This is a genomic window from Pseudarthrobacter defluvii (assembly GCF_030323865.1).
Taxonomy (GTDB): Bacteria; Actinomycetota; Actinomycetes; order Actinomycetales; family Micrococcaceae; genus Arthrobacter; species Arthrobacter sedimenti.
The window spans coordinates 3919091-4034433 of the sequence record NZ_CP066362.1 but is presented as its reverse complement, the minus strand read 5'-3'; the positions used below and the strand labels follow the sequence as shown (position 1 = coordinate 4034433).

The window sequence follows — 115343 nt, the reverse complement described above, 5'->3', positions numbered from 1 at the left end:
AGGACGAACGGGGTGTTGGAGGCGGGGATGCCGGGCGCGGGCACGCCCCGCAGCTCGGCGACGATCCGGGCGCGCACATCCAGGACGTCCGTGGCGCGTTCGGCCATGTAGCCCCCCAGGTTGTGCAGCATTTCCGACACGGAGGAGCCGGATTCCCAAATGGCGCGTTCGGCAGAGACGCCGCGGGCCACCAGCTTGGCGGCGCCCTTGATCAGCATGGTGTCCTTGGCCATCAGGGCCGTCGCCTCCAGGACGGCCTTGCCGTCACCGGTGGCGTGGGCGGCACGGTCCTTCAGTTCGTCGTGCACGGCCTGCGACGCTGCCTTCAGCGCCGCGGTGGCTTCTTCGGCAGTGGTGCCCGGGGCCAGCTGTTCACCGGCGGGAGGCTCGCTGATCGGCTTGGGCATCTGCCGGATGGCACCGATGACGCGGCCTGGGCTGACGCCTACTCCTGGGAAGTTCTGCACTGAAGGTCCTCATTCTCTGCCGGTAGACAGGCCCGCCAAGTGCTCCGGCGCCGTGCCGGGTCCGGCCGGAGGACTGCTACGTCCAGGGGCAGGAAACGTGCCTGAAAAAATTGTATGTGATTCAGTTCATATAGCAACGCTATAGGTGCTAGGGTAGCGGTTATGAGTTTGGATGGCCAGCTTCCCCCCAAAATGCGGCTGCTTCGTGCTGCCGCGGAACTGCTGGCAAATTCCGCGGGAGCTCCGGTCTCCACCCGCCAGATCACCCAGCTGGCAGGGGTTTCGGCTCCCACGCTGTACCACCACTTCGGTGACAAGGAAGGTCTGTTTGACGCCGTCGTCGCCGCAGGGTTTGAAGAATATGTCGCGGGCGAAAGGGATTTCGCCCCCTCCGGACAGCCGCTTGAGGACATCCGGAGAATGTGGGACAACCATGTCCAGTTCGGACTCAACCAGCCCGAGCTGTACCTGGTGATGTTCGGCAACATCCGCCCGGAAAGCCGGCCTGCCATTGTGGCGGACGCCGAAGCGCTGATGGAGGAGATGCTGAACAAGGCAGCGGCGGCGGGCCAGCTGAACGTCCAGCCCAGGGAAGCGGCCAGGTCCATCCTGGCGGCCAACGTGGGCGTGACGCTCATGCTGATTGCGGAGCCCGCCACCGAACGCAACCTTGAATTGTCCACCATGACCCGGGACGCCATGATCTTTGCGGTGTCCGCCGAGCCCGCCAGCGGGCCGGCCCCGGGCGGCACCGGAAAGTCCTCGGTGGTGGTGGCAGCGATCGCCCTGAACGCCGCACTTCAGGCTTCGCACTCTGACCAGCTTTCCAGCTCGGAACTCAAGCTCTTCCTCGAATGGCTCCACCGGATCTCCACCAGCCCGGCAGGTTAGCCCCACAAACCGGTAATACCCAGCAGTACGTCGTCGTAATCATCGGACCATCCTGCGGAGCAGCAGGAATGACGGTTAGGAAATCACATGGCAACAGAGACAGTTGCAAAACCCCGCACCAGCGCGCGCGTGCACGTCCAAAAGTTCGGGACATTCCTGTCCGGCATGATCATGCCCAACATCGGTGCGTTCATCGCCTGGGGCATCATCACCGCCCTCTTCATCGAGAAGGGGTGGCTGCCCGTTCCGCAACTGGGTGGTTTCGGTGAGACCGACGGGAAGCCGAACATCGGCCTGGTAGGCCCCATGATCACCTACCTCCTGCCGCTGCTGATCGGCTACACCGGCGGCAAGATGGTCTACGACGTCCGCGGCGGCGTGGTGGGCGCCATCGGCACCATGGGCGTGATCGTGGGGGCCGGCATCCCGATGTTCATCGGCGCCATGATCATGGGCCCCCTGGGCGGCTGGACCATGAAGAAGATTGACTCGATCTGGGACGGCAAGATCCGGCCCGGCTTCGAGATGCTGGTGAACAACTTCTCCGCCGGCATCTGGGGCGCCCTGTTGGCGTTGCTGGGGTTCTACGGCATATCGCCCCTGGTCACCGCCTTCAGCACCGCCGCGGGCAACTTCGTCCAGTTCCTGGTGCACAACGGCCTCCTGCCGCTGACCAGCATCTTCATCGAACCGGCCAAGGTCCTGTTCCTCAACAACGCCATCAACCACGGCGTGCTCACCCCGCTGGGCGTGCAGCAGTCGCTGGAGCAGGGCAAGTCCATCCTGTTCCTGCTGGAAGCCAACCCCGGCCCCGGCCTGGGCCTCCTGCTCGCGTACACATTCTTCGGCCGCGGCGCCGCCAAGGCATCGGCTCCCGGCGCAGCCATCATCCAGTTCCTCGGCGGCATCCACGAGATCTACTTCCCGTACGTCCTGATGCGGCCGCTGCTGATCCTGGGTACCATCGCGGGCGGCATGACCGGCATCGCCACCCTTGCCGTCACGAACTCCGGCCTGGTGGCGCCTGCCGCCCCTGGCTCCATTTTCGCCGTGCTGGCGCAGACCTCCCGCGACAGCTACTTCGGCGTGATCCTCTCCGTAGTGCTCGCCGCGGCCGTCTCCTTCCTGGTGTCCTCGGTCATCCTGAAGACCACCAAGCACAGCGATGAGGCAGACCTGGGCGATGCCACCGCCCGCATGGAGGAAATGAAGGGCAAGAAGAGCTCCGTGTCCTCCCATCTGACCGGTGCCGGTGCCGGAACCGCTGCTGGCGCAGCGGCAGGCCGCGGCGGAGTGGGCGTCCTGGCGGGTCCCGTGCGGAACATCGTGTTCGCGTGCGACGCCGGCATGGGCTCCAGTGCCATGGGCGCCTCGGTGCTGCGGAACAAGATCAAGGCGGCCGGCTTCCCGGACGTCAAGGTCACCAACGCCTCCATTGCCAACCTCAGCGACACCTACGACGTTGTGGTCACCCACCAGGACCTGACCGAACGCGCCAAACCGGTCACCTCCAGCGCCATGCACTACTCGGTGGACAACTTCATGAACAGCCCCCGTTACGACGAGATCGTTGACCTGGTCCGCGAGAGCAATACTGAAGGTGCTGCGGCGACCGAGGGGCCGGACGCGGGAGCAGGTACGCCCGGCGGTGCCTCCGCCTCCGGGCCCGCAACGGCGGCCGCGGCCGGCGCCGGCACCACCCACGGTGCACACGCCGCCGACGCCCCGGTCGACGCAGCCCCTGCCGCCGGTGCCTCCGCCAACGGCTCCGCGGACATCCTGGCCCGCGAAAGCGTCATTCTGACCGGAACGGCCACCACCCGCGACGCCGCCATCGACGAGGCCGGCCGGTTGCTGCTGGCCCGCGGGGCCGTGGACGAGGGCTACATAGCTGCCATGCACGAACGCGAGGAATCGGTGTCCACCTACATGGGCAGCTTCCTGGCCATCCCGCACGGCACCAACGCCGCCAAGGACCACATCCGCAAGTCGGCAGTGTCCGTCATCCGCTACCCGGAGGGCATCGACTGGAACGGCAAGCAGGTGAAGTTCGTGGTGGGCGTGGCCGGCATCAACAACGAGCACCTGCACATCCTGTCCTCCATCGCCAAGGTCTTCACCAACAAGGAGCAGGTGGCCCGCCTGGAGGCCGCCACCTCACAGGATGAAATCCTGGACCTCTTCGGAAAGGTCAACGCATAGTGAAGGCAGTACATTTTGGTGCCGGCAACATCGGCCGCGGCTTCGTGGGCCTGCTCCTGCACGATGCCAGCTATGAAGTGGTGTTCGCTGACGTCGCCGAGGAACTGATCAACCGGCTCAAGGAGGCGGACAGCTACGCGGTGCACGAGGTGGGGGAGAACTCCGCCGTGCGCACCGTGGACAACTTCCGTGCCCTGAACTCCAACGCCCAGGAAACGGAACTGGTCCAGGAAATCTCGACGGCGGACATCGTCACCACCGCGGTGGGTCCGCACATCCTGAAGTTCGTGGCGCCGGTGATCGCCAAGGGCATCGTTGCGCGGGAGCCGGGCCTGGCACCGCTGCAGGTGATGGCCTGCGAGAACGCCATCAACGCCACGGACATCCTGGCCAAGGAGGTGGCCTCCCAGCCGGGCGTCACCGCCGCGGTGCTGGACGGGAAGGCGGTGTTCGCCAACACGGCCGTGGACCGGATCGTGCCCAACCAGGAGGCCGGGCAGGGCCTGGACGTCACCGTGGAGACCTTCTACGAGTGGGTCATCGACCGCACCGCCTTCGGTGATTCCGCACCCGTGATCCCCGGTGCCACGTTCGTGGACGACCTTTCGCCTTACATCGAGCGGAAGCTGTTCACCGTGAACACCGGGCACGCCTCTGCTGCCTACTTCGGATTCGAAGCAGGCCTGGAGAAAATCTCCGACGCCATGGCGGACCAGGACGTGGCCGAGGACGTGCGCGCGGTGCTGGAGGAAACCAAGCAGCTGCTGGTGGCCAAGCACGGGTTCAGCAACGACGAACAGGAGGCATATGTCCAGAAAATCCTGGTCAGGTTCTCCAACCCGTACCTGCCGGACACGGTCAACCGGGTGGGCCGGGCTCCGCTGCGGAAGCTAAGCAGGCACGAACGGTTCATCGGCCCTGCCGCGGAACTTGCCGAACGCGGCGTTGTGCCGGAGGCCCTGCTGGGCGCGATTGCGGCCGCGCTGCGGTTCAACGATCCCGCCGATGCGGAAGCCACCGAGCTGGCGTCCATCCTGGGATCCGCCAGCCCCGCCGATGCCACCGCCAGGATCACGGGGCTTGAGCCGGAGCACCCGCTGTTCAACGCCGTGGCCACCCTCGTGGAGGAGCGGCAGGCGGAGATGGCCCGCACCCCCGCCTGACCTGGTCCGCCTTTCGGACTGACCGACGTACTGCACAAACCACGACGCCGGCACTTTCAAAAGTGCCGGCGTCGTGGTTTTGCTGTGCCAAGCTGGGCGGGTGACTTCCAAACAAGCTGCTGCTTTGTTCACTGCCGACGTCGACGGCGGGACGTTCCGCCTCCGCCACGCCACCCGGGCAGACCTGCCTGCCCTGGTCCGGTTGCTGGCGGACGACGCCCTGGGTGCGGGCCGCGAAACCGCCGGGGACCTGGAACCGTATGAGCAGGCTTTCGACGCGATCGACGCCGATCCCGCCCACCTGCTGGCGGTGGGCGAGCTGGTGCGTTCGGGCCAGGAGACGGGATCGATCGTTGCCACCTTCCAGCTGAGTTTCCTCCCCGGCATCTCCCGGCAGGGAGCCTGGCGCTCGCAGCTTGAGGGCGTCCGGGTGGCGGCGTCCCTTCGGGGGCAGGGCATCGGCAAGCTGATGGTGGGATGGGCTGTCCAGGAGTCCCGAAGCCGTGGCTGCCAGCTGATGCAGCTGACCACCCACAAGAGCCGCACGGCGGCCCACCGGTTCTATGAGCAGCTGAGCTTCGAGGCCAGCCACGTCGGGATGAAGTTGACACTCTAGGCCTTGACCGTTAGGTACCCTAAATGTTAGGCTACCTAACGATGAATACGAACGATGCCCAGCTGCAGGAGCTTGCCAGCGGGTTCCGCGAAGCCCTCCGCCACAGTATCTACCTGGTTCGGCGCCTGGACGCTGACGGTGAACTCAGCGCCGCCCAGCTCAGCACCCTCAAGATGATGCTCGGCGAAGGCCAGCGTGTGGGCGAGATCGCCCGAAACCTCGGAGTCCGCGTGCCCAGCGCCACTGAACAGATCATCAAGCTTGAGCGCGCGGGCCTGGCCCGCCGCGAGCCGGACCCGGCGGACTCCCGTGCGGTCCGCGTGATCCTGACTGAGGAAGGCCGCGCCGCCGTCGACTCCGCCAACAAGCGCCGCAACCAGGTGATGGCCGAAATCCTCAGCACCCTCACCGATCAGGACCGTAAGGCCCTGGCCGAAGCCCTGCCGGTCATCGACAAGATCAACGCATCCCTCCAGAACTGAACCGATTAGTACGAAACTTTAGGAGCACCCTCCATGGACGGCCAGCTCGCAGAATCCCTGCAAGCACCAGAATCAACCCTGCAGGCTGAAAAAGCCTCATTCCTGAAGCAGCCAAAGGCAGTCTGGGCCACCGCCCTGGCCGCCGTGTTTGCCTTCATGGGCATCGGCCTGGTGGACCCCATCCTCCCCGCCATCGCCACCAACCTGAACGCCACCCCCAGCCAGGTGTCCCTGCTGTTCACCAGCTACTTCCTGGTCACGGCGCTGGCCATGCTGATCACGGGATTCGTCTCCTCCCGGATCGGCGGCAAAAAGACGCTGCTGATCGGCCTGGCCGTCATCGTCGTCTTCTCCTCGCTCTCCGGCCTGTCCGCCAGCGTCGGTGAACTCGTGGGCTTCCGCGCCGGCTGGGGGCTGGGCAACGCCCTGTTTGTGGCCACCGCCCTCGCCGTGATCGTGGGCGTCGCCAGCGGCGGCGCCGGAACCGCCATCATCCTCTACGAAGCCGCCCTGGGCCTGGGCATCTCCCTCGGCCCGCTCCTTGGCGCCCTCCTGGGCGGCTGGCAGTGGCGTGCCCCCTTCTTCGGCACCGCCGTCCTCATGGCCGCCGCCTTCATCGCCCTGATCGCCCTGCTGCCCAAGACGCCGCTGCCCGAACGCAAGGTCCGGCTGCGGGACCCGCTGCTGGCGCTGGGCCACAAGGGACTGCGCACGACGGCGGCAAGCGGCTTGTTCTACAACTACGGCTTCTTCACCATCCTGGCTTTCACCCCGTTCATCCTGGGCATGAACGCGTACGGAATTGGCGGCGTCTTCTTCGGCTGGGGTGTGGCCGTGGCCGTGTTCTCCGTGTTTGTGGCACCGCCCCTGCAGAACCGCTTCGGCGCCGTGAAGGTCCTGACCGGGACGCTGTTCCTGCTCATGCTGGACCTGGGCGGGCTGGGACTGGCCGCCGGGCACTCGGTTCCTGCCGTCGTCGTCCTGGTCATCGTTGCCGGTGCGCTGCTGGGCGTCAACAACACCATCTACACCGAACTGGCCATGGGCGTCTCCGATTCGCCCCGGCCCGTGGCATCCTCCGGCTACAACTTTGTCCGCTGGATGGGCGGCGCCCTGGCACCGTTCCTGGCGGCGCAGCTCGGTGAACACTTTGGCCCGCAGGTTCCGTTCTTCGCCGGCGCCGTGGCCATGGTGATCGCCATCCTGATCGCGTTCGGCGGACGCAAGTACCTGTCCTCGCACGAACCGCACGTGGTCTAAGCACTGCTGGTCAAACAACAAACCCTCCATCACATGGCGTGTGATGGAGGGTTTGTTGTTTCCCTGCGAAAGGTGATGGGGCGTTACTTGGCCTTGGCCGACCCCTTTGGCACGAAGAGTGTCTCCGCCTGCTCCAGCGACATCCCGTTGGTCTCCGGCACCTTGAACATGACGAAGAAGAAGGACGCGGCCGCGAACAGGGCATACATGGCGTACGTCAGCGGCAAGGACGCGGCTGCCATCACCGGGAAGCTGAGGGTGATCACGAAGTTGGCCACCCACTGGGCAGCCGCGGCCAGGCCAAGGGCGCGGGCACGGATCCTGGACGGGAAGATCTCGCCCAGGAGAACCCATACCAGCGGGCCCCAGGAGGCGCCGAAGCTGATCACGAAGACGTTGGCGGCCACCAGGGCAACGGGACCCCAGGCGCCGGGCAGGCTGATGTCCTCGCCGCTGCCGGTTGCCGAAGAGAATGCCAAGGCCATTGCACCCAGGGACACTGCCATGCCCACCGATCCGGTCAGGAGGATGGGGCGGCGGCCAACGCGGTCCACCAGGGCAATGGCCACCAGGGTAACCAGGATGTTGGTCACGGAAGTTGCCACCGAGATGGCCAGGGAGTCCTTCTCCTGGAAGCCCACAGCCTTCCACAGAGTGGTGGAGTAGTAGAAGATCACGTTGATGCCCACGAACTGCTGCAGCACGGACAGGATGATGCCCACCCAGACCACGGCCTGCAGGCCCAGGGTCTTGCCGCGCAGGGAGCCCTTCTGGCCGGCGAGCTTGTCCTCCTCGATGGCTTCCTGAATGTCGCGGATGTGCCGGTCCGTGTCCTCCGCCGGGGCGATGGAGGCGAACACCTTCCGGGCCTCGTCCTCCTTGCCCTTGAACACCAGGAACCGCGGGGATTCGGGCAGGGTGAAGGCGATCCAGCCGTAGACGACGGCGGGCACCGCGGCGGCAAGGAACATCCAGCGCCACGCTTCAATGCCCAGCCAGAAGTTCTGGTCCGCGCCGCCCGCGGTGGTGGCCAGGACCGCGTCCGACAGCAGGGCGGCGAAGATGCCGGTGGTGATGGCCAGTTGCTGCAGCGAGGCCAGGCGGCCGCGGACCTTCCGGGGTGAAATCTCGGAGATGTAGGCGGGGGCGATGACGGAGGCCAGGCCGATGCCCAGCCCGCCCACCAGGCGCCAGAACACCAGGTCCCACACGCCGAACGCGAAGCCGGTTCCCAGGGCGCTGACCAGGAAGAGGAGTGCGCCCAGCTTCATGGCCGGGATACGGCCGTGGCGGTCCGCTACCCTGCCCGCCAGGAAGGCGCCCGCCGCGCAGCCCAGCAGGGCGACGGCCACGGCGAATCCGGTCACGGCCTCGGACAGTGCGAATTCTTCCTTCAGTGCGTCCACGGCACCGTTGACCACGGACGAATCGAACCCGAAGAGGAATCCGCCCACCGCCCCCGCAAGCGCCAGCCAGATCACCCGCCGCGGTATCCCGGTATTGGTCTGCTCCTGTGCAGTGGGCATGGTTCTCCCTGGGTTCTGGAATGGGTGGAAGCGGTGCGGCCGTCGTCGGCTGCAGAACCGGTTACGTCGCCGGTGCGCTTCCGCCAGTGTTCCATGCCATGGCTCCCTGATCCACTCGAGCGGCTGCGCGGGCGCTCTGCTGCGCGCCAAGAAAGAAGGCGACGACGGCGGTCCGTGCCGCCGTCGTCGCCTCCTCCACGCTGCCCTGCTAGTGCGCCGGGATCTGCATGTTGTCCTTGTCCTGCGGAGATGCCTTCTGGTCGGTCAGCTTCTTCCGCGGCAGGGCGAAACTGATGAGGAACGCCAGGCCCGTCAGTGCTGCGGCCGTCAGCATTACCGTGTCGATGGACGTGGCGAATCCTTCGGTAATGGGCCGGGTCAACGTGCTGTTGGCGGTGTGCAGCCAGCTCGTGTCGTTCAGCGAATCGTTGGAGGCGCCGTTCTTGAAGAAGTCGTACAGCTTGGCGTTGGCGGGGTCCGAGGCCACCGCCGGGTCCTTGAGGACGGCCAGGTAGGCGGGGTCGCTGGCAGCGGCCTTCATTCCTTCGGCAATCTTGTCAGCTGCCAGGCTGAACAGCATGGAGATGAAGACGGCTGTGCCCACGGCGCCGCCCATGGAGCGGAAGAAGGCGGCGGAGGAGGTTCCCACGCCCATGTCCCGCGGCGGCACCGAAGTCTGCATGGCCAGGGTGAGCGGCTGCATGCAGAATCCCAGGCCGGCGCCGAAGAACACCGCGATGAGGCCGGGAACCCACAGTTCGGTGTCCACTTTCAATACCGAACCCATCACCAGGGCTGCGGCGGTCAGGATGCCGGTGCCCATGATGGGGAAGATCCGGAACGTGCCGGAGGCCGAGATGGTGCGGCCGGCGGTGATGGAGCCGAACAGGATGCCGATGGTGAACGTGATCATCATCAGGCCGGCTTCGGTGGGGGTCAGGCCCTTCACCAGCTGCAGGTACATCGGGAGCATGGCGATGGCACCGAACATGCCGATGCCGATGATGAAGTTCAGCAGCGAGGACAGCCCGAACGTGATGTTGTGGAAGAGCCGCAGCGGGATCAGGGCGTAGTCGCCGGCGCGCTTTTCTGCCAGCAGGAACCACACGATGCCCAGCACGCCAACGCCGTAGCAGAGGAAGGAGTTGGTGGAGGTCCAGCCCCAGGAACGGCCCTGTTCGGCCACCAGCAGGAGCGGAACGATGGCCACGGTGATGGCGGCGGCGCCCCAGTAGTCGATCTTCTGCTTGAGGTGCCTGGCCGGCAGGTGCAGGAACAGGAACACCACCACCAGGGCGGCGAGGCCGATGGGCACGTTGATGAAGAAGACCCAGCGCCAGCCGTCGAAGCCCAGGATGTTGGCGGAGCCGGCGAAGGCGCCGCCCACCACGGGACCCAGGACCGAGGAGATGCCGAAGACGGACATGAAGTAGCCCTGGTACTTGGCGCGGTCCTTCAGGGAGACGATGTCCCCGATGATGGTCAGCGCCAGGGCCAGCAGGCCGCCGGCACCCAGGCCCTGGATGCCGCGGGCAATGGCAAGCTCGGTCATCGAGTGCACGGACCCGGCGTAGATGGAGCCCGCCAGGAAGACGGCGATCGCGGTCAGGTACAGCGGGCGGCGGCCAAAGATGTCGCTTAGCTTGCCGTACAGAGGGGTGCTGACGGTGGAGGTGATCAGGTACGCCGTGGTGGCCCATGCCTGCAGGGAGAGCCCGTCCAGGTCATTGGCAATGGTGTAAATCGACGTGGAGACGATGGTCTGGTCAAGGGATGCCAGGAACATGCCCAGCATCAGGCCCACCATTACGGTGACGATCTGGCGTTGCGTCAGGGCTTCTCCGGCGCCGGGCGCGGCCGTGGATTTGGACATGGGTGCTCCAAGGGAAAGAAAAGGATATAAGCAGCGATAGTTGCTTTCAGTAACTATCTTACCTGCTCTTTCTATTCCCCGCCTTGGAGACTTTTCGCTTTACGGCTCCACAAGGATGCCATCCGGGTCGCACCAGACGGTGGCTCCGGGACGGAAGGTCACGCCGTCGATCACTACGTCCACATCCACCTCGCCGGCGCCGGCCTTCAGGCTCTTCCGCGGGTTGCTGCCGAGTGCCTTGACACCCAGGTCCAGCTGCCCAATCGCCACCCGGTCCCGGATGGCCCCGTTGATGACGACGCCGGCCCAGCCGTTCGCCACCGCGCTTTCGGCGATCATGTCCCCCATCAGCGCCGTGCCCAGCGAGCCGCCGCCGTCCACCACCAGCACAGCCCCGTTGCCCGGAGAATTGAGCGTCGACTTCACCAGGGCGTTGTCCTGGAAGCAGCGGATGGTACGGACCGGGCCGCTGAAGTGCGAGCGGCCGCCCAGGGACTGGAACTGCAGGGAGACGGACACCAGTTCGTCGCCGCGCTCGTCGTAAAGGTCCGCCGTGTTTACCGCTGTGCCTTCTGCCGGGGTGGGTGCGCTCATCTGGTTCTCCTTTTTCCTGGCAATTTTGTTCGTTGGGCAATGGGCCGCCAAATACCCGGGCGGCCAGCTACCGCCCACGATAGTCTGATCCCACCGCCAACCGGCCGCACCAGGGGGAGCCAAGCCAATGAGTCCGTTCCACACGCCCGTGCCGCCGGGCGGCACCTCCGAAGGTGTCAGTACGACGGCGGCGCTCTCCGAACCGGTGCACGAGGTCACCGCCCGCTGGGTCACCGGCCTGGTGCTGGTCAACGTAGGCATCAACGCCGCGTTCTTCGGCCCCATCAACGTGTTCATCGGCCAGCAGGCAATCACCATCGACGCGCCCGGCAAGGAGGCCATCCTCTCGCTGGTCACGGCCTGCGGTGCGGCGGTCTCCCTGGTGGCCAACCCGCTCTTCGGCGCGCTCTCGGACCGGACCACTTCCCGTTTTGGCCGGCGCTCGCCGTGGGTGCTGGCCGGAGCAGTGCTGGCCACCGCGGCGCTGCTGGCCATGTCCTTCTCGGGCGCCGTGGCGCTCATGGTGCTGTTCTGGTGCCTGGTGCAGCTCGGCGCAAACGCCGCCTACGCCGCCATCACCGCCGCAGTGCCGGACCGGGTGCCGGTGGTCCAGCGCGGGGGAGTGGGCGGGCTCGCGGCCATGGGCCAGACACTGGGAATCCTCACCGGGGCCGTCTTCGGTGCCGTGGTATCCGGCAACTTCATGGTGGGCTACTGGCTGTGTGCAGGGGCGCTGCTGCTGTCCGTGCTGCCATACCTGTTCCACCGGAACGACCCCGCACTGCCAAAGGATGCTGCCGGCCGCTTCCGGCCCGGCGGGTTTCTCCGTGGCTTCTGGATCAGCCCCCGGTGCTACCCGGACTTCGCGTGGGCCTGGCTGACCCGGTTCCTGGTGAATGTGGGCAACCAGCTGACCATCGTCTACCTGCTCTTCTTCCTGCGGGACGTGATCGGGCACGAGGATCCGGCCGCCGGCGTGCTGGTCCTGACGGGGATCTATGCCGTGATGGTGATGATCACCGCAGTGCTGGCGGGGCCGTGGAGCGACCGGATGGGAAGGCGAAAGCCCTTCGTTATCGGTTCCTCCGCCACTATTGCCATGGCCGGTGCCATCATGGCGTTCTTCCCCGTGTGGCCCGGCGCCTTGGCCGGCGCTGCCGTGCTGGGTATCGGCTTCGGGGCGTACCTGGCCGTGGACTTCGCCCTGCTCACCCAGGTCCTGCCCTTCGCCGTCAGCCGCGGCAAGGATATGGGGGTGATCAACGTGGCCAATTCCCTGCCGCAGGTGGTCGCCCCGGCGCTGGCACTGCTGGCCGTGACCTACGGGGGCGGCTACCGCACACTGTTCCTTACGGCAGCCGTCATTGGGCTGCTGGGCGCCGTCTTCGTGGTGAAAATCAAGGGCGTCAACTGACCCTGCTGGAGGCAATAGTAAGGCTGGCTGACTAATTAGGGCACGGATCTGTGCCGTATAGTTGAACCGGCTGCAGGGCGGTACGGAAGTGGGGGCGCTCCTGGCCGCAGTCGCAAAAACACAACCCCGGAATGCTGATGCCCGAGACTTTTTCAGACCATCCGCCCATGGCCGCCCGGCCTTCCGCTCCACGCCAGCGCCTCCGCTATGCGCGGATCCTCGATACGGCTGCAGGGTTCGCCCGCACGGGACTCGACGGCGTGGAACTTTCCCAGGTCGCAGAAAAAGCAGACGTGCCGCTGGGCACCCTCTACCGCTACTTTCCATCCCCTACGCACCTGATGCTGGCGCTGTACCGGCAGCAGCTGGACGAGCTGCAGGCAGGAACCCGTAACTCCTCCCCGCGCTTCCGCGGCCGCGCACTCTCCGGCCTGCTGATGGAGATCTTCCACATGCGCGTCATGCAGCCCGCGGTGGAGCAGTGCCTCAGCCGGGGCGTGTACCTTCCGGAAAAGGACACCACGGACCTCCTGCGCGAGATCGACGCGCTCAGCGAAAAGCTCGTTACCGCTGCCTGCGGTGACGCCGTAGGGGCGCGGGTCCTCCTGCTGACCGTGACTGGCCTGGTCCAGTCCGTGCGGAACCGCCGGCTTTCCCTCTTCGAAGCCGAGGAGGACCTCAAAAAGGCATGCGGCAGGCTGTCTCCGGAGGCGGATTCCAGGTTCACAGTGACCAAATCGGCGTAACTGGTCTAGACCAAAAGAGCATTAAATCCGTCATAATGCCGTGATCTGGATCATAGAATTCTTGCCTAAACGTTTTTTCTCCTCGCAGTGCTGTCAAGAGGCCCCTAAAGCTGCTTCTTCGGTTGCCTACCATGGAGGCACAGGAGCGGCAGGGCGGAAACATCCCCGGCGTTCCCACGGACCCGCTACCCATGGGTTTCCTGTCGCACTACTTTCCCTGCTTGGGCCCGGCCGGGCTCCAGCCCCATGTGCCGTGTGCCCACGGCGAGCACCAGGAGACAACGACGTGTCCATTGACGCAATCACTGCCATTGACGATTCCGCAACCGCCCCGCTGACCGAGGACGAGATCTTCGGAGCCCACCAGGGCGGCAAGCTGTCCATCAGCACCACCGCACCGCTGTCCAACAAGCGGGACCTGTCCATCGCCTACACCCCGGGCGTGGCAGAGGTCAGCCGCGCCATCCACGCCAAGCCCGAACTGGCCCGCACCCTCACCTGGGCCGAGCGCCTGGTGGTCGTGGTCAGCGACGGCACCGCCGTCCTGGGCCTGGGCAACATCGGCGCCAGCGCCTCGCTGCCCGTTATGGAGGGCAAGTCCGCCCTGTTCAAGACTTTTGGCGACCTGGATTCCATTCCGCTGGTCCTCAACACTACCGACGTGGACGAGATTGTGGAAACCCTGGTCCGCCTGCGCCCCAGCTTCGGCGCCGTGAATCTTGAGGACATCTCCGCCCCGCGCTGCTTCGAGCTCGAGGAAAAGCTGATCGAGGCCCTGGACTGCCCGGTCATGCACGACGACCAGCACGGAACCGCCGTCGTGGCCCTCGCCGCCCTGACCAACGCCGCGAAGGTAACCGGCCGGGGCCTGGAAGGACTGAAAGTGGTGGTGTCCGGTGCTGGCGCAGCGGGCATTGCGGTCGCTGAGATCCTGTTGGCTGCCGGCATCAGCGATGTGGTCCTCCTGGACTCGCGCGGTGTCATTAACAGCAGCCGCCCGGACCTGGCAGCAGACTCCACGAGCAAGAAGGCCGACATCGCCGGCCGCAGCAACCCCCGTGGCCTTTCCGGCGGCCCCGCCGAGGCGCTGGCGGGAGCCGATGTCTTCATCGGCGTCTCCTCTTCCAAGCTGGACGAGGCACACCTGGCCACGATGAACCAGGACGCCATCGTGTTCGCGCTGTCTAACCCGGACCCGGAAGTCCTGCCCGAGGTGGCCGTGAAGTACGCCGCAGTGGTTGCCACCGGCCGCAGCGATTTCCCCAACCAGATCAACAACGTCCTGGCCTTCCCGGGCATTTTCCGCGGCGCCCTCGACGCCGGCGCCCGCCGCATCACCCCTGCCATGAAGCTTGCAGCGGCGCGTGCCATCGCCGAGCTCGCGGCCGAGGACCTTTCGGCTGACTACATCGTGCCCAGCCCGCTGGACCCGCGCGTTGCCCCAGCCGTGACCGCCGCCGTCGCCGCGGCGGTGGAAGCCGAGTAAGACTTCTTCCTGCAGGAAACCACGACGGCGGTGCCTCCTTCGCGAAAGGAGGCACCGCCGTCGTGGTTTAAGAAGCTGGGCGTTACGCAGCGGCCCGGCTTGGGGGCCATGACAGACTGGGGACTATGAGCTCCGAGACCATGGTGACCATCCTGTGCGGCCTGGCGATCCTGGTGGGGGTGGCGGGCACGATCATCCCGGTCCTGCCCGGAAGTGTCCTGATCGGCGTGAGCCTGCTGGCCTGGGCCATCTGGGGCGGCGCCGGGACTGCCGGATGGGTGGTCTTCGCGGTGGCCATGATCTTCGTCGCCGCGGGGATGACTGCCGGCGCTGTCCTCACGGGGAGGAAGCTGAAGCAGCACGCCATTCCCAGCCGGAGCATAGTTGTGGCCCTGGTGGCGGGCGTGGTGGGGATGTTCATCATCCCGGTTGTGGGGCTCTTCGTGGGCTTCGCTGCCGGTCTGCTGGTCAGTGAGTTCCTCCGCACGCGGAACATGTCCACGGCGGCGCGATCCAGCTGGGCGGCGCTCAAGGCCACCGGCCTTGGCATGCTCGCCGAATTCGGGCTCGCCTGCCTCGCCGCCAGCACATGGGTCATCGGGGTTTGGATCGCTGCCGCCAACGGCTGAATCTAGAGACCCAAGCCGCCGAGCTTGTCGCCCAGTCCGCCCGGAAGTTTGTCCCCCAGCCCGCCGGGAAGCTTCGACAGCAGGTCGGCTGGATTGATGCCCAGTTTGGACAGCAGGCCCGCATGCTGCTCAGTGTCCACCTGGTCCGGCAGCTCCGACTCCGCCTGCGACGCCTTGTCCTGGTCTCCCTGGGACCGCAGGAGTTCGAGGATCTGGTTCTTGTCGATCTGCATGGCATTTCTCCTTACTGGATGATTACTAAGGGTACTTACTACCTTTCCTGAAAATACGGCGTGGGACAAGGCCCCGTCACTGGGCGACATCCCCGGTGTCCGGGCGTTGGGGCGCGCGCCAGCCGAAAGCTCCCCGCGGCTAGCATGGAAGGATGAGCTCCGGGGATACTGCGCCGATCTACTGGGACAGCCGCGACCTCACTCCTTTCGGGCAGGCCCACCTGCGCACTCCAGTCCATGACCTCGCCGGGGGAGTAGGGGGCCTGCTCACCGGAGTTTTGGGGGGACGCAATCCAGCCCTGCTGTCCATCGACGGTGAGGTGCCGCGGCTCAAGCGGCTGCTGCCCAAGCCGGCCAAGGCGATCCATGAGGCTGTCTTCACCAGCCGGGAACCGGAGCGCCTAATCACCCTGGCGCGTGCCTACCCGGGTTGGGCCGGGCTCTGCTACCTGACGGCGGGACTGCTGGTTTACAAGCACGGCGGTTACCTGCGCGCCTCCGAGCTTCTCCAGCGCGGACTCACCACCAGGAACGACGACGAAGCGAACCGTTACTCCTCCACCTACCTCACCCGCATCGTCACCAGGATCGAACTCGCCGAGCGGGTGGAGATTCCCGTCCTGTTCAGCGAGGAATCGGTGTTCCTGGCCTTGGCCCACTCGTTGCGCGAGACGGGCCGCACCGAAGCTGCGCTCGACGCTCTCGCCGGGCTGCCGCCGTCGCTCCCTATGGCCTTGGCACGCTGCTCGCTGGCCCTCACCTTGGGCCGGAGCCGTACAGTAATCGACTGGACCGAGGGGCTGCTGAACGCGGACGACCTCTCGGCCGCCCTGTTGCTGGTCCGGGCCCGTGCCCTGCGGCGGGAGGGCCGGTTCGATGCTGCGCACCAGGCGATCGCCGAAGTCCTTCGCCGGCGCAAGACCCACCTGGCGCTCCGCAACGACGCGCTCACGGACAGGGCGATGTTGGTGCTGGAATCAAGCCGCCGGTCCCTGAACCCGCGTGACTGGGGACGCCGGCGCACGGACCCGGAACCGCAGCGGGAGCTTGAAGCGCCGGTGCCCATCCGGAAGGACGAGGAGATGCGGCGGATCTGGGAGCGGGACTGGAAGGAACTCAGCGGCGACTAGGAATTCCGCTGTGAACCAGGCATGGCCGGCACCTAAGCCCGCCCGGCCAGGAATGGTACAACCTGTTCGCCGAGGAGCACGGCTCCCAGCGCCACCATGATGATGCCGCTGGCGAGGGTCACTGCCCGCGCAGCACCGGGCCTGCTCTGCAGCAGGGTGCGTGACAGCAGGGCTACTGCCGTGTAAACCAGGCCGGCCAGCGCTACGAACGTCATGCCCAGCAGCCCCGACTGCACCGGCACGGGCAGGGAGGCATCGGCACTGACAAACTGCGGAATGAGGGCTACGTAGAAGAGGAGTCCCTTGGGGTTGATCCCGCTGGTGCCCATGCCCTGCAGGAAGGTGCGCAGCTGGGTGCCCGAACCGCCGTCGGCATCCGCACTGAAGCTGGCGCCCCGCCAGGACCGGAGGGTGCCCACGCCGAGCCACAACAGGTACGCAGCTCCGGCCAAAGTGATCCAGCCCAGGAGGCCGGGCATGCCGGCCAGCACCGCCGCGAGCCCGGCCACCAGCAGGGCTGTGTGGAGGACGTAACCGCCGCAGAGTCCGGCAACCGCGGGGACGAAGCTGCGCTGACGGAGCCCTGCGGAGATGGTGTAGGCCCAGTCCACTCCCGGGGTGCAGGCAAGCGCCGCGGCCACCACCAAAAAGGCCAGGAACAGCTGGGTATTCATCGGTTCTCCTGTCGAAGGGCTTTCAGGAGCAACCATAGGGAGAATCAGGCCATAAGTGCTGTCCGGTTTTCGCTTGACCCGCGGCCCAGGCGATATGTTTATTGCGTGATCGACAGCATCGACAGGAATATTTTGCGCCACCTGCAGGAGGATGGCCGGATGACGGCCACGGCGCTCGCTGCCAAGGTGGGTTTGACGGTGGCGCCGTGCCACCGGCGGCTGCGGGAACTGGAGCAGTCCGGGGTCATCCTGGGATACAAGGCGGATGTCGACCCCGCTGCCGTGGGCCTGGGATTTGAGGCGATCGTGTTTGTCACGCTGCGCCAGGTGGACAGGTCCACGATGGAGGTCTTTGAGAACCGGGTAGCGGATAATCCCAACATTATTGAGGCGCAGCGGCTCTTCGGCTCCCCGGACTATCTGCTGAAGATCATCGCGGAAGACCTGCCGGCCTACCAGCGCTTTTACGACACGGAGCTGACATCCCTGCCCGGGGTGGAGCGGCTGACCTCAACGCTGGTCATGAAGAACTTGAAATCCAACGCCGGGCCGCCGGTGTAGGAGCCAAGCCCCGCGGGTGCAGTGCCGCGGCGGGGCTTCAGGCTGCCGGCAGGACGTGGACGATGATGACCTGCGTGTCCTTGCTGCCGTCGAAGCGAAGATCGTAGTTCACGGTGAGTCCTGTGCCGGTTCCGGGCGTGATGGAGAAATCACTTTTCGATGTTGGGTCCAGTTGGGTGCTCTCAATCCACTCCTCAGCGGACTCGGCCGATATTCCGTACCGCTGCACGCCGTCCCTGATCAGCCCGAAGAATTCCTCGGGCGAGTTGGCAGTAAGAAAGTAGGTGATCTCGCTGAAGTCCGTTCGTTGATCAGTGGTGTTGAATCGGATCCTGTCCGTCTCGGCGGATATTTCACCGTTGGGGGCCAGGATGCTGAGGTTGATCTTGCCCGAGCCGCGGGTATTGATCTCGGGCCCGTAACTGTCCGGTGTGACCCGGACGGAGTCCTTTTCCAGCCGCCCGGAGCTCATGTCCAGCCGGGCTGTCCTGCTGTTGCGGATATTTTCCACGCCGACGGCATCGAGGGTGGAGAATGCTGAGGTTTTCACTGTGCTCCCTGCAGAAGATGAAGTGGGGCTGGCTGGTTCGGCGGGTGCCGGCACTGCTGTCCGGCAGCCGCCCAGGACAAGGAGTAAAAGAAGGCCAATGACGGCGGCGGTGCCCTTCCCCGGGGCGGTGGCCCGGGGGAGTCGGTTCACTGGTGGACCTCCGCGCCGAAGCCGTCAAGGAATCTGTCCATGATTCCCGCCACGTTGTTGGTTGGCCGGTACTGGTCCACCCTGCCGTCGAAATCCGAGCCGATGATCTGCGCTGCGCGGTCCGGATCCGTTGCCAGCAGGTGCTGGTAGGCCGGCAGGGTGTCCTGCTTGATGAGGTTCCAGCGCTGGTCCGCATCCGCGATGTTGCCGTCCGGGAAGCCCGTCGTGAAGTCGGTCCGGAATTGTGCCGGGTTGTCCCAGTTAGTGAAAGGGATGTTCTCCGGTCCGGGGCTTTCCACGCTGAAAGTGTAGGGAAAGACTTCGGGGTAGCTCCTGGCGCCGGGGATGGAGGGTTCGCCGGCAAGTGTCACCATATAGGTCACGGCTTCGCCGCCGGGATGGCTGCGCATATTGTCATAGTCGTCCGCGATGATCTCGTTTTGCTCGCGGTACAGCAGCGTTGTGTTGCCCTCACGGACCAGATCGGGGTTGCCGGAGTCGATCTGCGCCCACGCGTTAGCAGTGCCCTGGTCGATGGCACCCGAGTCGCGGAGCCGGTTGATCTCCTCGATGCCGCCGCTCATGTACGCCTGGTGCTGGCGGCCCTGGTCGAGGAAGATCTCCTTGTTCATGTCCAGCATGCTGGTTTCGTAGAACCGGATTTCCTGGTCCGTCATGCCTGCCAGCTGCTCCAGCTGGTCCAAGACCGGCAGCGGTATGTCCGAAGCAGGGTTGTCAGTGATCTGTTGGGCCAGGTCTCGAAGCATCGCCATGTCCCGGAAGCCGCCGGCGAAGGACGGGCCAATCATGTTGGCCATGCCCGCCCACTGCAGATCCGGATTGGACAGGTACGCCTGGCCGTAGAAGTCGTAGACCTTGGCGATGGTCTCCCAGTTGTATTCCGTGCCTTTGGAGGTGTCCCAATCCGCCGGATCAATGCCCATCTGCAGCATCGCCTGGCCGTTCCAATAGGAATTGAGGAAGTCCTGGTAGCCCTTGGAGTTCTTGCCGATCAAGCCTGAGTCCGCGGCCGCATCCATGGCGCTCTTGGCGGCGGCCGGGTTGGCCTGGGCCCACTGGCGGAATTCGTCGGTAAGCAGGTAGGCGCGCCGTTCGGCCGGTGTCATGGAGGTCAGCAGATCCGTCAGGTCCTGGGGGGTTCCCCCGCCGGAGCCGCCCGTTCCGGGGCCGCCGGCGCCACCACCGCCGGACCCGCTGCTGCTGGCTTTCTCCTGTTCGTCGGCGTTGGCCAGCAGGGCCTTCGCCGCGGCCTCCAGGCCGGACGTTGCAGACCTTAGCAGTTTGGCGTGCGAGGAGGTCCACTCACTGCGGAACCGGTCGCCGTCCCTGCCTTTCCAAAGTCCTGAGCCGATGCTGCTGCCCAGTTGCTGCCCCAGGCCGTTGAGCCGGTTTGCGCCGCGGGTCAGCTCCTTGGCAAGCTGCCGGAGCTGCGCCACATCTGCCCCGTAGAAATTTCCCGCCATATGATCCCCCCGTTTGTTCCTGCCCGCCAGCCTAGCCGGGCCGCCACCGGCCGGCGATGGGGAGCACTATCCGTCCAAGAGTCCGGTGGTGCGGTACGGGATGACTTCGCGCAGGAACATGCTGGTGGAGGTCCGGACGATGCCGGGGCACAGGCGGATTTCTTCGGAGACGCGGTAAAGGTCGTCAGGGCTCCTGGCCACCACCCGTATCAGCAGGTCGGTGTCCCCGGCCGGTGCATGGCATTCCAGGACTTCGGGAATTTTGCGCAGCGCGGCGATGGCCTCGTTGAGGTGGCTCTGGTCCAACTCCGCGCTCACCGCTGCGGCAACACCCCGGCCCAGGGCCGAGGGCAGCACGCGGCTGCTGTTGGGCCGCAGCGCGCCGGATGCCGTCATCCGCTCCATCCGTGACTGCACCGTTCCGCGTGCCAGGCCCAGCTTCTGGGCCAACACCATGATGGGGACGCGCGGGTCCTCATCCAGGGCATTCAGGATGCGCTTGTCAGTGGCATCCAGTTCCTGCAATTTGATCACTCCCTGCCTGGTCCAGCCGCAGGAATTAGTCAGATTGACTAATCCAGCGCCTGCTTGTTGTTCTAACTGTAGAAGGCCTGCTGGAATAGTGGCAACAAGGGCAAAAGCTACCGCTGGTCCCCGCAGGCTACAGGTTCCCCGGCACACCACCCGGCACACTGGACACCGCTTCCCGCAAGGAGGCAGCCGCTGAATGAGGCTTGTTCACACCATGCTCACTCCGCAAACACGGCAAGAGCCCCTGAGCTACCGACGTCGGATTTCCGCAGTCATCGGTAGCTGAGGGGCTCTTGTGTTGTTCCGTCTAGGGTTGGTTCATGACCTCCGCCGGCCGCTTTGCCCCCAGCCCCTCCGGTGAACTGCACGTGGGCAACCTGCGCACCGCCATCCTTGCCTGGCTCTTTGCCCGTTCCACCGGGCGCAGGTTCCTCCTGCGCGTGGAGGACCTGGACCGCGCCCGGGCCGGCGCGGAGGCCGTGCAGTTGCGCGACCTGGCCGCCATCGGCGTGACGTGGGATGGGGACGTCGTCCGGCAGACAGATCGAGGAAACCTGTATGCCAAGGCGATCGCCCGGCTGGAGCAAGCGGGCCTCACCTACGAGTGCTTCTGCACACGCCGCGAGATCCAGGAGGCGCCATCGGCACCGCACGCGCCCCAGGGTGCCTACCCTGGAATATGCCGCAACCTGGACCGCGCTGAGCTGGAATTCAAGCGGTCCACGCGCCCTGCAGCCATCCGGTTGCGGGTGGACGTAACGGAATACACGGTGCAGGATGTTTTCCGCGGCGAATACACGGGGGCAGTGGATGACTTCGTGCTGCGCCGCAACGACGGTGTGACGGCATATAACCTCGCAGTGGTGGTGGATGATGCCGAGCAGGGCATAGACCAGGTGGTCCGCGGCGATGACCTGCTTCCCTCTACTCCCCGGCAGGCCTATCTTGCCTCGCTTTTGAATATTCCCATACCGGAATATGCCCACGTTCCGTTGGTGGTGAACCACGCCGGCGCCAGGCTGGCCAAGCGCGATGGCGCAGTGACGCTCGCGGACCTCGCGCAGGAAGGGGTGCCCGTCGAGGGGGTGCGGGACCGGCTGCTGGCTTCGCTGCGGTTGCCAGCGGGGAACCTTGACCACGCCCTGGGTGCATTTGACCCGGCAGGGTTGCCCAGGGAGCCCTGGGTCTGGCCCGGGAGCTGACTATTCCGGTGCGGGATTCCGCTCCAAAGCAGCCACGAACTCCTCCGCAAACCGCCGGACCCCGTCCCACTCTGTGTAAATGTAGTCGCGGCCGGTGTCCGTGTCCGCACTGCCCTGGCTGCTGACGATCTTCTTCATCATCATCCGCTTCAGGAACCCGTATTGGGTATAAAGGAGCGCCCCGCCAAATACGGCCACTGTCGAAGGATGCCAGCCGGTGGCGTCTTCGAACTCCGACACATACTTCTGTGCCTCCTCTGGGTCCGCGTGGGCGGAGAGGCTGACGGAAAACAGGGCAGCGTGCAGGTGTTCCAGGGCGGCACGGTTCCTGCGGACAAAATCCGCTACGAACCCCTCGTGCTTTCCGGCGTGGATAGAAGCGCCCACGATGACACCGTCGTAGCCTTCCGGCAGGTCATGGTCTGCGTGCTTGAGGTCAAGGGTGTCGGCCCCATGGCCACGCGCCTGCAGGACATCGGAGATGTACTCAGCGATCCGCGCGGTCTGTCCCTCTGTAGTCCCATAGGGAATCAGGATCTTTGCCATGCCTCCCACTCTGGCGTTCACGGGAAACACGGCAAAGGGGCAAAAGTCCCGGCTAGACCCTCCCCAGCGCCTCAATGTCCTCGAGGAAGTCCGCCTGCACTTCCGGGCTCACTGTAGTGCGGGTATCGCCGATGGCGTCGAGGTAGTCCTGGGTGGAGGGACCCTTCCTGACCGCCTCGCGGACGGAAACCTCGCCTCCGGAGGCCAGCCCGCCGTCGTCGTACACTGCCTTTTCCAGCGCACGCTGGGAGGCACTCCGGGCGGCGTACTCGATGTCCGCGGGGGAGAATCCCTCCGTGCGTTCCACCAAAAGCTCCACATCCACCCCGTCCACCACGGTGGCGGGAATGAACCGCTGCCACATCGCCTCCCGCGCCTGCCGGTCCGGCAGCCCGATGGGGATCACGTAGTCGAACCGGCCGTGGCGCAGGAAGGCTGAATCCAGGGCACGGATGAAGTTGGTGGCACAGACCAGGAGCCGGCCCGGCTGTTCCCGGAACGCGGGGATGATCTTCAGCAGTTCGTTCGTGACGCCCTGCAGCGGCGACGGGGGATCCCCTGCACGCTGGGAGGCGATCTCCTCCACCTCGTCGATGAACACCACTGCGTGCTCCAGTTCGGCGATCTCCAGGAAGGTCTCGCGCAGCGCTCCGGCCAGGCCCTGCGGATCGCCGGCCAGGCGGGAAGGGAACACTTCCACGAACGGCCACTCCAGCCGGGACGCGATGGCCTTGGCGAAGGTGGTCTTGCCGGTGCCGGGCGGACCGAAGAGGACGACGGCGCGCGGCGGCACCACGCCGAACTCATCGGCCAGGTCGGCCTCGGCGAGCGGCAGCACCAGGCGCCGCTCCAGCAGTTCCTTTTCCTTGCGCATGCCGGCCACGTTTTCCCACAGGTCGCGGGCCAGGACACGCCCGCCCAGCTGGCCCAGGGCGCCGAGCTCCTGCCGCTGCACCGGGATGGTGCGTTCGAAGTAGCGCAGGTTCTTCTTGAGCGCGAAGCCGCGGCCCAGGAACGCCTCCACGCGGGTTTCGGATTCCGGCATCAGCGCCGAGAGCTTGTTCAGGCCGTGCGGAGCCATCCGGTTTTCGACGGCGGCCAGCAGCGAGGTGCCGATGCCCCTGCCGCGGTATTCGGGCAGGGTGGCCAGGAAGACGATCCAGCCCTGGTCGTGCGCGGCACGTCCGACGGCGGCGCCCACCACCTGCTCGCCCTGCACCGCCACCACCGCATGGTCCTTTTCGCAAGACGCGAGGACCTCGGACAGGGCGTAGACAGGTTCCACGTTGTTGGCCTTGAGCGTCTCCCAGAGGTGCAGGATCCCGTCCAGGTCCGCCGAATGGAAATCCCTGATGCGCCAGTTGGTCATGCGTTGCTCCTGTTTGGTTCGTCGTTGAGCCTGCTCAGCGTGCACTTCTGTGAGCATATGCGAACCAGGGCCTGCGGACGGTTGCGGCGGCGTTGCATGACGCCGGTTCAGACGCCCAGGGCATCCATGGTGGCGCGCAACGTGTCCGCGGAATGCCGCAAAGCTGCCAGTTCGCCGTCGTCCATGGGCGTTTCCAGGACGCGGTGCACGCCGCCGCGGCCCACCACGCTGGGCAGGGACAGTGCCACCCCGGAGATCCCGTGGAGACCCGACAGCACGGTGGAGACCGGCAGGACGGCGTTGTCGTCGCGCAGCAGCGCTTCCACAATCCGGGCACCGGACAGCCCGATGGCATAGTTCGTGGCACCCTTGCCGGCAATCACCTTGTAGGCCGCCTGCACCACCTCCTTGGCGGTGGCGGCAAGGTATTCGGGCGTGAAGATCCGCTCGCCGCCGTCGGTCCAATCGCGGATGGGGACCGGCCCAATGGTTGCTCCGGACCACAACGGGAACTCCGTGTCGCCGTGCTCACCCACCATGCTGGCGTGGACGCTGGTGACGGAAACCCCCGCCCGGCGGGCCAGCAGCCAGCGCAAACGGGACGTATCCAGCACGGTGCCGGAGGAGAAGATCCGTTCCACCGGCAGCCCGGATATTCGCTGGGCGGCCACCGTCAGCACGTCGCAGGGGTTGGTCACCAGGACGTAGACGGCGTCCGGTGCGCGCTCAAGCAGCGGCGGCATCAGCTGCTCCAGGATCCGCACGTTGGTGCCGGCCAGGTCCAGGCGGCTTTGGCCGGGATTCTGCTTGGCACCTGCAGTGATGACCACGACGTCGGCGCCTTCCGTCACGGCGATATCCCCGCCTCCTGTGACGGTCGCCGAGGCTGCGGCGAACTGGCTGCCGTGCGCCAGGTCAAGGGCTTCGGCCTCCGCCTTGGGCGCGTTGACATCGAACAACGCGATGTTGCTGGCCGAGCCGCGGATCAGCGCGGCGTACGCCAGGGAGGTGCCGACGCTCCCGGCGCCCACTACTGCGAGTTTGGATCCTGCCATGGTGCCCTTCCCATCCGGAGTCGTTGAGAGTGTCCTACCCGAAGAGTAGCGTGGCCCACATCACTCGAACCCCACGTAGGAGCCACCATGCCACATCTCGGACGCCGGCTCGCAGCTGTTACTGCCGCGCTGGCAATGAGCGTCACCACCGGGGCCATCAGCCCCGCGTCCGCCGATCCCCGGCAGACCGACAAGAACCCCACGGCCACCGGCTATGGCGGCGCTGTCAGCACGGTGGACCCGGATGCGTCAGCGGCGGCCATCGAAGTCCTCAGCAAGGGTGGAAACGCGGTGGACGCCGCCGTTGCCGCGGCAGCCACCCTTGGCGTCACCGAGCCGTACAGTGCCGGGATCGGCGGTGGCGGCTATTTCGTCTATTACGACGCGAAGTCCGGGAAGGTCAGCACCATTGACGGGCGGGAAACGGCACCGGCCGGGATCAAGCAGGATGCGTTTATTGATCCAGCCACCGGCAAGCCTTACCCGTTCACCCCGGAGCTTGTCACGAGCGGAGTCTCGGTAGGTGTCCCCGGCACGCCGGCCACGTGGGAGCGGGCACTGGATCGCTGGGGCACGCTCAGCCTGAAGGACGCCCTGAAACCTGCCATCAAGGTTGCAGACCGCGGCTTCGTGGTGGATGAGACCTTCCGCAACCAGACGCAGGACAATCAAAAGCGGTTCGAGGCGTTCACCTCCACCAAGGACCTGTACCTGAAAGACGGCAAGCTGCCTGAGGTCGGCTCGATCTTCCAGAACCACGACCTCGCGGCCACCTATCGCATGCTGGCCAAGGACGGCATGAGCGCGTTCTACACCGGACCGCTCGCCGAGGAGATTGCCAAGACGGTGCAGAGCCCGCCGAAATCCCCGGACACCACCCTCCCGGTCCCGGTGGGTTCCATGACTGCGGAGGACCTGGCCAACTACGAAGCAGTGGACCAGGACCCCACGCACGTGAACTACCGCGGCTATGACGTCTATGGCATGGCACCCTCCAGCAGTGGCGGCACAACGGTTGGGGAGTCGCTCAACATCCTGGATGTGTTTGACCTGCCCGGCCTGAAGGCAGACCGGCCGGCCGTGCTGCACCACTACCTCGAGGCCAGCGCCCTGGCGTTCGCGGACCGGGGCAAGTATGTGGGCGACCCCGCCTTCGTGGACGTGCCCACCGAGGCGCTGACCGATCCCATCTTCGGCAAGGAACGGGCCTGCGAACTCGACCCCAACCATGCAGCAGCCAAGCCCGTCCAGCCCGGCGATGTGGCCAACTACGACGGCACCTGCCCGGCGGCACCGGCGGCGCTCGCCGACGAGAAGGACACGGAGAACATCTCCACCACCAACATGACCGTCTCGGACAAGTGGGGCAATGTGGTGGAATACACGCTGACCATTGAGCAGACCGGCGGCTCCGGCATGGTGGTCCCCGGCCGCGGATTCCTGCTCAACAACGAGCTCACGGACTTCTCCACGGTCTACAGCGCCACGGACCCCAACCGGATCGAGCCGGGCAAGCGGCCGCGTTCCTCCATGTCGCCCACCATCCTTTTGGAGGACGGCAAGCCGTTCCTGGCCCTGGGTTCCCCGGGCGGATCCACCATCATCACCACGGTCCTGCAGACCATCGTCAACCGCATCGACCTGGGCATGAGCACCCCTGACGCCATTGCGGCTCCCCGCGCGTCCCAGCGGAACACGGCCAGCGTCACTGCCGAACCGGCCTTCATCGACAAGTACGGCCCGGCCCTGACGTCCCGCTTTGGCCACAAGCTGACACCGTCGGGTGACTCGTTCACATCTGCCTCTGAAATCGGCGCAGCCACCGCCATCGAGTTCCTTGGGGACGGGCGCGTCCTGGCCGCCGCGGAGCCGGTCAGGCGCGGCGGCGGATCGGCCATGGTGGTCAAGCCGTCCAAGTGACGGGCTGAGCCACTCTTAAAACCCCGACGGCGGCACCCGCGTTCCGGACTTCCAGAACCCAGGTGCCGCCGTCGGACGTTTGAGGCGCGGTTACTTCTTGAAGGTGTCAGCCGGTGCGTTGGCGACCACCGGGGACATGCCGGTGAAGCCTTCACGGGTTTCGGCGATTTCGCGGATCCGGTGCCGGCAGGCGTACCAGCCGATGACCATGAGGACGGAGGCGATCGCGGTGACCAGCATGGTGAACGGTGAGTCGATAAAGACCATGATGAGGACGCCCACCAGGAAGAGCAGGGAGAGGTAGCCGGTGTAGGGGGCGCCGAACATCCGGAAGGAGGGGCGTTCCACCCAGCCCTTGTCGGCCCAGCGCTTGAGCTGGATCTGGCACAGCACGATGGTGGCCCAGGTCATGATGATGCCCACGGAGGCGATGTTCAGCACGATTTCGAAGGCTTCGGCGGGGACCAGGTAGTTCAGCGGAACACCGAGCAGGGAGACGACGGCGGTGATGGCGATGCCGCCGTAGGGGACGCCGGCCTTGTTCATGCGCGAGGCGAACTTGGGGGCCGAGCCGTTGACGGACATGGAGCGCAGGATCCGGCCGGTGGAGTAGAGGCCGGCGTTCAGCGAGGACAGGGCGGCGGTGAGGACCACCAGGTTCATGATCACGTCCACGCCCTGGACTCCGATGGAGCCGAAGAACGTCACGAAGGGGCTGACGCCCTTTTGGTAGGAGGTGAAGGGCAGCAGCAGGGCCAGCAGGATCACGGAGCCGACGTAGAACACGGCGATGCGGAAGACCACGGAGTTGATGGCCTTGGGCATGATCTTTTCGGGGTTTTCGGTTTCGCCGGCGGCGGTGCCCACCAGTTCAATGGAGGCGTAAGCGAACAGGACGCCCTGCATGAGGATGATCATGGGCAGCAGGCCGTTGGGGAAGATCCCGCCGTTGTCGGACAGGAGGTTGATGCCTACCTGCTGGCCGTCCACGGGGGTGCCGAAGATGACGAAGTAGGTGCCGATGATGAGGAAGGCGACCAGGGCGGCGACCTTGATCAGGGCGAACCAGAATTCCATTTCGCCGAAGACCTTCACGGAGACCAGGTTCAGGGCCAGGACCACGACGAGGGCGGTCAGCGCCCAGACCCACTGCGGGACGTCGGCCATCCAGGGGATGTAGTTGCCGAAGAAGTGCATGTAGAGGGCGGCGGCGGTGATGTCCACGATGGTGGTGGTGGCCCAGTTGATCCAGTAGAACCAGCCGGAGACGAACGCTGCCTTCTCGCCGAAGAACTCACGGGCGTAGGAAACGAACGAACCCGAGGACGGGCGGTGCAGGACCAGCTCGCCCAGGGCGCGCAGGATCAGGAACGCGAAGAAGCCGCACACCGCGTACGCGATGACCAGGGACGGGCCCGCGGCGTTCAGCCGGCCGCCGGCGCCCAGGAACAGGCCTGTACCAATCGCACCGCCGATCGCGATCATCTGGATCTGCCGCGGCTTGAGGTTCTTGTGGTAGCCCTTGTCCTCCGCGTGCAGGGAGGTTTCGGTGGCATGCGCGTGGCCACCATCAATCAGGTGGTCTGGAAGTGGGGTGTTTGCCATTGGGGATGTCCTTACAAACGGAGGAGGTGGTTGGGTGGGCCCACGCCTGCCGGGTTCCCTGGCCGAGCTTGCGAGGCGAGGGAGCAGGTGGGGATTACTTGCTGAGGTTGGCCAGGCGTTCGGGGCTGAGGAGTTCCTGGAGCTGGGCATCGGTAAGGAGCCCGTGTTCCAGGACGAGTTCCGCTACACCCTTGCCGGTGGCAAGTGCTTCCTGCGCGATGGCGGTGGCGGTGGCGTAGCCGAGGTGGGGATTCAATGCGGTGACCAGGCCGATGGACTGCTCCACGGTGCGGCGCAGGTGCTCGGTGTTGGCGGTGATTCCCCGGATGCAGCGGGCCGTAAGGGTGCGGCAGGCTGCTTCCAGGTGGGAGATGCTCTTGTGGAGGCTGTGGACGATGACCGGTTCGAAGGCGTTGAGCTGCAACTGCCCGGCTTCGGCGGCCATGGTGATGGTGACGTCGTTGCCGATCACCTCGTAGGCCACCTGGGAGACAACTTCCGGGATGACCGGGTTGATCTTGCCGGGCATGATCGAGGATCCGGACTGCACGGCGGGCAGGTTGATCTCGCCGAAGCCGGCGCGCGGGCCGGAGGAGAGCAGACGCAGGTCGTTGCAGATCTTGGACAGCTTGACCGCAACGCGCTTCAGCACGCCGGACAAGTGCACAAAGGCCCCTACGTCCTGGGTGGCTTCGATGAGGTCGACGGCGGTCACCAGCGGGAGTCCGGTGATCTCCGCCAGGTGCCGGCAGGCTGCTGCGGCGTAGCCGGCCGGGGCGTTCAGGCCGGTGCCGATGGCGGTGGCGCCGAGGTTGATCTCGTGGATCAGCAGCTCGGCCTCCGCCAGGCGCAGCCGGTCCTCGCCGATGGTGACGGCGTAGCTGCCGAACTCCTGCCCCAAGGTCATTGGCACGGCGTCCTGCAGCTGGGTGCGGCCCATCTTCACCACAGTGCGGAACTCCATGGCCTTGGCGGCGCAGGCATCCTCGAGTTCCTCGAGTGCTGCCAGCAGCTCGCGGGCGGCGAAGATTGTGCCCAGCTTGACGGCAGTGGGATACACATCGTTCGTGGACTGGCTGAGGTTCACGTGGTCGTTCGGGTGCAGCCGCGCGTAGTCGCCCTTGGGGTGGCCCAGGATTTCCAGGGCGCGGTTGGCGATGACCTCGTTGGCATTCATGTTCGACGACGTCCCGGCACCGCCCTGGACCACGTCCACCACGAACTGGTCGGCAAGCTTGCCGTCCATGACGTCCTGGCATGCCTGCCCGATTGCGTCGGCGCGTTCGTCGTCCAGCAGGCCGAGCTCACGGTTGGTGCGGGCGGCGGCCAGCTTGACCGCGGCAAGCCCGCGGACCAGGTGCATGTTGGAGGACAGCTTCTGGCCGGTGATGGGGAAGTTTTCCACGGCGCGGAGCGTGTGCACGCCCCAGTACGCGTGGGCCGGGACGTCCCGGTCGCCGAGCAGGTCGTGCTCCGACCTGGTCGGGGCGGAGGTGGTGGCTTCCGCCGCGGTATCGGTGATGGTCATGGTTGTCCTCACAGGGCTTCGTTGTCGGGCGTGGACTGGTTCATGTTCAGGAAGTCGGTGGCCAGGAGCTGGCCCACAGGGTGGCCGCCGCCCAGCACGGGGGATGTGGCGATGCCGGCGAGCGGCCCGGCATCCACTCCCAGCACCTCCAGCAGGCGGACGGTGGCGGGCATCCGGGCGCGGTCGCCGCCGTCGGAAATCTTCACGGCCACGGCGCTGCCGTCCGGCAGGCCGACGAGCTGTACGCCCTCAAAGCCGTCTTTGGCCACGGCCCCGGGGACCAGGCGCATCAGCGCGGTGACGTCGCGGCCTTCCCCGGCCACCATCTCCGGGTGCTGCTGCATGGCGAGCCCGACCGCGGCTTCCGGGCTGACGTCGTCGTTGCTTCCTTCCAAGGAGGCCGCGGCCGCCTGGGCGATCCGGCCGAAGGCACGGGCCATGCCCCCCAGCGTCAGGGCGAACAGCGGGGTGCCGCAGCCATCGGTGCTCAGGGCTGCCGGCTCCTCACCGGTCAGGTCAATAACTGTTTCCGCCACGAGCTGCTGCAGCGGGTGGGACGGGTCCAGGTAGCCCCGCACGGGCCAACCGTTGATCTTGCAGGTGGCCACCATGGCGGCGTGCTTCCCCGAGCAGTTCTGGGTGATCTGCGTGGCGCTGCCCCCGGTGCGGAGCCAGTCCTCCCGCTCCGCCGTGCCGTACGGCAGGTCAGTGCTGTTTTCCAGGTCCATGGGGGCGAGCCCGTGCAGTTCGAGGATGCGCAGGGCGCCGTCCCGGTGTGCGGACGCACCCGAATGGCTTGCAGCGGCCAGGGCCAGGAGGTCGGCCGGGAGTTCAAGTCCGGCGCGGACCATGGCCACAGCCTGCAGGGGCTTGAGCGCAGAGCGCGGGTAGAAGGGTGCAAACGGATCGCCCGCAGTCGCCGCCACTGAACCATCAGCGCCAAGGGCTACGGCGGAGCCATAATGGATGCTCTCCGCCAGGCCGTCACGGACGGCGGCAACCAGCGGGGTGTGCTGCGGCAGGGCCAGGTCGGCCGGGGCAGCAGTGTGGGCAGCAGAAAACACGGGGGAGGGCATGGGTTCCTTGGAAGGGTTGGTTGAATCTGGCTAGCTATTGAGGATGAAGTCCAGGGCCACGCCCACGGCTTCCAGGTGGTGGGCCATGGCGGCGCGGGCCTTCTCCGCGGAGCCGGACTCGATGGCGGCAAGGATCTGCTGGTGCTCGACGTCGGAGGCGTGCTGGCGGTCGGCCACCATGTTCAGTGTCTCGGACTGGTGTGCCAGGGCGTCCCGGATGTCGGCCACGACGCTTGCGAACACTTTGTTGCCGCTGGCGCGGGCGATGGTGGCGTGGAAGCTGGAATCCAGAGCCACCCAGGATTCGGGATCGGTTTCCACGGCCATTGCGGCGACAATCCCGCGGAGGATTTCCAGTTCCTCTGCGGTGCGCCGCTCAGCAGCAAGTCCAGCGGCCGGGACTTCAATGTGCGGGCGCGCTTCCGTCAGGTCGCGTGCCGAGTACTGCCCCAGGGTGAGGTCGTTGGCCACCTTGCTGGCGACGACGAACGTGCCCTTGCCGGTCCTGGTGACCGTCAGCCCCAGGGCGGTGCAGGAGCGGAGGGCTTCCCGGATCACCGAGCGGCTGACTCCATACTGCTGCGAAAGGGTGGCCTCCGAGCTCAGCTTGCTGCCCACCGGGATGATGCCGGATTCGATGTCCTCACGGATGGTGTTGAACACCGCCTCGGCGGCGCTCAGCCGGGCAAGGGGGCGGACTACAGGCTGTCCTGCTGTCCGGCTGTCTGACAGGTTCACGCTTTAAATATGGCACGGGTCACAAAGGGTGTCAAACCCTCCCTAGTCCTGGCGTTGGCCTGCCGCGCGCCGCCGTTGCTGCCGCCGTCGTGAGCGAAGGTGCCAGGCGATGAGTGCAGCCACGGCAACTGCTGCGATGACGACGGCGAGGTCCCGGCCCACTGCCTGGGCTACGGCCTCGTAGGAATTGCCGGCGAGGAAGCCCAGCAGGACGAAGCCGATACCCCAAACGATGCCGCCCGCAGCGTTGTAGGCAAGGAACCGGCCATACGGCATCCGGGATGTGCCGGCCAGGGCAGGCATGACGGCACGCAGGAAGGCGGTGAAGCGGCCCAGGAACACTGCGGAACCGCCCTTGCGCCGGAGGAATTCCTGCGCGTTTTGCAGCTTGCGCGTGTGCCGCGCCAGCACTTTTGTTTTCATGAGCCGGGTCCCCAGGTGCTTGCCCACTTCGTAGCCCACGCTGTCACCGATGATGGCGGCTAACGCCACCAGGGCCATCATGGTTTCCAGTTGCACCTCGCCGCGGCTGGCCACCACCCCGCCGAGGACGGCCGCCGTCTCACCCGGGATCACGAAACCGACGAATATGGCGTCTTCGGCGAAGACCAGGCAGAAGACGGCTATGTACGCCACGATCGGGCTGACGTTCAGGAGTCCGTCGATAAAGCCCGTCATGGAACCAACTTTAAGCCTGCGGAGGCTCAACTCGGTTCTTTAGCCGGTCAGAGTACCTACGAGTATGCGCTCGTGCTCCTGAAAAATCCCTGACAGTTGGCCACAGGACGGTCAGCACGGCCGCCAGGTCTTGCCGCCGGGAGCGTAGCAGCGCGGGCCGGTGTATTTAGTTGAGGGGGCAGGCGGAACGTACGGTTGCGGGGCCGGCGCAACGTAAGGCGCCGGGTTTGGTGCTGGTGCAGGCAGATTGCGTAGACGTTCAGCCTCAGCTGCGGCGTTCCGGGCTGCTTCATCGGCTGCAGCTTTCGCCGCTGCCGCAGCAGCCTCGTCTGCTGCCTTCTTTTCCGCCGCAGCGCTCTCCTCTGCTGCTTTCTTTTCTGCCGCAGCGCGCTCCTCTGCTGCTTTGCGTTCGGCCACCGCCCTGGCTTCAGCCGCTTTGCGCTCTTCCTCGGCTCTTTTTTCCGTTGCTTCCAAGGTCGCTTTTAGCGTTTTCGTGTCTTCTGCCTTCTTCTCCGCGGCAGTGATCTTCTTGTCCAGGTTGGACACATGTTTCGCGAGCACGGCAGTGGAAAGTCCGGCCCACAATAGGGCCCGCTCAGTTACTTTGTCCCCATTCAGGACCTTTCGGAGTGCCTTCGCCGCTGCCACTTTGCTCGCGAGGACGCCCGCTGCCGCACCTGCCGCGGCAGAAGTGGTTGCCGGTGATGCCTCGGTGGCCGTCTCGAGGCCCTTCGTTGTCTCAGCCAACTGCGCAGGAAGTGTGCACCCGATGCTCTCGGAGAAGAGCCCACTCTTGGCAGCCCTGGCCTCTTCGTAGGCTGCCTGCACGGGCGGCAGGAACTTCCTGTTGCCGCCGTACTCGACTGGAATTCCCAGTCCCTGCTGCGCGATTTTGGCGTTGACCAGAGACCCGTCGGCTGTGAAGACTCCCGCGAGAGTCCTGCCGTACTTGTCGTGGCGCTCGGCGTCGAACTCGAGTCTGACCTGGGTCCCCTTCGGCAGTAGGCCCTCAAGGTACTTTGAGGCCTCCGGACCGAGGCACTCGACCGGTTGGTTTGGGTCCTTGGTCTCAGGAGTGTCGATGTTCAACAGTCGGATGGTGTGGTCGCCGTTGTTGATGGAAACCACCAGAGTGTCCCCGTCGACCACGCGGACAACGGTGCCGGTACCAGCGTTGGCAGCTGCACCTGCAGCAAATGATCCTGCGACCAGGCCAGTGGCTGCCAGTGAAGCGATTATGAGTTTTTTCATGCCAAATTCCCCCAACTGCAGCAGGAGACGAGGCCGATCGAGCGCTCTACCTCGGAGAATCCTGAGTGTTTACTCCACTAATGCTGGAGATGGAAAAGCAAGGATTCATCAAGGGTGGATCAAGGAATGCGCAGTTTTCGGTGCACCCGGGGAAGCGCGCCCTAGAGGTGCTGGATGCCGGCCCGCTGCATCGCGTCCCGGTAGGTCTCCACGTTCTTGGCCAGGAGCTCTTCCTGCTTGGCCTCAGAAACAGCAAAGGCCCTGCCGCCAAGGGCAGTGGCCTTGTAGATTTTGATGCCGTTGTTCTTCAGCGAGGAGTGGTAGGTCTTCTCGAACAGGGTCAGGAACGTGGACGCATCCGTACCGTGCGCGATGATGGCCGAAACGCGGGAGTTGATCTTAAGGAACTGCCTGAACGGGCGGAGCCCGTCGGTCTTTTCCTGGACACTCAGGGCCGAGGGGCTGCCGCTTTCGCGGATCCAGGGGTAGGCGTTCCAAGGCATGACGTAGCGGGGGTCCAACTCAGCGAGCTCGTAGATCTGGGTAGCGCGGCGGGCCGCTTCGTCGTCGTTGTTGTGGGAGACAAACCCGGACTCGGTGCCCTTGCCGGGGCTGGCTTGGAGGCTGATGATCCTGCACTCATCTTCGTCGTGCACAGGGTCGATGTAGGGGACGGTGGAACCGGGCTTCTTTTCCATCAGCTCATCGCAAAGCTGGGTTACCTTCGCGATATTCGGTTCCTGTAGCAGGGCCTTTTTTTCGTCCCAGTCAATCGTCACGATTTCTCCCTTAGCAGCAAGGCGTCCAGAATCAGGCGTCCTATGTCACTCTACGCTTTCACCGAGAGTGGTGCGCACACCGAATTTTTTGCAGCTGGCCAACCTAGTGCGGGCCGCGCAGGTGCTGCCTGTGCAGTTCACTCAGCTGTTCGTCCGTCAGCTCATCGAAGACTCCTGCTTCCCGCTTATCGCTGCGTGAGAACCGGACGAACATGAGGATGATCAGTGGCAGGTCCACAACTTCGCAGATGAACCAGAGCAGGTTTCCCGCAAACTGCTGATCCTGGAACGCATCCCTGAACCACCACTGGGGGTTGGGCACTGACATCACGTGGTCGAGTACCTGGCCGTTGAGACTGAGCAGGATTCCGGGGATCGCGTCGATTAGCAATTCAATGAAGACGAACATGAATTCCAGGGTCAGGTACGCGCTGGACCGCTGGAAGTCCGATTCCTCGATGATGGGCAGCGCCATCAGCATGCCAAGCAGCGGTACACCGAGGGTGAGGAGTGCGCCGGCCACGGGATCTGTCCGGAGTGTGTAGAACATGGGAGTCAGGAACGTGGAAAAGAGCACCAGGCCCAGCAGCGGTGCACCGAAGGAGTTGCTGACGAACCGGACAGGTCGGCTCGCCAGGACAGTGTTCAGCGTGCCTATTCCCTTGGCCGGCAACGCTGCCCGGGCAAGGGTGAGCGGCTTTCCCAGCCCGATAAGCAGCGGAACGACAAAGAGCAGCATGGAAATCTTGATGGTGAATGCCCACCGCTGCTGCGCGCCGTAGACGCCCGTGAACCCACAGGTCAGGACAACGAATGAGCCCAGGCCCAGGACGTAGAATGCAACCGCCCGCCACACGGGCCAGTCCTGGCCTCGGCGGGCGGCTGACCCCGTTCCCCACCCGTACAGGACACCGGCCACAACGACGAAGGCAGTTGCAGCCCAGTCGAGTTGCCAGGAGGACATCAGGATCTCAAGGGGTGGCACGGGCCAAGGATAGGTGGCGTTCCTGTGAATGGCCTGACTGCTCCCCTAGGTGAACACGCAAACGCAGCGGTGGTCCCCGACCTGCTGTTCAATGGACTATGCAGTTCACCAGGAAGGGCCTGAAGGCCGAGGGTTTCGCTGGCTTTAGGCCCATTCAGGCCCTGGAAACCATGAGGATCCCACAAGGAACAGGCCTCGTCGCCGTGATTGCTCCGGACGGCTTCCAGCCACGCTTTCTCCCGAGAAGCACCGCGGGCGTCTTCAAGAAGAAGGACCCGTCCCTCCCCGCGGCCGCGTTAGCCGCCGAGTGGGTGGACGGCGCCGTTGTTCTCTACTTGGGAAAGGCCGGACCCGGAAGCAAGGGTAACCGCGGGCTTCGGCGCCAAATCCAGGAATTCGTTGACTTTGGGCAAGGCAAGCCGCCCGGCCACTGGGACGGGCGGCTTATCTGGCAGCTTGCTGACGCGGGATCACTGGCCATTGCATGGAAGGAACTTCCGGCCGACCAACTGAACGGCGCAGAAGCTGGTTACCATGCTGCCTTCGTGGAGAAGTTTGGTCGGTTGCCGTTCGCCAACCTCGTGCAGGCACGCACCAAAGCCGGCGCCTGACGCCGGCAGCACGCCTGTCACGCAGGTCCGCGAAGCCGATCCATCTCGCGGCGGTCCTTCTTGGTGGGGCGTCCGGCGCCCCTGTCCCGCTGCGGCAGTCCGAGCGCGGGAAGGACTGGCCGCGGCGGAGTGTGGTCGGTAAAGCAGTGCGACGCGGCCTCGGCCCCCACGCGCTTGGCGATGAGCCGCCGCACCTCGAGGATGCGCTCGTACCCGGGCATGCGGACGGTGACGGTATCGCCCGTGACCAGCGTTGCCGAAGCTTTCGAGGGGCTTCCGTTCAGGCGCACATGTCCGGCGCGGCAGGCGGCGGTGGCGGCAGACCGTGTCTTGTACGCGCGGACGGCCCACAGCCACGCATCGATGCGGACACTGGCGGGGGAGGAAGGGAGGATGGTCATGATTGGCACCGAGTATAGCCCCGGGCCCGCAACATCACTCCACCGTCACGGGCACCCTCTGCACCACGTTGTTGCCCAGCCCCTGGAAATTCCAGGCCTGCTCCAGGGGCTGGGTGGCACCCGTGATGTCCGTGGCGCGGCAGGAAAGGACGTGCTCGCCGGGGTTCGCCACCCAGGGCAGGGTCCACCGCCGCCACGCGTAGCCGCCCGCCGGCTTGTCCAGGTGGGCGGGCAACCAGGTGCCGTCGATCCCCACGTCGACGGCGGTCACGGCACCTTCGCCGGACCATGCCCTGCCTTCCAGCATGACCGGGCCGGGGCGCAGGAACCGACGCCGGGAGAAGAAGTCCGGGACGCCCGGCGGGACCATCAACGAACGTACCCTGATCCGCGAAACCGGCGTGCCGGCCTCGTCCGCGGAGTCCTGGTAGCGGTAGGCGACCTCCTGCTGGAAGCCAGCGAACGGTGTCTTGACCACCTCGATGGACTCCAGCCACTTGACGCTGGCCATCCCGTACCAGCCCGGGACCACCAGCCGTAGCGGGTAGCCATGCTGCGGCGGCAAGTCGGTGCCGTTCATTTGGTAGGCAAGGACGACGTCGGGACGCAGCGCCTCGCGGATCGGCAGGCTGCGCGCGTAGCGCTGGGGAACGCCGCCCTGTACCCCGGCGTCGGCCCCGGTGAAGACCACCTCCACCGCGTCCGGAAGCACGCCCGCCTTGCCAAGGAGGTAGGCCAGTGGAACCCCGGTCCAGTGTGCCGTGCCCACCGCCTCCAGGACCCACGGCTGGCTGAGGGGCCGCGGCTCAAGGAGCGAACGGCCGTTCCCGGCGCACTCGAGGGTGACGGGCACGGTGATGGCAGGGTCCCTGCGGAGCGCCGCCATGCCCAGTTCCAGCGCACGTTCCACAGCCCCGCCGATCCGCAGATGCCAGGACGAACCGTCGAGGTCCGGAATGTCGAAGTGCGTCAGCACGTAGTGGAGCCCGGGCGGGGTGACGTCGCGGCGAAGCGCTTCCAGCGGCATGGAGTGGTTCCGGGCGGCGAGCTGCAGCTCCTCCCGGGTGAGCGGACCGGAGGCAGGCTGCGTGGCCGGTGACGGGACCGGCGCAGGCTCCTGCCGGGTTGACTGCTGGTTGCTGTAATTCATGGCGGTGCGATTCTGCTTGGCGGACTAACGACGCCCCCGGCACCAACAGGTCTACGCCGGGCCCACCCGCCCGTCAACGGGTGAAAACCATCTCCTACAGCACCGGCCGGGTCAAAAACTCTGCCAGGCTGATGGGATCCTGACCGGTCAGCCCGTGGACGTCCGGCGAAAGCCCTGCCATCTCGCCGGCAGCCATCGCCGTGTAGGTGCTGACCCAGGCATCGAGCTGCCACTGCGGGGCACCGTAGGAGGCCCGGGACGCGTAGGCTTCCTCCACCGTCTCCGGCTGGTAGCGCACCTCCCGCCCGGTCCCGGTACTCAGCACCTCGGCGGCCTGCGCCATGGTCAGCTCTTCCGGCCCGGTGAGGTTGTAGGTCATGCCCTTATGGATGGCCGGATCGCGCAGCACTGCATGGGCGCAGCGGGCAATGTCCTCCCGCGCCACTCCCGAAAAGACGCCGTCACCGGCAGGGCCCCGGATCACGCCGTCGTCCCCGGTCATCAACGGCAGGAAGTCCAGGTAGAAGTTGTCGCGCAGGAGCGTGTACTCCATCCCGGACGCCTTGATCCGCTCCTCCGTGGCGTAGTGGTCCCGGGCCAGGGTGAAGGTGGCATCCGGTGCCGCGCCGTAGAAGGACGTGTACACCACGTGCTCCACTCCGGCCTCCGCAGCGGCATCCACGAACGCGTAATGCTGCTGCAGTCTGTCCTCGGCCTCCGCGGCGGACACCATGAACAGGACTTTCGCTCCCTCAAGGGCCTGCCGGGAGGCCGCGCCGTCCCCGTAGGAACACACCACTGCATGCGCGCCGTCCAGCTGCGGCGCCCGCGCGGCGTCGCGCACCAGCAGGCGCTGGGCGAAACCGGACGCGGCAAGCTGCCGCGCCACCATTCCGCCCAGGCCTCCGGTGGAGCCGGCTACCGCAAGCTCCGGCAGTTCCGACGGGGTGGCCACTTACGCTTCCCGCGTGGCCGGCGACTTGGTCTGTGCCGGATCCCGTTCCGCGAGTCCGCCGATGGTGTCGTCAATCCGCTTGAGGACCTCAGCCTCCAGCTTCACGCCGGCGGCACCCACGCTGTCGGCGATCTGCTCGGGCCGGGACGCGCCCACAATGGCGGACGCCACGTTGGGGTTCTGCAGCACCCAGGCGACAGCCAGCTGTGGCATGGACAGCCCTGCCTCCTGGGCAATCGGCTTCAGTTCCTGCACGCCGGCCAGGACGTCGTCGCGCATCCACCGCTGGATCATCTTGGCGCCACCCTTTTCGTCCGTGGCGCGGCTGCCCTCGGGAGCGGGCTGGCCGGGCTGGTACTTGCCGCTGAGGACGCCCTGGGCCATGGGGGACCAGACGATCTGGGACACGCCCAGCTCTTCCGACGCGGGGACCACCTCGGCTTCGATCACGCGCCACAGCATGGAGTACTGCGGCTGGTTCGAGATCAGCTGGAAACCCAGTTCCTTGGACAGCTTGTGGCCTTCGCGGAGCTGCTCCGCGGTCCACTCGCTCACACCGATGTACAGCGCCTTGCCCTGCCGGACGATGTCAGCGAACGCCTGCATGGTCTCTTCCAGCGGCGTTTCGAAGTCGTAGCGGTGGGCCTGGTACAGGTCCACATAGTCCGTCTGCAGCCGGCGCAGCGAACCGTTGATGGATTCCATGATGTGCTTGCGGGACAGGCCAAGATCATTCTTGCCCTTGGGGCCGGTGGGGCCGAAGACCTTGGTGAAGATTTCCAGGGACTCACGGCGCTCATCCTTCAGGGCCTGGCCCAGGACGGTCTCCGCGGCCGTGTTGGCGTAGACGTCTGCTGTGTCGAAGGTGCTGATGCCGGCGTCGAGGGCCGCGCGCACGCACTGGGTGGCGACGTCGTTCTCCACCTGGGAGCCATGGGTCAGCCAGTTGCCGAACGTGATTTCCGAGACTTTGAAGCCGCTGTTTCCGAGGTATCTGAATTCCATGTGTTCACGCTAACCCAGATGGTTGCTCAGGGTAAGGGCTTAGCCGTTCTCCTTGGCCTGCTCCTTGAGTACCTGCTGCGGGCCAGCCAGCGAAACGAGGGACCCGGTATCGAGCGGCGGCACGGGGTGCAGCGGCTGGGGCTTCTTGAAGGACCGCGGCATCTCATGCGGCGGCCGGTGGTTGTGCAGGGCGGACTCCACCAGCGGGGCCACTTCCGAGACCTTGTCGGCAGGCACGGCCGGATCCGGAAGATCCCGAACCGAGAGCTTGATTTCGGGCCGTTCCGCCCGCGCCCTGGCCTCGGCGCGTTTATCCGCCTGGGCAACAGCGGAGGCCCAGTCTTCAGCGAGGACCGTTGGCTCCGGACGTGCGGCAGCAAGCTTTGGATGGCGTACGACGGCGGTGCGGAGCGACTCCTTCAGCCGGTCCGGCTTCAGCGCGGCGGCCCGTTCCCGGAGCGGCTTGCGTGGCTCCGCCTGGCTGGTTGCCCTGTTGGCGAAACGGTCGGAGCCGGTCCGGCCGGGGACGCGGCCGAACAGAACCATCAGCACGATGGCGGCCAGGCGGCCCAGGCCCGCGAGGACCAACGTGATGACGCCCAGCAGGAAGAGGACGCCGAACATCATGAGGGCCACGCCCACGGTGCCCAGGAAGGTCAGGTTGAGGACGAGAGTGTCCGGGTGCTCCACGCCATCTCTCCTCTCTGCCTGCATCCTGGGCTTACATCCCGGCGTCAAGTGCCGGGCGGAAGCTCCTTCTCCACCATACGGATTTTTGGCCGGACTTGCCGCCGCGGACCACGGGATGCCCGGGGTTGTAGCGAACCTGTTACCGGATGTGACAGCATCACCGGGTGACCGCGCCAATTGACTCTGCAAACTGCATGTGCCTGTCCGGGGAGCCGTACTCCAAGTGCTGCGGCCGGTTCCATTCGGGCCAGGCCCAGGCGGCGACGGCGGAGCAGCTGATGCGTTCCCGGTACAGCGCATTTGCCCTGCTGGATGAGGAGTACCTGCTGCGCACACACCATCGCTCCACCGCACCCGCCAGCCTGGACCTGGATCCGGCCATGGAATGGCGCCGCCTGGACATCGTGGGCACCAGCAACGGCGGCCCGTTCGATACCGAGGGGACCGTGGAGTTCAAGGCCTACTACCGGCACGGCAACGAACGGGGCGTCCTGCACGAGAACAGCAGGTTCGTCCGCGAGGACGGCCGGTGGTTCTACGTGGACGGCGACATCCGCGCCTGACTACTCCTCGTCGTCGTAGAACTCGCTGTCCGGGGTGAAGCCTGCGCGGTCAACCTTCCGGTGGAAGCGCATGCCGGCCAGGCCGCCGAGCATGGCCCCGATGAGGGCCACCACTGCCACTACCACCGCGGCGATGATGCTGGTGGTGGTGAGCTGGCCTTCATTGATGGGGATGCGGGGGAAGCTGTTCAGGTTGGCCAGGACGTTGAACTGCTGTCCAGCCACCAGCCCCAGGATTGCCACCACGACGGCCGCGATCAACGCCCACACCCACACCATGAGCCCCTGCTTGGCGCCGTTGAAGCGTGCCATCCGGCCGGCCACGTAGCCGCCGCTGTAGTAGGAAAGGAACAGGATCACCAGCAGGACAATGATGCCCACCAGTCCAACGGTGCCGCTGTTCTGCGCGGCCTGGTTAACGGCCTGGTTGACGTCGGTGTTGTTGGCGAGCCCCACGGCGGTCCCGGCGGCGGCCACCAGCGCCGTCAGCAGCACGGCCATGCCGGTGGCTGTCAGCCAGCCAAAGAACGCCGAACCCACCTTGATGCCGCCAAACCGCTCCTTCTGGCGCGCGACGGCGGTTTCCCGGTCAGCCAGCGCCGGGTTCACTACCGGGGTGGCAGCAGTTGGCGCGGGCTGGTATTCCCGCTCCGCCCTGACGTCCGAGCGGTCCCGGTCCACGACGGCGTCCCGATCCCTGCCAATCACGCGGCCACGGTCCACGGCGCGGGTTGGTACTTCTTCCCGCGCAGCTACTCCATCCCGGGCCGGCGCCTGGTCAAACGAGCGCGTGGCGGCGTCGTCCGCGGCTCCGTCGCGGAAGGTTCCGCGACGGGTGGTTTCGTCCTCCCGGGCGCGGCGGGGAGGCAGGTTCTCTGGGTCCGTTGAGCTGCTCATAGCTCAACTCAACCACCCGCTCCACCCGATAGCAAGCGTGCTTACTACTTTGTGACCTGCGGTTTTACCGGTATTTTCGGTGCAGGTCCTCCTTTTGGGACGGGCCCGGCGAGGCATCGGCGATCCAGGGGCCGGTGCCTTCGGACTGGTCCAGGACCCCCGCCTCTAGCCAGGTGTAGTCACCGGCCAGGACCTTGCGTGTCAGTTCCCGGTCGGCGTCGTCCGTGTTCCGCCACAGCTGGTCGAAGTACTCGTCCACGCGCACCTTGGCCTGTTCGCAGTAGGCGTCGGCCAGCTCATAGGCGCTGGCGGCCTTGTCGGGGGACGTCTTGAGCAGCATCTCGGCGCGGGAACAGCAGGCGGTCATGGCGAAGAGTTCGGCGCCGATGTCCACCACGCGGCCCAGGAACGCCTGCTTCCGCTCCAGCTTGGCCTGCCACCGGCCCATGCCGTAAAAGGTCTGCCGCGCCAGCCGCCGCGATGAGCGTTCCACGAAGCGGAGGTGCTTGGCCAGCCTGCCGAATTCGCTGTAGGAGCGGGGGTCCATGCCGGCGCCGGCCACCAGCTTGGGCAGCCATTTGGCATAGAAGCTGGATGCCCCGACGGCGGCCTTCGCTTTGTCGGCAAGGCTCGCGTCCAGGGACGCAAGATCGCCCGCGGCGGCCAGGTGCGCATCCACCGCTTCCCGGGCGATCAGGAGCCGCATGATCTCGGAGGACCCCTCGAAGATCCTGTTGATGCGCAGGTCCCGCAACTGCTGCTCGGCCGGCACCGCCCGTTCACCGCGCGCAGCCAGCGACTCGGCGGTCTCAAATCCCCGCCCGCCCCGGATCTGGACCAGCTCGTCCGCGATCGTGCAGCTGATCTCCGTGGCCCAAAGTTTGGCGAGCGCCGCCTCGATCCGGACGTCCTTCTGCCCGGCGTCGGCAAGCTCGGCGGAGAGTTCGAAAACGGCATCAAGGGCAAAGGCTGAGGCCGCGATAAAGGCAATCTTTTTGCCCACGGCTTCGTGCTGGCCCACGGGACGGCCCCACTGCGTGCGGGCGTTGGACCATTCCCGGGCTATCTTCAGGCTCCACCGCCCGGAGGCCACGCAGAGGGCGGGCAAGGCCAGGCGGCCAGTATTAAGCGTGGTCAGCGCGATCTTCAGGCCCTGCCCCTCACGGCCCAGGCGGTTCGCGGCGGGCACCCGCACCTGATGGAAGCGCGTCACCCCGTTCTCGATGCCGCGCAGGCCCATGAACGCGTTGCGGTTTTCCACCGTGATGCCCGGGGAGTCCATTTCCACCACGAACGCACTGATGCCGCCCTTGTGCCTGGTGCCGTCCGGATCGGTGTGCGCCGGGACCACCGCCATGACCACCACCAGTTCGGCGATCACCCCGTTGGTGGTCCAAAGTTTCACGCCGTCCAAAAGGTACGCATCGCCGTCGTCCGTTGGCGTTGCGGTGCTGCCCAGGCGCGCGGGATCGCTGCCCACGTCCGGTTCGGTGAGGAGGAATGCAGTGACGGCACCGGCGGCACAGCGCGGCAGGTACTCGCGCTTCTGTTCCGGCGTCCCAAAGACCTTCACCGGCTCCGGCACACCGATGGACTGGTGGGCGGAGATGAGGGCGCCCAGGCTGGGGTGCACGCTGCCCAGCAAGGCAAGGGCCCGGCCGTAATACACCAGCGAGAGCCCAAGGCCGCCGTATTCCTCCGGGATCTTCATGCCAAAGACGCCCAGATCCGCCAGGCCCTTGATGTAGTCGTCCGGGATCCTTGCTTCCCGCTCGATCACCCGCCCCGACATGGTTTTGGCGAACTCCGTGAGGCGGGCCATGAACTCCTCGCCCCGTTCCACGGACGCAGGGTCCGCGACGGGCCAAGGGTGGACCAGATCCAGGTCAAAGCTGCCAAGGTAAAGGCCCTTGGCGAAGCTGGGGCGGTCCCAGCCGGATTCGCGGGCGGCTTCGGCGACGGCCCGGGCATCTTCAGCGGTGGCCCCGGCGCCGATTTTGCCGGCTGGAACTGGGGTTTCCTCAGCCGGGGCGTCCTTGGCCTGGCTGTCAGTGGCGGAGGTCATGGGTTATCTCCTTGGCCGGATGGCCGGTGTAGCCATGGATCCGCCGGGGTTGGAGAACCCTTCAGCTGTCCCTCAAGATTACCCGCGGGTAGGTTCCGGTGCTAGGGGACGTTTGGCCCTGGAAATCGGCCGGAAGGTCCACGGCGGAGGCGCGCCGGACCAGCTTGTCCCAGCCCGCGTTGATCCCGTGGACCACGGCCATCAGCGTATTGACGACCACCATCCAGGTGAGCTTGCCCGCGCCCAGCAGCGCCAGGGCAACCAGCCCCGCGGTGAGGACGAATCCGGCCAGGATGGCACCGAAAACCAGTGTCCCGATGAAGACCAAGGTGGCTGTTTCCACTGAGCTTAGATCGAACTGCATGAATCCCCCTGCTGCGGCATTGCTTTGCGAAAGACTGCTGTGTGGCGAAGACCAGTAGAAGCAGATTAGGGGGACGCGGGGCGGCCAACCAGAGCAGCATGGGTCTGATGTGACTGTTGATACGGGATCGAAACACTACCGGCAGGTAGGTCACGAAGCGGTCGCGGCGGGCTGCGTTAACCTTGTAGTTGGCAGTTTTCCGGTCCGTCCCGTTCAGACCGCCCTGCCCCGTCCCCGGAACAGTCCAATAGCCAACAGCCCAAGGAGAGTGTGTGCCCCGCTCCGCCAGGTCATCCGCTGACGCCATCAGCGCCCGGCTCCGGGACCTCGAACTCCTCACCAAGGGACCTGCCTGGGCCCTGACGCGTTCCGCGCCGTGGGTGATCGCGGTGCTGCAGGCTTCCTTTACCCGCACCCGGCCGCAGGTGCCGCTTGAGGAGTTCCATGCCGACGTCGACACCTTCCTTGAGGAGCTCCGGCGCCAGGATCCCGGGCTGGGCGGAGGGGCCAACGGTAAGGCCTTTGGCGATGAATGGACCCGGCGGCAGTTCCTGACCCGCCGCAACCAGTCCGCACAGATTGTCTATGAGGCCACCGAGCCTGCCGCCCGTGTGCTCGCCTTCCTGGACAGCCTCTCCAGTGAACGGTCCACCCTGAACGGTTCCCGCCTGGGTACCTTGCTGGGCGACGTGGAGAAGCTCGCCAACGAAACCAACCCGGACCAGAGCGCCCGGCTCGAGGCCCTGGAAGAGGAAATCGGAGAGCGCCAGCAGCTGATCCAGGACATCAACACCGGCGAGTTCGACGGCCTGCTGGACGACGACGAAGCCGTGGAGGCCGCCGGAAACATCCTGGACCTGGCCGCCAGCCTCCCCGCCGACTACAAGAAGATGCGTGACCGGATTGAGGAGCTGGTGGGCGGGCTCCGCAACCAGATCATCGAGGAGTCGCTGACCAAGGGTGCCACCATGGCACAGGTCCTGGAGGCGGATAAGCGTCTCCGCCAAAGCCCGGAGGGCCGTACTTTCCGTTCGTTCACCGCGTTCCTCGAGGACCCGCAGCAGCAGCTTCGCTTCCGGTCTGCGATCGGCGAGGTGCTGAGCCGCCAGTTCGCCGACGACCTCTCTCCCGATGACCGGGAAACACTGAAGAACCTGGTAGCCGAGCTCCGCCAGCAACACAGCCAGATCCAGCGCATCTACGGCAAGCTCAGCGAGAGCCTCAATACATACGTCCAGAGCGACGACTTCCGCCAGTCGGTAAGGCTGCGGCAGGTCCTGCGCGAAGCTGAGCAGGCCATCCGTTCCCTCCCCTATGAGCGGGAACGCCCCGGCCTGGTCCCCGGACCCGTCCTCTACAACGCCGGCTTCGAGTCCCTGTCCATGGTGAAGCTGTTCGATCCGGATGAGTTTGCGGCACCGCCCCGCCTGGCCGATCCGATCGCCTTCACCGACTCGGACCGGGTGCGCTCGCCGAGGACCGGCAAGGCCAAACCTGCCGTGGTCCGGGCGGCCATGGCAGGGGCCGGGACGCTCGCCGACGCCTGGCAGCAGCTGCCGCCCGAAGAGCAGCACATCAACTCCATCCGCGCCCTCCTGTCCGAGGCCCTTCACGCCGGGGCCGACTTTAACCGCAGCGACTACCAGGGCCTGGACTTCGAACAGATAGACGGCTCCACCCGCAGGGCCTACCTGCCGGTGGTCACGCTCGCAAAGGATTCAGATGACTGAGGTTTCACACGACAACGGGCTGGACGAAGCGGCGGACATCCAGCCCGAAGCTGAGGCTGCACCGGCGGCCGAGCGTCCTTTCGCCGTCTCACCGCGCGACACCTTCGTCGACGGCGCTGCCTTGTTCCCCGGCGACACGGGCGTTCTGTCCATGAAGGTGCGCCAGGCCCTGGTGAAGCTCCTCAAGGGCCCCTACATTGACGGCGGCCGGGACGAAAAGCTCTGGACCGTGTTGCTGGATAACCAGGTGATCCTGCGCAGCCGCCTGTCCGAGCTGTTCCTGACCTTGCAGTTGGACCATGAGCGGAAGATCGCCGTCCTGCGTCCCGTGGATCCGGAGGTGATCGGCGGCAACACCCGGTCCAGCATCCTGCGCCAGCAGCGCGCCCTCAGCCGGGTGGAAACCATCGTGCTGCTCCGGTTGCGCCTGCTGCTGGACCGGCATGTCACTGCCCAGACGGACCCCACCATCACCCGCGAGGAGATCACGGACCTGGTGGCGCACTACCAGCCCGCCGGACAGCAGGACGCCCTGCGCGACTCCGACGTGGTCACCCGCGCCATCACCAAGCTCCTGGCCCGCCAACTCCTGCTCCCCACCGGATTGGACGACGTCTACACCATCTCCAACGCCCTGCCCCTGGCCTTGCCGTTCGAAAACATCGGCGACATCCCGGCCCACATCGAGGCTTTGGTAGCGGCCTCGGCAGACCCCACCGGCACAGAGGCGATGCTCGACCTCGACGGTGATTCTTCCGCGGAGGACGACGACGCCGATGCCGCCCCCGCCCCTTCGCCGGTCGGCATACGTCCTGCGGACGATGCGCCCGGCTCCGACAGGCCCGATGCCACTCCCGGGGCGGCATCGGCGTCGTCTCCCTTGAGTGCACTGGTTCCAGCCACGAGCGGTGGTGCCGCGGTAGGCGAGCCGGCAGCAGAACCTGAAGGAGAAGCCAAGTGAGTATCGCGAGCATGCTTCCCTTGGGGGACGTGACCAATCCGGGGCAGATGCGGCTTGCGTTGGTGCAGGTGGTCAACTGGGGGACGTTCCACGGGGCGCACACGATGCACGTGGACCGGAACGGGACGCTGCTGACGGGTAATTCGGGCGTGGGTAAGTCCACGCTGTTCGATGCGATGCTGCGGGTTTTCGATGCGCGGCCGCGGTCGAATGAGGCGGCAGCGCAGCGGTCGGGCGGTGCCGTGGAGGACAAGCGGACCACGTTCACGTATATGCGCGGCAAGGTGGGCGACAAGGCCGTGGGCGAGGGGTCGGCGAGTGCCTTCCAGCGCCCCGGTGCCACATGGTCCGCCGTCGCGCTGACGTTCGATAACGCCGCCGGCACGCGGGTGACGGTGTCGGCGCTGTTCGACCTGCCCAAGAACGGCACGGAGTCCAGTGTTGGCCGCTTCTACCTGATCGACAACGTGCCCCTGGACCTGGAGCTACTCGAGGGGATTGCGGACAAGCGTTTCACCAAGGGTGCATTGGAAACGATCTTCCCGCACGCCCAGGTCTTCGACGTGCACAAGGCTTTCGCGGAGCGGTTCCGGCGCCTTTTGGGGATCAGTTCGGACCAGGCACTGCCCCTGCTGCGCGTCATCCAGGCGGGAAAGGGGCTCGGCGGCAGCGTCAACACCTTCTTCCGCGACCAGGTCCTGGACGCCCCGGCAACGCTGGCCGCCGCGGACGACGTGGTGGAGGAGTTCAGCAACCTGATGTCCATCCGCCAGCGGCTGGAGGACGTGCGGCAGCAGCGCGACCAGCTGGCGCCGGTGCCGGGGATGAACCGGGAGTATGCGCAGTCGCTGCTGGACGCCAACCGGCTCCGGGAACTGGTGGGCGAGGAGTTCGAGGCGTACAAGCAGCAGCTCGCCGTCACGGTCCACCAGAAGACGCTGGTCCGTTTCCGCGAGCTGGCGCAGGCAAAGGCCAAGGAACTCGGCGCCGAGCGTGCGGTCCGGGACGGCCTGGCCAAGGAGCTGCGGCAGCTGGAAACCGACTACAACAACCAGGGCGGCAACGCGATCTCTGCCATCGAGCAGTCGCTCGAGAACGCTCGGGTTGGCCTGAAGCTCCGCCAGCAGGTGGAGGAGGCGGCCCAGCAGGCACTGGCCGACGCCGGGCTGCAGCTGGAGTGGAGCGCCGCCGGCTGGGAGCAGGCCCACGAGCAGGCGGCGGCACGGTCCGCTGAGCTGAAGGATGATTCGCAGGCCCTGCAGGAGCTGAGGTTCGAGGCGTTCGATGCGCACGCCGGCCGGAAACGCGAACTGGCGGCGGCTGAGCAGGAACTCGTCTCGCTGAAGACCCGCAAGTCCCTGCTGCCGCCGTCGAGCATCGAAAACCGCGCCGCCATTGCCGCGGCAACCGGCATCCCCGAGGACCGTATGCCCTTCGCCGGTGAGCTCATGGACCTCGCCGAGGGGGAGGAACGGTGGCGTCCCGCCGCCGAACGCGCGCTCCGCAACCTGGCCACCACGCTGCTGGTTCCCGGCGAGCACTTCGGCGCCGTGACCCGGTACCTCAACGACCACAACGTCCGCGGCGCGCTGCGGGCAGTGGACGTCTCCAAGCCGCTCGCCGGCGGCGCGCTCGCCGTGGAGGGCGTGCGCGACGACGACCTGCTCACCAAGCTGGACATCCTCGCCTCGGGCACGGCTGCTGAAGCCGGCGAATGGGTCCGCGAACGGATCGCCCTCGACTTCGCCTACCCCTGCGTGGAAGACCCGGACGAACTGGCCTCCCTGGACAAGGGCCTGAGCCTGGGCGGCGTGGTCAAGCGCAACCGGCACACGGTGGAAAAGGACGACCGCTTCACCAGCCGCCAGGACTATGTTCTCGGCTTCGACAACGCCGCCAAGCTGGAACTCGTGGCGGCCCAGGTGGAGGACCTCCGGCAGGAAGTGGCCAAGGCCGCCGAGCTGGCACAAAGCCGTGAAGACTCGCACCAGGGCATGAGCAGGCAGCTCGACGCGCTGCGGCGGATCGCCGAGGACGACCGCCCCTGGGAACAGGTATCTGCCGCGGTGGCCGCCGATGAGCTGGCGCGAATCGAGCAGCGGCTCAAGGACGCCCTGGCTGCCCAGGCAGACCTGGAGCCACTGCGCGCCACCATCGAGGAGGTCCGGCAGAAGCACCAGTCGAGCACGGAATCCGCCGCGGTGCTGCAGAGCGAATACAAGGCGCTCGACCGCCAGCTGACGGCTGCGGATGCCCTGCTGGAAGCCGCGCGTGACCGCCTGCGCCAGGCGCCGCCGTCGGACGCCACCGTCAAAGCCCTGGAACCGTACTTCGCGGAATTCGGCGACGTCACCGAGATGCACGAGCTGGACAACCTGGCCAACCGGGTCCGAACCGCGCTGCTGGGCGAACTGCACGCCGCTGAATCCCGGGGGCAGGCTACGGCTGAGCGGCTCACCCGCATCTTTGAAGGCTTCGTCCGCGAGTGGGGCAGCGCCATCTCGGCGGACCACGGCACCAGCATTGGCGCGGCCAGCGAATTCGAGGCCCGCTATCACGCGATCGTCAACGACGGCCTGCCCGCGCAGGAAGCGGAGTTCCGCCAGTTCTTCAACCAGCGCACGCACGAATCCTTCAGCACGCTGCTGCACCTGCTGGATGAGGAACGCCGCTCCATCACCAGCCGCATCCTGCCCCTGAACGGCATCCTGTCGCAGGTGAACTTCCACGAGGGCAGCTACCTGGAACTGGACATCAAGCAGACGCTCCCGCCCACAGCCAAGCAGTTCAAGGACGCCATCCAGAACGCACTGAAGGCGCGGCACACCCGGCCGGCCAAAGCTGAAGCCGGCCGCGCAGACGGTCCCGGTCCGGACAGGGACGACGACGGCGAGCTCACCGCCCGCTACAAATCCCTGGAAACGCTGGTCAAGCGGCTCGGTTCCCAGGCACCCGAGGACCGGCGCTGGCGGGCCGAGGTGCTGGACGTGCGCGGGCACCTGTTCATCCAGTGCAAAGAGCACCGGGAAGTTACCGGTCCCCGTGGCGGAAAGAAGACCGACGTGTTCATGCACGCCGACACCGGCTCCATGTCCGGCGGCGAGCGGCAGCGGTTCACCGCGTTCATCATGGCCGCGGCCCTGAGTTACCAGCTGGGCATTGCCGAGCAGGGCTTCACCACCTACGGGACGGTGATGATGGACGAGGCGTTCGTGCTCGCCTCCGAGGAGTTTGCAGGTGCCGGGATCAAGGCGCTGCACGAGTTCGGCTTCCAGTTGCTGCTCGCGGCTCCCGAAAACGTAATCGACCTGTCCCGGCACCTGGGATCCGTGACCGAGATCCTCCGGGACCGGCGCACCAACCGCTCCGGCGTCCTTACCGCGCCCGTTATCCGGCCCCGTCCGGGGGAGGAAGGCGCCTGGCGGTCCGAGGCAAACCCGGTGGACATTGTCCTGCGCTGAGACGGCCGGGCAATATAACAAATAGATGGATTTATTGCGGGGGCCATGGTGGCCGCTGTTCGCGTTGTGCCACTCTGGGATGACCAAACACACCTCGCCTGAATAAATCCCATAGGTACTGCGGGATGCTGGGTCCGCACAGTTCCAAAAGAGAACAATGGCGTCCTCTTGAAAGGCACCTCCATGCGCCGACTCCAGCGTGCCGCATTCCTCCTCGCCGCAGTCGCCGCCACCGTGCTTTGCGTGGCAGGTTGCTCGATCAGCGGCCGCGTAACCGCCGGTTCTGCGGGGCCGTCTACGGCAGTGGCGGCCGCACCCACGACGGCGGCCGTTCCGCCGTCAATCAAGGCTCCCGCGGGGCCGGAAACCTTCACCTTTCCCGATGGCCGGCTGTCCTTCAGCCATCCGGCGGACTGGACGGTGGAGCTTTTCGAGCCGTCCAAGACTCCGTACGTGGGAACGGCCATGGTCCACGATGCCGAAGGAAACAGCCGCATCAACATCTACTACGGCCAAATTGCCGACGTCGTGGCCGGCTCTGCCAACCGGACCGTCATCGAAACAGATCCTGTCCCGGGCCTCCGGGACCATTCTGTTCCCACGCCGCATTCGTCGTTCTTTGTAGACCGCAGCGGAGGCGCCGCAAGATACCGCATGGAACTCACGGCCGGATTGCCTGTCTCTCCGGATGGACAGGTGCGGGAAGGCCCGGTGCTTCTTGGCGGCCGGGTATTGAGCGCGAACGTCCTGTTCGACCCGCAGCCGTTCACCAATGATGAGGCGGCCAAGGCCTGGTACTGGGGCCCCGAAGGCCAGGCGCTCAAGGCGGTGCTGGTGAGCTTCTCCTACCGTTGACCAGCACGCGGGAAAGCCCCGTCCACCTCAGCGAACGGGGCTTCCTTGCGCCTGCTACTTCGACTGCACCCTGCCCAGGAACTGCGCCGTGCGTTCCTGCAGGCCCTGGATCTGGCGCACCACGACGGCCGCCGGGTCCGGGTTGATCTCGTTGACCGGCGGTTCCTTGCGTACGTTGCCGCAGCAGAGGAAGTCGGCGCAGATCAGGGTTCCCACGGTGTTGCCGTTGCGCCCTGACTGGCCGGCGCGCTTGGCGACCCAAAGGAGCACGTCGTCCTTGGAGTGCACGTCGCGGCAGAGCTCACACAGCACGGCGCGGTTCTTCCTCGCGCCGCCTTCGGGTGCCCGGAGCATCACTCCGGTGATGCCCTTTGGGCCGGGGACCACCAGGTAGCCGCGCAACGGCATTTTTTCGTCCCGCCAGCCCAGGAACTCCAGGTTGTCCCAGTCAAGGAAGTCGAAGTTCTTGGGCAGCGTGAGCTTGGCAGCCTCTGAGCGGCTGGCGTTGACGAAGGATGAACGGATCTGTTGAGGCGTGACTAATTGCATGGCTGAACTTTCCTAAAGGGTGGGCGGCCCGGAGCCCGGGCCAGGGTAACAAGGGGGTCAGTCAGTCCCCGCGGTGCAGGCCAAAGCGGCCACCCCGCTTTCCACGGCAGCGGCGGTCCAAGTGACCTTCTGCGTGCGCATCGTTCCCGTTGTCCTGTTCCTGTTCAGCATTCCGGTGTCTATGCCGCCGGTCCGGCACAGGACATCCTGCCAGTTCAGCTGCTTCCTGTCCAAGGACTGCTGCCGTTATGTGGTGTTCGTCACCTTCGGATATTAGGTGATAAAAGTGTTGCGTAATCCGGATTTACATAGGTTAGCCTTACTTAAGTTTTTGATCAGCCTGATTCAAGGAGCCCCGTGACCAACCCCCTATTCCCCGGCCCTCTTTCAACACGCCGGGCCCTCTTTTCCTCTGCCGGCAAGGGAGTGACAGTACTGGTGGCAGCGGCCCTCACGCTTTCCGCCTGCAGCACCGGACCCGCCACGCCGGTGTCGGACGCCACGGGCTCCGGCAGCAACGCCCAGTTCCCGGTCGCAATCAAGCACGCGTACGGCGAAACCACCATCGAGAAGCAGCCCACCCGGGTTGCCACCGTCTCCTGGGTGAATGACGACGTCGCCATCGCCCTGGGGGTGGTGCCGGTGGGCGTCCCGAAGAATGAATGGGGCGGCAACGACAAGGGCTCCACCCTCTGGAAGGACGCCGCACTCGAAAAACTGGGCGCGGGCTTCGGTTCGGCCAAGGCCCCCGCCCAGTACTCGGAAGCGGACGGCATTAACTTCACCGAGATCGCCAAGCTCAGCCCGGACGTCATCCTCGCCGCTTACTCGGGCCTGACGGAAGAGGACTACAAGAAGCTCAGCCAAATCGCCCCCGTGGTGGCGCACCCCGGGGTGGCTTATGGAACGTCCTGGCAGGATGCAACCACCATCATCGGCAAAGCCCTGGGCAAGGACGCCGAAGCCGCCAAGTTGGTCTCCGACACCGAGGCCACCGTCAAGGACAAGGTTGCCCAGTACCCGCAGATCCAGGGCAAGAGCTTCATTTACGGCAACCTGGAGCCCGCCAAGGGCGACGGCGTGAACGTCTACACCGCCAACGACAACCGCCCCCGCTTCCTCAGCGAAATCGGCATGACCCTGGCCCCGGTGGTGGCAGACAACTCCAGGGGCTCCAAAGAGTTCTACATTCCGTGGTCCGCCGAAAAGGCCAACGAACTGCAGTCGGACATCTTCGTCACCTGGGTTCCCGATACCTCCACCACAGGCGCGATCAAGGCGGATCCGCTCCTCGGCCAGATCCCGGCCATCAAAAATGGCGCCCTGGTGGCCGATTCCGACAACACGCTGACCCTGTCCATCTCGGCCTCGTCGCCCCTGAGCCTGCCGTGGTCCCTGGACACGTTCCTCCCGCAGCTGGCCACAGCAGCGAATGCAGTGAAGTAGGCGCACCTCAATGAGTACGACGACGGCGCGTCCGGCAGCGGACAACGGCACCCGGGTGCCGGCCATGGCAGCCCCGGGCACCCTCCGCGGTGATGCTCCGGGAAGGAGACGGGCCGCCTCGCTGCTGGCCGCCGTCGTTGTGCTGGTGCTCCTGGCCGGCACCTCGCTGGCCGTCGGTGCCCGCGCGGTTCCCATCGGCACCGTGTGGCAGGCACTCGCCGCGTTCGATCCCGCAAACGGGGACCACGCCGTGGTGCACGCCCGCATCCCGCGGACCGTCCTGGGCCTGCTGGCCGGCGGCGCGCTGGGCCTGGCCGGCGCGGCGATGCAGGGTGTGGCACGCAATCCGCTGGCCGATCCCGGCATCATCGGGGTGAACGCCGGAGCGGCCCTGGCGGTGGTCGCCGGAATCTACCTGTTCGGCGTGACCACCTTCACCGGCTACATCTGGTTCGCGTTCACCGGGGCAGCCGCAGCTGCTGTCGTCGTATACCTCATTGCTTCGCTGGGCCGGGAGGGAGCCACTCCGGTGAAGCTCGCGCTGGCGGGAGCAGCATTGAGTGCCGGGCTGTCCTCGCTCATGAACGTGATCCTGGTTTCCAGCCAGGACACCCTTGACCGGTTCCGCTTCTGGCAGGTGGGCGGCATCGCCGGCCGTGACTGGTCGGTGCTCCTGCCGGGCCTGCCGTTCCTGGCGGCCGGTGCACTGGTGGTGCTGCTGGCAGGGCGGACCCTTAACAGCCTTGCCTTGGGGGACGACATTGCCCGCGGGCTGGGCCAACGCGTGGCCCTGTCCCGCGCCTTAGTTGCCCTGGGGGTTGTCCTGCTGTGCGGCACGGCCACCGCGCTGGCCGGACCCATCGGCTTCGTCGGCCTGGTCATCCCGCACGCCGTCCGCTTCCTCACCGGCCCGGACTACCGCTGGATCCTGCCGTTGTCCCTGGTGGCCGCCCCCGCCCTGCTGCTGGGCGCGGACATCATCGGCAGGGTGGTGCTGCTTCCCGGTGAGATCCCGGCGGGCATCATGACCGCCCTGATCGGCGCCCCCGTGTTCGTGTGGCTGGTCCGCCGCGGGAAGGGGGCAGGCCTGTGACCGGCATTGCCCTATCAGATATGGCTGCCAAAACCGGCCCTAAGGGACCAAAAGTGATGGAGCAACGCGGGGGACGGGGGCGACCGCATCGGACCGCGGTGCTGGCTGCCGCCGTCGTGATCCTGTTCTTCGCATCCGTCCTGCTGGGCAGCTACACGGTGACCATTCCGGACTTCTTCACCATCGTCTTCAACCACCTCACCGGCGGCGTGAAGATTCCGGGCGCCAGCTTCATCGTGATGGAGAACAAGCTTCCGCGGGCCGTCATCGGCACCCTGATCGGAATCGCCTTTGGCCTGGCCGGCGCTCTGTTCCAGACCATGCTGCGGAATCCGCTGGCCAGCCCCGACGTGATCGGCATCAGCTCGGGGGCCAGCGCCGCCGCCGTTGTTGCCATCGTCGTCTTCGGCGCCTCCGGTGCCGCAGTGTCCGGGGCGGCGCTGGCGGGTGCCCTGGCCGTGGCTGCGCTCATCTACGCAATCTCCAGCGGTGGAAAGCTCCGAGGAACCAGACGCGGGAACGCCGCGGGAAACAGGCTGGTCCTGGCCGGCGTGGGCATCGCGGCCGCACTTCAGGCCGTGGTCAGCTTCCTGATGTCACGGGCCGATATCCGCACCGCCGCGGACACGCTTGTCTGGCTCAACGGCTCCCTGAACTCCGCCACCTGGGACCGGGCCGGCGTGCTGCTCCTGGCGCTCGCGGCGCTCGTACCCGCCGCCGGGGTGGTCGCCGCGCCGCTGCGCATCCTGGAACTCGGGGATGACGCTGCCGCCGGCCTCGGAGTCCGGGTGAACAGGGCGCGGCTGGCGCTGGTGGTCACCGCGGTATCGCTGGCAGCAGTGGCGACGGCGGCCGCCGGCCCGGTCTCGTTCGTCGCCTTCCTGGCCGGTCCAATCGCCCGCCGCCTTACCGGCACAGCCAGCCTTCCGGCGTCGGCTTTTGTTGGTGCCCTGATCGTCCTCGCTGCGGACTACGTCGCCGCGAACCTGGCACCCCTTCTGCTCGACGGCACGGTCCTGCCCGTCGGCGTCATCACCGGCGCGCTCGGTGCCCCGTTCCTGCTGTGGCTGCTGGTCACGGCCAACCGAAAGGAAGCCTGACGTGGCAGTTCTGGATGCCCGCAACCTGACGCTCAAATACCACCAGCGCTCCGTGGTGGACGGGCTCAGCGTCCGTATCCCGGAAGGCAAGGTGACCATGATCGTGGGTGCCAACGCCTGCGGAAAGTCCACCCTGCTCCGCGGCCTGACCCGGCTCCTCAAACCCGCCGCCGGCGCCGTGGCCCTCGACGGCAGGGACATCCGCACCCGCCCGGCGCGAGAACTGGCCCGCAGCTTGGGCCTGCTGCCCCAGCATCCCACTGCGCCGGACGGCATCACTGTCCGTGACCTGGTAGGCCGGGGCCGCTACCCGCACCAGGGCTTCTTCCGAAGCTGGACCGGAAAGGACGACGCCGCGGTGCAGCGTGCGCTGGAAGCCACCGGAACGCTGGAGCTCGCCGGGCGGGACGTGGACGAGCTATCCGGCGGCCAGCGGCAGCGGGTGTGGATTGCCATGGCACTTGCGCAGGAGACAGAGGTCCTGCTGCTCGACGAACCCACTACTTTCCTGGACCTGGCGCACCAGGTGGAGGTCCTGGACCTGGTGACGGACCTGAACCGCACTCGCGGCACAACCGTGGCCATCGTCCTGCACGACCTCAACCTCGCTGCCCGCTATGCGGACAACGTCATCGCCATGAAGGACGGCGCGGTGGCGGCGATGGGTGCCCCGGAAGATGTGGTCACCGAGGAGCTGGTCCGCGAGGTCTTCGGCCTTGAAAGCCGGGTGATGCCGGACCCCGTCTCCGGCACGCCTCTCATCATCCCCATCGGACGCCATCACGCCACCGCCAACGAACTGGAGCCCGTGTCATGAAGACCACTGAAAACGCCGCCCGGCAGGTGAGCGCCCAGCCCATGAGCCTGGCCTTCGAGGTCACGGTGTCAGCAGTCCGCCAGCTCAGTCCCTCGTTCCGCAGGATCACATTCGGCGGTTACTCCTTGCGCGATTTCGGCGTGCACGGCGACACGCTCGATCTCCGGATCAAGCTCCTGATCCCGTCGTCGGCAGCGGATGGCTCACCGCTTCCGCTTCCCGCCGTCCAAACCACCCAGGCCGGCTGGTACCGGGACTGGCTGGCCATGGACCCGGAGGTGCGCGGCTCGATGCGCACGTATACGGTGCGCGACGCGCGGCTGGATGCGGTGTACCCGGAACTCGATGTCGACTTCGTCAGGCACTTTGACACGCACGGAAACGGCGGGCCGGCGGCGAACTGGGCGCTGAACGCCAAGCCCGGCGACGCCATCACGATCATCGGTCCGAACAACCGGGCCGCACACTGTGTCACCGCCGGGACCTACTCGGGCATCGAGTGGCGCCCAGGCCTGGCGCAGCGCATCCTGCTCGCCGGCGACGAAACCGCGGTTCCGGCCATCTCCGCGATCCTCGAGGCCCTTCCGCCCTACATGAGCGGGCACGCCTTTCTGGAGGTTCCCCAGGCCGGAGACTTCCTGGACCTCAGCTCCCCGGCCGACATTGAAATTACCTGGCTGGCCCGCGGCGCCGCCCCCGGCCGTTCCCGGGCGCACGGCCAACTGCTGCAGGAAGCCGTCCGCAAAGCAATCCCCGTACCGGGCTGGGTGGGCATCACAACGGACGACGGCGGAGCCGGGCCGGAGCCAGAAGACGTCAATGTGGATGAAGACATCCTGTGGGAGACACCCGCGCGCTTGGACACGGCGGACATCAGCGCCACCAGAAACCCCCACCTGCCATCCGGTGCCCTGCCCTTCTACGCGTGGCTCGCCGGCGAAGCAGCCGTCATCAAGGACCTGCGGCGGTACCTGGTCCGGGACGTGGGTATCGACCGGAAACAGGTGGCGTTCATGGGGTACTGGCGGCAGGGCAAAGCCGAAGGGTGAATGCCTCCCGCCCCGGACGCCCGCTAACCTTTCGCACTTTTCCCTGCGACGCCCCATCAGGTTTTGCAGGTTTTTTCGCAACGCCCGCTCACTTACTGTTCATCCCGACGTCGTACTTGCGTTGGTTTGTTTTGCTACTTTCTTGCCTGTGCCCTCTGTTCCCCTGCTTCCTGACTCCGGGCGGCGGGTGTTTGTTGCCCTTGGCGACTCCTTTACCGAGGGGGTGGGGGACCGGGATGAACGGCTGCCCAACGGGGTGCGCGGGTGGGCTGACCGGGTGGCGGAGAAACTGGCCAAGGCGCAGCCCGGATGGAAGTACGCCAACCTCGCCATTCGGAGCAAGCGGCTGCGGCACATCATCGACGAGCAGCTGGAACCCGCGCTGCGGATGCGGCCAACATTGGTCACGCTGTACGCCGGCGGCAACGACATCCTGGACCTGAAAACGGACATGGCAGCGCTCATGGCGGACTACGAACAACTTGTTGCGAAACTCGCGGGCACGGGGGCCGTCCTTGTCCTCTTCACCGGATTCGACGTCAAGGTCTCCGCGCTGCTGGAACCGCTGAAGAAGCGCAACACCTACTACAACCAGCGGGTGCGGGAGATCGCGGAGAAACACGGTGCCGTGCTGGTGGACTACTGGTGCCTGGACGCCTTCCACGACCGGCGGATGTGGGACTCCGACCGGCTCCACATGTCCAAGGCCGGCCACAAATACCTGGCCGGGCAGGTGCTGGACCAGTTGGGCGTGCCGCACAAGATCAAGCCGAAGGACTGGGAACCGCAGCCCAGGCTGGGACTGCGCGAATGGGAAAGGCGCCAGCGGCGCTGGGTCCACGACTGGGTCCTGCCGCTCTTTGGCCGAAAGCTCCGCGGCGTGACGCTGGGGGACGCGCTCACTCCCCGGTGGCCCGAGCCCGTGAAGGTGCCGCGGAAAGGCGGGCTGAAGAAGCTGGCCGCGGAAAAGTACGACGGCGGGAGCGCGCCCTAGGCAGTGGGCGCGGGTGGGGTGTCCAACAGGTTTTCGTACCCCGGGGCCACCCGGCCCGCATGAAACTCCACTACCTCGAAGTCGGCAACACCATTGGTGTAGAACGGGTCCTGCGCCAGGCTGGCCTCGAGAGTTTCCCGTTCAGCCTGCGACAGCAGCAAGCCCCCGGTGCGCGGAATTTTGCGGCCGGCAGCAATGAACACGCCGTCGTCGAACGCCTTCTGCAGCCAGGCGATGTGGGCGTCGTTGTGGAAGTCGACGATCTCCTGGGGCACGCGGTAGGTGAGGGAGACAACATACATGCGGCAAGCCTACCGGGGCCCGGGCAGCTGGTTGAAAGATCAATCGTAGAATGGGGTCCATGACCGAACCCCGCTGGCTTACCGCTGACGAACGCCGGGCCTGGCTGGCACTGGTGAGCATCAATACCCTGCTGCCGGCGGCCCTGGACACCAGGCTGCACGCTGCAGGGAAGCTGTCCCTCTTCGACTACACGGTATTGGCCATGCTTTCCGAAGCGGAGGACCGGTTCCTGCCCATGAGCGAGCTCGCAGCCCGCAGCAGTGCGTCCCTGTCGCGCCTTTCGCACGTGGTCACCAAGCTGCAGAAGCGCGGCTGGGTGGAACGCCGCCCCCACCCCTCCGATGCCAGGGTGACCACCGCGCACCTCACCGAGGAAGGCATGGCCACCATCGTGCAGCTGGCCCCGGCCCATGTGGAGGATGTCCGCGACCTGTTCCTCGACGCCCTGAGCGAGCAGGACGTGCTGGACCTGGCCCGGATCGGCGAAAACGTGGTGGGACGGCTGGACACCGACCACTGGATCCTGCGCGAAAAGCAGGCCTGACCGGGGACGGGAACAGCCGATTGGTTGCTTCCGGCAACGGGTGGCAAACTAACCGCATGGATTTCACTTCCCGCTACGTGGCCCTGGGCGACTCCTTCACGGAGGGCGTTGGCGACGACGACCCCACCCGCCCCAACGGTGTCCGCGGCTGGGCGGACCGCGTGGCTGAGCAGCTGTGCGCCGCCGATCCAAACTTCGGCTACGCCAACGTGGCTATCCGCGGCAGGAAACTCCGCCAGATCCTGGCTGAGCAGGTGGACGCCGCCGTCGAACTCAATCCAACCCTGGTGACCATCTACGCCGGCGCCAACGACATCCTGCGTCCCAAGGTGGACATCGACGACCTCCTGGCGGAATACAACGACGCCGTCGGCAAGCTCACCGCAACCGGCGCCACCGTGGTGATGTTCACCGGTTTCGATGCCCGGGGTTCAAAGGTTTTTGGCACCATGCGCGGCCGAACCGCCATCTACAACGAGCTGGTCCGCGGAATCGCCGGGGACCACGGTGCCCTGCTGGTGGATTACTGGCGCTTCAGTGAGTACTACGACTGGGGCATGTGGGCCCACGACCGGATGCACATGTCCGCCGCCGGCCACGGCAACATGGCCAAGCGCGTTCTTGAGGTCCTCAAATACGACCACTCCATCGATGTTCCGCCCATCACGCCCGTTCCGGAACTGAGCCGTGCCGAAGCCATCCGCGCCAACGCCCAGTGGTTCCGCGAGTACGCCGCGCCATGGGTGGTCCGCCGCGTTACGGGCAAGTCATCCGGAGACAACCTCCAGCCCAAGTACCCGCAGTTCACCCGGCTGTAGCGGGAAGTCCCGCCGGCCGTCCCGTGCGTTTCAGGAGGACTGGAAGCCCGGCGTTGCCAGCATGGAACCGTCGGCGCGGATGGCCAGCACGGCAACATCCCAGTGGTCCGCGGCGCGGTTCAGCATGCGCGTCCCGCCGGCGACGATCGCGGTCGCCAGGACATCAGCGGTAACTATGTCCGCTGCTGCCACGCTGACCTGGATGAATTCGCCGTCGTTCCCCACCCGCCAGATGTGCTCGCCGCGTTCGGCGGAGCCGGAGGTTGCGATGGCTGCATGGCGGTTGGTGCCGCCCAGTGCGTAGCCCGTAATCAAGGTGCGGCGGTCGGCAGGATCCACGACGCCGGCCTTCCACGGTTCCGCGCTTCCGGGGCGCGGCGAGCCGCTGACCAGGACGTCGCCGCCGGCGTTGAGGCACCAGTCGCGCCGGCCCAGGGCCAGCAGCGACGTTCCCGCCTCGCGGATGGCGTGCCCCTTGATGATCCCGGAAAGGTCCAGCACGCCGTCGGGCCTCTCGGGGGTGAAGGCGCCTTCTGTCCGGAGCCGCCATTCGTGGGCCTCGGCATACCGCTCACGCATTTGCGCCGAGGCCTGCGAAAGCTTCACGTCACCCCTGGCAAGATTGCTGGCCTCCGAATCGGGGCGGTAGAGGCTGAACGTTTCGTCCAGGTCCCGAAAAAGGCGTTCGACGACGGCGGTGGCGGCACCGAGCTCATCGAACCCCGGCTGCCCCTCCGTGGGGGAGTCCACGGGCATGGTGAGCCCGATGACCGTTCCCATGCACTGAAAAGTGCGCGCCTTCAGTGTGCTGGTCGCCGCGTTGGCGTCAGAGGTTTGCTGCATCGATGGCTGCCTGGAGTGAGATCAGGTACGCGTCGCTGGTGATGGTGGCGCCGCTGACGGTTTGGATATTTGCCGACTGTGCCGCGAGGACCTTGCTGCGAAGCAGGGGAGCCGCGCGGTTGCTGATCTGGATGGACTTGCCGTCGGTATTGGTGAGCTGGAGGGCCGTGACATCGGTGATCTTCCCGCTGGCCACCGTGATCTGGACCTGAACGGGGCCGAACCGGGTCTGCACGGTGTTGCCCTTGTAGGTGCCGGAGGCTGAGGAGTTCGAAGAACCGGAGGAGCTGGTCGAGCCTGAGGACCCGGAGGAGCTGGAGGACCCCGCCGAGCCGGTGGAGCCCGAAGAGCCGGTGGACCCCGTAGGCCCCGTCCCGGACGAACCCGTGCCGGACGATCCGGTGCCTGTCGAACCAGTGGTGCCTGCCGCCGTCGTACTTGATGCGACGGTGCTGATGCCGCCTGCCTGCGTTCCCGTCTGCCAACCGGCCAGGAGGATCCCGGCTGAGGCCAGGGCTGCTGCGACTGTTCCGCGTATTTTCACCAGTCAAACCTTTCGTGATGGATCTGTTCCTCGGGGACGCCCGCCTTGCCGGCATCCGCTATGACGTTGGCCGCCCACACCGCCGGGCCGCAGACGTAGACGTCCGCATCCGCGATGTCCGGCACATAGGAGGTGAGGCTGTAACCGTTCCGCACGGCGTCCTCGGGAAGCCATGTTGATTGGGTGCGGGACCGTGGGCCGATGAGGTGGAAGAGCCGGCCACCCCGGGCCTGGCAGAGGTCGAGGATCTCGCTGCCGAGATACAGCTCCTGCTCCGTGTGGCCGCGGAGCAGGACCGTGGCCTCGCCTGGCGCAAAAGGCGTGGTCTCCAGCAGCGCCCGCAGCGGCGTGATGCCGATGCCTGCGCCGATCATCACCATCTTGTTCTTGGTCCGGGCTGCCGTGCTGAGCAGGCCGTACGGGCCTTCCAGCGCCACCTTGGTTCCTTTCCGCAACCGCAGAAGCTGGGCGGAGCCGTTGCCAAGGCCGCGGACCGTGACCCGCAGCGTCCCCTGGCCGTCGGACCCACTGAAGACGGGTTCCGCGGACAGGCTGAACGGGTGCGGATGCCACCACATGCCCGGGGCGAGGAAGCGCCAGATGAAGAAGCGCCCGCCTGTTCCCGCGAGCTGGTTCAGTTTCCGGCCCCGCATGACGATGTTCACCACGCCCGGCGCCACCCTTTCCACCCGTGCCACGGTGAGCTGATGCCGTGCCGTTGCGAGCACCGGCTCCAGGATGCGGAAGTACACCAGGGCCGAACCGGTGTAGATGCAGATGGATAGCCAGTACCAGCGCTGCCAGGTGCCGGCCGCAAAGAGGCCGCCCACGCTGAACTGGTGGGGGATTGATGTGGCCACGGCCGCGTAGGTCAACAGGTGGACCACGTACCAGAACTCGTACGGGAAGCGGCGGCGCACGGCCACCAGGGATGTCACGACGACGGCGATGAACAGCGCCATGGAGACGAAGGCCAGCCACATGTCGGGGACCTGGACCCAAAGGTTGATGGACTCGCTGACCGGATCCAATCCTTCGGCCATGCCGTACCCGATGGCCAGCAAGACCCCATGCGCCAGCAGCAGGTACAGGGAGGGTTTCCCGAGTTTGCCGTGGAACTCCAGCGCACGGTCGTGGCCGATGGTGCGGTCAATGAAGGGGATCCTTGCGGCCAGGAGCAGCATGAGCAGGACCAGGTCCATGCCCGCCAAGCCGGCCACGATCCCCGCCGCCGTGAAAAGCGAGGCGGGTGACGTGATGTTGGTGGCCCCGCCGTCGGCAAGCCACAGGGCAATGGCGGCAGCGACGGACGACCAGGCGATGACGGTCAGGAGGTCCGTACGCAGCATGCGCTGCCGGTACTGTCGGGCAAACCAGCCGCGGGGCGGTCTCTTCGTAGTTGAAAGCTCCGGGCGGCCGGAGCTGCTTGCGGCCGGTGATGCCGGCAGGAGGTGCGTGTTCATGCATTAAACATGCTTGGCGAAGCTATGCCGCTGCTGTGAAAAGGGGCAACCCCAAGCTGTGACCTTGGCTGGCGGTGGCCGCCCTTATACACCCGATTGGTCTTTAATTGCGTCAACTCGTAGACTTGGTAGGCGCTAAGTGCGCGGAGCGTGCGCAATTGCTCCGGTTGCCCGGTAATTTTCTCCAGGGTGGCCGGTAGTTAGGGGCTCAAGTTGCGTAACTAACCGTTGCCCGTACATTCTGTGGGTCGCCCTTAGCAGCATGGTCCAGCAGCCGATATGCGGATCATTACTTTCAATTCTTGAGGAGAAGTCATGGCAGCACACTGCCAAGTGACCGGGGCCGAGCCGGGCTTTGGGCACAGCATTTCGCACTCGCACCGCCGCAACAAGCGTCGGTTCGATCCGAACATCCAGAAGAAGCGCTACTGGGTTCCGTCCCTGCGCCGTAACGTCACGCTGCAGGTCTCTGCACGTGGCATCAAGACCATCGACGTGCGCGGCATCGACGCAGTCGTCGCCGACATTCTGGCTCGTGGGGTGAAGCTCTAGTGGCTAAGGACAAGGACGTACGTCCGATCATCAAGCTCAAGTCGACCGCGGGCACGGGTTACACCTACGTAACCCGCAAGAACCGTCGTAACGACCCGGACCGCATGGTCCTGAAGAAGTACGACCCCAAGATCCGCCAGCACGTCGAATTCCGAGAGGAGCGCTAAACATGGCTAAGAAGTCCAAGATTGCTCGCAACGAGCAGCGCAAGGTCATCGTTGAGCGTTACGCTGCAAAGCGCCTCGAGCTGAAGAAGACCCTGGTTGACGAAAACGCAACCGACGAAGCACGCGAAGCAGCCCGCCTGGGCCTGCAGAAGCTGCCCCGCAACGCGTCCCCGATCCGTCTGCGTAACCGCGACATCATCGACGGCCGTCCCCGTGGCACCTTCCAGAAGTTCGGCATCTCCCGTGTCCGTTTCCGCGACATGGCACACAAGGGCGAACTCCCGGGCATCACCAAGTCTTCCTGGTAATCCAGCACCGCTGATTCCAGCTGCTTGAGAAGGGTCGGCAACCTTTGGGTTGCCGGCCCTTCGGCGTTTAACTCCTTAGCGCCCGGGTGCCTGGCGGCCGTGTGCGGCAGCCCACACAGGGGAATTACGACGGCGGCAGCCGGGATGGGTGCCTGAATGGCCCGTCCTGCCGCGCAATCGCGGGGATTTCATCGCCCCCGCCCGACGGTTTGCGGTGGGGCTCCAGTGCGTGTATTGTTTTCTAAGTCGCCGCGGGGGAGACAGTGAAGAACTGATCACCGGGCGGCCAAAAACTCCCAAAATCAAAGCCAAAATCTGGTTGCTCTTTAGGGCGCTGGAAACGGGTTGGGAACGATCTTCCACCGAAAAGAATTCTGAAAGATGAATTTGCTTCGGGGTGGGGGATCGGGTAAGTTTGAAAAGTTGCTCCGGAGCGATCCTGAATGTTTGGTTTGGGTGGTGCCGGGTGTGTCTGTTGTTTGAGAACTCAATAGTGTGCCAAGTTTGTTGATACCGATTATGTATGTAATTGGTTGAATTTGCCGAATCGTGCCGCCCCTGTGGTATTGGTTTGGTGTTTTTAGCTGGTTTCAAATTTTGTGCAGCCAATGATTGTCGTTATTTCCGGTGGTTTTGGTTGTGTCTGTTTGTTTTCAACGGAGAGTTTGATCCTGGCTCAGGATGAACGCTGGCGGCGTGCTTAACACATGCAAGTCGAACGATGATGCCAGCTTGCTGGTGGATTAGTGGCGAACGGGTGAGTAACACGTGAGTAACCTGCCCTTGACTCTGGGATAAGCCTGGGAAACTGGGTCTAATACCGGATATGACTGACTATCGCATGGTGGTTGGTGGAAAGCTTTTGTGGTTTTGGATGGACTCGCGGCCTATCAGCTTGTTGGTGGGGTAATGGCCTACCAAGGCGACGACGGGTAGCCGGCCTGAGAGGGTGACCGGCCACACTGGGACTGAGACACGGCCCAGACTCCTACGGGAGGCAGCAGTGGGGAATATTGCACAATGGGCGCAAGCCTGATGCAGCGACGCCGCGTGAGGGATGACGGCCTTCGGGTTGTAAACCTCTTTCAGTAGGGAAGAAGCCGTAAGGTGACGGTACCTGCAGAAGAAGCGCCGGCTAACTACGTGCCAGCAGCCGCGGTAATACGTAGGGCGCAAGCGTTATCCGGAATTATTGGGCGTAAAGAGCTCGTAGGCGGTTTGTCGCGTCTGCCGTGAAAGTCCGGGGCTCAACTCCGGATCTGCGGTGGGTACGGGCAGACTAGAGTGATGTAGGGGAGACTGGAATTCCTGGTGTAGCGGTGAAATGCGCAGATATCAGGAGGAACACCGATGGCGAAGGCAGGTCTCTGGGCATTAACTGACGCTGAGGAGCGAAAGCATGGGGAGCGAACAGGATTAGATACCCTGGTAGTCCATGCCGTAAACGTTGGGCACTAGGTGTGGGGGACATTCCACGTTTTCCGCGCCGTAGCTAACGCATTAAGTGCCCCGCCTGGGGAGTACGGCCGCAAGGCTAAAACTCAAAGGAATTGACGGGGGCCCGCACAAGCGGCGGAGCATGCGGATTAATTCGATGCAACGCGAAGAACCTTACCAAGGCTTGACATGAACCAGACCGGGCTGGAAACAGTTCTTCCCCTTTGGGGTTGGTTTACAGGTGGTGCATGGTTGTCGTCAGCTCGTGTCGTGAGATGTTGGGTTAAGTCCCGCAACGAGCGCAACCCTCGTTCCATGTTGCCAGCGGGTAGTGCCGGGGACTCATGGGAGACTGCCGGGGTCAACTCGGAGGAAGGTGGGGACGACGTCAAATCATCATGCCCCTTATGTCTTGGGCTTCACGCATGCTACAATGGCCGGTACAAAGGGTTGCGATACTGTGAGGTGGAGCTAATCCCAAAAAGCCGGTCTCAGTTCGGATTGGGGTCTGCAACTCGACCCCATGAAGTCGGAGTCGCTAGTAATCGCAGATCAGCAACGCTGCGGTGAATACGTTCCCGGGCCTTGTACACACCGCCCGTCAAGTCACGAAAGTTGGTAACACCCGAAGCCGGTGGCCTAACCCCTTGTGGGAGGGAGCTGTCGAAGGTGGGACTGGCGATTGGGACTAAGTCGTAACAAGGTAGCCGTACCGGAAGGTGCGGCTGGATCACCTCCTTTCTAAGGAGCACCTACAACAACTGCCCTGGATGTATGTCTGGTGGTGGGGGTTGTCAGGAAGCAAGCCCGTTGCGCAGGCGATTGTCCTGCGGCGGGTGCTCATGGGTGGAATATCAACAAATAGGTGCCTGGTGGCACGGACCATTTGCTAGTACGGACTTCTTCGGGGTTCAGGAACGTGGTGTGGTTTGGTGTCCTGGGTAGTGTTTGGCACACTGTTGGGTCCTGAGGCAACAGGACCGGGGGTTTAGGCCTTCGGGAGTGTTTGTTTCTGGTTTCCCTGCCATGACGTTCCGCGCACGTGTTTGTGTGTGGGGTGTGTGGTGTGGGGTTGTTGTTTGAGAACTACATAGTGGACGCGAGCATCTTGTATAAGAAGCAATTTCCAAGATATTAGAACCTGGATCTGGTTCGTGTGCTTTTGGGTGCGCGGGACAGTTTCTGTGGTTCTCTCGAGTGAGCTTGTTTTTGATCTTTGTGGTCAAGTTTTTAAGAGCACACGGTGGATGCCTTGGCATTAGGAGCCGAAGAAGGACGTAGGAATCTGCGATAAGCCTGGGGGAGTCGATAACCGGACTGTGATCCCAGGGTGTCCGAATGGGGAAACCCCGCCAAGCGCGCGAGTGACTTGGTGACCCGTACCTGAACACATAGGGTGCGTGGGGGGAACGCGGGGAAGTGAAACATCTCAGTACCCGCAGGAAGAGAAAACAATAGTGATTCCGTTAGTAGTGGCGAGCGAACGCGGATCAGGCTAAACCGTTCCATGTGTGATAGCCGGCGGGCGTTGCATGGTCGGGGTTGTGGGACTTTCCATACCAGTTCTGCCGGGCTGGTGGGGTGTGATGTGCGCGCATAGGTGAACGGTTTTGAAAGGCCGGCCAGAGAGGGTGTTAGTCCCGTAACCGTAATGTGTTTGTACCGCCTGTGAGAGTATCCCAAGTAGTACGGGGCCCGAGAAATCCCGTGCGAATCTGTCAGGACCACCTGATAAGCCTAAATACTCCCTAATGACCGATAGCGGACCAGTACCGTGAGGGAAAGGTGAAAAGTACCCCGGGAGGGGAGTGAAACAGTACCTGAAACCGTGTGCTTACAATCCGTCGGAGCAGCCTTGTAGTTGTGACGGCGTGCCTTTTGAAGAATGAGCCTGCGAGTTAGTGTTACGTCGCGAGGTTAACCCGTGTGGGGCAGCCGTAGCGAAAGCGAGTCTGAATAGGGCGTGTGAGTGGCGTGATCTAGACCCGAAGCGAAGTGATCTACCCATGGCCAGGTTGAAGCGACGGTAAGACGTCGTGGAGGACCGAACCCACTTCAGTTGAAAATGGAGGGGATGAGCTGTGGGTAGGGGTGAAAGGCCAATCAAACTTCGTGATAGCTGGTTCTCCCCGAAATGCATTTAGGTGCAGCGTTGCGTGTTTCTTGCTGGAGGTAGAGCTACTGGATGGCTAATGGGCCCTACAAGGTTACTGACGTCAGCCAAACTCCGAATGCCGGTAAGTGAGAGCGCAGCAGTGAGACTGTGGGGGATAAGCTTCATAGTCGAGAGGGAAACAGCCCAGACCACCAACTAAGGCCCCTAAGCGTGTGCTAAGTGGGAAAGGATGTGGAGTTGCCCAGACAACCAGGAGGTTGGCTTAGAAGCAGCCACCCTTAAAAGAGTGCGTAATAGCTCACTGGTCAAGTGATTCCGCGCCGACAATGTAGCGGGGCTCAAGTACACCGCCGAAGTTGTGGCATTCACATATTGTCCTAGCCTTCGTGGTTCAGGAGTGTGGATGGGTAGGGGAGCGTCGTGTGGGCGGTGAAGCTGCGGTGTAAACCAGTGGTGGAGCCTACACGAGTGAGAATGCAGGCATGAGTAGCGAAAGACGGGTGAGAAACCCGTCCGCCGAATGATCAAGGGTTCCAGGGTCAAGCTAATCTGCCCTGGGTAAGTCGGGACCTAAGGCGAGGCCGACAGGCGTAGTCGATGGACAACGGGTTGATATTCCCGTACCGGCGAAAAACCGCCCATGCTGAGCGGGGGATACTAACTGCCCGAAACCTGCCCGATCACCCTTGTGGTGTGAGGGTTTTGGTGGAGCGCAGGACCTGATCCCGGGAGGCAAGCGTATTAACAGGTGTGACGCAGGAAGGTAGCCGAGCCGGGCGATGGTTGTCCCGGTCTAAGGATGTAGGGCGAATGGTAGGCAAATCCGCCGTTCATGTGCCTGAGATCTGATGGGACCCCCGTATGGGGGGATTTGGTGATCCTATGCTGCCGAGAAAAGCATCGACGCGAGGTTTTAGCCGCCCGTACCCCAAACCGACACAGGTGATCAGGTAGAGAATACCAAGGCGATCGAGAGAATTATGGTTAAGGAACTCGGCAAAATGCCCCCGTAACTTCGGGAGAAGGGGGGCCCCAACCTTGAACACCACTTGCTGGTGGGAGGGGATCGGGGCCGCAGAGACCAGGGGGAAGCGACTGTTTACTAAAAACACAGGTCCGTGCGAAGTCGCAAGACGATGTATACGGACTGACTCCTGCCCGGTGCTGGAAGGTTAAGAGGACCGGTTAGCCGCAAGGCGAAGCTGAGAATTTAAGCCCCAGTAAACGGCGGTGGTAACTATAACCATCCTAAGGTAGCGAAATTCCTTGTCGGGTAAGTTCCGACCTGCACGAATGGAGTAACGACTTCCCCGCTGTCTCAACCATAAACTCGGCGAAATTGCAGTACGAGTAAAGATGCTCGTTACGCGCAGCAGGACGGAAAGACCCCGAGACCTTTACTATAGTTTGGTATTGGTGTTCGGAGTGGCTTGTGTAGGATAGGTGGGAGACGTTGAAGCCCGGACGCCAGTTCGGGTGGAGTCATCGTTGAAATACCACTCTGGTCACTTTGGACATCTAACTTCGGCCCGTAATCCGGGTCAGGGACAGTGCCTGATGGGTAGTTTAACTGGGGCGGTTGCCTCCTAAAAAGTAACGGAGGCGCCCAAAGGTTCCCTCAGCCTGGTTGGCAATCAGGTGTCGAGTGTAAGTGCACAAGGGAGCTTGACTGTGAGAGAGACATCTCGAGCAGGGACGAAAGTCGGGACTAGTGATCCGGCGGTACATTGTGGAATGGCCGTCGCTCAACGGATAAAAGGTACCTCGGGGATAACAGGCTGATCTTGCCCAAGAGTCCATATCGACGGCATGGTTTGGCACCTCGATGTCGGCTCGTCGCATCCTGGGGCTGGAGTAGGTCCCAAGGGTTGGGCTGTTCGCCCATTAAAGCGGTACGCGAGCTGGGTTTAGAACGTCGTGAGACAGTTCGGTCCCTATCCGCTGCGCGCGCAGGAAATTTGAGAAGGGCTGTCCTTAGTACGAGAGGACCGGGACGGACGAACCTCTGGTGTGTCAGTTGTACTGCCAAGTGCACCGCTGATTAGCTACGTTCGGATGGGATAACCGCTGAAAGCATCTAAGCGGGAAGCTCGCTTCAAGATGAGATTTCCATACACATTTATGTGTGAGAGGCCCCCAGCCAGACCACTGGGTTGATAGGCCGGATGTGGAAGCGAGGACTAACGACTCGTGAAGCTGACCGGTACTAATAGGCCAACAACTTACACCACACAGAAAAACATTCTGCTTGCGTCCACTATGTGGTTCCCAACCAACAACCCCCAAACACCGGGCTTATTGGCGGAACCAACAATTGAATAACACCACTACCTGCCCTCACGGGCAGGGATGTTGTAACCACTAATCTTCCCACCCCCGGAGCGTTTTCGCGGGGGAGCGGGTGAAAGGGTTACGGCGGTCATAGCGTGGGGGAAACGCCCGGTCCCATTCCGAACCCGGAAGCTAAGACCCACAGCGCCGATGGTACTGCACCCGGGAGGGTGTGGGAGAGTAGGTCACCGCCGGAACAACTATTACAGTAGGGCCCTGACAACGAACGTCAGGGCCCTACTGCTTTAACCACCAAAACGGATACCGGAGACGGCCTAGACTTACGGGTTATGACCCCCCGAACCTCCGGCCCCGCGGGCAGGCGCGCCACCATCCTGGACGTCGCGGCTGCAGCCGGCGTATCCCGCCAGACCGTGACCCGTGCCATGAACGGCATGACAGGCATCAGCCAGGAGACCAGGGAACGGGTCCAGAAGCTCGCCGCGGAGCTCGGCTACACCCCCAGCCGCTTTGCAAAGGGACTGGTGCAGGGCGCCCGGATCTCCGTCGGCCTCGCGATCCCCGATCTGACCAACCCCTATTTCCCTGCCTTTGCCTCCAGCGTGGTCGAGGCGGCCACCTCCCGCGGCTGGAATGTGGTGGTTGACGACTACGGCCACGGCAGCGGAAGTGCCGTGGACGCTGCAGCGCGGCTGGCACCCCAAGTGGACGCGCTGATTGGATATCTTGCGCCCCATTCCGATGAAGCCCAGGACATCATGGGCCGTCGTCCCGTCGTCGCCCTTGATTCGCCGGGCGCGGGTACCGCTGGCGGCATTGCTTTTGATTTCCACCACGCAGCCCGGCTCGCCCTCACGCACCTGGCGTCCCGGGGTTGCCGGAACATCGCCTTCCTGGACTCGGACCAGGGCGGCCCTCCCAGCGGCCGCAGCGCGGCTGCAGCAGCTGTGGCGGCTGAGGCCGGCATTCGGCTCACCCGCCTGCAAGCCCAGCCCTCGGCGGATGCGGCCAGGCTGGCCGCTGCCGGTCTGGCGCTGGCCGCCGGCGACCGGCCGGACGGTATCCTCGCCTTCAATGACCTCATGGCCGCCGGAGTGCTGAAGGCCCTGCAGGAAGCAGGCGTAGCTGTTCCCGGCGACTGTGCGGTCATGGGCATGGATGGAATACCGCTGGGGGAACTCATAACGCCCGAGCTGACCACCCTGTCCCTGGACCTGCGCGCGGTGGGGCGGGCCGCCGTCGGACTCCTGGATGGGCTGCTGTCCGGCTCAATCCCGGAGCGCAGCCCTGAGGCCTACCTGACCCTTCAGCACCAGCTGGTCCTCCGTCAATCGGCCTGACCCCTACTCAAACGACGCTCAAAACGATAAGCTCTTATTGCCTACTCGTGAACGTTCACGCAGTGCCTAAATCACCGTCCCAGCAAGGAAACCTGATGTCTGTGCACACCCCTGCCGCAACAGCCGGCGCCCACTCCGGTCGGGCGGCAGCAAATGCTTCCCGCAGCCTCGAACTAGGTGGCGTGGACGTCGCCGAACTCGCCTCACTCGAACCGGGCCGGGGCAGCCTTCCTGGGCGTGCCTATCTGTTGTCGGACGCAGCGCGGTTCTCCCTGAACGGTGACTGGCTGTTCCGCCTGAGCCCGGGAATCCGGACAGCCCCCCAGGACGGGTGGCAGCAGGGCGGGGACCTGGCCGGCTTCACCACCCTTCCCGTGCCGTCCAGCTGGAACATGCACGGCCACGGATCGCCGGCCTACACCAACGTCCAGTTCCCGTTCCCGGTGGAACCGCCCCACGTGCCGGACGCCAACCCGATCGGCGATCACGTGGTGACCTTTGACGCCGGCCCTGAGTTCTTCCCGCAGGCGCTGCTGCGTTTTGACGGCATCGATAACGCCGGAACCGTATGGCTGAACGGCGTGGAGCTGGGCACCACCCGGGGGAGCCGGCTGGCCCATGAGTTCGACGTCTCGGGGGTCCTTGTCGAAGGCACCAACACATTGGCGGTCCGTGTGGCGCAGTTCTCCGCCGCAAGTTATGTGGAGGATCAGGACATGTGGTGGCTCCCGGGGATCTTCCGGGACGTGACACTTCAAGCCCGGCCGGCGGACGGCATCGATGATGTGTTTGTCCACGCCGACTATGACCCGGGCACGGGCGAAGGAACCCTCCGCATTGAGGTGACCCGGGCCGGACAGCCGGTTGACGCCGTCGTACGTGTTCCTGGACTTGGCCTTGAACTGCTCGCGGGCACGGAGCAGCGTGTTCCCGGCGTGGAGCCCTGGTCCGCGGAAATCCCCCGCCTTTACGATGCAACGGTCAGCACGCCCGGCGAGACGGTCTCGCTCCAGCTGGGCTTCCGGAGCATCACCATCGAAGACGCCCAGTTCAAGGTGAACGGACGCCGCATCCTGCTGCGTGGCGTGAACCGCCATGAGCACCATCCCCGGCTTGGCCGCGCGGTGCCAAGGGAGGTGATGGAAGCGGAACTGCGGCTGATGAAGCAGCACAACATCAATGCCATTCGGACCTCGCACTACCCGCCGCACCCCGAATTCCTGGCGCTGGCGGACCAGTTGGGTTTCTACGTGGTCCTTGAATGCGACCTCGAAACCCACGGCTTCCACAGTGCCGGCTGGGCGCAAAACCCCAGCGATGACCCGCAGTGGGAGGCTGCGCTGCTGGACCGGATGCAGCGGACGGTCGAGCGCGACAAGAACCATCCGTCGGTGATCATGTGGTCGCTGGGCAACGAAGCGGGCACGGGACGGAATCTTGCGGCGATGTCACGTTGGACCAAGGACCGGGACCCATCGCGGCCCATCCACTACGAAGGCGACTGGTCCTCGCCTGACGTGGATGTCTACTCCCGGATGTATGCGAGCCAGGCCGAGACGGCACTCATAGGGCAGGGCGTCGAGCCCGCCCTCGAGGACGCCGGACTCGACGCCCGCCGCCGCGCCATGCCGTTCGTGCTGTGCGAATACGTGCACGCCATGGGCAACGGGCCGGGCGGCATGAGTGAGTACCAGGAGCTCTTCGAAAAGTACCCCCGGCTGATGGGCGGTTTCGTCTGGGAGTGGCTGGAGCACGGAATCACGGTTCCCACCCCGGGCGGCGGCGAGCATTTCGCATATGGCGGGGACTTCGGCGAGGAGGTCCACGACGGAAACTTCGTCACGGACGGGTTGGTGGACGCCAACCGCAATCCCCGGCCCGGGCTTTTGGACTTCAAGAAGGTGATTGAACCGCTGCACATCGACGTCCCGCCGTCCTGGGCCGGCTTCACTGTCCGGAACGGGCAGGACTTCGCGGACACCTCAGCTTTCCGCTTCCAGTACATGGTGGAGGCCGACGGCGTGACACAGCGTGAGGGAACGTTGCCCGTTACGCCGCTGACGCCTCAGTCCCAGGCGGCTGTGGAGTTGCCAGCCGAGGTTGGAGAGTTTGCGGCGGGGCTGTCGGAGGATGCGAACGCAGTACTTACCGTCAGTGCCGTGCTGGCCGCAGACACCGCCTGGGCCGGTGAAGGCCACGAGATCGCCTGGGGGCAGGCGCCCCGCTTCGCTCCCCTGGGCAAGGGAGTGCCGGCGAGCGACTCGGTGGAGGTGGGAGACGGGGAACTGCGGCTCGGTGCTGCTGTATTCGACCGGGCCACGGGCATGCCTACCTCGATCGGCGGACTGCCGGTTGAGAAGCTTGCCCTGGTCCTGTGGTGGCCGCCGACCGACAACGACCTTGGGCGGGAATGGGGCGGCGCGGACCCGCGCCCACTTGCCACCCAGTGGAAGGACGCGGGACTTGACCGATTGCACGCCCGCCTGCTGGGGATCACCGCGGAGTCAACGGAGGACGGCGGTGAGCGCCTTCGCGTGAGCACGCGGGTCGCTGCGGCGGACAAGCAGTTCGGGGTACTGGTGGACTACCTGTGGACCAGCAGTGCCGGATCGCTGGCGCTTCGGACACAGGTCAAACCTGTAGGGGACTGGGTCAACGCGGGCTTCGACGTGGAGTGGGCCCGCATCGGCCTCGAGCTAGTCCTGGGTGCAGAGACCGGCTCTGTGGGGTGGTTCGGCCAAGGTCTCCACCAGAGCTACCCGGACACCGGCCAGGGCGCACGCACCGGATGGTTCGAATCGACCCCCGCGGGCCTGGATGTTGAGTATGTCCGCCCCCAAGAATCCGGCGCTCGATCAGGTGTGCGATCCGCCGTCCTGGAGGCCGGGGGAAGGCAACTGCATATCTCCGGCGAGCCATTCTCGCTGACCGTTCGGCCCTATGGTCTGGACGTTCTTGCCGCTGCAAACCATAGGCCTGACCTTGCGCCGGACGGCCGCACTTACGTTTACCTGGATCATGCCCGTAGGGGCGTGGGGACCGCAGCCTGCGGGCCGGGGGTGCTGGAGCCCTACCGGCTGAAGCCCCGGGAGGCTGACTTCGAAGTGGTCCTGCGCGTGGAGTAGGGACCGTCCGGATGTGAGCCACTCCATAGAAGCAGTAATCCACTTCAACTGGGGTACCAGGCTTAGTGTTTGCCGCCGGAAAGCCCGTGATTCCGGGGTTTTCGGCGGCACCTTGGGCGCTTTCTGCCCGATTTGCGGTGGGGGTTGTGTGCGGGTATTGTTTTCTGAGTCGCCGCCGCTGAAGCGGAAAAATAGCGGCCAACCCCCTTTGATGACAGCCTGGAAAATGGTTCGCTTTTGTGGCGTGCCGGTGATGGGTGGGGCCCGGTTCTTTTGAAGTTTTGTCCGCTGGATTGCGGGTTGCAAAGCTGTGGGGGATCGGGTAAGTTTGAAAAGTTGCTCCGGAGCGATCCTGAATGTTTGGTTTGGGTGGTGCCGGGTGTGTCTGTTGTTTGAGAACTCAATAGTGTGCCAAGTTTGTTGATACCGATTATGTATGTAATTGGTTGAATTTGCCGAATCGTGCCGCCCCTGTGGTATTGGTTTGGTGTTTTTAGCTGGTTTCAAATTTTGTGCAGCCAATGATTGCCGTTATTTCCGGTGGTTTTGGTTGTGTCTGTTTGTTTTCAACGGAGAGTTTGATCCTGGCTCAGGATGAACGCTGGCGGCGTGCTTAACACATGCAAGTCGAACGATGATGCCAGCTTGCTGGTGGATTAGTGGCGAACGGGTGAGTAACACGTGAGTAACCTGCCCTTGACTCTGGGATAAGCCTGGGAAACTGGGTCTAATACCGGATATGACTGACTATCGCATGGTGGTTGGTGGAAAGCTTTTGTGGTTTTGGATGGACTCGCGGCCTATCAGCTTGTTGGTGGGGTAATGGCCTACCAAGGCGACGACGGGTAGCCGGCCTGAGAGGGTGACCGGCCACACTGGGACTGAGACACGGCCCAGACTCCTACGGGAGGCAGCAGTGGGGAATATTGCACAATGGGCGCAAGCCTGATGCAGCGACGCCGCGTGAGGGATGACGGCCTTCGGGTTGTAAACCTCTTTCAGTAGGGAAGAAGCCGTAAGGTGACGGTACCTGCAGAAGAAGCGCCGGCTAACTACGTGCCAGCAGCCGCGGTAATACGTAGGGCGCAAGCGTTATCCGGAATTATTGGGCGTAAAGAGCTCGTAGGCGGTTTGTCGCGTCTGCCGTGAAAGTCCGGGGCTCAACTCCGGATCTGCGGTGGGTACGGGCAGACTAGAGTGATGTAGGGGAGACTGGAATTCCTGGTGTAGCGGTGAAATGCGCAGATATCAGGAGGAACACCGATGGCGAAGGCAGGTCTCTGGGCATTAACTGACGCTGAGGAGCGAAAGCATGGGGAGCGAACAGGATTAGATACCCTGGTAGTCCATGCCGTAAACGTTGGGCACTAGGTGTGGGGGACATTCCACGTTTTCCGCGCCGTAGCTAACGCATTAAGTGCCCCGCCTGGGGAGTACGGCCGCAAGGCTAAAACTCAAAGGAATTGACGGGGGCCCGCACAAGCGGCGGAGCATGCGGATTAATTCGATGCAACGCGAAGAACCTTACCAAGGCTTGACATGAACCAGACCGGGCTGGAAACAGTTCTTCCCCTTTGGGGTTGGTTTACAGGTGGTGCATGGTTGTCGTCAGCTCGTGTCGTGAGATGTTGGGTTAAGTCCCGCAACGAGCGCAACCCTCGTTCCATGTTGCCAGCGGGTAGTGCCGGGGACTCATGGGAGACTGCCGGGGTCAACTCGGAGGAAGGTGGGGACGACGTCAAATCATCATGCCCCTTATGTCTTGGGCTTCACGCATGCTACAATGGCCGGTACAAAGGGTTGCGATACTGTGAGGTGGAGCTAATCCCAAAAAGCCGGTCTCAGTTCGGATTGGGGTCTGCAACTCGACCCCATGAAGTCGGAGTCGCTAGTAATCGCAGATCAGCAACGCTGCGGTGAATACGTTCCCGGGCCTTGTACACACCGCCCGTCAAGTCACGAAAGTTGGTAACACCCGAAGCCGGTGGCCTAACCCCTTGTGGGAGGGAGCTGTCGAAGGTGGGACTGGCGATTGGGACTAAGTCGTAACAAGGTAGCCGTACCGGAAGGTGCGGCTGGATCACCTCCTTTCTAAGGAGCACCTACAACAACTGCCCTGGATGTATGTCTGGTGGTGGGGGTTGTCAGGAAGCAAGCCCGTTGCGCAGGCGATTGTCCTGCGGCGGGTGCTCATGGGTGGAATATCAACAAATAGGTGCCTGGTGGCACGGACCATTTGCTAGTACGGACTTCTTCGGGGTTCAGGAACGTGGTGTGGTTTGGTGTCCTGGGTAGTGTTTGGCACACTGTTGGGTCCTGAGGCAACAGGACCGGGGGTTTAGGCCTTCGGGAGTGTTTGTTTCTGGTTTCCCTGCCATGACGTTCCGCGCACGTGTTTGTGTGTGGGGTGTGTGGTGTGGGGTTGTTGTTTGAGAACTACATAGTGGACGCGAGCATCTTGTATAAGAAGCAATTTCCAAGATATTAGAACCTGGATCTGGTTCGTGTGCTTTTGGGTGCGCGGGACAGTTTCTGTGGTTCTCTCGAGTGAGCTTGTTTTTGATCTTTGTGGTCAAGTTTTTAAGAGCACACGGTGGATGCCTTGGCATTAGGAGCCGAAGAAGGACGTAGGAATCTGCGATAAGCCTGGGGGAGTCGATAACCGGACTGTGATCCCAGGGTGTCCGAATGGGGAAACCCCGCCAAGCGCGCGAGTGACTTGGTGACCCGTACCTGAACACATAGGGTGCGTGGGGGGAACGCGGGGAAGTGAAACATCTCAGTACCCGCAGGAAGAGAAAACAATAGTGATTCCGTTAGTAGTGGCGAGCGAACGCGGATCAGGCTAAACCGTTCCATGTGTGATAGCCGGCGGGCGTTGCATGGTCGGGGTTGTGGGACTTTCCATACCAGTTCTGCCGGGCTGGTGGGGTGTGATGTGCGCGCATAGGTGAACGGTTTTGAAAGGCCGGCCAGAGAGGGTGTTAGTCCCGTAACCGTAATGTGTTTGTACCGCCTGTGAGAGTATCCCAAGTAGTACGGGGCCCGAGAAATCCCGTGCGAATCTGTCAGGACCACCTGATAAGCCTAAATACTCCCTAATGACCGATAGCGGACCAGTACCGTGAGGGAAAGGTGAAAAGTACCCCGGGAGGGGAGTGAAACAGTACCTGAAACCGTGTGCTTACAATCCGTCGGAGCAGCCTTGTAGTTGTGACGGCGTGCCTTTTGAAGAATGAGCCTGCGAGTTAGTGTTACGTCGCGAGGTTAACCCGTGTGGGGCAGCCGTAGCGAAAGCGAGTCTGAATAGGGCGTGTGAGTGGCGTGATCTAGACCCGAAGCGAAGTGATCTACCCATGGCCAGGTTGAAGCGACGGTAAGACGTCGTGGAGGACCGAACCCACTTCAGTTGAAAATGGAGGGGATGAGCTGTGGGTAGGGGTGAAAGGCCAATCAAACTTCGTGATAGCTGGTTCTCCCCGAAATGCATTTAGGTGCAGCGTTGCGTGTTTCTTGCTGGAGGTAGAGCTACTGGATGGCTAATGGGCCCTACAAGGTTACTGACGTCAGCCAAACTCCGAATGCCGGTAAGTGAGAGCGCAGCAGTGAGACTGTGGGGGATAAGCTTCATAGTCGAGAGGGAAACAGCCCAGACCACCAACTAAGGCCCCTAAGCGTGTGCTAAGTGGGAAAGGATGTGGAGTTGCCCAGACAACCAGGAGGTTGGCTTAGAAGCAGCCACCCTTAAAAGAGTGCGTAATAGCTCACTGGTCAAGTGATTCCGCGCCGACAATGTAGCGGGGCTCAAGTACACCGCCGAAGTTGTGGCATTCACATATTGTCCTAGCCTTCGTGGTTCAGGAGTGTGGATGGGTAGGGGAGCGTCGTGTGGGCGGTGAAGCTGCGGTGTAAACCAGTGGTGGAGCCTACACGAGTGAGAATGCAGGCATGAGTAGCGAAAGACGGGTGAGAAACCCGTCCGCCGAATGATCAAGGGTTCCAGGGTCAAGCTAATCTGCCCTGGGTAAGTCGGGACCTAAGGCGAGGCCGACAGGCGTAGTCGATGGACAACGGGTTGATATTCCCGTACCGGCGAAAAACCGCCCATGCTGAGCGGGGGATACTAACTGCCCGAAACCTGCCCGATCACCCTTGTGGTGTGAGGGTTTTGGTGGAGCGCAGGACCTGATCCCGGGAGGCAAGCGTATTAACAGGTGTGACGCAGGAAGGTAGCCGAGCCGGGCGATGGTTGTCCCGGTCTAAGGATGTAGGGCGAATGGTAGGCAAATCCGCCGTTCATGTGCCTGAGATCTGATGGGACCCCCGTATGGGGGGATTTGGTGATCCTATGCTGCCGAGAAAAGCATCGACGCGAGGTTTTAGCCGCCCGTACCCCAAACCGACACAGGTGATCAGGTAGAGAATACCAAGGCGATCGAGAGAATTATGGTTAAGGAACTCGGCAAAATGCCCCCGTAACTTCGGGAGAAGGGGGGCCCCAACCTTGAACACCACTTGCTGGTGGGAGGGGATCGGGGCCGCAGAGACCAGGGGGAAGCGACTGTTTACTAAAAACACAGGTCCGTGCGAAGTCGCAAGACGATGTATACGGACTGACTCCTGCCCGGTGCTGGAAGGTTAAGAGGACCGGTTAGCCGCAAGGCGAAGCTGAGAATTTAAGCCCCAGTAAACGGCGGTGGTAACTATAACCATCCTAAGGTAGCGAAATTCCTTGTCGGGTAAGTTCCGACCTGCACGAATGGAGTAACGACTTCCCCGCTGTCTCAACCATAAACTCGGCGAAATTGCAGTACGAGTAAAGATGCTCGTTACGCGCAGCAGGACGGAAAGACCCCGAGACCTTTACTATAGTTTGGTATTGGTGTTCGGAGTGGCTTGTGTAGGATAGGTGGGAGACGTTGAAGCCCGGACGCCAGTTCGGGTGGAGTCATCGTTGAAATACCACTCTGGTCACTTTGGACATCTAACTTCGGCCCGTAATCCGGGTCAGGGACAGTGCCTGATGGGTAGTTTAACTGGGGCGGTTGCCTCCTAAAAAGTAACGGAGGCGCCCAAAGGTTCCCTCAGCCTGGTTGGCAATCAGGTGTCGAGTGTAAGTGCACAAGGGAGCTTGACTGTGAGAGAGACATCTCGAGCAGGGACGAAAGTCGGGACTAGTGATCCGGCGGTACATTGTGGAATGGCCGTCGCTCAACGGATAAAAGGTACCTCGGGGATAACAGGCTGATCTTGCCCAAGAGTCCATATCGACGGCATGGTTTGGCACCTCGATGTCGGCTCGTCGCATCCTGGGGCTGGAGTAGGTCCCAAGGGTTGGGCTGTTCGCCCATTAAAGCGGTACGCGAGCTGGGTTTAGAACGTCGTGAGACAGTTCGGTCCCTATCCGCTGCGCGCGCAGGAAATTTGAGAAGGGCTGTCCTTAGTACGAGAGGACCGGGACGGACGAACCTCTGGTGTGTCAGTTGTACTGCCAAGTGCACCGCTGATTAGCTACGTTCGGATGGGATAACCGCTGAAAGCATCTAAGCGGGAAGCTCGCTTCAAGATGAGATTTCCATACACATTTATGTGTGAGAGGCCCCCAGCCAGACCACTGGGTTGATAGGCCGGATGTGGAAGCGAGGACTAACGACTCGTGAAGCTGACCGGTACTAATAGGCCAACAACTTACACCACACAGAAAAACATTCTGCTTGCGTCCACTATGTGGTTCCCAACCAACAACCCCCAAACACCGGGCTTATTGGCGGAACCAACAATTGAATAACACCACTACCTGCCCTCACGGGCAGGGATGTTGTAACCACTAATCTTCCCACCCCCGGAGCGTTTTCGCGGGGGAGCGGGTGAAAGGGTTACGGCGGTCATAGCGTGGGGGAAACGCCCGGTCCCATTCCGAACCCGGAAGCTAAGACCCACAGCGCCGATGGTACTGCACCCGGGAGGGTGTGGGAGAGTAGGTCACCGCCGGAACAACTATTAGGTCGAGGCCCCGAACCACACGGTTCGGGGCCTCCCACATTTAAACAAACAAACCACCTGGCCCGCCCCGAAAACCCCCGCTCACCTCTGACAACAAAACCACCAACCCCCGCTCAGTTTTGACAGGTAAACGAGCAACCCCAGCTCACCTCTGACACCCAGGACAGGAACCCTCGCTCCGCACCGAGGACAGGCACATGGGCCGCCCCGATCCCGTGTGAGCGCGCGTTCGGGGAGGAGCTGCCAGACGTGAGCGGGCGTTCGGGGAGGAGCTGCCAGAGGTGAGCGGGCGTCGGGGGAGAGCCTGCCAGAGGTGAGCGGGCGTCGGGGGAGAGCCTGCCAGAGGTGAGCGGGCGTCGGGGGAGAGCCTGCCAGAGGTGAGCGGGCGTCGGGGGAGAGCCTGCCAGAGGTGAGCTGGCGTTCGGGGAGAGGCTGCCAGACGTGAGCGGGCGTCCGGAGAGAAACGGGGCCGGAAGCTCAAAGCGGTCCTGGAGGGGTGCGAATATGCCCCGGAATCGGTGATTAACCTCAAAAAGTCCCGGAAACACGCGGAATTTGCGGACCGTAACGGCCCAAGCTGGTAAGTTTTCGGACAGTGGCCTGTGCGCATGCCGCGTGCAGGCTCCAGAATCAGAACCGTCCAGGAGGACATAAATGGCTAAGAACCGTAGTGAACTTGTTGCAGAGGTAGCAGGCAAGGCCGGCACCAGCCAGGCTGCCGTTAACTCCGTCCTCGATGCACTGTTCGAGGTTTTCGAGACCTCTGTCGCCGCCGGCGAGAAGATCACCATCCCGGGCTGGCTCGCAGTTGAGCGCACCGACCGTGCAGCCCGCACCGGCCGCAACCCGCAGACCGGCGAGACCATCCAGATTGCAGCAGGCCACAGCGTGAAGCTGACCGCCGGCTCCAAGCTGAAGGCTGCAGTCTCCAAGAAGTAGAGCTTCCCCTGCCGGCGTATTGTCGGCCGGAACAGGAGCGGCAACCGAGAGGTTGCCGCTCCTTGCCTTTTAACCCGGATTCGCGGCCTGGGCGGGCGTGGCGGACAATGGAATGGTGTCTTCTGCCGCAAAACCACGTTCCACCCCTCCCCAGACCGATCCCGGCAAGGGAGCTGCGGTCCGGGATGCCGGAACCCGGGGGATTACCCTGCCCTGGCAGCTTGCGGGCCTGGCGGCGCTCTTCCTTGGCCTCGCGGCAGCACTGATCTTCTCCGGCGCCGCAGCGGCCCGTAGCGTAGCCGATCCCGGTGCCCTGGTGCGGTGGGGCCTCCCCATCAGCAAAGCCATCCACAACGTCTCGTTGGCAACCGTCGTCGGGGGCCTGGTCTTCGCCGTCGGCATCCTTCCTAAGAACCTCAAAGCCCGGGCCCACGCGCCGCGCGGCCAGGATCCAAAAGCGCGCAGCGAGGAGCCCGAGCATCCCGCCTTCACGAGGGCCTTGGCGGTAGCAGCTGTGGCGGGTGCTGTCTGGACCTTGTCCGCCATCGCAGTCCTGGTGCTCACGTACGGCGACGTAGCAGGGCAGGGGTTGTCCGGCGACCCGGCGTTCACCCAAGCGCTGGTCTACTTCATGACGGATATCGAAACCGGGCGCGCATGGCTCGCCGTCATCATCATTGCCGCAGTGGTCACCACCGCGCTGTTTGGCGTTCGGTCCCTGGGCGGCCTGGCCCTCACCCTCATCCTGGCCCTGATCGGCCTGGTACCCACGGCCCTGATCGGCCACTCATCAAGCTCCTCGGATCACGAAGGCGCCATCAATTCGCTCGGCCTGCACCTGGTGGGTGTGACCACCTGGGTGGGCGGCATCATCATCCTGGCCCTGCTGTCGGGCATCCTGACCGGTACCAAGCCCGGGGCCGCAACGGACATCACCGAACCTACGCTCCGGCGCTTCTCCAGCCTGGCCGGGTTCGCCTTCGTCCTGGTCTTCGCATCAGGCATCATCAACGCCAGCATCCGCGTCACCAGCTGGTCCGATCTCTTCGGTTCCGCCTACGGGCAGCTCATCCTGGCCAAGACGGCGGCTGCGGTGGTTCTGGGCGGGATCGGCTTTATGCACCGGCAGTGGGTCATTCCGCAGCTGGGACGCAAGGGCTCCACCATGTCCTCCAGGCGCGTCCTGTGGCAGCTCATCGTTGCCGAACTGTTGATTATGGGCGCCACCTCCGGCATCGCCGTGGCGCTGGGCCGCTCAGCCCCGCCGCAACCCACCGAGCTGGCACCCAACGCATCCCCCGCCTTCATCCTCAGCGGCTACGAGCTGCCCCCGGAACTCACGCCGGAACGCTGGTTCACGGAGTGGCGCCTGGACTGGATCTGGGTGGGCGTGGCCCTCTTCGGCCTGGTGACCTACTTCAGGGGCGTCGCCAAGATCCGCCGGCGCGGGGACTCCTGGCCGTGGTTCCGGTCCGTCAACTGGGTTGTTGGCCTGGTGGTGCTGACGTACATTACGTCAGGGCCGCCGTCGGTCTATGGCCGCATCCTGTTCTCCGCGCACATGGTGGACCACATGGCCCTCACCATGGTGGCGCCGATCTTCCTGGTGCTCGGCGCGCCGGTCACCTTAGCCCTGCGTGCCCTGGCCGCCCGCGGCGACGGCTCACGCGGGATGCGCGAGTGGCTCCTGGTCTTCGTGCACTCGAAGTTCTCCCAACTGGTCACCCACCCGCTGTTCGCCGCTGCCAACTTCGCCGGCTCCATCATCCTGTTCTACTACTCGGACCTCTTCGGTTACGCGATGCGCGATCACGTGGGCCACGAGCTGATGAACCTGCACTTCCTGCTCACGGGTTACATTTTCGTGCTGACCATGATCGGCACGGACCCGCTTCCGCGCCGCGCCCCATACCCGATGCGGCTGCTCCTGCTCCTGGCCACCATGGGCTTCCACGCCTTCTTCGGCGTCTCCATCATGGGCGGGACCGGGCTCCTGGCCGCCGACTACTTCGGCAACCTGGGCAGGGCATGGGGGCCCTCGGCCCTGGCCGACCAGCAGGCCGGCGGCGCCGTGGCCTGGGGGATCGGCGAGGTGCCCACGCTGCTGGTGGCGATCGGCGTCGCCATCATGTGGTCCGGGTCGAGCCAGCGGGAGGCGACACGCGTGGACCGCGCGGCGGACAGGAATAATGACGCCGATCTAACCGCTTACAACGTTATGTTTGCCAAATTGGCCGAACGCGATGCCAAGCTGGCTGAACGCAACAAGCTGGAAGGACGCTGATGAGCGAAACCGTACGCACGCATGCCCGGGTCCGGGCCTCCGAACTGGTGGGCCGCAACTGGTTGAACACCGGTGGCAAGACCCTTGACCTGGAGGCCCTGCGCGGCAAGATCGTGCTGCTCGATTTCTGGACCTTCTGCTGCATCAACTGCCTGCACGTCCTGGATGAGCTGCGCCCGCTGGAGCAGCAGTACTCCGATGTGCTGGTCACCGTGGGCGTCCACTCGCCCAAGTTCGAGCACGAGGCTGACCCGGTGGCGCTGGCCGCGGCCGTGGAGCGCTACGAGATCCACCACCCCGTGCTGGACGACCCCGAGCTGGACACCTGGAAGGCCTACACGGCCCGCGCTTGGCCCACCCTGGTGGTCATCGACCCCGAGGGCTACATCGTGGCGCACCTCTCCGGTGAGGGCCACGCTGACGGGCTGGCCGTCCTGATCCCCGAACTGATCGCCGAGCACGAAGCCAAGGGCACGCTGCACCGCGGCTCCGGCCCCTACGTGGCACCCGAAGCGACCTCCGGCACCCTCCGCTTCCCCGGCAAGGCGCTGTTCCTGCCTCCGGGCCGCGGTTCCGCGGCTTCGGGTGAAACGTCCGACGGCGGCAAGCCAGCAGGTGCCGCGGCTGCCGTTGCTGCGGAGAAGGGTTCCTGGCTGGTCACCGATACCGGGCACCACCGCCTGGTGGAACTCGGCACCGACTTCGAAACCGTTCTGGCCACCTTCGGCTCGGGCACCAAGGGCTTCGCCGACGGCCCCGCCGCGGGTGAAACCGCCAGTGCCCAGTTCAATGAACCCCAAGGCCTAGTGCTGCTGCCGGAAGATGTGGCAGCCAAGGCGGGCTACGACGTCGTGATTGCCGACTCGGTCAACCACCGCCTCCGTGGACTCTCGCTCACGGACGGCAAGGCCTCCACCCTGGCCGGCAACGGCATCCAGCGCCTGCTGGAGACCGGCCCGGCGCGTGTGGACGAGGAAGGCGCTGGCTTCAGCGGCTCGCTGGGCAATGACCCGCTGGACGTGGCGCTGAGCTCGCCGTGGGACGTGGTGTGGTCGCGCAAGCTGAACGCGGTGGTGGTGGCCATGGCCGGCACGCACCAGATCTTCAGCTTCGACCCCGTCACGGGTGCCGTGTCGATCATCGCCGGCAACGGGCTCGAAGGCCTGCTCGACGGACCGGCGCACGAGTCCTGGTTCGCACAGTCATCGGGCCTGGCCGAAGACGCCGACGGCAACATCTGGGTGGCGGACTCCGAGACGTCCGCCCTCCGCAAGCTTGTCATCGCCGACGACGCCTCCATCAGCGTGGAATCCGCTGTGGGCAAGGGCCTGTTCGATTTCGGCTTCCGCGACGGCCCCGCAGCCGAAGCCCGCCTCCAGCACCCGCTCGGCGTGACCGTCCTGCCGGACGGCTCCGTGGCTATCGCGGACACCTACAACGGAGCCGTGCGCCGCTACGACCCTGCGTCCGGCACCGTTTCCACCCTGGCCCGCGGACTCGCCGAGCCGTCCGACGTGATCGTGGACCACACCCAGTCCGCAGGCACGGAGCCACTCCTGGTGGTGGTCGAGGCCAACAAGCACCAGCTGGTCTACGTGCCCATTCCCAAGGAAGCGCAGCAGGTGGACGAGGGCGCCTCCCAGACCCAGCGGCCCAAGAGCCCCGTGGCCCCCGGCACGCTGGACCTGACCGTTCGCTTCACCGCACCCACCGGGCAGAAGCTCGATGACCGCTGGGGCGACCCCACGCAGCTGAAGATCTCCTCCACCCCGCCCGAGCTGCTGGTGTCCGGCGGCGGAACCTCGGTTGGCCTCCTCCGCACTCTGGAGCTGTCCCCGGACGTTCCCGAGGGCGTGCTGCACATTACCGCCCGCGCCGCCGCTTGCGACGGCCCCGAAACCGAGGACGGCGAGATCCCGGACCACGCCGCCTGCCACCTCTACCAGCAGGACTGGGGCATCCCCGTGGTCCTGCAGGCTGACGGCGACACCGAACTGGTCCTGGACCTCCGCGGCATGGACTGACCGGGTTCTCACCCGCTGAACTGGCCCAGTCTTCAAGCTTTGAAAGCCTGAAGACCGGGCCAGTTCTGTTTCTCCGGCGCCAAAACTGGGCCAGTGTGCGCGGCCCCTTGTCCACATAGGACTCCCGATACCTGCCGGCAGCCACAGGGGACAGACATTGTGGCGTCATGGACCCATCGGAAATCCTCAAATCAGCCGGAGGAGTGCTGCTGCGGCGTGACCTGGCCGCCGCAGGGGCAACGGAAGCGGACATTAGCCGTGCAATCCGTGGCGGGCATGTGGTGCGGCTGGAGCGCGGGCTGCTGGCCGTTCCGGGTGCGGACGCGGAACTGGTGGGCGCAGGACAGGCCCGCGGCCTCCTGACATGCGCATCGGCCGCCCCACATTACGGACTGTGGCAGCTTCAACCGGCTGCCCGGCCGCACTACTGGCAAAGCAACGGAAGACGTACCGTCCGCTGCGTCAGCCACCGGCTTCCCCTGACACAGCGGCCCCGTCACCGGACACTTGCAGCACTTCCCGACGTCCTGCTTCACGCACTGTTGTGCCTGCCTGAACTCGAGTCGCTGGTCATGGTGGAGTGCGCCTACAACAGAGGGGACATTGAGCCGTCCCTGCTGTTGCACCACTTGAAGGGCAACCGGTCAGGCAAAGCACGCAGTGTTGTGTCAAAGGTTGAGCGCGGCGCAGACTCCCTGTTGGAAACGCTGGCCCGGGTGCTGTTCAGGGGTGCCGGCATATCCACCGAGACCCAGGTGTGGATTGAGGGGGTCGGCCGCGTGGACTTCCTGCTGGAGGGGTTCCTCATCGTGGAGATTGACGGGCTCGCCTTCCACCTCGACGCCCGCCAATTCAAAAAGGACCGCCGCAGGGACAACATGGCTGTCCGTCACGGCTTGCCCGTACTCAGGTTTTTCTATGACGACGTGGTTTACGCCCCGGAATCCATCCTGGCGCAGGTCCGGGAGGTCCTGGCACGGGGGTCACTGCGGTGGCCGCAGCCGAACCAGCCCAGTTTTCGGGGCGATTGGGTCTAAAACGGCGAGGAACACGGCAGGCATGGCTTCAAAACTGGGCCAGTCTGGGCACAGGGAAGTGTCGGCGGAGCCTAGAAGCTCAGCTGCGGGGTGACCTTGACCGTGTCACCCGTGACGTCCAGTCTGGTGGTGAAGCTGAAGTCCACCTCTTCGTCCAGCGGGTACCAGGCCCCGGTGAACGAGTTCTGCTGCAGCGCTTCCACCTTGGCCTTGCCATCCAGGGGCGCCACCACCCAGCGGCCATCGAACGGTTCCACCGAGACACCCGGGTATTCGGTCACGGACCACCGGATGCTGCCGTCCTGGACCCGGTTGTTGCTGGCGTAGTAGAAGGGGCAGTCCGGCTGGAGTTTCTGCTCCTTGACCGCCTCCGAGGCGCAGCCGTCCAGGAACTCCCGCACCTTGGCGGCGACGTCGCTCTTCAGCTTGTCCGTGGCCTGGGTCAGCAGGTTGAGCGGAGCCACGGGGGCATCCTTCGAGGTGACCGTGGCGCGCGTGGCGGGAGCCGAGAAGTACTGGCCGTCCAGGGAAGCCTCGTACTGGCCGGGGTAGAACACAGCGAAGGAGTTGCGGCCATTGGGCATGTTCACCGGAACCCCGTTGACCTGGGCCTCGTTGCCGTTGACCACGGTGATGTCGACCGTGGGCAGCCGGGACGGCACGAACGCCCACGTGTTGAAGAACAGCCACTCGGTGCCGGTCTTCTGCAGCAAGAATTCCGTGTGCAGCCGGCTGCCGTCGATCGTGTAGTCCATGGGAACCATCACCTGGTTGCCCGGGCGTTCCTCCGGGTCCCCGATGCTGATGTTGGAGAGCCGGGAAGCGGATGACTGCAGCCCCGGGCCGTCCAGCATCGCGGCGTTGCTGGGCGGAACCGCGGCCTTCAGGAGCCCCAGTGCCCGCCCGCCGTCCCCGCTCTTCAGTGCGTCCAGGTACTCCCGGACCGGTTGCTGCGGACTGGCCACAGTGTTGTTCACAATGTTGATGGCCACGACGGCTCCGGCGACGGCAAGCATGAGGCCCAACAGCCATCCGGCCGCGATCCTCACCAACGCTTGACTCATCTGCACGTTCTACACAGTAACCTCAGTGCGGACGCACTCTAAAGTTGGTGTCTCCCCTAATCGGGCGGACAACACCTACCTAAGGCCCGACGGCGGGCCGCCGGGACAGCGGCAAAAGGAGCCTTGGGCGCTGACCAGGGACAGCAGTTGCCCGGTGGGAAACTTGGCTCAGCGACGACGGCGGCGGGACGAGGTGCCGAACACTCCGCGGAGCAGTTCGCGGCCCAGCTGGGTACCCATGGACCGCGCCATGCTCTTCAGCCCGCCGCCCAGGGCGCCACCGAGGACCCCGCCCAGGTCACCCATCATGCCGCCGGGCTCCGGCTGTGGCTGACTGGGCTGGGACGCTGGCTTTCGGGTCCGCGGAGCCTTGGCCCGCGGCTTGGACTCACGTGGCTCGCTGTAATCGGGCGTGCCGTACTGGACGTCGAAATCCTGTGACACGGGCTCCGTGGCCTGCGGCGGCCTGCTGCTGGGCCGGCCCAGGATCTCCTCCTCGATGCGCCGGGCTTCGGCGTCCACGTCATAGGAGCCCGGCGCAGCTGGAGTACCGGCAGCAGGAGCACCGGCAGAAGGCGTCCCAACAGGCTCCGCTGCCGGACCGGTGGGCGCCGCAGCCTTGCCGTTCAGCTTCTCGTACGCGGACGGGTTGTCCACCGCAGTCCCGTACTTGCCCAGCAACGCGGACCCGGCAACCGTGCTGCGCACCAAAGCGTCCTCGCTGGGGCCCATGAGGGATTCCGGTGCCCGCAGCCGGGTGAGGGCCACGGGCGTGGGCGCACCTTTTTCATTCATGACGGTGATGACGGCCTCCCCGATACCTGCAGAGGTCAGGGTCTCTTCCAGGTCGTAGTCGCTCACCGGGAACGTGGACACCGTGGCCTTCAGAGCCTTGGCGTCCTCAGGGGTGAATGCGCGCAGGGCGTGCTGCACCCGGTTGGCCAGCTGGCCCAGGACGTCGGCGGGAACGTCCTTCGGGGTCTGGGTGACGAAGAAAATGCCTACGCCCTTGGACCGGATGAGCCGGACGGTGGTGGTGATGGCGTCCAGGAACGCCTTGGTGGCGCCGTTGAACAGCAGGTGTGCCTCGTCCAGGAAGAAGACGAGCTTGGGCTTGTCCAGGTCGCCGGCCTCGGGGAGGTCCTCGAACAGGTCGGCGAGCAGCCACATCAGGAAGGTGGAGAACAGCATGGGCTTGGTCTGCAGGGTGGGCAGCTCCAGGCAGGTGACCACACCGCGGCCGTCCGGTGCGGTGCGCAGCAGCTCCGCGGTATCGAACTCCGGCTCGCCGAAGAACTTCTCCAGCCCCTGCGCCTCCAGGTTCACGATCTCCCGCAGGATCACGCCCGCTGTCGCCTTGGACAGCCCACCGAGTTCCGCCAGTTTGTCCTTGCCCTCGTCCGAGGTGAGGAACTGGATAACGGCGCGCAGGTCCTTGAGGTCGATCAGCTCCAGGCCGTTTTTGTCCGCGAAGTAGAACACCAGCTGCAGGCTGGATTCCTGAGTGTCGTTCAGCTCCATGATCCGCGAGAGCAGGATGGGCCCGAACGACGTAACGGTGGCGCGGACCGGGACACCGTTGCCGTCGCCTCCGAGCGCCAGGAACTCCACGGGGAACGTCTTGCCCTCCCACGGCTGCCCGATGCTGTCCGTGCGGGCCTTGAGTTTGTCGCTGCCGACGGCGGCCGTCGCCAGGCCGGAAAGGTCGCCTTTGATGTCGGCCAGGAACACGGGGACGCCGGCCGTGGACAGCTGTTCGGCCATCATGTGCAGCGTGACGGTCTTGCCGGTTCCGGTGGCGCCGGCCACCAGCCCGTGCCGGTTCATCATGGCCAGCGGCAGCCGCACCGGCGCGTCCTTGTGGAGTTCGCCGTCGATGATGGCGGCTCCCAGCTCGATGGTGGCGCCCTCCAAGGTGTAGCCCTTCTGGATGGTGGCAAGCTTCTCTGCTGTGGTTTTGGTGGCCATGGCGTTAGCTTAGCGGCGGGTGCCTTCTCTGCAGGGAGCCGGCGCCTGTCAATTCGGCAGGTCTTTGGTGAACGCCAGCGGCCCGATGGTCTCAGGGTCGGCGTCCACGTCGAACTGCGCCTGGTAGCCCGTGTTCAGGTAAAGGTCCTTGGCCTCGGGCTGCCGCGGCCCGGTGGTGAGGTACAGCCGGGTGTAGCCCCGTGCGGCAGCAAGGGCTTCCAGCTCAGCCAGCACCAGGCGACCCAAACCACGACGGCGGTGCGCTGAGTGGGTCCAGATCCGTTTCAGTTCCGCGGTGGTTTCGTCGTACCGGCGGAACGCCCCGCCGGCGATTGACTCACCGTTCTCCTGGATCACCAGGACCGCGCCGTGCGGCTCCTCGAATTCCTCCGCCGGGTAGCGGTTCAGCTCGTCAGCGGCGGCGCTGCGCCCGAACAGGTCCCCGTAGCGCGTGTCATATTCGACGGCGAGCTCGTCCAGGAGCGGCCGGACCCGGGGATCGTGCATGGGCAGGCTGAGGATGTCGAGCCGGGCGGGATCGAGTGGCCTGGGTTTGAGATCGGATTCTGCGGTCATTGATTCAGTTCTTTCCGGCGGCGGCTGGTTCTGGAGTTGTTGGTTCTGAAATTACCGTGGCGGACGGCCGGGCGGCGATATCCCGGGAAACCCCGAGGATGGTCCGGGCCAGGGCGTCGTTTTCGCGGAACGGTGCGGCATTGGTGTTGGGACGGGCAAAGGCGCCGGCGCCCCATCCGGACGTTCCGGGGCCGATGCCGAAGAGGGTGGCCTGCGCCTGGCCGTCGGCTCCCACCAGCCGGTGCTCAGCGGAGACCAGCAGCTTCCCGGTGGAGTGGATGCCGTCGGAGGTCAACAGCCGCTGCTCGCTGCCCAGCCCGCTCTCATGCAGCGAGGCAAGCACGGGGTTCAGGGACCTGGCCACCGACGTGGACGGCAGCCGCGCCTCGATCAACGCCTTGGCAGAAACTGTGACATCCGACTGCGGCGAGGTGGCGCGGAAGGTTCCACTAGCCTCATCAGGGGTGACTTCCAGGCCCGGGCCCAGGAACTGCAGCAGGCCGGCCCGGTGCAGCGCCAGCATCTGCCGGAGCCGGTGCGGAGGCGGCCCGGAGTCCACGAAACTGAAGAAGCCGTGCCACCACCCGTGGATTACCTGCTGCGAGCGTGCGTTCAGCCGCTCGGGCGGGACTACGCGCCCCACCTCCATGTACACCTGCAGCAGGGTCAGGAACAGGGCAAGGGTTTCCGGATGATCGCGGCTGTCGCGCAGCGCGAGGTCCTGCTCGATGTACCCCGCCACCGCCTCTTGGACGGCACGGTGCCCGTCGAAGCGAAGACCGGCGAAGGGCCGGTCCAGCCGCTCCAGGTCCAGGTGCAGGCCCGCGTCCGGGACGGCGGCGGCCACGAGGTCGGTGCGCTCGCCGCTGTACGAGTCGAGGCCGGTGTACCGCGCGGCGAAGGAATCCCACCCCATGGCACCCCGTTCAGGACTGCCGGTCAGGAGTTCACGGTAGTAGTAATAGCCGGCCTCCTTTGCGATCAGCGGCCACAGGTGTTGCCGGAAGTCCAGTTCGCCGTGCTGCGCCAGCAGGGCCTCCACCGCGTCGGCCGTAAAGAACCGCAGCGGCCCCGGCGCCAGGCCCCGCAGTGCTGCCGAAATCTTGGAGTGGTACGGCACCCCTCGGCGCGACCCTGCCCACAGCCGCGGTTCCCGTCCGGACGGAAGGTAGCGCAGCCCGCCGTCGTCCGTTTCCTGGAACCTGCCGCCGCGGCCCTCCATGAGGAGGACCAGCAGGTCCACGAACGCCAGTCCCATCCCGGCGACGATCACGTCCTGGCCGGGGGCAATGGGGGAGTAGTCGACGTCGGTGGTGTAGCTGGGTGCCGCGTGGTAGCCGCCGTGCCGGGCGGCGAAGTCCGCGAAGCCGGCGGAGACGGCGTCCGGCCGGGAGTCGGTGTGGCCCAGGGCGGTGACCACGATGTCCGCGTGTAGGGTCCGGCCGCTGGCCAGCGCAACGTCGTGCCCGCAGCCCTCCTGCGCCGTGATGCCGACGGCGGTGGTCCGGTGGACGGTCACGCTGCGGCCCGGCGACCTGGACGCGCGGCGGAAGAACCACTCCAGGTACTGGCTCTGCAGCTGGCGGGTGGGGAAGGTGGTGCCGGTCAGGGTCCGCAGCTGCTGCCACAGCGGCTGCGGGAAGTCCGGAACGTCAATGATGGAGGCGTCCAGCACCCCGGCGGCCCACTCGGCCAGGCCGGGGCCGGGGGCGGCAGGCCCGGCGCACTCCACTGACTGGTCCGTGAACATGGTGATGTCCGCCGCCATCGAGTTGAGGAGGAGCCCGGGGTCCTGGTCGTGCCGCCAGATCCGGCCCGAACCCGGGACATGTGGCTCCACCACGTGGATCTGCAGCGGCCCGGTGAAAACGTCCGGCCGGTTGGCTGCAATCCGCTCCAGCACACCCGCCGTGCGCGGCCCGCCGCCGATGAAGACGATGGCCGGGATGGTGGCTGGCATGGGCGCTCCTGACGGTGGGGGTGGGATGGAGAGCCTCATGCTAGGCAGCGGTGACGACGGCGGTCGAGGGCCTGGTCACGCCCGTTAACTCCGCGTCACAGCGGGTCAAAAGACGCAAAGAACCGACTCATGACGCCGTGCGAACTCCGGTGAAGTATTGCAACCTGCCGCCTTGCTGGCCCGTTCAGGCCGGTCCTAGATTTGCAGCCAGCAGCGGGCCAAACGGTCCCGCATCAGAGGCAACAGCCAGGGGCAACCGCCTGCACAAGGAACCCACGGCAAGAAGCGAGGTGGCGCATGAGTTCAGCAGCAACGACGGTGGCGCAGTCACAACAACCGCAACCGGCGGCGGAAGCGCCGCCAACCGGCCTTGGTACGCCGCCCCGTCAGGCCACGGACTACTCGTCTTATCGCGTGGTGGCAGCAAAGCACCCGTGGCGCTGGGTGGGGACGGCCGTCGTCGCGCTCGGTGTCCTTGCCGTGGCCTGGTCCCTGGCCACCAATCCCCGCTGGGAGTGGGGCGTGGTGGCGCAGTGGTTCACCGCCCAGTCCGTGGTCAACGGCCTGGTGGAAACCCTGAAGCTCACTGCCATCTCCGGCGTCCTCGGCTTCGTGCTGGGCTTCATCCTGGCGCTGATGCGGCTTTCCGCGTCGCCGCTGCTGGTCTCGGTGTCCTGGACGTTCTCCTGGGTCTTCCGGTCCACGCCGCTGCTGGTGCAGATGCTCCTCTGGTACAACCTGGGCTACCTGTACGAAAAGATCAGCCTGGGGATCCCCTTCACGGACGTCCGGTTCTTCGAGGTGCAGACCACCACGCTGATCAGCCAGTTCGCGGCGGCCGTCCTGGGCCTGACCCTGAACCAGGCCGCGTACTCGGCGGAGATCATCCGCGGCGGCATCCTGTCCGTGGACCAGGGCCAGCTGGAGGCCGCCGCCGCGCTGGGCATCCCCGCCTGGCGCCGCTCCACCCGGATCGTGCTCCCGCAGGCCATGCGGGCCATCCTGCCCACGGCGTTCAACGAGATCATCGGCCTGGTCAAGGGCACCTCGATCGTCTACGTCCTGGCCTACTCCGAGCTGTTCTACACAGTGCAGGTCATCTACAACCGCACCCAGCAGGTCCTGCCGCTGCTGCTGGTGGCCACGCTCTGGTACATCGTGATCACGTCCGTGCTCAGTGTGTTCCAGTACTACATCGAACGGCACTACTCCAAGGGCGCGGTGCGGAACCTGCCGCTGACGCCCCTGCAGAAGGCCCGTAAATTCTTCGCCACCCACGCGGCAGTGCCCCACCGAAGGAACTTCTGATGACTGAGACCCTTACCGCCCCCACCGCCACCCGCGGCCTGGTGGAGATCACCGGCGTCCGGAAATCCTTCGGACACACCGAAGTCCTCAAAGGCGTCAGCCTCACCGTGGAACCGGGCGGCGTGGCCGTGATCGTGGGCCCCTCCGGCTCCGGCAAGTCCACCCTGCTGCGCACCATCAACCACCTGGAAAAGGTGGACGGCGGCCACATCACCATCGACGGCAAGCTGGTGGGCTACGAAGTCCGCGGCGACCGGCTGCACGAGCTGCGCGAGAAGGACATCCTCAAGCAACGCACCGAAATCGGGATGGTGTTCCAGAACTTCAACCTGTTCCCGCACCTCACCGCGCTGGAGAACGTGGCGGAAGCCCCGGTCGTAGCGCAGGGACGTTCCAAGGAGGAGGCGCGGCGCCGTGGCCTGGAACTGCTGGACCGCGTTGGCCTCAAGGACCGAGCCGACGCCTACCCCCGGCAGCTCTCCGGCGGCCAGCAGCAGCGCGTGGCCATCGCCCGCGCCCTGGCCCTGGACCCCAAGATCCTGCTGTTCGACGAACCCACCTCCGCCCTTGACCCCGAACTGGTGAACGAAGTGCTGGACGTGATCCGTGAACTGGCTACGTCCGGCACCACCCTGATCGTCGTGACCCACGAGATGGGGTTCGCCCGCGACGTGGCGGACACCGTGGTGTTCATGGACCAGGGCCAGATCGTGGAGCAGGGCACCCCGCAGGAGATCTTCACCAACCCCCAGGAACCGCGCACCAGGAGCTTCTTCTCCAAGGTGCTCGAACCGGCCTTCAACATCTAAAGGACTTCACCCCATGGCTTTCCCAACCAGCGGCCCACCCCGCAGCCGCGCACTCGCGGCGCGTCCCGCCGTCGTCCTTCTGGGCACTGTCCTTTTGGGCACTGCTGCGCTCGCCGGCTGTGCCGACCCCGGCGCCTCGGCTGCCGCAAACCCCAGCGGAGCGGCTCAGACGACGGCGGCCCGCAACGGCGTGGTCTACAACACCTCACCGGACCAGCAGCGGATCCGGGCGGAGAAGGATGCGGCGCTCGCCGCCAAGGTCCCCCAACTGATCAGCAAGGACGGCAAGCTCACCGTGGCCACCACGGCCGGCTCCATCCCGCTGTCCTTCCACGCCACGGACGACAAAACGCCGATCGGCTCCGAGCTGGACATCGCCCAACTGGTGGCCGACAAACTGGGCCTGGAACTCGACGTCCAGGTCACGTCCTGGGAGAACTGGCCGCTGAAGACCCAGTCGGGCGATTTCGAGGCCGTGTTCTCCAACGTGGGTGTGAACAAGGACCGGGTGAAACTGTTCGACTTCGCCAGCTACCGGGCCGCGTACATGGGCTTCGAGGCCAAGAAGTCCTCCACCTACGACATCAAGGGCGCGGACGACATCTCCGGCCTGAAGATCTCTGTGGGGTCCGGCACCAACCAGGAGAAGATCCTGCTGGCCTGGAACAAGGAGCTCGAATCGAAGGGCAAGGCGCCGGCCACCCTGCAGTACTACTCGTCCGACGCCGACACCATCCTGGCGCTGTCCTCCGGCCGCACGGACCTGAACATCGCGCCGTATCCGTCCACCGTGTACCGGGAGAACACCCGTGACGACCTGAAGGTGGTGGGCAAGGTCAATGCCGGGTGGCCGTCCGAAACCCTGGTGGCCGCCACCACGCTGCGCGGGAACGGGCTGGCGCCGGTGATCTCCGCGGCCCTCAACGAGGTCATCAAGGACGGCTCCTACGGGAAGGTGCTGGAGCGCTGGGGCCTCTCCGAGGAAGCGCTGCCCGAATCCAAGACCATCACAGCGGAAAACTTCTCCGCCACGCAGCCCACCGCAACTCCTTCAGGGAAGGCATCATGAGCACAGCATCCACGGGCACCGCCCTTGAATCCTTCGAAACCGACTGGCAGGAGTGGCACGCGGCCCACGAACGGCAGCGGGCGCAGCCGCACGGCTTCCTGGCCGTGACCCACCTGCACTGGCTGGGCGACGAGGCCACCCGGCTGGAAGGTGCCCCCGGCACCTGGAGTGTGGAGTCCGACGTCGTCCGCGTGGTTTTGGAGCCCGGCGACAGCCTGCAGCGGGACGGCAGGGAGCTGAACACCCCTTCCGGCGCATCGCTGGAGTTCGGCCCGATCGAGGAACGCGGCGACATCAACCTGGTCTCCGGAGACACAGTCATAGAGGTGGCAAGGCGCGGCGGCGAGTACATCGTGCGGCCGCGTCATCCTTCGAATGTGCTGCTTCAGCAGTACCAGGGCACGCCCGCCTACTCGCCGGACGCCGCCTACGCGGTCCGTGGAACCTACGTGCCGTTCGAGGCCCCGCGGCCCACCACCGTGGGTGCCGCCGTCGAGGGCATCCAGCACGTGTACCAGGCACCTGGCGAGATCCGCTTCACGCTGGCCGGCCAGGAGCTGGCGCTGACCGCATTCAACGGGCACGCCCCCGGCTCGCTGTCCGTGCTGTTCACGGACCAAACCTCGGGCAAGACCACATACGCGGCCAACCGCTCGCTCTCGGTGGTGCCCGCCGCCGACGGCTCCGTGCTGCTGGACTTCAACCGCGCCGTGAACCTGCCCTGCGCGTACACCGATCTGGCCACCTGCCCGCTGCCGCCGTCCGAAAACCAGCTGCCTGTGGCCGTCGAGGCCGGCGAAAAGATTCCCTACGAACGTCAGGACCAGCAGTGAGCAATATTCAGGGTTTCCTTGCCATCGAGCTCGACGGCGCCGGCTGGGACGGTGCAGACCTCACCCGTGCCGTCCTGGTCGCCGAGTCCGCGGGCTTCCACGCGGCCACCTTCACGGACGCACCGGCTCCCGGCCGCACCAATGCGCTGCAGCGCGCCGCGTTCGCCGGACCGGCCACGCGGTCCATTGCCTTGGTTCCGGAGGTGGACACCGTCTACACCGAGCCGTTCCATGTCTCCACCCAGCTGGCGAGCCTGGACTATGTGTCCGGCGGCCGGGCCGGGTGGATCGTGACCGCAACCGAATCGCCTGAGGCTGCAGCCGCCGTCGGACGCCCTTCCGTGACCGGAGCCGCGCTGGGGCAGGAGGCGGCTGCCTCCATCGAGGTGTCCAGGCGGCTGTGGGACTCGTGGGAGGACGACGCCGTGATCCGGGACGTCGCCACCGGCCGGTACATCGACGTGGACAAGCTGCATTACGCGGATTTCGAGACGCCTGCCGATTTTGCTGGCGCCGGGTATTCGATGAAGGGGCCGTCCATCATTCCGCGGCCGCTTCAGGGGCAGCTGCCGGTGCTGGTGCCGGCGTCGCTGCTGGATGAAGTGTCAGCGGACGCGGTGGATGGCGTGCTGGTCTCCGCGCCGGCTGCCGAATTGCTGGCCGCCGAGGTCCGGGACGTGCGGGCCCGGGTGGGTGCCTCGGTGGCGGTGATCGCGGAGCTGGACGTCGTCCTGGACGCGCGCGGGCAGGCCGCAGGTTCGCGGGTTGCACCCTTCGACGGCGGCCGGGCGGCTTTCGCAGGTACTGTAGCCGGTCTCACCGACTTCCTGGAGTCCCTGTTGGCCGAGGCGGACGGCGTGCGCCTCCATCCGGCGTCGCTCTTTGTGGACCTGGAGGAACTGGGCCGTCTGGTCCTGCCGGAGCTGCGCCGCCGCGGTGTGCTCCGCGCGCCGGTACAGGACGGGACCTTTCGCGACCTGCTGGGACTGGAGCGCCCGGCCAGCCGTTACGCATCTGCTACTGCTGCGCCTCACGGTGCAGGAAAGTAAGGGGAAAACCATGACGCAGCACAACCGTGCTAAATCCGACGTTTTTGTGCCGAGCGGCCAGATCCAGTTCGGCGCCTTCTTCCAGGGAGTCAACTCCGGCACCATCTGGAAGGCGGCGGAATCCGGCTCGCAGACGGACTTTGAATCCTTCCGCCGCATCGCCCAGACCGCCGAGCGCGGGCTCTTCGCAGCGTTCTTCCTGGGGGAGGGGCTGCGCCTCCGGGAGCACCTGGGCCGCCCGCACGCCCTGGACGTAGTGGGCCGGCCGGACGCGCAGACCATGCTCGCCGCCCTGGCGTCGGTGACCAGGAATATCGGGCTGGTGGCCACCCAGAACACCACGTACAACGATCCCGCTGACCTGGCGCACCGGCTCGCGTCCCTGGACCTGGTCTCCGGCGGCCGCGCCGCGTGGAACATCGTGACCACCGACAACGCCTGGACCGGCGCGAACTTCCGGCGCGGCGGCTACCTGGACCACGCCGACCGGTACAAGCACGCCGAAGCGTTCGTGGAGACGGCCAAACGGATCTGGGACTCGTGGGAGACATCTGACTGCCCCGCCCGGCGGGTGGTCCATGAGGGCCGGCACTACACGGTGGACGTCACGCCGAGGCTGCCGCGCAGCGCCCAGCACCGGCCGGTGCTGTTCCAGGCCGGCGATTCGCCGGAGGGCCGGAACTTTGCCGCCCGCCAGGCTGACGTGATCTTCTCGGCGCACCCCAAGTTCGACAACGCCGTGGAGTTCCGCAAGGACCTTGTGGAGCGGTCCATCGCCGCCGGCCGTGGGGCCAACGCCGTGCAGATCATGCCGGCCAGCGAGTTCATCCTCGCGGCCACTGCTGCGGAAGCGGCGGAGAAGAAGGAGTGGGTGCGGAACCTGCAGATCGGCCCGCAGCAAGCCATCGCCTACCTGGAGCAGTTCTGGGGCCGCGAGCTGTCCGGCTACGATCCGGACGGGCCGCTGCCGGAGATCGATCCCGTGGTGGAGGAGACCTCGGAGACCCGCGGCAGCGGCTTCCACGGGGCCAAGGCGCGGCAGCTGGCGGACCAGTGGCGGGCCGAAGCCAAGGACAAAGGGCTGTCCATCCGGCAGTTCGTCATCTCCAAGACGGCCCGCATCGATTCCACCTTCACCGGTTCCTACACGGCTGTGGCGGACCAGCTGGCCGAGTACGCGCGCGTCGGTGCGGTGGACGGGTTCAACATCTCGCCGTGGCTGATTCCCACCGGCCTGGACGACATCGTGAATCACCTCGTGCCGGAGCTGCAGGAACGCGGCGTGTACCCCACCGAGTACCGGGGCAGCACGCTGCGCGAGCACCTGGGGCTGGAGGCGCCGGAGCGCACCGCGGACCAAGCTGCCGAGGTGGTCCACGCCTGATGCGCTGGGCTGGTTTTGCTGCCTGGGCCGGCTTTGTTGGAAGGGCCGGGTTTGCTGGAAGGAACGACGACGGCGGCGAGGTGGGTGCCGTCGTCGCCCCTTCCGGGGGTGGTGCTTCCTTCGGGGCCGGCTCCGGGGACGCCGTCAGGCTCCAGCTGACGGTGGGGGAGCAGTGGGCGTAGGATCGGTGCCGGGCCGGCGCTGGGACCCCTAGTCGGTTTCCGGGCCTTGGCAGTAGAAACAGTCCCCGGCATCGCAGTCTTCCGCTGCGTCCTGCTCGGTTTGGTACTCGTTCATGTGGGGTCCTTTCGGTGGGGGGGGTTTTGAAGGTCAGGGGTGTGGCCGGCTAGAGGATGCCTGTAGGCACAAGGAGTGCCCATGCCATGGCAGGGGCAACCAGGACAACCGCCCCGGCATAAAACATGAGCTGGCGGTAGACCCGCTGCCGGTCGTCGTCCCGGGCGTTGGCCACCACCAGGGCGCCGTCGGTGGAGAACGGCGAAACGTCCACAACCGTCGCGGCGACGGCCAGGGAAGCGACGGTTCCGGAGGCGCTGAGGCTGCTGGTGGCCAGGAGCGGACCGGCCATGGGGATGAATGCCGTGAGCAGCGCGGTGGATGACGCAAAGGCCGAACCGATGCCGATGACGTAGCAGAGGACAAGTGCGATGAGCAGGGGTGCGCCCAGGGCCAGTGCCTGTTGGGCCAACGTGTCGATGACGCCGACGCGCTGCAGCAGCGAGACGTAGGTGATCATCCCCGCCACGAGCAGGACCGTGGACCAGGAAATGCCGCTGATGAAGGTGCGGTGCTCTTTGATGTTGACCAGCGCCAGCAGGAGGCCGGCGGAGAGGGCCACGAACCCAATCGGCATGTGAAAGCCCAGGGTGCACACCAGCAGCCCCAGGATCAGGACCAGGGTGAGGACCTGCTGGCCGTGGGGGCGGGTGACTGTGGCGGGGCCTTGAAGCATGCCGGCGCCGCCGTGGGAATCATGCTGCCGGCGCATGAGGACGAAGGCGATGATGGTCAGCACGGACAGGATGAGGTTGAGCGCGAAGCTGGCGGCGAACAGCGCCATCGGGGAAACCGGGAAGCCGTTCTTCGACGCAATGTTTTGGACCAGGACTCCCGCCACGGACAGCGGAGAAAAGCCGCCGGCGTGCGCGCCGTTGATGATGAAGGCCCCCACGAGCACGGGGTGGAGGCGCGACTCGTAGGCGAAGCCCATGGCCGCCGGGGCAAGGAGCGCGACGGCGGCGGGAGAGAAAGTGCCAAGGGACGTCAACGCGGCGGCCATGAGGAAGAAAACCCAGGGCAGCAGCATTGCCCGTCCCCTGACCAGGCGCACGAATGCCTGGACAATGATGTCGATGGTGCCGTTCCGCTGGGCCATGCTGAAGAAGTAGGTGACGCCGATGATCGTCAGGACGATGGTGGCCGGAAACTCGGAAAGGATTTCGCTGTCGGTCAGCCCAAGCATGAAGTAGCCGACGCCGAACGAGGCCACCAGGCCCATCACGCCAATGTTCAGCGGCCACTTGGTGGCAACGATGAACATCACCACCAGGATGACGAGCGGGATGATCTGGGTGGCTGTCATGGACTGCTCCGATCTGCCGTGCGGGCCGGAGCTCCGGTCACAGTGGTCTCTTTGCCGGCCGCCGATGGAGCGTGACGCCGTCGCTGTGCAGGAAGAGTGCGCGGTCGTTTCCGTGCTCTTTGCGGATCCACACCATGCTGCCGTCAAGGGCAAGCATATCGATCTGGCCAGCGGCGATGGGGAGGCCGTCCCGGCATACTTCCACTTCGTCTGAGCGCCTGAGCGAGCACCAGTTCGGGATTGGCTGGCCGCGTGGATGGCGGCGGGGGAATCCGTTGCGTACGTCATCTGCTTCCACTGCCCTTGAGACCTTCCGTTGCGCCCTTGCGTGCCATGCCGGCAGTCAAGTGTCACCCGCGCTGTGGATGAATTACAAGCAATCAAAATTTCAACTGTATGCACTTTTACTTCATCCAGTGGGGGAAATGGCAGTTGATTGATCCCGTCCCATCCCCAGTGTCGGTGGTCTGGCGAGTGCTCGTGCCGGCCTTCTGCCTTGGCCTGAACTGTGAACGTAGAATTGTGCAAGGTATTGGAAGTTTTACTTCAAGGGTTCAGCGATGCTTAACGTAAAAAGACTGGAATTGCTTCTTGATGTCGTCGAACTGGGATCGGTCACCGCTGCGGGAGCCAAACACGGATACTCCCCATCGGGCGTTTCCCAGCAGCTGAGGCGGCTTGAGGCGGAAGTAGGGCAACCACTGCTGCAGCGGCACACCAGGGGAATGGTGCCTACTGAGGCCGGCCACGTCCTGGCGTCGCATACCCGCCGGATCCTTCGGCAGTTGGCTGCGGCGGAGTCGGACCTGGCGGGAATCGCGGGGTTGGGCCGCGGCTCAGTCACCATGGGAACCTTCCCCACTTTGGGCGGTTCCTTCCTGCCGCTGGTCATCAGCCGCTTCAAGAAGCAATACCCCGCCATCGAGCTGCGCGTGCGCAGCAGCCGCTTTGAGGAACTCGTTGAGATGCTCGAAAACGGCCAGGTGGGGCTGTCGCTGTTGTGGGACTACGAGTGGGACAGGATCCAGCCGGAAACCTTCGCCCTCACCACTGTCTTTGAGGATGCAACCGTCCTGATCGTCGGTAAGGAGCACCGGCTTGCCCGCCGCAAGCAGGTGGCTATGGCCGACCTCTCGGCGGAGGAATGGATAGTGCGTGGGGACGAGCATCCCGTCGTTGAAGTACTGCATAGAAGCTCCGAGGCTGCGGGATTCACCCCGCGCATTGCCTTCGAGGCGAACGACTATCAGGAAGCCCAGGCGATGGCCAGCGTTGGGCTGGGGATCGCACTGGCCCCGCGGACGGCCGTCGTAAACAAACATCCCGGCGTGAGCATCCTCTCCCTTGGCGCCAGTGCGCCGTCCCGCCGGATCCTCCTGGCGCACCGCCACGAGAGGGTCCGCGCTGCCGCGGAGATTGCCTTCCAGGGCACGCTCCTGGACGTCGCCAAGGATCCGGGCGCGGCCTTCTAGTTCCGGACCGCGCCAGGCAAAAAACTGCCCGGGACCCCTGATGGGGTCCCGGGCATTCAGTGGGAGGTGGTGGCCTGCCCGCCGGCTAGTGTGCCAGGGCGGGCTCGGCCAGCTGCACCTTTTCCGCCTCGGTGGGCACGAAGCCCGCCTGGAGCTCGGAGCGGAGCTTGGCCATGTCCAGCTCGCCCTGCCACTTGGCGATTGCCACGCAGGAGACGATGTTGCAGACCGTGCTGGTGAGGGCGCGGGCCTCGCTCATGAAGCGGTCGATGCCAACGATGAGGGCCACGCCGGCCACGGGCAGGGTGGGCATAACCGTCAGGGTGGCCACCAGGGCCACGAAGCCGCTTCCGGTGACGCCGGCCGCACCCTTGGAGGTCAGCAGCATCATGCCGAGCATCAGCAGGATCTGGCCCCAGCTGAGGTGGATGTCGCAGGCCTGGGCGATGAACATGGAGGCCAGGGTGAGGTAGATGGCCGTGCCGGTCAGGTTGAAGGAGTATCCGGTGGGGACCACCAGGCCTACAACGCTGCGGTCGCAGCCGATCCGTTCGAGCTTGGACAGCAGGCGCGGCAGGACCGGTTCGCTGGAGGACGTGGCCAGGACGATCAGGAATTCGTCCTTGAAGTAGCGCAGGATCTGCCACAGGCTGAAGCCGGTCACCTTGGCCAGGATGCCTAGGCCCACCGCCACGAAGACGATGCAGGCGGCGTAGAAGGCAAGGATCAGCATGCCGAGGTTGCCGATGGAGTGGGCACCGTACTTGCCCACGGTGAAGGCCATGGCGCCGAAGGCACCCAGGGGAGCTACCTTCATGATGTAGCCGAACATGATGAAGAGCAGCTTGTTGAAGCTGTTGACCACGTTCAGGGCCAGCTGGCCCGGTGCGCCGAGCTTGCTGAAGGCGAAGCCGCAGAGCATGGCGATGACCAGCACGGGCAGGACCTCACCGTCGGCGAAGGCGCCAACGAACGTGGTGGGAATGATGCTCAGGATGAAGTCCACAGGGTTGCTGCTGGGCAGCTGAGTGGTGTACTTCTGCGCCACCGAGGAGTCCAGGTGCGTGGGATCGATGTGCATGCCCGCCCCGGGCTGGAACAGTGTCACCGCGGCCAGGCCCAAGGCCAGGGCGAGTGCGGTCAGTGCGTAGAAGAGGCCCAGCGACCGGATCAGGGTGGGGCCCACCTTCTTGGTGTCCCGCAGGGAGGTGATGCCTCCCACGATGGTGCAGAACACGATGGGGGCGATCATGAACTTCACGAGTTTCACGAAGCCGTCGCCGATCGGCTTGAGGGAGGAACCGAGGTCCGGCCACAGTGCGCCTACAACGACGCCGAGGGCGACTCCGATGAGTACCTGGACATACAGGTGTCCGAGGATGGATTTGATCTTCATTGAACAACTTCCTGGTTGGTGCGGCCCCTTAATAATGGGGCAAAGAGATGGGGGTTTTAGGCGGACAGCTCGGCGGCCGGGGCCACATCGATGTCTGCGGTGGCGATGTGGCGGGCTGCCCGGTGGAGGGCCACTTCGCTGACAGCGCCGGTGTCATCGGTGATGATTTCGGCGGTGATCACGCCGGCGGGCGTCCCGACCCGCAGCAAGCGGGGGGTTCCGGTGCCGGTGGAGGGCGATTGGCCCGCCGCGGCGGCTACCACCGATGACGGCTGCGAGGCCGCCAGGGCGACTGCCACCGCTGAGGTGAGGCCGATGGCCGGGTGCGGCGCGAGCATGGACAGCATCCGCACCCGCACGTCGTGGCTGCCGGCGCTGATGGTTGTTCCGTCCGCGGCGGTGTAGTCGCCGGCAGGAGCCACGACCCCGACTTTCGGGACCGCGTTCTGCGGCGGATCCTCGGGCTTCCGCAGCCCCATGATGAGGCCGGCTGATGCCCGTGCCGCGATGAGGTCCGGCAGTTGGGCGGCGAGGTTGTCCGTCATTGAGGAAAGATCGACGCCGGCCTGGTCGGCTGCGAGGAGCACGGCAGGGGCGCCGGCGTCCACCATCGTTGCGTCCAGTGTCCGGCCGTTCACTTGGAGCTGCTCCACCGGGTTGCCGGTAGGCAGGAGTGCACCGGTGTTCTGGCCCCAGGGGCCGTGGAACGAGAGGCTGACGGGAACACCGGCCGCGCTGCTGCCGGGAACCCGGGCCAGGCCGGACTTGGGAATGCGGCCCCGGGGGGTGGGAACCGCCCCGCTGAGGACCGCGCCGGAAGTGACGTGGCGCATGCGGACCTTGGTCATGCCGTCCCGGGCGGGAACGATGCCCGTCTGGACTGCGAACAGGGCTATGGCGGTGGCGCAGTTGCCGCAGTTGGAACCCAGCTCAACGGTGGGGTCACCAATCCCCACCTGGGCGAAGAGGTAGTCGAGGTCTGCTTCGCCGCCGGGGGTTGCCCAGATGACTGCAGCCTTTGACGTGGTGGATGTTCCGCCGCCCACGCCGTCCAGCTGCCGCGCATCCGCTGCGCCGAAAGCGGCTGACAGCAGTGCGGGGATGTCCTCGCGGGTGGGGGCGTGGAGGGCCACGTCCCTGGCATCGAAGAGCCAGCACTTGCTGGTGCCGCCCCGGTACCAATGTCCTTTGAGTCCCACTGTATTTCTCCCTCGTAACTTTCAGGTGCTCTACTTCACAGCACCTTGTACTTCTACGATCCGGGATGAGAGCCTTCAGCACAATCGCAAATAAATGGACAACTATCTACTTTTGCTAAACTCAGTGCATGGCAATCCTCGATCTCCACCGGCTCCACGTGCTCCGCGAGGTGGGCCGGTCCGGCTCCCTGACCTCCGCTGCGGCCGCCCTTTCCTTCACCACCTCGGCCGTCTCGCAGCAAATCGCGAAACTCGAGCAGGAGATGGGCGTGGTGCTGATCGAGCGCCACCCCCGGGGCGTGGTGCTCACCGAAGCGGGCCACGCCCTGCTGCACTATGCCGATGACATCGACAGGACCGTGGAAGCTGCCCGCGCCGAAATGGGGGAGTTTGCGGGCCTCCGGCGGGGCCAGCTCCGGCTGGGGACCTTTCCCACCGGCGGGGCTTCCCTGATGCCGGACGTGGTGCTGGCCTTTCGTGCCCGCCATCCGGACGTGGCCGTGACCGTGGTCAGCGCCCGCCGCGACGGCCTGCTGGAGCGGTTGCGGCGGAGGGAAATCGAACTGACGCTGCTGTGGGACTATCCCTGGCAGCAGATCGAGGACCCCGACCTGGCACTGGTCCGGCTGACCAACGATCCCACGGTGCTGCTGGTGCCGCGGGAGCACCCCATCGCAAAACTGGGCTCGGTCCGCATCGGCGCCTTGAGTGACCAGGAATGGGTGGTGCGCGACGAGCACCCCGTGGCCGACGTCCTCAGCCGGGTATGCCGGGACGCCGGGTTCGAGCCGCGGATCGCCTTCGCCGCCAACGATTACCAGGAGACCCAGGGCATGGTGGCCGCCGGCATCGGTATTGCCCTGGCTCCCAGGCTGGCGCTCACGGCCCTGCGCCCCGATGTGGTGGCCGTCCCGCTCGCCGGGGCACCGAAGCGGCGCATCCTCCTCGCCCACTTGGAAAACCGGAGGCTGAGCCCCGCCGCGCAGCAGGCAACCAAGGTATTCCGGTCCATCGCCAAGGGCGCGGCTTCCTGACGAAGGCCGGTGCCGCCGTCGTGCATGGTCTTTAAGACGCCTACCGGGCAAGGGGACCGGCCACCAGCGCGCGGGCCAGGTCCGTGAATTCGGCGTGCGTGACCGGAGCCGGGGACGCCGCCGGGGCACCTACGGCGCGGGTGTTCCGGGCGATGGCAAAGCGGTCGCTGACGAAGCGGCGGTGGACGATGACGCTGCCGATGGCCGGCAGGACCAGGAGGAACTGGCCGTAGTTGCCCGCCGCCAGGAACGCGCCCTCCCATTGGGGGCCGGTTTCCCGGGGCAGCCACCACAGGTAGCCGTAGTCGCAGGTGCCGAAACCGGTGGCCGGCGCCATGTCCGCGCGCCTCACGTGCGGTGCCAGGCTTTCCCTGACCCACTCCCGGTGCACAAGCTGCCGGCCCTCCCATTGCCCGCCGGCCGCCATTAGCAGCCCGATCTTGGCCAGGTCCCGGGCGGAGAGGAAGAAGTGGTAGGCCGGAAAAGCGGACTTTCCGGGGTCGCCGAGCATCCGCTGGCGGCGGGGGTCGTAGTCGCTCAGCCCCAACGGACCGGCCAGGTACTTCTCGAACGCCTCGAAGACGGTCAGGCCGCCGGCCTTCTCGAAGATGGCGCCCGCGGCGTTGAAATCCCAGTTGTTGTAGACGAAGTACTGCCCCGGCGTCTTCGTGCCGCGTGGCGGAAAGGCGTCCTCATCACTGCCGGGGCTGGACGGTGGGTGGTAGACCCCCGACCGCGACGTCAGGAGGTGGCGGAGCCTCGCTGTCTTCTCGAGGGGGAGCAGGCTGCCGGTGTCATCGATCCCCAGCGCGCCCAACGTGTCATCCAGGCTGACAGTGCCGGCTTCCACCTGGATGCCGAAGAGGATGGAGAGCAGGCTTTTGCGCACCGAGGCGACGTAGCTGGCCCGGGCGGTGTCGCCGAGTTCAAGGACGGTTGCCCCATCCCGGAGGACCAGCAGGGCTGTGGTGTTCCGGGGGACAGGCAAGGCGGGGTGCGGGGAGGTCACGGGGCTCCTGGGGTATAAAAAACGTGCCTGGGGACCCGGCGGCTGCCGGGTCCCCAGGCACGGGAGGGATTTACTTGGTGTAGCCGAACACCTGGTTCCACTTGGCCAGGTCGTCCTTGCCGTAAGTGGTGGCGTCGCTGTTCTGCATGCGGTAGACCTTGCCGGAATCGACGGCGGGGAGGGTCACACCCATGATGGTGGGCGGTGCCACGTCGGTGCGGACCGGGTATTCACCGATCTGCGCGAAGACCTGCTGGCCCTGCTTGGAAAGGTTGTAGTTCATGAACACCTTGGCGGCTTCCACGTTCGTGGCTGTGCCCGTCATGCCCAGGTAGTAGTCGTAGGAGACCAGGCCTTCCTCCGGCACGATGAACTTCACGGGAGCCTTGTCCTGCACGGCCGAGATGTTGGTGCCGCTGATGGTGACCGTGCCGACGGCGACTTCACCGCGGGCCAGGGCGGTGGCTTCAGCACCCAGGGAGTCGTAGATCTTGGGCTTCTGCGCCGCATACTTGGCGAAGTAGTCGCCGCCCATCTTGGTTTCCATGAAGCGGTTCAGCGCAGCGGTGCTGCCGCCAGAGCCGCCCTGGACGATGCCCAGCTTGCCCTGCCACTTGCCGCCGACGGCGTCTGCCCAGGACTTGGGGGCATCAGCTTCCTTCACCAGCTGGGTGTTGTAGCCCAGGGTGTACACGGAGTTGAACATGCGCGTGAACTGGCCGCCGTCCACGGAGACGTCCTTGAGTGCGGAGGCGCCGGGGACGTCGTAGGCCTTCCAGACCTTGGCGTCCTCCATGGACTTGGCGATCCGGTAGTCGGAGGTGCGGATCACGTCGGCGCTGAGCTTGCCGGCACCCTGTTCGGACAGTACGCGTTCGGAGAGTTTGTTCGGGGTGAGCCGGACGACGTTGACCTTGATGCCGGTGTCCTTGGTGAAGGCGTCCACCAGGGCGCTTTCGGAGGAATCGGTGTAGCCGGAGTAGAGGGACAGGGTTTGGGTCTTGGCCTTCTCGTAGGTGGCCTTGTCCGCGATGGATTCGCCGTTGATCACCAGGCCGTTGTCGGTGTTCACGGCCGCGGTGGCCGTGACGACGCCGGCGCTCTGGGCGGCGCTTCCACAGCCGGTCAGGCTGAGGGCCAGGAGCACTCCGGCGGCGGTGAGGGCGGGGAGTTTGGACGCTAACTTCATTGTGGGTGTCCCTTTCAAAGGTGGGGTGGAAGGTCAGTTCTTGGTCTTGCGTTCGCCGCCGACTTTTTGGGCGATGACGGCGAGGATTCCGATGACGAGGCAGTACAGGACGCTGACGGCGGCAGCTGCCTGGCTCTGGCCGTTGTCGAAGTTGTCGAACACGAGGATGGACAGGATGCGGGTGTTGGAGGTGAACAGGAAGATGGAGGCGCTGAGCTCACGCATGGAGAGCATGAGGAACAGCAGGAAGGAGGACATGATGCCCACCCGCATCAGGGGCAGGGTGACGTCCAGGACGGACCTGGTCCGGCCGGCGCCGAGCATCACGGCGCTGTCCTCGAGGTCCTGGTCCATCTGGAGCATGGAGGCGGAGACGCCGCGGTAGCCCTGCGGCATGAACACTGCCACGCAGGCGACGGCGAGGATCGCCAGGGTGCCATAGATGGGCAACGGAAGCAGCAGCCAGGTCCAGAGCAGTCCGATGCCCATGACGATGGCGGGGACGGCCAGCGGGGTCATGGCCACCAGTTCGATCAGGCGCCCCACCTTGGACTTGGTGCGGTACCGGATGTAGGAGGCGATGAAGCTGAGGGTTGTGCCGGCGAAGGCCGCGATCAGGGCCACCAGCACGCTGTTCTTCAGGGCGAGCTGGAAGTCGTTGGAGCCCAGGACCTCGCCCAGCTTGGCGAAGCTGAGGGCATTCGCCTCCAGTAGCTGGGACATCGAGGACACGAACGGGGTGGCCTGCATCGACGCGGCCAGCAGGGCGAGCATGGGCAGGACCACGGACACTGCGAAGTAGGCCAGGGCAATGATGGTGAAAGGCCAGCGCATCTTGCGCAGAGGCACCTGGCGGGGACGGTTGCCCTTGCCGGTCATCGTGGTGAATTTGCGCTTGTTGATGATGCGCTGCTGGATGAGCGTCACGGCCATCAGCGCAACCGTCAGGATGACGGCGACGCTGGCGGCCTGGTTGCTCTTGGCCGGTGTGGCGCTCATCAGGCGGTAGATATAGGTAGGCAGCGTGTCCACGCCGGCCGGGTTGCCGATGACCTGGGCCACGGGGAAGTTTTCCATCGTCAGTGCGAAGACCAGGACGGCGGAGCCCAGGATGGCCGGCAGGGCCAGGGGCAGGGTGACGGTCCGCAGCATGGTGCGCAGCGGTGCGCCGTGGACGGTCGCAGCCTCTTCGAGGTCGGCGTTCATCATCGACAGGGAGCTGTGCAGCAGCAGGAAGGCGTACGGGGCGTAGAAGATTCCCAGCACGAAAACCAGGCCCGGAAGGCTGTAGATGTTGATCGCGGCATCAATGCCGAGGTCCCGGAGGAAGATGTTGATGTAGCCGGCGCTGGGCGAGCACAGCAGGGACCAGGCCAGGGCGCCGACCAGGGCCGGGATGAACATCGGGGCCATGCCGATGAAGAAGATGAACTTCCGCCACGGCGCATCGGAGCGGGCGCAGACAAAGGCCAGGAACGCACCGATCAGCAGGGCGATGACGGCCGAGCCTGCTCCCACCATGAGCGAGTTGACCAGAGCCCCGAGTGCCTCCGGGGTGGCCAGCAGTGCCAGGTTGGACAGCGTCAGGCCGCCCAGGGAGATGCTGCCGGGCCGCGGGACGCTGTCGGAGAAGGCTGCCAGCAGGACCAGGGCGAGCGGAAGCACAATGAGGATGCCGAGGATGACCAGGACGATCAGGCCCGGCGTGTTCTTCCGCAGGCCCGCAAGGGTCCGGGCAGAGCGGTAATCCTTGGGTGCGGGCTTCGGTGCCGGGCGGGTCTCGGCCCGGCTGGTCGCTACGGTCTTGAGGCTCATGCGAGGACCTCTGCCGGCAGGATCTGGACTTCACGGGGGTTGACGGTCACCCAGACGCGGTCCCCGACCTTGTGCTGTTCGCCGCGCTTGAGCCCGCCCAGGGCGTCCAGCTCGGGCCCTGATTCCAGCTGGATGGCGTACCGGATGTCGTTGCCCTGGAATCCGGCCACCCGCACGGTTCCCGGCCACGAGTTGGGGTGTTCCGTTGGCGCGGCCGTGATCTGCAGGTCCTCGGCGCGGATGCACACCTTGGGGGAGGTGCCCGCATCGGCGGTTGCCTGCGCCGATTGGACGGTGAGCTCACTGTCGGTGATGCGTGCGGTAGTGGACGCCGCGGCCGTGCCTTCCGGGGTGCAGTCCATGATGTTGGAGACGCCCAGGAAGTGGGCGATCGAGGCACTGGCGGGCGCCTCGTACATATGCTGCGGGGCTCCCATCTGCACAATCCGGCCGCCCTGGAGCAGGGCGATCCGGTCTGCCAGTGCGAAGGCTTCGTGCTGGTCGTGGGTGACGTACACGCAGGTGAGACCCAGCTGGAGCTGGATTTCACGCAGTTCCACCCGGAGCCGGTCACGCAGGCGGGCGTCGAGGTTGGAGAGCGGTTCGTCGAGCATGAGCACGCTGGGCCGCATCACCAGGCTGCGCGCCAGGGCGACACGCTGCATCTGGCCACCGCTGAGCAGGCTGGCGCCGCGGTCTGCGTAGGGCTCCAGACCGACCAACGTGAGGGCCTCCATGACGCGCTCATCGATTTCGCTCTTGGGAAGCTTCTTCTGCTTGAGGGAGTAGGCGACGTTCTGGGCCACGGTCATGTGCGGCCACACGGCGTAGGACTGGAAGACCATGCCGACGTTGCGCTTGTTCGGTGGCAGGTTGATGCCCTTTTCGGAGTCGAAGACCACCACGTCGTCGATGATGATGCGCCCCGAGGTGGGCTCCTCCAGACCGGCGATGCAGCGCATCGTGCTGGTCTTGCCGCATCCCGATTGGCCCAGGAGGACGAGCGCTTCGCCGTCCTCGATGTCGAGGTTGAGGTTCTCAATGGCAGTGAAGCTTCCGTACTTCAGCTGCAGGTTTTGAATGCTGATCTTCATGGCTGATTCCTTGGCTGGGTTTTTCCGGTAGGGGTTACTTCAGTCATTTGGCACCAGGATGGTGCTTTCGCTGATGACGCGGGCCGAGCGTTGAAAGGAGACCTCAGCCGGATCGGCTGCATCCAACGCCAGTGTGGTCTTGCCGTTCAGCAGATGGATGGACAGTCCGGCCTCGGCTGCCGGAACCATGCTGCGCCGCACTACGCTGCCTTCCGTCCCGGAAGCGGCAGCGACGGCGACGGCGCTGGTGAGCCCGATGGCGGGGTGCAGCGCGCTCATCGAGATCATCCGGGCTGACACTCCGGTTGTTCCGTCGGGCGGAGGCCCCACGACGCCCACCTTGGGGATGGAGCTGAGGTTCTGCGGAAGGTTCATCTTGCGGGCAGCCGCGGCACGCAACTGCGGTGCAATCCGGACCAGCGCCTCCAACGCTTCCTCACTGCCCGTCGCGTCCAGTCCCAGGTCCCGTGCATCGAAGAGCGCAGCCGGGGCACCCGCGTCGATCAGTGTCGCCTGGTACCGCCGTCCGTCAACGTCGATTTCATCAAGGGCCTTGCCGGTAGGGAACTGTGCTCCGTAGCTGGACCACGACGTCTTCTGGAAAACGACGTCGATGGGGACGCCGGGGTAGTGCTGGCCATCGAGCCGGCGGCCGCCGTACGCCGGAACCTGCGCGCCCGGTGTCGGGATTTCACAGATGAGGCGCAGTCCGGTGACCGTGTTCAGGATGGGGACCCGGGTGACGTCGCCGGTGGGGGTGACCAGCCCGGCGTGGAGTGCATAGAGCCCCAGTGCGGTTGCGCAGTTTCCGCAGTTGCTGGCCCATTCAACCGCTGGTTTATCGATGGCAACCTGCGCGAACCGGTAATGCACGGTTCCGTCCGGGCCGGTGCCACCCACGGTGATTGCCTTGCTGGTGGTTGAGGATGCGCCGCCCACCCCGTCGATTTGGCGAAGGTCCGGTGAGCCGAAGGTGCGGATCAGGAGCCGTTCGGTCTCCTGGGGGTCCGCGGGAAGGTCCTCGTCACGGAAGATCCAGCATTTGCTGGTACCTCCGCGGACCAGGGTTGCCGGGACTGCGGTGACGGGAAGGCTGCCTGCCTGCGGTTCTTCCCTGAATAGAAGCGTCATTGATTCTCCTGAAAACACCGAACCGCCGTGTGCAGCTGGTGGATAAATGTTCAGAGCCGCACGATCTGGAATCCGGAAACCCCTAGTCTGTATGGCGTTTGTCACAAACGGTATACCGTCGGAGTGACTTAAGCAACAGATTGGGAATTGTTGAATACAGATCTGCTTCAACAGCGTGCAGCCCCGCTCCATCGCGTGCTGCTCATCGTGCACGGTGTTCACAGCCGCGCGAAACGGTATGCAGTGCGTTAGAATTGCGGCTAAAGGTATGGCGCTGTTTGCGTCTTGCCGCTTGTTCCATGAAGACCGGAGGCCGCCCGTGGCGTCGCAAGCTGAGACAAGCCCCTACCTGATGATCAGGAACGCCATCATCTCGCAGGAGCTGCCTCCCCGTGCCCAGCTGGTGGAAAGCGCCCTGGCCAAGAAGTACAACGTCTCCAGGACTCCCATTCGCGAAGCGTTGCGCCGCCTCGAAACGGAGGGCTTGGTGGAGCGTTACGGGTCACGGATGCAGGTGCGGGAGTACCGGCCGGAGGAGATGCTGGACCTCTACGAAGTCCGGACCTTCCTCGAGGAAGCGGCCGCCAAAACCGCCGCCCTCCGGCATACGGACATGGACCTGATGCTCATTGACCGTGCGCACCAGGCCATGGTCACCCTCGACTTTGATGCCGCCACTCCGGCTGAGCTGGCCGCCGCCAACCGCACCTTCCATGAGCGCATCTGGGCTGCCAGCCACAGCGCAGCGCTCCTTGACCTGCTGGACCGGATCCTGGTGCACTTCATCCGCTACCCCGGCACCACGCTTTCCACCAGGGAGCGGTGGGACCGGGTGCTGAAGGAGCATGAGGAACTGCTGGTGGCCATCCGCGCGCGGAACGCGGAGGAGGCCGGCCGCATTGCCAGCGCCCATATGGACGAGGCGAAGAACATCCGGATCCAGATGTACATCGACGCGCAGGAAATCAGCCCTCCGCGCCTGGGCTAGCCGCAAGGCCCCACACCTCCGTCCGCTCCTGCGCACCCGAAAAAGGCAGCAACCACCTCATTGCATCCAACGGCATACCTATGTATACAATCGTGTACAGCGATGGAGCTGAGGAGATGATGATGAACAAGAGCGATGTTTTGGTAGTTGGCGGCGGCAACGCCGGATTCGCGGCAGCACTTGCGGCCGCCGAGCGCGGTCGCAAGGTTGTCCTGCTGGAAAAGGCCCGGGAAGCCGCATCCGGCGGCAACAGCTTCTACACCGCCGGCGCCACCCGCATCTCCCATGACGGGCTCGGGGAGGTCATTGAATTCGTGGAGCCTGATGACCGGCACGCCGTCACCGAAGTCCCCGCTTACACCGCTGCCGAATACCTCGCCGATCTGTCCAAGGTCTCCGAAGGCCGCAACGACCCCGAACTGTCCGCCGTCCTGGTCAGCGAAAGCAACCCGACGCTGCGCTGGCTCCAGGGCATGGGACTCAAATACCGCCTAATGTATGAACGCCAGGCATACCGCACCCAGGACGGAGGATACCTGTTCTGGGGCGGCCTGCACGTGGGCAACGTGGGCGGCGGCAAGGGGCTCATGGCCGACCACCGGGCAGCCGCGGAGCGCATGGGCGTGGAGGTCATCTACGACTGCGCAGCCACCGGCCTCATCCAGGAGGACGGCCGTGTAAGCGGGGTCCGGTACCGCACCTCAACCGAAGAGGGCGAGTTCCGGGCTGAGTCTGTAGTCCTCGCGTCGGGAGGCTTCGAGGCATCGCCTGAACTGCGTCGCGAGCACCTGGGTGAGGGCTGGCAGAACGCGAAAGTACGCGGCACGCCCGGCAACACGGGCGAGATGATCCTCGCTGCCCTTGAAGCCGGGGCGGCCAAAGGCGGGGACTGGTCCACCTGCCACAGCGTCGCCTGGGACGCCTGGCACCCGGAGAACGAGGGCAACCTGGAACTCACCAACCAGCTCACCCGCGGCGGGTACCCGCTGGGCATCGTGGTAAACACCGAGGGCAAGCGGTTCGTGGACGAAGGCGCCGACTACCGCAACTACACCTACGCGAAGTACGGCCGCGACATCCTTGCCCAGCCGGGCTCGGCCGCCTTCCAGATCTTTGACGCCTCCTCCCGCCCAATGTTGCGGGCCGAGGAGTACGACATGCCTGGAGTCTCGGTGGTTACCGCGCCCACCCTGGCTGAGCTGGCCCAGAAAGCCGGCATCAGCCCGGACGGCCTGGAGGAGACGGTGCAGGGCTTCAACAACTCGATCGCTGAGGACGCGCCGTTTGACCCCAACGTCAAGGACGGACGCCGTGCCGACACCCAGCCCCCGAAGAGCAACTGGGCCCGCAGCATCGCCACCGGACCGTTTTACGCCTTCCCCGTTACCTGCGGCATCACCTTCACCTTCGGCGGCCTGAAGACTGACACCTGGGGCCGCGTGCTCACCGAAGACGCGGAGCCGCTCGAAGGGCTCTATGCCTGCGGGGAAGCGCTGGGCGGGCTGTTCAGCGGAAACTACCCCGGCGGCTCCGGGCTTGCGGCAGGCGCGGTCTTCGGCCGCCGCGCCGGCTCAATCGCCTAGACGCCAACACAGCAGTCCCACAAGCAAAGGAAAAGAGGAAAACGTGGCCAGTCCCGTCCATCAGCGGCTTCGCGAAGACGTTCTCGCCAGTGTCTTTGCGCCTGACGAGCCGCTCACGGAAGCCAAGCTCACCGAGCGGTACGGGGCATCCCGGACGCCCGTGCGGGAAGCCCTGCAGCGGCTGGAGCAGGACGGGCTGGTGGAAAGGCGCGGCAAAGCGGTGGTTGTCCGCACGCATTCGGCCGAGGAGATCATCGACATCTATGAGTCGAGAATCATCCTCGAGCAGGCCGCCGCGGCCAAGGCCGCCGTCAAGGCCACCGCCCTGGACCACCAGCTGCTCAAGGGACTGCTGCTGCAGATGCAGCAGCTGGATCCCACCGACGGCCGGGCGCTCGCAGAAACCAACCGCGCCTTCCACGCGCAGCTGTGGCACGCCACGCACAGCCCGTCGCTGATCGGACTGCTGGAACGCCTGGACCAGCAGGTGCGCCGGTACACCCTGACCACGCTTACCTACCCCGGCAGGTGGCCGGCAGTGCTGGCGGACTACGCCGCCATGCTGGCCGCCATCGAGGACGGGGACTCCGGGCGCGCCGGGGAGATCGCCGCCCACCACATGTCGGACGCTTTGGCCATCAGGCTGAAGATGTACGCCGAAGATCCCAGGACGCTTTAGGCCGCATTGGCGGCCCCGAGGCGTTCCTTTTCAAGCCCGCCGGCAGATGTTCCTGCATACTCCATCGCAACAGGTAACCCGAAAGTCGGGCGCAGGACATTCGCCGGCGCAAGAGGTGGGGCAGGCTCCAATGAGCCTGCTCCACCTTGCCTTTCCCCTCAGCCAGCCATGGTCCAACGTACGACGACGGCGGGCAGGTGAGTACCGCCGTCGGCCCTTCCGGGGGTGCTTCCGCTGGGAGGAACTCCCCGGGACACAAGGCTCTGGCGGTGCAAGGCCGGCCGAACTATGCTCGCTCGCAACACCCAGCACGTCGTGAAGGGATTAATGATGAAACTAAGCCACATTCCCCTCCGCCTGGCCACCGGAGCTTTTATTTTCAACGCCGGCTACAGCAAGCGGAACCTGGACAAGGACAGCGCCGCTCGACTGCAGGGCATGGGGGCCAAGGTGTACCCGCAGGTGGCCCGGTTGGAGCCGGAAAAATTTGGCAAGCTTCTTAGCTATGCCGAGATGACCCTGGGGGCAATACTCCTGGCGCCGTTCGTGCCGAGCAGGCTGGCGGGGCTGGGCCTTGGTATCTTCTCCGGGTCCCTCCTGACCATGTACCGGAGGATTCCGGAAATGACCCTGGAGGACGGGATCCGGCCCAGCCAGCAAGGCACCGTACTGGCAAAGGACATCTGGATGTTCGGCATTGCCCTGGCGCTGATCCTGGACCGGAAGGGTTCTCCTATGCGGGGTGCACAGCGTTCCACTCCAGGAGCCGCGCGTCGGCCAGCCCTTCGGTGACGAAAGGGTCGCCGGCGACGAACCGTTCCGCTTCCTGGCGGGACGTGAAG

General features: G+C 65.1%; 97 protein-coding genes and 6 rRNA genes (2 of these 103 running past the window's edge). 57 read left to right on the top strand and 46 right to left on the bottom strand.

Annotated elements, in window-relative coordinates; translation table 11 throughout:
* On the bottom strand, positions 1-467 hold the beginning of the coding sequence (gene ptsP, locus JCQ34_RS18725; protein ID WP_286400344.1) for a phosphoenolpyruvate--protein phosphotransferase. Its footprint begins 1219 nt before the window's first position; only the first 467 of its 1686 coding nucleotides appear in the window; its start codon is at positions 465-467; its stop codon lies off the left edge, out of view.
* Between the two features lie 162 nt (positions 468-629).
* Here ptsP and JCQ34_RS18720 point away from each other — a divergent pair, with 162 nt between their 5' ends.
* The 6 genes from JCQ34_RS18720 (at position 630) to JCQ34_RS18695 (ending at position 7081) form a co-directional block, all read left to right on the top strand.
* Entirely contained in the window at positions 630-1358 is a 729-nt protein-coding gene (locus JCQ34_RS18720) for a TetR/AcrR family transcriptional regulator (RefSeq protein WP_159629673.1), read from the top strand.
* Positions 1359-1445: 87 nt separating this feature from the next.
* Positions 1446-3560, top strand: coding sequence for a PTS mannitol transporter subunit IICBA (locus tag JCQ34_RS18715; RefSeq protein ID WP_286400341.1), 2115 nt, complete (start codon positions 1446-1448; stop codon positions 3558-3560).
* Positions 3560-4723, top strand: coding sequence for a mannitol-1-phosphate 5-dehydrogenase (locus tag JCQ34_RS18710; RefSeq protein ID WP_286400340.1), 1164 nt, complete (start codon positions 3560-3562; stop codon positions 4721-4723). The genes JCQ34_RS18715 and JCQ34_RS18710 overlap by 1 nt, the downstream gene beginning before the upstream one ends.
* A gap of 124 nt (positions 4724-4847) precedes the next feature.
* On the top strand, positions 4848-5339 hold the full coding sequence (locus JCQ34_RS18705) for a GNAT family N-acetyltransferase (protein ID WP_286404674.1): 492 nt from the start codon (positions 4848-4850) through the stop codon (positions 5337-5339).
* A 41-nt stretch (positions 5340-5380) separates the two neighbouring features.
* Positions 5381-5821 carry a MarR family winged helix-turn-helix transcriptional regulator gene (locus tag JCQ34_RS18700; RefSeq protein ID WP_286400339.1) on the top strand — a complete coding sequence of 147 codons (441 nt, stop codon included), beginning with the start codon at positions 5381-5383 and terminating at the stop codon, positions 5819-5821.
* 33 nt (positions 5822-5854) lie between these two features.
* On the top strand, positions 5855-7081 hold the full coding sequence (locus JCQ34_RS18695; protein WP_286400337.1) for an MFS transporter: 1227 nt from the start codon (positions 5855-5857) through the stop codon (positions 7079-7081).
* Between the two features lie 83 nt (positions 7082-7164).
* Here JCQ34_RS18695 and JCQ34_RS18690 read toward each other — a convergent pair whose 3' ends face one another.
* The 3 genes from JCQ34_RS18690 to rraA all read right to left on the bottom strand — a co-directional run bounded on the left by JCQ34_RS18690 (position 7165) and on the right by rraA (position 11074).
* Complete coding sequence (locus JCQ34_RS18690) at positions 7165-8607, bottom strand: sugar porter family MFS transporter (RefSeq protein ID WP_286400335.1); 1443 nt, start codon at positions 8605-8607, stop codon at positions 7165-7167.
* Between the two features lie 208 nt (positions 8608-8815).
* A complete protein-coding gene (locus JCQ34_RS18685; protein WP_286400333.1) occupies positions 8816-10480 on the bottom strand; it encodes an MDR family MFS transporter in 1665 nt (554 codons plus the stop codon).
* 99 nt (positions 10481-10579) lie between these two features.
* Positions 10580-11074, bottom strand: a complete 495-nt coding sequence (rraA, locus tag JCQ34_RS18680; protein ID WP_286400331.1) for a ribonuclease E activity regulator RraA — start codon at positions 11072-11074, stop codon at positions 10580-10582.
* A 127-nt stretch (positions 11075-11201) separates the two neighbouring features.
* Here rraA and JCQ34_RS18675 point away from each other — a divergent pair, with 127 nt between their 5' ends.
* The 4 genes from JCQ34_RS18675 (at position 11202) to JCQ34_RS18660 (ending at position 15349) form a co-directional block, all read left to right on the top strand.
* Positions 11202-12488 (top strand): MFS transporter, encoded by a 1287-nt coding sequence (locus tag JCQ34_RS18675; RefSeq protein WP_286400330.1) that lies wholly within the window; start codon positions 11202-11204, stop codon positions 12486-12488.
* Between the two features lie 137 nt (positions 12489-12625).
* Positions 12626-13234, top strand: a complete 609-nt coding sequence (locus JCQ34_RS18670; protein ID WP_286400327.1) for a TetR/AcrR family transcriptional regulator — start codon at positions 12626-12628, stop codon at positions 13232-13234.
* A 286-nt stretch (positions 13235-13520) separates the two neighbouring features.
* Entirely contained in the window at positions 13521-14720 is a 1200-nt protein-coding gene (locus JCQ34_RS18665) for an NAD(P)-dependent malic enzyme (protein WP_286400326.1), read from the top strand.
* A 125-nt stretch (positions 14721-14845) separates the two neighbouring features.
* Positions 14846-15349 (top strand): DUF456 domain-containing protein, encoded by a 504-nt coding sequence (locus tag JCQ34_RS18660; protein WP_286400323.1) that lies wholly within the window; start codon positions 14846-14848, stop codon positions 15347-15349.
* 2 nt (positions 15350-15351) lie between these two features.
* Here JCQ34_RS18660 and JCQ34_RS18655 read toward each other — a convergent pair whose 3' ends face one another.
* Positions 15352-15582, bottom strand: a complete 231-nt coding sequence (locus JCQ34_RS18655) for a hypothetical protein (RefSeq protein ID WP_142132234.1) — start codon at positions 15580-15582, stop codon at positions 15352-15354.
* Positions 15583-15734: 152 nt separating this feature from the next.
* Between JCQ34_RS18655 and JCQ34_RS18650 the strand changes: the two genes are divergently transcribed.
* Complete coding sequence (locus tag JCQ34_RS18650; RefSeq protein WP_286400320.1) at positions 15735-16712, top strand: hypothetical protein; 978 nt, start codon at positions 15735-15737, stop codon at positions 16710-16712.
* A gap of 32 nt (positions 16713-16744) precedes the next feature.
* Here JCQ34_RS18650 and JCQ34_RS18645 read toward each other — a convergent pair whose 3' ends face one another.
* Complete coding sequence (locus tag JCQ34_RS18645; RefSeq protein WP_286400319.1) at positions 16745-17386, bottom strand: LysE family translocator; 642 nt, start codon at positions 17384-17386, stop codon at positions 16745-16747.
* Positions 17387-17491: 105 nt separating this feature from the next.
* Here JCQ34_RS18645 and JCQ34_RS18640 point away from each other — a divergent pair, with 105 nt between their 5' ends.
* Positions 17492-17947 carry an Lrp/AsnC family transcriptional regulator gene (locus tag JCQ34_RS18640; protein ID WP_286400317.1) on the top strand — a complete coding sequence of 152 codons (456 nt, stop codon included), beginning with the start codon at positions 17492-17494 and terminating at the stop codon, positions 17945-17947.
* Positions 17948-17984: 37 nt separating this feature from the next.
* On the opposite strand, the gene JCQ34_RS18635 is transcribed toward JCQ34_RS18640, so the two are convergent.
* From JCQ34_RS18635 to JCQ34_RS18625, 3 genes are all read right to left on the bottom strand, one after another.
* A complete protein-coding gene (locus tag JCQ34_RS18635) occupies positions 17985-18497 on the bottom strand; it encodes a hypothetical protein (RefSeq protein ID WP_350310799.1) in 513 nt (170 codons plus the stop codon).
* Positions 18498-18643: 146 nt separating this feature from the next.
* The gene (locus JCQ34_RS18630; protein WP_286400315.1) at positions 18644-20131 is read right to left on the bottom strand and encodes a WXG100 family type VII secretion target; all 1488 of its coding nucleotides are present in this window, start codon (positions 20129-20131) and stop codon (positions 18644-18646) included.
* 66 nt (positions 20132-20197) lie between these two features.
* Positions 20198-20665 carry an Lrp/AsnC family transcriptional regulator gene (locus tag JCQ34_RS18625; protein WP_376978061.1) on the bottom strand — a complete coding sequence of 156 codons (468 nt, stop codon included), beginning with the start codon at positions 20663-20665 and terminating at the stop codon, positions 20198-20200.
* Between the two features lie 317 nt (positions 20666-20982).
* Here JCQ34_RS18625 and gluQRS point away from each other — a divergent pair, with 317 nt between their 5' ends.
* Positions 20983-21864, top strand: coding sequence for a tRNA glutamyl-Q(34) synthetase GluQRS (gene gluQRS, locus JCQ34_RS18620; protein WP_286400313.1), 882 nt, complete (start codon positions 20983-20985; stop codon positions 21862-21864).
* Here the strand turns inward: gluQRS and JCQ34_RS18615 are convergent, their stop codons facing one another.
* The 3 genes from JCQ34_RS18615 to JCQ34_RS18605 form a co-directional block, all read right to left on the bottom strand.
* The gene (locus tag JCQ34_RS18615; RefSeq protein WP_286400311.1) at positions 21865-22410 is read right to left on the bottom strand and encodes a flavodoxin domain-containing protein; all 546 of its coding nucleotides are present in this window, start codon (positions 22408-22410) and stop codon (positions 21865-21867) included. It lies immediately after the preceding gene.
* A gap of 52 nt (positions 22411-22462) precedes the next feature.
* The gene (locus tag JCQ34_RS18610; protein WP_286400309.1) at positions 22463-23779 is read right to left on the bottom strand and encodes an ATP-binding protein; all 1317 of its coding nucleotides are present in this window, start codon (positions 23777-23779) and stop codon (positions 22463-22465) included.
* 107 nt (positions 23780-23886) lie between these two features.
* The gene (locus tag JCQ34_RS18605) at positions 23887-24834 is read right to left on the bottom strand and encodes an L-lactate dehydrogenase (protein WP_286400307.1); all 948 of its coding nucleotides are present in this window, start codon (positions 24832-24834) and stop codon (positions 23887-23889) included.
* A gap of 87 nt (positions 24835-24921) precedes the next feature.
* Between JCQ34_RS18605 and ggt the strand changes: the two genes are divergently transcribed.
* The gene (gene ggt, locus JCQ34_RS18600; protein WP_286400304.1) at positions 24922-26754 is read left to right on the top strand and encodes a gamma-glutamyltransferase; all 1833 of its coding nucleotides are present in this window, start codon (positions 24922-24924) and stop codon (positions 26752-26754) included.
* Between the two features lie 90 nt (positions 26755-26844).
* Here the strand turns inward: ggt and JCQ34_RS18595 are convergent, their stop codons facing one another.
* The 8 genes from JCQ34_RS18595 to JCQ34_RS18560 form a co-directional block, all read right to left on the bottom strand.
* Positions 26845-28359: an amino acid permease gene (locus tag JCQ34_RS18595; RefSeq protein ID WP_286400302.1), complete on the bottom strand. Its 1515-nt coding sequence runs from the start codon at positions 28357-28359 to the stop codon at positions 26845-26847.
* A gap of 94 nt (positions 28360-28453) precedes the next feature.
* Complete coding sequence (locus JCQ34_RS18590) at positions 28454-29887, bottom strand: aspartate ammonia-lyase (protein WP_286400300.1); 1434 nt, start codon at positions 29885-29887, stop codon at positions 28454-28456.
* 8 nt (positions 29888-29895) lie between these two features.
* On the bottom strand, positions 29896-30963 hold the full coding sequence (locus JCQ34_RS18585) for an asparaginase (protein ID WP_286400299.1): 1068 nt from the start codon (positions 30961-30963) through the stop codon (positions 29896-29898).
* A gap of 30 nt (positions 30964-30993) precedes the next feature.
* Positions 30994-31701 carry a FadR/GntR family transcriptional regulator gene (locus tag JCQ34_RS18580; protein WP_286400298.1) on the bottom strand — a complete coding sequence of 236 codons (708 nt, stop codon included), beginning with the start codon at positions 31699-31701 and terminating at the stop codon, positions 30994-30996.
* A 42-nt stretch (positions 31702-31743) separates the two neighbouring features.
* Complete coding sequence (locus JCQ34_RS18575) at positions 31744-32379, bottom strand: DedA family protein (protein ID WP_286400297.1); 636 nt, start codon at positions 32377-32379, stop codon at positions 31744-31746.
* Positions 32380-32490: 111 nt separating this feature from the next.
* On the bottom strand, positions 32491-33630 hold the full coding sequence (locus JCQ34_RS18570; RefSeq protein ID WP_286400295.1) for a thermonuclease family protein: 1140 nt from the start codon (positions 33628-33630) through the stop codon (positions 32491-32493).
* 161 nt (positions 33631-33791) lie between these two features.
* Positions 33792-34409, bottom strand: coding sequence for a uracil-DNA glycosylase (locus tag JCQ34_RS18565; RefSeq protein WP_286400293.1), 618 nt, complete (start codon positions 34407-34409; stop codon positions 33792-33794).
* A 103-nt stretch (positions 34410-34512) separates the two neighbouring features.
* A complete protein-coding gene (locus tag JCQ34_RS18560; RefSeq protein ID WP_286400291.1) occupies positions 34513-35394 on the bottom strand; it encodes a cytochrome c oxidase assembly protein in 882 nt (293 codons plus the stop codon).
* 98 nt (positions 35395-35492) lie between these two features.
* Here JCQ34_RS18560 and JCQ34_RS18555 point away from each other — a divergent pair, with 98 nt between their 5' ends.
* Positions 35493-36005 carry a hypothetical protein gene (locus JCQ34_RS18555; RefSeq protein ID WP_286400289.1) on the top strand — a complete coding sequence of 171 codons (513 nt, stop codon included), beginning with the start codon at positions 35493-35495 and terminating at the stop codon, positions 36003-36005.
* A gap of 17 nt (positions 36006-36022) precedes the next feature.
* Here the strand turns inward: JCQ34_RS18555 and JCQ34_RS18550 are convergent, their stop codons facing one another.
* The 5 genes from JCQ34_RS18550 to JCQ34_RS18530 form a co-directional block, all read right to left on the bottom strand.
* A complete protein-coding gene (locus tag JCQ34_RS18550) occupies positions 36023-36406 on the bottom strand; it encodes an RNA-binding S4 domain-containing protein (protein ID WP_286400287.1) in 384 nt (127 codons plus the stop codon).
* A 34-nt stretch (positions 36407-36440) separates the two neighbouring features.
* Entirely contained in the window at positions 36441-37556 is a 1116-nt protein-coding gene (locus JCQ34_RS18545) for a sulfite oxidase (RefSeq protein ID WP_286400284.1), read from the bottom strand.
* A gap of 94 nt (positions 37557-37650) precedes the next feature.
* Positions 37651-38511 (bottom strand): SDR family oxidoreductase, encoded by an 861-nt coding sequence (locus tag JCQ34_RS18540; protein WP_286400283.1) that lies wholly within the window; start codon positions 38509-38511, stop codon positions 37651-37653.
* On the bottom strand, positions 38512-39516 hold the full coding sequence (locus JCQ34_RS18535) for an aldo/keto reductase family protein (protein ID WP_286400280.1): 1005 nt from the start codon (positions 39514-39516) through the stop codon (positions 38512-38514).
* A 39-nt stretch (positions 39517-39555) separates the two neighbouring features.
* The gene (locus JCQ34_RS18530; RefSeq protein ID WP_286400278.1) at positions 39556-40206 is read right to left on the bottom strand and encodes a hypothetical protein; all 651 of its coding nucleotides are present in this window, start codon (positions 40204-40206) and stop codon (positions 39556-39558) included.
* 194 nt (positions 40207-40400) lie between these two features.
* Between JCQ34_RS18530 and JCQ34_RS18525 the strand changes: the two genes are divergently transcribed.
* Entirely contained in the window at positions 40401-40769 is a 369-nt protein-coding gene (locus JCQ34_RS18525; RefSeq protein WP_286404666.1) for a YchJ family protein, read from the top strand.
* Here JCQ34_RS18525 and JCQ34_RS18520 read toward each other — a convergent pair whose 3' ends face one another.
* From JCQ34_RS18520 to JCQ34_RS18510, 3 genes are all read right to left on the bottom strand, one after another.
* The gene (locus tag JCQ34_RS18520; protein ID WP_286400276.1) at positions 40770-41666 is read right to left on the bottom strand and encodes a TIGR04086 family membrane protein; all 897 of its coding nucleotides are present in this window, start codon (positions 41664-41666) and stop codon (positions 40770-40772) included.
* Positions 41667-41730: 64 nt separating this feature from the next.
* A complete protein-coding gene (locus JCQ34_RS18515; protein ID WP_286400274.1) occupies positions 41731-43731 on the bottom strand; it encodes an acyl-CoA dehydrogenase family protein in 2001 nt (666 codons plus the stop codon).
* Positions 43732-43792: 61 nt separating this feature from the next.
* Entirely contained in the window at positions 43793-44095 is a 303-nt protein-coding gene (locus JCQ34_RS18510) for a hypothetical protein (RefSeq protein WP_286400272.1), read from the bottom strand.
* A 272-nt stretch (positions 44096-44367) separates the two neighbouring features.
* Between JCQ34_RS18510 and JCQ34_RS18505 the strand changes: the two genes are divergently transcribed.
* From JCQ34_RS18505 to JCQ34_RS18490, 4 genes are all read left to right on the top strand, one after another.
* On the top strand, positions 44368-45825 hold the full coding sequence (locus tag JCQ34_RS18505) for a DUF3375 family protein (RefSeq protein ID WP_286400270.1): 1458 nt from the start codon (positions 44368-44370) through the stop codon (positions 45823-45825).
* On the top strand, positions 45818-46786 hold the full coding sequence (locus JCQ34_RS18500) for a DUF4194 domain-containing protein (protein ID WP_286400267.1): 969 nt from the start codon (positions 45818-45820) through the stop codon (positions 46784-46786). The genes JCQ34_RS18505 and JCQ34_RS18500 overlap by 8 nt, the downstream gene beginning before the upstream one ends.
* The gene (locus JCQ34_RS18495; RefSeq protein ID WP_286400264.1) at positions 46783-50247 is read left to right on the top strand and encodes an ATP-binding protein; all 3465 of its coding nucleotides are present in this window, start codon (positions 46783-46785) and stop codon (positions 50245-50247) included. The genes JCQ34_RS18500 and JCQ34_RS18495 overlap by 4 nt, the downstream gene beginning before the upstream one ends.
* A 183-nt stretch (positions 50248-50430) precedes the next feature.
* Positions 50431-51102 (top strand): hypothetical protein, encoded by a 672-nt coding sequence (locus JCQ34_RS18490; protein WP_286400261.1) that lies wholly within the window; start codon positions 50431-50433, stop codon positions 51100-51102.
* Positions 51103-51156: 54 nt separating this feature from the next.
* Here JCQ34_RS18490 and JCQ34_RS18485 read toward each other — a convergent pair whose 3' ends face one another.
* Positions 51157-51651 carry an FBP domain-containing protein gene (locus tag JCQ34_RS18485; RefSeq protein ID WP_286400258.1) on the bottom strand — a complete coding sequence of 165 codons (495 nt, stop codon included), beginning with the start codon at positions 51649-51651 and terminating at the stop codon, positions 51157-51159.
* 357 nt (positions 51652-52008) lie between these two features.
* Between JCQ34_RS18485 and JCQ34_RS18480 the strand changes: the two genes are divergently transcribed.
* The 6 genes from JCQ34_RS18480 to JCQ34_RS18455 all read left to right on the top strand — a co-directional run bounded on the left by JCQ34_RS18480 (position 52009) and on the right by JCQ34_RS18455 (position 58150).
* Positions 52009-53097, top strand: coding sequence for an iron-siderophore ABC transporter substrate-binding protein (locus JCQ34_RS18480; protein WP_286400255.1), 1089 nt, complete (start codon positions 52009-52011; stop codon positions 53095-53097).
* Positions 53098-53107: 10 nt separating this feature from the next.
* Positions 53108-54190 carry a FecCD family ABC transporter permease gene (locus JCQ34_RS18475; protein WP_376978023.1) on the top strand — a complete coding sequence of 361 codons (1083 nt, stop codon included), beginning with the start codon at positions 53108-53110 and terminating at the stop codon, positions 54188-54190.
* Positions 54191-54246: 56 nt separating this feature from the next.
* A complete protein-coding gene (locus tag JCQ34_RS18470) occupies positions 54247-55290 on the top strand; it encodes a FecCD family ABC transporter permease (RefSeq protein ID WP_286404660.1) in 1044 nt (347 codons plus the stop codon).
* A 1-nt stretch (position 55291) separates the two neighbouring features.
* The gene (locus tag JCQ34_RS18465; RefSeq protein WP_286400253.1) at positions 55292-56107 is read left to right on the top strand and encodes an ABC transporter ATP-binding protein; all 816 of its coding nucleotides are present in this window, start codon (positions 55292-55294) and stop codon (positions 56105-56107) included.
* A complete protein-coding gene (locus JCQ34_RS18460) occupies positions 56104-57156 on the top strand; it encodes a siderophore-interacting protein (RefSeq protein ID WP_286400250.1) in 1053 nt (350 codons plus the stop codon). Before JCQ34_RS18465 ends, JCQ34_RS18460 begins: the two co-directional genes overlap by 4 nt.
* 148 nt (positions 57157-57304) lie before the next feature.
* Positions 57305-58150, top strand: coding sequence for an SGNH/GDSL hydrolase family protein (locus JCQ34_RS18455; RefSeq protein ID WP_286400248.1), 846 nt, complete (start codon positions 57305-57307; stop codon positions 58148-58150).
* On the opposite strand, the gene JCQ34_RS18450 is transcribed toward JCQ34_RS18455, so the two are convergent.
* On the bottom strand, positions 58147-58452 hold the full coding sequence (locus JCQ34_RS18450) for a YciI family protein (protein WP_286400247.1): 306 nt from the start codon (positions 58450-58452) through the stop codon (positions 58147-58149). The genes JCQ34_RS18455 and JCQ34_RS18450 overlap by 4 nt on opposite strands.
* A 59-nt stretch (positions 58453-58511) precedes the next feature.
* On the opposite strand from JCQ34_RS18450, the gene JCQ34_RS18445 reads away from it, so the two are divergent.
* The gene (locus JCQ34_RS18445; RefSeq protein ID WP_286400244.1) at positions 58512-58997 is read left to right on the top strand and encodes a MarR family winged helix-turn-helix transcriptional regulator; all 486 of its coding nucleotides are present in this window, start codon (positions 58512-58514) and stop codon (positions 58995-58997) included.
* Between the two features lie 56 nt (positions 58998-59053).
* Entirely contained in the window at positions 59054-59815 is a 762-nt protein-coding gene (locus tag JCQ34_RS18440; protein ID WP_286400241.1) for an SGNH/GDSL hydrolase family protein, read from the top strand.
* Positions 59816-59845: 30 nt separating this feature from the next.
* Here JCQ34_RS18440 and JCQ34_RS18435 read toward each other — a convergent pair whose 3' ends face one another.
* The 3 genes from JCQ34_RS18435 to JCQ34_RS18425 are packed head-to-tail and all read right to left on the bottom strand — an operon-like array spanning position 59846 to position 62665.
* The gene (locus JCQ34_RS18435) at positions 59846-60658 is read right to left on the bottom strand and encodes an FAD:protein FMN transferase (RefSeq protein ID WP_434738918.1); all 813 of its coding nucleotides are present in this window, start codon (positions 60656-60658) and stop codon (positions 59846-59848) included.
* Positions 60642-61202 carry an FMN-binding protein gene (locus tag JCQ34_RS18430; protein ID WP_286400239.1) on the bottom strand — a complete coding sequence of 187 codons (561 nt, stop codon included), beginning with the start codon at positions 61200-61202 and terminating at the stop codon, positions 60642-60644. Before JCQ34_RS18430 ends, JCQ34_RS18435 begins: the two co-directional genes overlap by 17 nt.
* Positions 61199-62665, bottom strand: a complete 1467-nt coding sequence (locus JCQ34_RS18425) for a ferredoxin reductase family protein (RefSeq protein ID WP_286400236.1) — start codon at positions 62663-62665, stop codon at positions 61199-61201. Before JCQ34_RS18425 ends, JCQ34_RS18430 begins: the two co-directional genes overlap by 4 nt.
* Before the next feature lie 315 nt (positions 62666-62980).
* Here JCQ34_RS18425 and rpmB point away from each other — a divergent pair, with 315 nt between their 5' ends.
* The 15 genes from rpmB to JCQ34_RS18350 all read left to right on the top strand — a co-directional run bounded on the left by rpmB (position 62981) and on the right by JCQ34_RS18350 (position 86289).
* The gene (gene rpmB, locus JCQ34_RS18420; RefSeq protein WP_018763944.1) at positions 62981-63217 is read left to right on the top strand and encodes a 50S ribosomal protein L28; all 237 of its coding nucleotides are present in this window, start codon (positions 62981-62983) and stop codon (positions 63215-63217) included.
* Positions 63217-63384: a 50S ribosomal protein L33 gene (gene rpmG / locus JCQ34_RS18415; RefSeq protein ID WP_013602737.1), complete on the top strand. Its 168-nt coding sequence runs from the start codon at positions 63217-63219 to the stop codon at positions 63382-63384. Before rpmB ends, rpmG begins: the two co-directional genes overlap by 1 nt.
* A gap of 2 nt (positions 63385-63386) precedes the next feature.
* Positions 63387-63692, top strand: a complete 306-nt coding sequence (gene rpsN, locus JCQ34_RS18410) for a 30S ribosomal protein S14 (RefSeq protein WP_009358853.1) — start codon at positions 63387-63389, stop codon at positions 63690-63692.
* Between the two features lie 653 nt (positions 63693-64345).
* Positions 64346-65870 (top strand): 16S ribosomal RNA (locus JCQ34_RS18405).
* A 479-nt stretch (positions 65871-66349) separates the two neighbouring features.
* Positions 66350-69476: ribosomal RNA gene (locus tag JCQ34_RS18400) — 23S ribosomal RNA — on the top strand.
* Positions 69477-69656: 180 nt separating this feature from the next.
* Positions 69657-69773, top strand: a 5S ribosomal RNA gene (gene rrf / locus JCQ34_RS18395).
* Together the 16S, 23S and 5S rRNA genes form the textbook arrangement of a ribosomal RNA operon.
* A 93-nt stretch (positions 69774-69866) precedes the next feature.
* A complete protein-coding gene (locus tag JCQ34_RS18390; protein WP_286400231.1) occupies positions 69867-70877 on the top strand; it encodes a LacI family DNA-binding transcriptional regulator in 1011 nt (336 codons plus the stop codon).
* A gap of 95 nt (positions 70878-70972) precedes the next feature.
* A complete protein-coding gene (locus JCQ34_RS18385) occupies positions 70973-74002 on the top strand; it encodes a glycoside hydrolase family 2 TIM barrel-domain containing protein (RefSeq protein WP_286400229.1) in 3030 nt (1009 codons plus the stop codon).
* 566 nt (positions 74003-74568) lie between these two features.
* Positions 74569-76093, top strand: a 16S ribosomal RNA gene (locus tag JCQ34_RS18380).
* A gap of 479 nt (positions 76094-76572) precedes the next feature.
* Positions 76573-79699, top strand: a 23S ribosomal RNA gene (locus tag JCQ34_RS18375).
* Between the two features lie 180 nt (positions 79700-79879).
* Positions 79880-79996: ribosomal RNA gene (gene rrf / locus JCQ34_RS18370) — 5S ribosomal RNA — on the top strand.
* Between the two features lie 663 nt (positions 79997-80659).
* Entirely contained in the window at positions 80660-80944 is a 285-nt protein-coding gene (locus JCQ34_RS18365) for an HU family DNA-binding protein (protein WP_011693739.1), read from the top strand.
* A 112-nt stretch (positions 80945-81056) separates the two neighbouring features.
* Positions 81057-83228 (top strand): cytochrome c oxidase assembly protein, encoded by a 2172-nt coding sequence (locus JCQ34_RS18360; RefSeq protein ID WP_286400221.1) that lies wholly within the window; start codon positions 81057-81059, stop codon positions 83226-83228.
* Positions 83228-85252 (top strand): NHL domain-containing thioredoxin family protein, encoded by a 2025-nt coding sequence (locus JCQ34_RS18355; RefSeq protein ID WP_286400218.1) that lies wholly within the window; start codon positions 83228-83230, stop codon positions 85250-85252. The genes JCQ34_RS18360 and JCQ34_RS18355 overlap by 1 nt, the downstream gene beginning before the upstream one ends.
* Positions 85253-85419: 167 nt before the next feature.
* Positions 85420-86289 carry a type IV toxin-antitoxin system AbiEi family antitoxin domain-containing protein gene (locus JCQ34_RS18350; RefSeq protein WP_286400216.1) on the top strand — a complete coding sequence of 290 codons (870 nt, stop codon included), beginning with the start codon at positions 85420-85422 and terminating at the stop codon, positions 86287-86289.
* A 71-nt stretch (positions 86290-86360) separates the two neighbouring features.
* Here JCQ34_RS18350 and JCQ34_RS18345 read toward each other — a convergent pair whose 3' ends face one another.
* From JCQ34_RS18345 to JCQ34_RS18330, 4 genes are all read right to left on the bottom strand, one after another.
* Positions 86361-87353, bottom strand: a complete 993-nt coding sequence (locus JCQ34_RS18345) for a hypothetical protein (RefSeq protein ID WP_286400212.1) — start codon at positions 87351-87353, stop codon at positions 86361-86363.
* A gap of 168 nt (positions 87354-87521) precedes the next feature.
* Complete coding sequence (locus JCQ34_RS18340) at positions 87522-89321, bottom strand: helicase HerA-like domain-containing protein (RefSeq protein WP_286400209.1); 1800 nt, start codon at positions 89319-89321, stop codon at positions 87522-87524.
* A 48-nt stretch (positions 89322-89369) separates the two neighbouring features.
* Positions 89370-89897, bottom strand: a complete 528-nt coding sequence (locus JCQ34_RS18335) for a GNAT family N-acetyltransferase (protein ID WP_286400207.1) — start codon at positions 89895-89897, stop codon at positions 89370-89372.
* Positions 89898-89901: 4 nt separating this feature from the next.
* A complete protein-coding gene (locus JCQ34_RS18330) occupies positions 89902-91857 on the bottom strand; it encodes an FAD/NAD(P)-binding protein (RefSeq protein WP_286400204.1) in 1956 nt (651 codons plus the stop codon).
* Between the two features lie 297 nt (positions 91858-92154).
* Between JCQ34_RS18330 and JCQ34_RS18325 the strand changes: the two genes are divergently transcribed.
* Genes JCQ34_RS18325 through JCQ34_RS18295 form a run of 7 tightly spaced genes read left to right on the top strand, consistent with a single transcriptional unit; the run spans position 92155 to position 98491 of the window.
* Complete coding sequence (locus JCQ34_RS18325; RefSeq protein WP_286400201.1) at positions 92155-93165, top strand: amino acid ABC transporter permease; 1011 nt, start codon at positions 92155-92157, stop codon at positions 93163-93165.
* A complete protein-coding gene (locus JCQ34_RS18320) occupies positions 93165-93974 on the top strand; it encodes an amino acid ABC transporter ATP-binding protein (RefSeq protein WP_286400198.1) in 810 nt (269 codons plus the stop codon). The genes JCQ34_RS18325 and JCQ34_RS18320 overlap by 1 nt, the downstream gene beginning before the upstream one ends.
* A gap of 13 nt (positions 93975-93987) precedes the next feature.
* Positions 93988-95043, top strand: a complete 1056-nt coding sequence (locus tag JCQ34_RS18315; RefSeq protein ID WP_286400196.1) for an ABC transporter substrate-binding protein — start codon at positions 93988-93990, stop codon at positions 95041-95043.
* Positions 95040-95876, top strand: coding sequence for a DUF1684 domain-containing protein (locus JCQ34_RS18310; protein ID WP_286400193.1), 837 nt, complete (start codon positions 95040-95042; stop codon positions 95874-95876). Before JCQ34_RS18315 ends, JCQ34_RS18310 begins: the two co-directional genes overlap by 4 nt.
* The gene (locus JCQ34_RS18305) at positions 95873-96925 is read left to right on the top strand and encodes an LLM class flavin-dependent oxidoreductase (protein ID WP_286400190.1); all 1053 of its coding nucleotides are present in this window, start codon (positions 95873-95875) and stop codon (positions 96923-96925) included. Before JCQ34_RS18310 ends, JCQ34_RS18305 begins: the two co-directional genes overlap by 4 nt.
* 10 nt (positions 96926-96935) lie before the next feature.
* Positions 96936-98309, top strand: a complete 1374-nt coding sequence (locus JCQ34_RS18300; protein WP_286400187.1) for an NtaA/DmoA family FMN-dependent monooxygenase — start codon at positions 96936-96938, stop codon at positions 98307-98309.
* Positions 98309-98491, top strand: a complete 183-nt coding sequence (locus JCQ34_RS18295; RefSeq protein WP_286400184.1) for a hypothetical protein — start codon at positions 98309-98311, stop codon at positions 98489-98491. The genes JCQ34_RS18300 and JCQ34_RS18295 overlap by 1 nt, the downstream gene beginning before the upstream one ends.
* Positions 98492-98655: 164 nt before the next feature.
* Here the strand turns inward: JCQ34_RS18295 and JCQ34_RS18290 are convergent, their stop codons facing one another.
* A complete protein-coding gene (locus JCQ34_RS18290; protein ID WP_286400182.1) occupies positions 98656-99912 on the bottom strand; it encodes an SLC13 family permease in 1257 nt (418 codons plus the stop codon).
* Here JCQ34_RS18290 and JCQ34_RS18285 point away from each other — a divergent pair.
* A complete protein-coding gene (locus tag JCQ34_RS18285; protein ID WP_286400180.1) occupies positions 99911-100126 on the top strand; it encodes a hypothetical protein in 216 nt (71 codons plus the stop codon). The genes JCQ34_RS18290 and JCQ34_RS18285 overlap by 2 nt on opposite strands.
* A 346-nt stretch (positions 100127-100472) precedes the next feature.
* Positions 100473-101384, top strand: a complete 912-nt coding sequence (locus tag JCQ34_RS18280) for a LysR family transcriptional regulator (RefSeq protein ID WP_286400177.1) — start codon at positions 100473-100475, stop codon at positions 101382-101384.
* A gap of 85 nt (positions 101385-101469) precedes the next feature.
* Here the strand turns inward: JCQ34_RS18280 and dctA are convergent, their stop codons facing one another.
* Both dctA and JCQ34_RS18270 read right to left on the bottom strand, forming a co-directional pair.
* The gene (gene dctA / locus JCQ34_RS18275; protein ID WP_286400175.1) at positions 101470-102780 is read right to left on the bottom strand and encodes a C4-dicarboxylate transporter DctA; all 1311 of its coding nucleotides are present in this window, start codon (positions 102778-102780) and stop codon (positions 101470-101472) included.
* Positions 102781-102836: 56 nt separating this feature from the next.
* Positions 102837-103979 (bottom strand): PrpF domain-containing protein, encoded by a 1143-nt coding sequence (locus JCQ34_RS18270; RefSeq protein ID WP_286400173.1) that lies wholly within the window; start codon positions 103977-103979, stop codon positions 102837-102839.
* Positions 103980-104107: 128 nt separating this feature from the next.
* Here JCQ34_RS18270 and JCQ34_RS18265 point away from each other — a divergent pair, with 128 nt between their 5' ends.
* Positions 104108-105013: a LysR family transcriptional regulator gene (locus tag JCQ34_RS18265; protein WP_286400171.1), complete on the top strand. Its 906-nt coding sequence runs from the start codon at positions 104108-104110 to the stop codon at positions 105011-105013.
* A 40-nt stretch (positions 105014-105053) separates the two neighbouring features.
* Here the strand turns inward: JCQ34_RS18265 and JCQ34_RS18260 are convergent, their stop codons facing one another.
* From JCQ34_RS18260 to JCQ34_RS18240, 5 genes are all read right to left on the bottom strand, one after another.
* The gene (locus tag JCQ34_RS18260) at positions 105054-106022 is read right to left on the bottom strand and encodes a serine hydrolase domain-containing protein (RefSeq protein WP_286400168.1); all 969 of its coding nucleotides are present in this window, start codon (positions 106020-106022) and stop codon (positions 105054-105056) included.
* A gap of 70 nt (positions 106023-106092) precedes the next feature.
* Positions 106093-107211, bottom strand: coding sequence for an ABC transporter substrate-binding protein (locus tag JCQ34_RS18255; RefSeq protein WP_286400165.1), 1119 nt, complete (start codon positions 107209-107211; stop codon positions 106093-106095).
* Positions 107212-107244: 33 nt separating this feature from the next.
* On the bottom strand, positions 107245-109026 hold the full coding sequence (locus JCQ34_RS18250; RefSeq protein ID WP_286400163.1) for an ABC transporter permease: 1782 nt from the start codon (positions 109024-109026) through the stop codon (positions 107245-107247).
* Entirely contained in the window at positions 109023-110120 is a 1098-nt protein-coding gene (locus JCQ34_RS18245; protein WP_286400160.1) for an ABC transporter ATP-binding protein, read from the bottom strand. Before JCQ34_RS18245 ends, JCQ34_RS18250 begins: the two co-directional genes overlap by 4 nt.
* A gap of 39 nt (positions 110121-110159) precedes the next feature.
* On the bottom strand, positions 110160-111251 hold the full coding sequence (locus JCQ34_RS18240; protein WP_286400158.1) for a PrpF domain-containing protein: 1092 nt from the start codon (positions 111249-111251) through the stop codon (positions 110160-110162).
* A gap of 319 nt (positions 111252-111570) precedes the next feature.
* On the opposite strand from JCQ34_RS18240, the gene JCQ34_RS18235 reads away from it, so the two are divergent.
* The 4 genes from JCQ34_RS18235 (at position 111571) to JCQ34_RS18220 (ending at position 115293) form a co-directional block, all read left to right on the top strand.
* Positions 111571-112239, top strand: coding sequence for a GntR family transcriptional regulator (locus JCQ34_RS18235; RefSeq protein WP_286400156.1), 669 nt, complete (start codon positions 111571-111573; stop codon positions 112237-112239).
* A gap of 80 nt (positions 112240-112319) precedes the next feature.
* On the top strand, positions 112320-113822 hold the full coding sequence (tcuA, locus tag JCQ34_RS18230) for an FAD-dependent tricarballylate dehydrogenase TcuA (protein ID WP_286400155.1): 1503 nt from the start codon (positions 112320-112322) through the stop codon (positions 113820-113822).
* Between the two features lie 43 nt (positions 113823-113865).
* A complete protein-coding gene (locus JCQ34_RS18225; RefSeq protein WP_286400153.1) occupies positions 113866-114501 on the top strand; it encodes a GntR family transcriptional regulator in 636 nt (211 codons plus the stop codon).
* 330 nt (positions 114502-114831) lie between these two features.
* Entirely contained in the window at positions 114832-115293 is a 462-nt protein-coding gene (locus tag JCQ34_RS18220; protein WP_286400151.1) for a hypothetical protein, read from the top strand.
* Here JCQ34_RS18220 and JCQ34_RS18215 read toward each other — a convergent pair.
* Positions 115235-115343, bottom strand: partial view of a YciI family protein gene (locus JCQ34_RS18215; RefSeq protein WP_286400149.1) — the final stretch only. 170 nt of this gene lie beyond the right edge of the window; 109 of the gene's 279 nt are visible here — the last part of the coding sequence; its start codon lies off the right edge, out of view; the stop codon is at positions 115235-115237. The two genes, JCQ34_RS18220 and JCQ34_RS18215, sit on opposite strands and share 59 nt — an antisense overlap.

Excerpts from the sequence above, each read along its gene's own strand:
- JCQ34_RS18720 (WP_159629673.1), top strand. The coding sequence starts at position 630 with ATGAGTTTGGATGGCCAGCTTCCCCCCAAAATGCGGCTGCTTCGTGCT.
- JCQ34_RS18715 (WP_286400341.1), top strand. The coding sequence starts at position 1,446 with ATGGCAACAGAGACAGTTGCAAAACCCCGCACCAGCGCGCGCGTGCAC.
- JCQ34_RS18700 (WP_286400339.1), top strand. The coding sequence starts at position 5,381 with ATGAATACGAACGATGCCCAGCTGCAGGAGCTTGCCAGCGGGTTCCGC.
- JCQ34_RS18695 (WP_286400337.1), top strand. The coding sequence starts at position 5,855 with ATGGACGGCCAGCTCGCAGAATCCCTGCAAGCACCAGAATCAACCCTG.
- JCQ34_RS18690 (WP_286400335.1), bottom strand. The coding sequence starts at position 8,607 with ATGCCCACTGCACAGGAGCAGACCAATACCGGGATACCGCGGCGGGTG.
- JCQ34_RS18685 (WP_286400333.1), bottom strand. The coding sequence starts at position 10,480 with ATGTCCAAATCCACGGCCGCGCCCGGCGCCGGAGAAGCCCTGACGCAA.
- rraA (WP_286400331.1), bottom strand. The coding sequence starts at position 11,074 with ATGAGCGCACCCACCCCGGCAGAAGGCACAGCGGTAAACACGGCGGAC.
- JCQ34_RS18675 (WP_286400330.1), top strand. The coding sequence starts at position 11,202 with ATGAGTCCGTTCCACACGCCCGTGCCGCCGGGCGGCACCTCCGAAGGT.
- JCQ34_RS18670 (WP_286400327.1), top strand. The coding sequence starts at position 12,626 with ATGCCCGAGACTTTTTCAGACCATCCGCCCATGGCCGCCCGGCCTTCC.
- JCQ34_RS18660 (WP_286400323.1), top strand. The coding sequence starts at position 14,846 with ATGAGCTCCGAGACCATGGTGACCATCCTGTGCGGCCTGGCGATCCTG.
- JCQ34_RS18655 (WP_142132234.1), bottom strand. The coding sequence starts at position 15,582 with ATGCAGATCGACAAGAACCAGATCCTCGAACTCCTGCGGTCCCAGGGA.
- JCQ34_RS18650 (WP_286400320.1), top strand. The coding sequence starts at position 15,735 with ATGAGCTCCGGGGATACTGCGCCGATCTACTGGGACAGCCGCGACCTC.
- JCQ34_RS18645 (WP_286400319.1), bottom strand. The coding sequence starts at position 17,386 with ATGAATACCCAGCTGTTCCTGGCCTTTTTGGTGGTGGCCGCGGCGCTT.
- JCQ34_RS18630 (WP_286400315.1), bottom strand. The coding sequence starts at position 20,131 with ATGGCGGGAAATTTCTACGGGGCAGATGTGGCGCAGCTCCGGCAGCTT.
- gluQRS (WP_286400313.1), top strand. The coding sequence starts at position 20,983 with ATGACCTCCGCCGGCCGCTTTGCCCCCAGCCCCTCCGGTGAACTGCAC.
- JCQ34_RS18615 (WP_286400311.1), bottom strand. The coding sequence starts at position 22,410 with ATGGCAAAGATCCTGATTCCCTATGGGACTACAGAGGGACAGACCGCG.
- JCQ34_RS18610 (WP_286400309.1), bottom strand. The coding sequence starts at position 23,779 with ATGACCAACTGGCGCATCAGGGATTTCCATTCGGCGGACCTGGACGGG.
- JCQ34_RS18605 (WP_286400307.1), bottom strand. The coding sequence starts at position 24,834 with ATGGCAGGATCCAAACTCGCAGTAGTGGGCGCCGGGAGCGTCGGCACC.
- ggt (WP_286400304.1), top strand. The coding sequence starts at position 24,922 with ATGCCACATCTCGGACGCCGGCTCGCAGCTGTTACTGCCGCGCTGGCA.
- JCQ34_RS18595 (WP_286400302.1), bottom strand. The coding sequence starts at position 28,359 with ATGGCAAACACCCCACTTCCAGACCACCTGATTGATGGTGGCCACGCG.
- JCQ34_RS18590 (WP_286400300.1), bottom strand. The coding sequence starts at position 29,887 with ATGACCATCACCGATACCGCGGCGGAAGCCACCACCTCCGCCCCGACC.
- JCQ34_RS18585 (WP_286400299.1), bottom strand. The coding sequence starts at position 30,963 with ATGCCCTCCCCCGTGTTTTCTGCTGCCCACACTGCTGCCCCGGCCGAC.
- JCQ34_RS18575 (WP_286400297.1), bottom strand. The coding sequence starts at position 32,379 with ATGACGGGCTTTATCGACGGACTCCTGAACGTCAGCCCGATCGTGGCG.
- JCQ34_RS18570 (WP_286400295.1), bottom strand. The coding sequence starts at position 33,630 with ATGAAAAAACTCATAATCGCTTCACTGGCAGCCACTGGCCTGGTCGCA.
- JCQ34_RS18555 (WP_286400289.1), top strand. The coding sequence starts at position 35,493 with ATGCAGTTCACCAGGAAGGGCCTGAAGGCCGAGGGTTTCGCTGGCTTT.
- JCQ34_RS18550 (WP_286400287.1), bottom strand. The coding sequence starts at position 36,406 with ATGACCATCCTCCCTTCCTCCCCCGCCAGTGTCCGCATCGATGCGTGG.
- JCQ34_RS18545 (WP_286400284.1), bottom strand. The coding sequence starts at position 37,556 with ATGAATTACAGCAACCAGCAGTCAACCCGGCAGGAGCCTGCGCCGGTC.
- JCQ34_RS18535 (WP_286400280.1), bottom strand. The coding sequence starts at position 39,516 with ATGGAATTCAGATACCTCGGAAACAGCGGCTTCAAAGTCTCGGAAATC.
- JCQ34_RS18525 (WP_286404666.1), top strand. The coding sequence starts at position 40,401 with ATGTGCCTGTCCGGGGAGCCGTACTCCAAGTGCTGCGGCCGGTTCCAT.
- JCQ34_RS18520 (WP_286400276.1), bottom strand. The coding sequence starts at position 41,666 with ATGAGCAGCTCAACGGACCCAGAGAACCTGCCTCCCCGCCGCGCCCGG.
- JCQ34_RS18515 (WP_286400274.1), bottom strand. The coding sequence starts at position 43,731 with ATGACCTCCGCCACTGACAGCCAGGCCAAGGACGCCCCGGCTGAGGAA.
- JCQ34_RS18510 (WP_286400272.1), bottom strand. The coding sequence starts at position 44,095 with ATGCAGTTCGATCTAAGCTCAGTGGAAACAGCCACCTTGGTCTTCATC.
- JCQ34_RS18500 (WP_286400267.1), top strand. The coding sequence starts at position 45,818 with ATGACTGAGGTTTCACACGACAACGGGCTGGACGAAGCGGCGGACATC.
- JCQ34_RS18490 (WP_286400261.1), top strand. The coding sequence starts at position 50,431 with ATGCGCCGACTCCAGCGTGCCGCATTCCTCCTCGCCGCAGTCGCCGCC.
- JCQ34_RS18485 (WP_286400258.1), bottom strand. The coding sequence starts at position 51,651 with ATGCAATTAGTCACGCCTCAACAGATCCGTTCATCCTTCGTCAACGCC.
- JCQ34_RS18475 (WP_376978023.1), top strand. The coding sequence starts at position 53,108 with ATGAGTACGACGACGGCGCGTCCGGCAGCGGACAACGGCACCCGGGTG.
- JCQ34_RS18470 (WP_286404660.1), top strand. The coding sequence starts at position 54,247 with ATGGAGCAACGCGGGGGACGGGGGCGACCGCATCGGACCGCGGTGCTG.
- JCQ34_RS18460 (WP_286400250.1), top strand. The coding sequence starts at position 56,104 with ATGAAGACCACTGAAAACGCCGCCCGGCAGGTGAGCGCCCAGCCCATG.
- JCQ34_RS18450 (WP_286400247.1), bottom strand. The coding sequence starts at position 58,452 with ATGTATGTTGTCTCCCTCACCTACCGCGTGCCCCAGGAGATCGTCGAC.
- JCQ34_RS18445 (WP_286400244.1), top strand. The coding sequence starts at position 58,512 with ATGACCGAACCCCGCTGGCTTACCGCTGACGAACGCCGGGCCTGGCTG.
- JCQ34_RS18440 (WP_286400241.1), top strand. The coding sequence starts at position 59,054 with ATGGATTTCACTTCCCGCTACGTGGCCCTGGGCGACTCCTTCACGGAG.
- JCQ34_RS18435 (WP_434738918.1), bottom strand. The coding sequence starts at position 60,658 with ATGCAGCAAACCTCTGACGCCAACGCGGCGACCAGCACACTGAAGGCG.
- JCQ34_RS18425 (WP_286400236.1), bottom strand. The coding sequence starts at position 62,665 with ATGAACACGCACCTCCTGCCGGCATCACCGGCCGCAAGCAGCTCCGGC.
- rpmB (WP_018763944.1), top strand. The coding sequence starts at position 62,981 with ATGGCAGCACACTGCCAAGTGACCGGGGCCGAGCCGGGCTTTGGGCAC.
- rpsN (WP_009358853.1), top strand. The coding sequence starts at position 63,387 with ATGGCTAAGAAGTCCAAGATTGCTCGCAACGAGCAGCGCAAGGTCATC.
- JCQ34_RS18390 (WP_286400231.1), top strand. The coding sequence starts at position 69,867 with ATGACCCCCCGAACCTCCGGCCCCGCGGGCAGGCGCGCCACCATCCTG.
- JCQ34_RS18385 (WP_286400229.1), top strand. The coding sequence starts at position 70,973 with ATGTCTGTGCACACCCCTGCCGCAACAGCCGGCGCCCACTCCGGTCGG.
- JCQ34_RS18365 (WP_011693739.1), top strand. The coding sequence starts at position 80,660 with ATGGCTAAGAACCGTAGTGAACTTGTTGCAGAGGTAGCAGGCAAGGCC.
- JCQ34_RS18360 (WP_286400221.1), top strand. The coding sequence starts at position 81,057 with ATGGTGTCTTCTGCCGCAAAACCACGTTCCACCCCTCCCCAGACCGAT.
- JCQ34_RS18355 (WP_286400218.1), top strand. The coding sequence starts at position 83,228 with ATGAGCGAAACCGTACGCACGCATGCCCGGGTCCGGGCCTCCGAACTG.
- JCQ34_RS18350 (WP_286400216.1), top strand. The coding sequence starts at position 85,420 with ATGGACCCATCGGAAATCCTCAAATCAGCCGGAGGAGTGCTGCTGCGG.
- JCQ34_RS18345 (WP_286400212.1), bottom strand. The coding sequence starts at position 87,353 with ATGAGTCAAGCGTTGGTGAGGATCGCGGCCGGATGGCTGTTGGGCCTC.
- JCQ34_RS18340 (WP_286400209.1), bottom strand. The coding sequence starts at position 89,321 with ATGGCCACCAAAACCACAGCAGAGAAGCTTGCCACCATCCAGAAGGGC.
- JCQ34_RS18335 (WP_286400207.1), bottom strand. The coding sequence starts at position 89,897 with ATGACCGCAGAATCCGATCTCAAACCCAGGCCACTCGATCCCGCCCGG.
- JCQ34_RS18330 (WP_286400204.1), bottom strand. The coding sequence starts at position 91,857 with ATGCCAGCCACCATCCCGGCCATCGTCTTCATCGGCGGCGGGCCGCGC.
- JCQ34_RS18325 (WP_286400201.1), top strand. The coding sequence starts at position 92,155 with ATGAGTTCAGCAGCAACGACGGTGGCGCAGTCACAACAACCGCAACCG.
- JCQ34_RS18320 (WP_286400198.1), top strand. The coding sequence starts at position 93,165 with ATGACTGAGACCCTTACCGCCCCCACCGCCACCCGCGGCCTGGTGGAG.
- JCQ34_RS18315 (WP_286400196.1), top strand. The coding sequence starts at position 93,988 with ATGGCTTTCCCAACCAGCGGCCCACCCCGCAGCCGCGCACTCGCGGCG.
- JCQ34_RS18310 (WP_286400193.1), top strand. The coding sequence starts at position 95,040 with ATGAGCACAGCATCCACGGGCACCGCCCTTGAATCCTTCGAAACCGAC.
- JCQ34_RS18300 (WP_286400187.1), top strand. The coding sequence starts at position 96,936 with ATGACGCAGCACAACCGTGCTAAATCCGACGTTTTTGTGCCGAGCGGC.
- JCQ34_RS18295 (WP_286400184.1), top strand. The coding sequence starts at position 98,309 with ATGCGCTGGGCTGGTTTTGCTGCCTGGGCCGGCTTTGTTGGAAGGGCC.
- JCQ34_RS18285 (WP_286400180.1), top strand. The coding sequence starts at position 99,911 with ATGGACTGCTCCGATCTGCCGTGCGGGCCGGAGCTCCGGTCACAGTGG.
- JCQ34_RS18290 (WP_286400182.1), bottom strand. The coding sequence starts at position 99,912 with ATGACAGCCACCCAGATCATCCCGCTCGTCATCCTGGTGGTGATGTTC.
- JCQ34_RS18280 (WP_286400177.1), top strand. The coding sequence starts at position 100,473 with ATGCTTAACGTAAAAAGACTGGAATTGCTTCTTGATGTCGTCGAACTG.
- dctA (WP_286400175.1), bottom strand. The coding sequence starts at position 102,780 with ATGAAGATCAAATCCATCCTCGGACACCTGTATGTCCAGGTACTCATC.
- JCQ34_RS18265 (WP_286400171.1), top strand. The coding sequence starts at position 104,108 with ATGGCAATCCTCGATCTCCACCGGCTCCACGTGCTCCGCGAGGTGGGC.
- JCQ34_RS18255 (WP_286400165.1), bottom strand. The coding sequence starts at position 107,211 with ATGAAGTTAGCGTCCAAACTCCCCGCCCTCACCGCCGCCGGAGTGCTC.
- JCQ34_RS18250 (WP_286400163.1), bottom strand. The coding sequence starts at position 109,026 with ATGAGCCTCAAGACCGTAGCGACCAGCCGGGCCGAGACCCGCCCGGCA.
- JCQ34_RS18245 (WP_286400160.1), bottom strand. The coding sequence starts at position 110,120 with ATGAAGATCAGCATTCAAAACCTGCAGCTGAAGTACGGAAGCTTCACT.
- JCQ34_RS18240 (WP_286400158.1), bottom strand. The coding sequence starts at position 111,251 with ATGACGCTTCTATTCAGGGAAGAACCGCAGGCAGGCAGCCTTCCCGTC.
- tcuA (WP_286400155.1), top strand. The coding sequence starts at position 112,320 with ATGTATACAATCGTGTACAGCGATGGAGCTGAGGAGATGATGATGAAC.
- JCQ34_RS18220 (WP_286400151.1), top strand. The coding sequence starts at position 114,832 with ATGAAACTAAGCCACATTCCCCTCCGCCTGGCCACCGGAGCTTTTATT.